Origin of the sequence: Streptomyces aurantiogriseus, assembly GCF_014649375.1 — a bacterium.
Classification (GTDB): Bacteria; Actinomycetota; Actinomycetes; order Streptomycetales; family Streptomycetaceae; genus Streptomyces; species Streptomyces aurantiogriseus.
On the sequence record NZ_BMSX01000020.1, the window covers coordinates 115344 to 210851 of the forward strand.

General features: G+C 71.6%; 78 protein-coding genes, 1 tRNA gene and 2 pseudogenes (1 of these 81 cut by a window edge). 46 read left to right on the forward strand and 35 right to left on the reverse strand.

What is annotated here, in order from left to right; all coding sequences use genetic code 11:
- The 12 genes from IE263_RS34735 to IE263_RS34790 all read left to right on the forward strand — a co-directional run.
- On the forward strand, nt 1-1075 hold the 3' portion of the coding sequence (locus tag IE263_RS34735; RefSeq protein ID WP_189942016.1) for a mechanosensitive ion channel family protein. It extends 29 nt beyond the left edge of the window; only the last 1075 of its 1104 coding nucleotides appear in the window; its start codon lies off the left edge, out of view; its stop codon occupies nt 1073-1075.
- Nucleotides 1076-1211: 136 nt separating this feature from the next.
- Nucleotides 1212-1832 (forward strand): Uma2 family endonuclease, encoded by a 621-nt coding sequence (locus IE263_RS34740; protein ID WP_189942017.1) that lies wholly within the window; start codon nt 1212-1214, stop codon nt 1830-1832.
- Between the two features lie 233 nt (nt 1833-2065).
- Entirely contained in the window at nt 2066-3277 is a 1212-nt protein-coding gene (locus tag IE263_RS34745) for an ROK family transcriptional regulator (protein ID WP_189942018.1), read from the forward strand.
- A 76-nt stretch (nt 3278-3353) separates the two neighbouring features.
- Complete coding sequence (locus IE263_RS34750) at nt 3354-4703, forward strand: ABC transporter substrate-binding protein (RefSeq protein WP_189942019.1); 1350 nt, start codon at nt 3354-3356, stop codon at nt 4701-4703.
- Between the two features lie 2 nt (nt 4704-4705).
- A complete protein-coding gene (locus tag IE263_RS34755; protein ID WP_189942020.1) occupies nt 4706-5647 on the forward strand; it encodes a carbohydrate ABC transporter permease in 942 nt (313 codons plus the stop codon).
- Between the two features lies 1 nt (nt 5648).
- Entirely contained in the window at nt 5649-6542 is an 894-nt protein-coding gene (locus IE263_RS34760) for a carbohydrate ABC transporter permease (protein ID WP_189942021.1), read from the forward strand.
- 7 nt (nt 6543-6549) lie between these two features.
- Entirely contained in the window at nt 6550-7815 is a 1266-nt protein-coding gene (locus tag IE263_RS34765; protein WP_189942022.1) for a 6-phospho-beta-glucosidase, read from the forward strand.
- Nucleotides 7806-8777 (forward strand): N-acetylglucosamine kinase, encoded by a 972-nt coding sequence (locus IE263_RS34770; RefSeq protein ID WP_189942023.1) that lies wholly within the window; start codon nt 7806-7808, stop codon nt 8775-8777. The genes IE263_RS34765 and IE263_RS34770 overlap by 10 nt, the downstream gene beginning before the upstream one ends.
- A 360-nt stretch (nt 8778-9137) precedes the next feature.
- Nucleotides 9138-10544 carry a GlnX family signal transduction membrane protein gene (locus IE263_RS34775; RefSeq protein ID WP_189942024.1) on the forward strand — a complete coding sequence of 469 codons (1407 nt, stop codon included), beginning with the start codon at nt 9138-9140 and terminating at the stop codon, nt 10542-10544.
- A gap of 47 nt (nt 10545-10591) precedes the next feature.
- Nucleotides 10592-11605 (forward strand): glutamate ABC transporter substrate-binding protein, encoded by a 1014-nt coding sequence (locus IE263_RS34780; protein ID WP_189942097.1) that lies wholly within the window; start codon nt 10592-10594, stop codon nt 11603-11605.
- A gap of 60 nt (nt 11606-11665) precedes the next feature.
- Nucleotides 11666-12988 (forward strand): coiled-coil domain-containing protein, encoded by a 1323-nt coding sequence (locus IE263_RS34785; protein WP_189942025.1) that lies wholly within the window; start codon nt 11666-11668, stop codon nt 12986-12988.
- A 26-nt stretch (nt 12989-13014) separates the two neighbouring features.
- Nucleotides 13015-15633, forward strand: coding sequence for a serine/threonine-protein kinase (locus tag IE263_RS34790; RefSeq protein WP_189942026.1), 2619 nt, complete (start codon nt 13015-13017; stop codon nt 15631-15633).
- Here the strand turns inward: IE263_RS34790 and IE263_RS50155 are convergent.
- Together IE263_RS50155 and IE263_RS48980 are read right to left on the reverse strand one after the other, a co-directional pair.
- Nucleotides 15609-16151 (reverse strand): hypothetical protein, encoded by a 543-nt coding sequence (locus IE263_RS50155; protein ID WP_189942027.1) that lies wholly within the window; start codon nt 16149-16151, stop codon nt 15609-15611. The two genes, IE263_RS34790 and IE263_RS50155, sit on opposite strands and share 25 nt — an antisense overlap.
- 24 nt (nt 16152-16175) lie before the next feature.
- The gene (locus tag IE263_RS48980) at nt 16176-16640 is read right to left on the reverse strand and encodes a hypothetical protein (protein ID WP_229911341.1); all 465 of its coding nucleotides are present in this window, start codon (nt 16638-16640) and stop codon (nt 16176-16178) included.
- Here IE263_RS48980 and IE263_RS34800 point away from each other — a divergent pair.
- The 3 genes from IE263_RS34800 (at nt 16555) to IE263_RS34810 (ending at nt 21165) form a co-directional block, all read left to right on the forward strand.
- On the forward strand, nt 16555-17832 hold the full coding sequence (locus IE263_RS34800; protein ID WP_229911337.1) for a PP2C family protein-serine/threonine phosphatase: 1278 nt from the start codon (nt 16555-16557) through the stop codon (nt 17830-17832). The two genes, IE263_RS48980 and IE263_RS34800, sit on opposite strands and share 86 nt — an antisense overlap.
- Before the next feature lie 137 nt (nt 17833-17969).
- The gene (locus IE263_RS34805) at nt 17970-19316 is read left to right on the forward strand and encodes a VWA domain-containing protein (RefSeq protein ID WP_189942029.1); all 1347 of its coding nucleotides are present in this window, start codon (nt 17970-17972) and stop codon (nt 19314-19316) included.
- 58 nt (nt 19317-19374) lie between these two features.
- Complete coding sequence (locus tag IE263_RS34810; RefSeq protein ID WP_189942030.1) at nt 19375-21165, forward strand: FHA domain-containing protein; 1791 nt, start codon at nt 19375-19377, stop codon at nt 21163-21165.
- 6 nt (nt 21166-21171) lie between these two features.
- Here the strand turns inward: IE263_RS34810 and IE263_RS34815 are convergent, their stop codons facing one another.
- Entirely contained in the window at nt 21172-22173 is a 1002-nt protein-coding gene (locus IE263_RS34815) for a methyltransferase domain-containing protein (RefSeq protein WP_189942031.1), read from the reverse strand.
- Between the two features lie 98 nt (nt 22174-22271).
- On the opposite strand from IE263_RS34815, the gene IE263_RS34820 reads away from it, so the two are divergent.
- Nucleotides 22272-22685, forward strand: coding sequence for a globin (locus IE263_RS34820; protein WP_189942032.1), 414 nt, complete (start codon nt 22272-22274; stop codon nt 22683-22685).
- 114 nt (nt 22686-22799) lie between these two features.
- Here the strand turns inward: IE263_RS34820 and IE263_RS34825 are convergent, their stop codons facing one another.
- From IE263_RS34825 to IE263_RS34855, 7 genes are all read right to left on the reverse strand, one after another.
- Complete coding sequence (locus tag IE263_RS34825) at nt 22800-23483, reverse strand: DUF8185 domain-containing protein (protein WP_189942033.1); 684 nt, start codon at nt 23481-23483, stop codon at nt 22800-22802.
- Complete coding sequence (locus IE263_RS34830; RefSeq protein ID WP_189942034.1) at nt 23480-23887, reverse strand: acyl-CoA thioesterase; 408 nt, start codon at nt 23885-23887, stop codon at nt 23480-23482. Before IE263_RS34830 ends, IE263_RS34825 begins: the two co-directional genes overlap by 4 nt.
- A gap of 2 nt (nt 23888-23889) precedes the next feature.
- Complete coding sequence (ettA, locus tag IE263_RS34835; RefSeq protein WP_189942035.1) at nt 23890-25554, reverse strand: energy-dependent translational throttle protein EttA; 1665 nt, start codon at nt 25552-25554, stop codon at nt 23890-23892.
- A 249-nt stretch (nt 25555-25803) separates the two neighbouring features.
- A complete protein-coding gene (locus IE263_RS34840; RefSeq protein ID WP_189942036.1) occupies nt 25804-26202 on the reverse strand; it encodes a hypothetical protein in 399 nt (132 codons plus the stop codon).
- Between the two features lie 159 nt (nt 26203-26361).
- Nucleotides 26362-27774 (reverse strand): thioester domain-containing protein, encoded by a 1413-nt coding sequence (locus IE263_RS34845; RefSeq protein WP_189942037.1) that lies wholly within the window; start codon nt 27772-27774, stop codon nt 26362-26364.
- Nucleotides 27775-28034: 260 nt separating this feature from the next.
- Complete coding sequence (locus IE263_RS34850) at nt 28035-28511, reverse strand: single-stranded DNA-binding protein (RefSeq protein WP_189942038.1); 477 nt, start codon at nt 28509-28511, stop codon at nt 28035-28037.
- A gap of 221 nt (nt 28512-28732) precedes the next feature.
- Nucleotides 28733-30505 (reverse strand): YfjP family GTPase, encoded by a 1773-nt coding sequence (locus IE263_RS34855; protein ID WP_444545105.1) that lies wholly within the window; start codon nt 30503-30505, stop codon nt 28733-28735.
- A 195-nt stretch (nt 30506-30700) separates the two neighbouring features.
- On the opposite strand from IE263_RS34855, the gene IE263_RS34860 reads away from it, so the two are divergent.
- A complete protein-coding gene (locus IE263_RS34860; protein ID WP_189942039.1) occupies nt 30701-30934 on the forward strand; it encodes a hypothetical protein in 234 nt (77 codons plus the stop codon).
- A gap of 282 nt (nt 30935-31216) precedes the next feature.
- Here IE263_RS34860 and IE263_RS34865 read toward each other — a convergent pair whose 3' ends face one another.
- On the reverse strand, nt 31217-32824 hold the full coding sequence (locus IE263_RS34865; protein ID WP_189942040.1) for a dynamin family protein: 1608 nt from the start codon (nt 32822-32824) through the stop codon (nt 31217-31219).
- Nucleotides 32825-33145: 321 nt separating this feature from the next.
- On the opposite strand from IE263_RS34865, the gene IE263_RS34870 reads away from it, so the two are divergent.
- Nucleotides 33146-33218 (forward strand) — tRNA-Arg (locus tag IE263_RS34870).
- Between the two features lie 25 nt (nt 33219-33243).
- On the opposite strand, the gene IE263_RS34875 is transcribed toward IE263_RS34870, so the two are convergent.
- A complete protein-coding gene (locus IE263_RS34875; RefSeq protein WP_229911331.1) occupies nt 33244-33990 on the reverse strand; it encodes a 4'-phosphopantetheinyl transferase family protein in 747 nt (248 codons plus the stop codon).
- Nucleotides 33991-34206: 216 nt separating this feature from the next.
- On the opposite strand from IE263_RS34875, the gene IE263_RS34880 reads away from it, so the two are divergent.
- Nucleotides 34207-35052 carry an alpha/beta fold hydrolase gene (locus IE263_RS34880; protein WP_189942041.1) on the forward strand — a complete coding sequence of 282 codons (846 nt, stop codon included), beginning with the start codon at nt 34207-34209 and terminating at the stop codon, nt 35050-35052.
- 63 nt (nt 35053-35115) lie between these two features.
- Here IE263_RS34880 and IE263_RS34885 read toward each other — a convergent pair whose 3' ends face one another.
- Nucleotides 35116-35496, reverse strand: a complete 381-nt coding sequence (locus IE263_RS34885) for an S-adenosylmethionine decarboxylase family protein (RefSeq protein ID WP_189942042.1) — start codon at nt 35494-35496, stop codon at nt 35116-35118.
- Between the two features lie 447 nt (nt 35497-35943).
- Here IE263_RS34885 and IE263_RS34890 point away from each other — a divergent pair, with 447 nt between their 5' ends.
- From IE263_RS34890 to IE263_RS34900, 3 genes are read left to right on the forward strand one after another with little or no spacing between them, the layout of a single operon-like run.
- Nucleotides 35944-37719, forward strand: a complete 1776-nt coding sequence (locus IE263_RS34890) for a GNAT family N-acetyltransferase (protein ID WP_189942043.1) — start codon at nt 35944-35946, stop codon at nt 37717-37719.
- Nucleotides 37716-38828 (forward strand): HAD-IIIC family phosphatase, encoded by a 1113-nt coding sequence (locus IE263_RS34895; RefSeq protein WP_229911332.1) that lies wholly within the window; start codon nt 37716-37718, stop codon nt 38826-38828. Before IE263_RS34890 ends, IE263_RS34895 begins: the two co-directional genes overlap by 4 nt.
- Nucleotides 38825-39118 (forward strand): acyl carrier protein, encoded by a 294-nt coding sequence (locus tag IE263_RS34900; protein ID WP_189942044.1) that lies wholly within the window; start codon nt 38825-38827, stop codon nt 39116-39118. Before IE263_RS34895 ends, IE263_RS34900 begins: the two co-directional genes overlap by 4 nt.
- A 69-nt stretch (nt 39119-39187) precedes the next feature.
- Here IE263_RS34900 and IE263_RS34905 read toward each other — a convergent pair whose 3' ends face one another.
- The 3 genes from IE263_RS34905 to IE263_RS34915 all read right to left on the reverse strand — a co-directional run bounded on the left by IE263_RS34905 (nt 39188) and on the right by IE263_RS34915 (nt 41123).
- Nucleotides 39188-40054, reverse strand: coding sequence for a tyrosinase family protein (locus tag IE263_RS34905; protein ID WP_189942045.1), 867 nt, complete (start codon nt 40052-40054; stop codon nt 39188-39190).
- A complete protein-coding gene (locus IE263_RS34910; protein ID WP_373312176.1) occupies nt 40038-40550 on the reverse strand; it encodes a tyrosinase family oxidase copper chaperone in 513 nt (170 codons plus the stop codon). The genes IE263_RS34905 and IE263_RS34910 overlap by 17 nt, the downstream gene beginning before the upstream one ends.
- 297 nt (nt 40551-40847) lie before the next feature.
- Nucleotides 40848-41123 carry a hypothetical protein gene (locus IE263_RS34915; RefSeq protein ID WP_189942046.1) on the reverse strand — a complete coding sequence of 92 codons (276 nt, stop codon included), beginning with the start codon at nt 41121-41123 and terminating at the stop codon, nt 40848-40850.
- A 555-nt stretch (nt 41124-41678) separates the two neighbouring features.
- Here IE263_RS34915 and IE263_RS34920 point away from each other — a divergent pair.
- The 9 genes and pseudogenes from IE263_RS34920 to IE263_RS34960 all read left to right on the forward strand — a co-directional run.
- The gene (locus IE263_RS34920) at nt 41679-42827 is read left to right on the forward strand and encodes a DUF3344 domain-containing protein (RefSeq protein ID WP_189942047.1); all 1149 of its coding nucleotides are present in this window, start codon (nt 41679-41681) and stop codon (nt 42825-42827) included.
- 49 nt (nt 42828-42876) lie between these two features.
- Nucleotides 42877-44059: pseudogene (locus tag IE263_RS34925) on the forward strand (glycosyltransferase).
- Entirely contained in the window at nt 44056-45483 is a 1428-nt protein-coding gene (locus IE263_RS34930) for an exopolysaccharide biosynthesis polyprenyl glycosylphosphotransferase (protein WP_189942049.1), read from the forward strand. Before IE263_RS34925 ends, IE263_RS34930 begins: the two are co-directional and overlap by 4 nt.
- Before the next feature lie 20 nt (nt 45484-45503).
- Complete coding sequence (locus tag IE263_RS34935; protein ID WP_189942102.1) at nt 45504-46838, forward strand: O-antigen ligase family protein; 1335 nt, start codon at nt 45504-45506, stop codon at nt 46836-46838.
- Nucleotides 46835-48628 carry a murein biosynthesis integral membrane protein MurJ gene (gene murJ / locus IE263_RS34940; protein ID WP_189942050.1) on the forward strand — a complete coding sequence of 598 codons (1794 nt, stop codon included), beginning with the start codon at nt 46835-46837 and terminating at the stop codon, nt 48626-48628. Before IE263_RS34935 ends, murJ begins: the two co-directional genes overlap by 4 nt.
- On the forward strand, nt 48612-49376 hold the full coding sequence (locus tag IE263_RS34945; protein WP_189942051.1) for a polysaccharide deacetylase family protein: 765 nt from the start codon (nt 48612-48614) through the stop codon (nt 49374-49376). Before murJ ends, IE263_RS34945 begins: the two co-directional genes overlap by 17 nt.
- 1 nt (nt 49377) lies before the next feature.
- Nucleotides 49378-50526 (forward strand): glycosyltransferase, encoded by a 1149-nt coding sequence (locus IE263_RS34950; RefSeq protein ID WP_189942052.1) that lies wholly within the window; start codon nt 49378-49380, stop codon nt 50524-50526.
- Nucleotides 50526-51185: a YveK family protein gene (locus tag IE263_RS34955; RefSeq protein WP_189942053.1), complete on the forward strand. Its 660-nt coding sequence runs from the start codon at nt 50526-50528 to the stop codon at nt 51183-51185. The genes IE263_RS34950 and IE263_RS34955 overlap by 1 nt, the downstream gene beginning before the upstream one ends.
- A pseudogene (locus IE263_RS34960) lies at nt 51182-52279 on the forward strand (GNAT family N-acetyltransferase); the annotation flags it as partial. The gene IE263_RS34955 and the pseudogene IE263_RS34960, both read left to right, overlap by 4 nt.
- Nucleotides 52280-52320: 41 nt before the next feature.
- Here IE263_RS34960 and IE263_RS34965 read toward each other — a convergent pair.
- A complete protein-coding gene (locus tag IE263_RS34965; RefSeq protein WP_189942054.1) occupies nt 52321-53718 on the reverse strand; it encodes a glycoside hydrolase family 26 protein in 1398 nt (465 codons plus the stop codon).
- Between the two features lie 200 nt (nt 53719-53918).
- Between IE263_RS34965 and IE263_RS34970 the strand changes: the two genes are divergently transcribed.
- Both IE263_RS34970 and IE263_RS34975 read left to right on the forward strand, forming a co-directional pair.
- Nucleotides 53919-55175, forward strand: coding sequence for a carboxylate--amine ligase (locus tag IE263_RS34970; RefSeq protein ID WP_189942055.1), 1257 nt, complete (start codon nt 53919-53921; stop codon nt 55173-55175).
- Entirely contained in the window at nt 55175-56440 is a 1266-nt protein-coding gene (locus IE263_RS34975; protein ID WP_189942056.1) for an NAD(P)-binding domain-containing protein, read from the forward strand. The genes IE263_RS34970 and IE263_RS34975 overlap by 1 nt, the downstream gene beginning before the upstream one ends.
- Before the next feature lie 582 nt (nt 56441-57022).
- Here the strand turns inward: IE263_RS34975 and IE263_RS34980 are convergent.
- The 5 genes from IE263_RS34980 to IE263_RS35000 form a co-directional block, all read right to left on the reverse strand.
- Nucleotides 57023-57274 (reverse strand): hypothetical protein, encoded by a 252-nt coding sequence (locus IE263_RS34980; RefSeq protein WP_189942057.1) that lies wholly within the window; start codon nt 57272-57274, stop codon nt 57023-57025.
- A gap of 230 nt (nt 57275-57504) precedes the next feature.
- Nucleotides 57505-57789, reverse strand: coding sequence for a hypothetical protein (locus IE263_RS34985; RefSeq protein WP_229911333.1), 285 nt, complete (start codon nt 57787-57789; stop codon nt 57505-57507).
- 433 nt (nt 57790-58222) lie between these two features.
- Complete coding sequence (locus tag IE263_RS34990; protein ID WP_229911334.1) at nt 58223-58513, reverse strand: hypothetical protein; 291 nt, start codon at nt 58511-58513, stop codon at nt 58223-58225.
- Between the two features lie 315 nt (nt 58514-58828).
- Entirely contained in the window at nt 58829-59710 is an 882-nt protein-coding gene (locus IE263_RS34995) for an ABC transporter permease (protein ID WP_189942058.1), read from the reverse strand.
- Nucleotides 59707-62343, reverse strand: a complete 2637-nt coding sequence (locus IE263_RS35000) for a CocE/NonD family hydrolase (protein WP_189942059.1) — start codon at nt 62341-62343, stop codon at nt 59707-59709. Before IE263_RS35000 ends, IE263_RS34995 begins: the two co-directional genes overlap by 4 nt.
- Before the next feature lie 228 nt (nt 62344-62571).
- Between IE263_RS35000 and IE263_RS35005 the strand changes: the two genes are divergently transcribed.
- Nucleotides 62572-63423: an SCO4651 family lipoprotein gene (locus IE263_RS35005; RefSeq protein WP_189942060.1), complete on the forward strand. Its 852-nt coding sequence runs from the start codon at nt 62572-62574 to the stop codon at nt 63421-63423.
- Between the two features lie 53 nt (nt 63424-63476).
- Here the strand turns inward: IE263_RS35005 and mmsA are convergent, their stop codons facing one another.
- From mmsA to iolC, 5 genes are read right to left on the reverse strand one after another with little or no spacing between them, the layout of a single operon-like run.
- Nucleotides 63477-64979 (reverse strand): CoA-acylating methylmalonate-semialdehyde dehydrogenase, encoded by a 1503-nt coding sequence (gene mmsA, locus IE263_RS35010; protein ID WP_189942061.1) that lies wholly within the window; start codon nt 64977-64979, stop codon nt 63477-63479.
- Between the two features lie 14 nt (nt 64980-64993).
- Nucleotides 64994-66877, reverse strand: a complete 1884-nt coding sequence (gene iolD / locus IE263_RS35015; RefSeq protein ID WP_189942062.1) for a 3D-(3,5/4)-trihydroxycyclohexane-1,2-dione acylhydrolase (decyclizing) — start codon at nt 66875-66877, stop codon at nt 64994-64996.
- Nucleotides 66874-67713: a 5-deoxy-glucuronate isomerase gene (iolB, locus tag IE263_RS35020; protein ID WP_189942063.1), complete on the reverse strand. Its 840-nt coding sequence runs from the start codon at nt 67711-67713 to the stop codon at nt 66874-66876. Before iolB ends, iolD begins: the two co-directional genes overlap by 4 nt.
- Nucleotides 67714-67720: 7 nt before the next feature.
- Entirely contained in the window at nt 67721-68602 is an 882-nt protein-coding gene (locus tag IE263_RS35025) for a Cgl0159 family (beta/alpha)8-fold protein (RefSeq protein ID WP_189942064.1), read from the reverse strand.
- Nucleotides 68599-69549, reverse strand: coding sequence for a 5-dehydro-2-deoxygluconokinase (iolC, locus tag IE263_RS35030; RefSeq protein WP_189942065.1), 951 nt, complete (start codon nt 69547-69549; stop codon nt 68599-68601). Before iolC ends, IE263_RS35025 begins: the two co-directional genes overlap by 4 nt.
- A gap of 151 nt (nt 69550-69700) precedes the next feature.
- Here iolC and IE263_RS35035 point away from each other — a divergent pair, with 151 nt between their 5' ends.
- From IE263_RS35035 to IE263_RS35045, 3 genes are all read left to right on the forward strand, one after another.
- On the forward strand, nt 69701-70618 hold the full coding sequence (locus IE263_RS35035) for a sugar phosphate isomerase/epimerase family protein (protein WP_189942066.1): 918 nt from the start codon (nt 69701-69703) through the stop codon (nt 70616-70618).
- Nucleotides 70619-70784: 166 nt separating this feature from the next.
- Nucleotides 70785-71723 carry a helix-turn-helix domain-containing protein gene (locus IE263_RS35040; RefSeq protein WP_189942067.1) on the forward strand — a complete coding sequence of 313 codons (939 nt, stop codon included), beginning with the start codon at nt 70785-70787 and terminating at the stop codon, nt 71721-71723.
- A 353-nt stretch (nt 71724-72076) separates the two neighbouring features.
- Complete coding sequence (locus IE263_RS35045; RefSeq protein WP_189942068.1) at nt 72077-72277, forward strand: helix-turn-helix transcriptional regulator; 201 nt, start codon at nt 72077-72079, stop codon at nt 72275-72277.
- A 98-nt stretch (nt 72278-72375) separates the two neighbouring features.
- Here the strand turns inward: IE263_RS35045 and IE263_RS35050 are convergent, their stop codons facing one another.
- Entirely contained in the window at nt 72376-73419 is a 1044-nt protein-coding gene (locus IE263_RS35050) for a zinc-dependent alcohol dehydrogenase family protein (protein WP_189942069.1), read from the reverse strand.
- Between the two features lie 71 nt (nt 73420-73490).
- On the reverse strand, nt 73491-75746 hold the full coding sequence (locus tag IE263_RS35055) for an MMPL family transporter (protein ID WP_189942070.1): 2256 nt from the start codon (nt 75744-75746) through the stop codon (nt 73491-73493).
- A 177-nt stretch (nt 75747-75923) separates the two neighbouring features.
- Between IE263_RS35055 and IE263_RS35060 the strand changes: the two genes are divergently transcribed.
- The 3 genes from IE263_RS35060 (at nt 75924) to IE263_RS35070 (ending at nt 79222) form a co-directional block, all read left to right on the forward strand.
- A complete protein-coding gene (locus IE263_RS35060) occupies nt 75924-76577 on the forward strand; it encodes a TetR/AcrR family transcriptional regulator (protein ID WP_189942071.1) in 654 nt (217 codons plus the stop codon).
- 79 nt (nt 76578-76656) lie between these two features.
- Nucleotides 76657-76896: a heavy-metal-associated domain-containing protein gene (locus IE263_RS35065; RefSeq protein WP_189942072.1), complete on the forward strand. Its 240-nt coding sequence runs from the start codon at nt 76657-76659 to the stop codon at nt 76894-76896.
- An 82-nt stretch (nt 76897-76978) separates the two neighbouring features.
- Nucleotides 76979-79222: a heavy metal translocating P-type ATPase gene (locus IE263_RS35070; RefSeq protein WP_189942073.1), complete on the forward strand. Its 2244-nt coding sequence runs from the start codon at nt 76979-76981 to the stop codon at nt 79220-79222.
- Nucleotides 79223-79937: 715 nt separating this feature from the next.
- Here IE263_RS35070 and IE263_RS35075 read toward each other — a convergent pair.
- A complete protein-coding gene (locus IE263_RS35075) occupies nt 79938-81227 on the reverse strand; it encodes a citrate synthase (RefSeq protein ID WP_189942074.1) in 1290 nt (429 codons plus the stop codon).
- A 264-nt stretch (nt 81228-81491) separates the two neighbouring features.
- Complete coding sequence (recD2, locus tag IE263_RS35080) at nt 81492-83750, reverse strand: SF1B family DNA helicase RecD2 (RefSeq protein ID WP_189942075.1); 2259 nt, start codon at nt 83748-83750, stop codon at nt 81492-81494.
- Between the two features lie 236 nt (nt 83751-83986).
- On the opposite strand from recD2, the gene IE263_RS35085 reads away from it, so the two are divergent.
- The 5 genes from IE263_RS35085 to rbsD all read left to right on the forward strand — a co-directional run bounded on the left by IE263_RS35085 (nt 83987) and on the right by rbsD (nt 89860).
- Nucleotides 83987-85003 (forward strand): LacI family DNA-binding transcriptional regulator, encoded by a 1017-nt coding sequence (locus tag IE263_RS35085; protein WP_189942076.1) that lies wholly within the window; start codon nt 83987-83989, stop codon nt 85001-85003.
- Entirely contained in the window at nt 85000-86532 is a 1533-nt protein-coding gene (locus IE263_RS35090) for a sugar ABC transporter ATP-binding protein (RefSeq protein WP_189942077.1), read from the forward strand. The genes IE263_RS35085 and IE263_RS35090 overlap by 4 nt, the downstream gene beginning before the upstream one ends.
- Complete coding sequence (locus IE263_RS35095) at nt 86522-88468, forward strand: ABC transporter permease/substrate-binding protein (RefSeq protein ID WP_189942078.1); 1947 nt, start codon at nt 86522-86524, stop codon at nt 88466-88468. The genes IE263_RS35090 and IE263_RS35095 overlap by 11 nt, the downstream gene beginning before the upstream one ends.
- Nucleotides 88469-88571: 103 nt before the next feature.
- Nucleotides 88572-89474: a ribokinase gene (locus IE263_RS35100; protein WP_189942079.1), complete on the forward strand. Its 903-nt coding sequence runs from the start codon at nt 88572-88574 to the stop codon at nt 89472-89474.
- The gene (gene rbsD, locus IE263_RS35105) at nt 89471-89860 is read left to right on the forward strand and encodes a D-ribose pyranase (RefSeq protein WP_189942080.1); all 390 of its coding nucleotides are present in this window, start codon (nt 89471-89473) and stop codon (nt 89858-89860) included. Before IE263_RS35100 ends, rbsD begins: the two co-directional genes overlap by 4 nt.
- Nucleotides 89861-90102: 242 nt before the next feature.
- Here the strand turns inward: rbsD and IE263_RS35110 are convergent, their stop codons facing one another.
- The 4 genes from IE263_RS35110 to IE263_RS35125 are packed head-to-tail and all read right to left on the reverse strand — an operon-like array spanning nt 90103 to nt 94094.
- Nucleotides 90103-90954 carry an MOSC domain-containing protein gene (locus IE263_RS35110; protein ID WP_189942081.1) on the reverse strand — a complete coding sequence of 284 codons (852 nt, stop codon included), beginning with the start codon at nt 90952-90954 and terminating at the stop codon, nt 90103-90105.
- A gap of 4 nt (nt 90955-90958) precedes the next feature.
- On the reverse strand, nt 90959-91759 hold the full coding sequence (locus tag IE263_RS35115; protein ID WP_189942105.1) for a sugar phosphate isomerase/epimerase family protein: 801 nt from the start codon (nt 91757-91759) through the stop codon (nt 90959-90961).
- 35 nt (nt 91760-91794) lie between these two features.
- Nucleotides 91795-92946 (reverse strand): dihydrodipicolinate synthase family protein, encoded by a 1152-nt coding sequence (locus IE263_RS35120; protein ID WP_189942082.1) that lies wholly within the window; start codon nt 92944-92946, stop codon nt 91795-91797.
- Nucleotides 92943-94094, reverse strand: a complete 1152-nt coding sequence (locus tag IE263_RS35125) for a Gfo/Idh/MocA family protein (RefSeq protein WP_189942083.1) — start codon at nt 94092-94094, stop codon at nt 92943-92945. Before IE263_RS35125 ends, IE263_RS35120 begins: the two co-directional genes overlap by 4 nt.
- 298 nt (nt 94095-94392) lie before the next feature.
- Between IE263_RS35125 and IE263_RS35130 the strand changes: the two genes are divergently transcribed.
- Nucleotides 94393-95439, forward strand: coding sequence for a LacI family DNA-binding transcriptional regulator (locus IE263_RS35130; protein ID WP_189942084.1), 1047 nt, complete (start codon nt 94393-94395; stop codon nt 95437-95439).
- Nucleotides 95440-95508 lie beyond the last annotated feature (69 nt).

The window sequence follows — 95508 nt, forward strand, 5'->3', positions numbered from 1 at the left end:
CGGTGCGTCGCCGTCGCCGACTCCCTCGGAGTCGCCGACGGTGACGGTCCCGACCCTCCAGGACGCCCAGGAGAGCGCGACGAACGCCGCCGGCTGGGTCGAGGAGAACTGGTCGACGTGGCTCGCGATCGGCCTCCGGGTCCTGCTGATCCTGGTGATCGCCGGGATCCTGAGAGTGGTGGTGCGGCGGGCGATCACCAAGCTGATCGACCGCATGAACCGCACGGTCCAGGCCGTCGACGGCACGGCCCTGGGCGGCCTGCTGGTCAACGCCGAGCGCCGCCGCCAGCGCTCGCAGGCGATCGGCTCGGTGCTGCGCTCGGTGGCGAGCTTCCTCATCCTCGGCACAGCCGGGCTGATGATCCTGGGCACCTTCGAGATCAACCTGGCGCCGCTGCTGGCCTCCGCCGGTGTCGCGGGCGTGGCGATCGGTTTCGGCGCCCGCAACCTCGTCACCGACTTCCTCTCCGGCGTCTTCATGATCCTCGAGGACCAGTACGGCGTCGGCGACCAGATCGACGCGGGCGTGGCCTCCGGCGAGGTCATCGAGGTCGGCCTGCGCGTGACCAAGCTGCGCGGCGACAACGGCGAGATCTGGTACGTCCGCAACGGCGAGGTCAAGCGGATCGGGAACCTCTCCCAGGGCTGGGCGACGGCCGGCGTCGACGTCACCGTCCGGCCCTCCGAGGACCTGGCCAAGGTGAAGCAGACCATCGACGCGGTCGCCGAGAAGATGAGCAAGGAGGAGCCCTGGAACGAGCTGCTCTGGGGCCCGATCGAGGTCCTGGGCCTGGACAGCGTGTTCCTCGACTCCATGGTCGTCCGCGTCTCCGCGAAGACGATGCCCGGCAAGGCCCTCACCGTCGAACGCGAACTCCGCTGGCGCATCAAGCGCGCCTTCGACGCGGCCGACATCCCCATCGTCGGCGGCCCGGCCGTCCCCGCGGACACCGACGCGGCCGCGGACCCGACGGCGGGGATGGCGCCCCCGTCGGTGTACGCGAACACCGGGTCGCCGCAGTCGGCTGCGGCCTCACCGCTGACGCCGCCGAGCGCTGCGGCTCCCATGAAGTAGCGGAACGGTTCGGCACGCTCGTTCGAGTGAACGGCTGGGGCATTCCGGCGCGGTGTGCGCGCGGGGTGCCCCATCGTTCTGCCGGGGCGCCCAGCGCGGGCTTAGCCTGGCATCAGCGTGACGAGGAGAACCAGGGATGAGCGCCGAAACCCTCACGGAGCCGGTCATGACGCAGCAGGACCCCATCGATCTGTTGATCGCGATCGAGGAGGCGTCCGTGGCGCCTGTTCGACCCGAGTACGTCGAGGGGATGGCCATCGTGCCACCGCAACCGAACCACCGCCACAACGATGGCGCTTTCAAGCTCGCAGTCCAGTTCTTCAGCGCCGGATTCGAGCTGGCGGGTATGGGCAATGGCTACCGCGCCGCGCACAAGGACGGGCGCACCATGGCTCTTCTGGTCCCGGATTTCTACATCCTCCGTCGCACTCCGACTGAGCTCGACGAGTCCTATCGCAAGGCCCACAAAGGCTGGTACCCCATCGACATGATCGCCCTGGTCGGCGAGGTCACCTCTACCAACCACGAGACGGACACCGGGCCCAAGTTCCGCACCTACGCCGCCGCCGGCGTCCCGACCTACGTCCTGGTCGATCGACACAGCGGAACGGCCCACTGCTACACCGACCCCCTCCTCCCGGGCGACCAACCCACCGAGGCCTACTACGACACCGACACCAAGGTCGACCTGGGTGACCCGCTCCTCCTTCCGGCGCCGTATCCCGCCTTGGACACGGCCCCCTTCCTCGGCAGCTGAGCCCCGCTCACACCCACCCCCACCGCCCCCGCAGGTAACGACTCTGTTGCCTCGGGGGCGGTTTCTCTTCCCCCTCCTTGACGGCCCCTTCTCTCCAGGCCTACCTTCCCTGCATCCGATAGGAAACCTTCCTAACAGTGGTCGCGCCGGAAGACCCTCCCTCGAACCCCTCGATGGACTTCCTCCGGCCTCACTGAGAAGCTGGGCAGGTCAGAAAGGCAGGTGTCGACCCCATGGCAGGAACCGCCGGTACGCCGGGCACCCCGCGCGTCCTGCGCGCCATGAACGACCGGGCCGCTCTGGACCTCCTGCTGACGCACGGCCCCCTGTCCCGGACCCGGATCGGGAAGCTCACCGGGCTGTCCAAGCCGACCGCCTCCCAGCTGCTGGCCCGGCTGGAGGCGGCGGGCCTGGTGCTGGCGACCGGCACCACCGAGGGGCGGCCCGGACCCAACGCCCAGCTGTACGAGGTCAATCCGGCCGCCGCCTACGCGGCGGGGCTCGATGTCACCCCCGAGCGGATCCTCGCCGCCGTAGCCGACGTCACGGGCCGGACGGTGGGCGCGTACGAGGTGCCCACGCCCGGCAGGAAGGGCGCGGGGGCCGTCGTACGACAGGTCACCGAGGCCCTCGACGGCGCGGTGAAGGCGGCCGGGCTGGCCCGGGACGACGTGCGGCGGCTCGTCGTCGCGACACCGGGCGCCTTCGACCCCACCACGGGCCGGCTGCGCTACGCCTCCCACCTGCCCGGCTGGCACTCCCCCACGCTGCTCGACGACCTCGCCGCAGCGCTGCCGATGCCGGTCGAGTACGAGAACGACGTCAACCTCGTCGCGGTCGCCGAACAGCGGCTCGGTGCGGCCCGGGGGCACGAGGACTTCGTGCTGCTGTGGAACGAAGGGGGCCTGGGCGCCGCCCTCGTCCTCGGCGGGCGGCTGCACCGCGGCTGGACCGGCGGCGCGGGAGAGGTGGGTTTCCTGCCGGTTCCCGGCGCGCCCCTCGTCCGCCAGGTGACCAAAGCCAACAGTGGCGGCTACCAGGAGCTGGCCGGTTCACAGGCCGTCCCGCAGCTCGCCCGGGAGCTGGGCATCACCGCCATCCCGTCCGGGCCGTACGCCGAGGTCGCCGCCGCGCTCGTCGAGCGGGCCGCGACCGAGGACACCGTGCTGCACCGGCTGCTGCTCCAGACGTACGCGACCCGGCTCGCGACCGGTCTCGCCTCGCTCGTCTCCGTCCTCGACCCCGAACTCGTCGTCCTCAGCGGCGCCTCCCTGACCGCCGGCGGCGAGGTGCTCCGCACCCTCGTCCAGGCCGAGCTGGAGGAACTGGCCGCCTCCCGGCCGAAGCTCGTCGTCGGCGACGTCACCGAACGGCCCGTGCTGCGCGGCGCGCTGGAGAGTGCGCTGGCCGCCACCCGCGACGAGGTCTTCGACACCTCGCGCTGAGCCCCACCCACAGACCCACCCCCCTTCTCCTTCCCCTTCACCTCATCGCCCCGCCCTGTCCCCGGGAGGTCCCGCCATGCCCACACGCATACCCGAAGTCGTCCGAAACGCGGCTTTTGCCCTGACTGCCTCGACGGCCCTGCTCCTGAGCACCACCGCCTGTACCGGCCAGACCGCCTCCGGCGCGAGCGATGACGCGTCCCAGGAGCAGACCATCACCTTCTGGCACGCCTGGAGCGCGCCGACCGAGGTCAACGCCGTGAAGGCGCTGGTCGCCGGCTTCGAGAAGGCGCACCCCAACATCCACGTCGACGTCGTCGGCAACATGACCGACGACAAGATCAACCAGGCGCTGCGGGCAGGCGGCAGCAAGGCGCCCGACGTGATCTCGTCCTTCACCACCAACAACGTCGGCAAGTTCTGCTCCTCCGGCGCCCTGGTCGACCTCAACCCGTTCTTCAAGAAGTCGGGCATCAGCCCCAGCGCGACCTTCCCGAAGGCGATGAACGAGTACACCCAGTACAACCTCGACCGCTGTGCCGTGCCGCTGCTGGGCGACGCCTACGGCCTGTACTACAACAAAACCGCGTTCGAGAAGGCCGGCATCACCACCCCGCCGAAGACCTGGTCCCAGTTCGAGGCCGACGCCAAGAAGTTGACGATCACTCAGGGCGACACGTACAAGCAGCTCGGTTTCATGCCGAACTACCACGGCTGGGAGACGACGATCGAGCACTACATGGGCCAGTTCTCGCCGACCTACTTCAACAAGTCCGGCAAGTCGACGATCGCCACCGACCCGGCCGTCTTCGACGCCCTCACGCTCCAGAAGAAGCTCGTCGACGAACTCGGCGGCTTCAAGAAGCTGGAGAAGTTCCGCGCCGGCCTCGGTGACGAGTGGGGCCCCAAGCACCCCTTCCACACCGGCCAGGTGGCCATGCAGCTGGACGGCGAATGGCGCCTGGGGATGGCCCTGGACGCCAAGCCCGACTTCGAGATCGGCGTCGCCCCGCTGCCCGTCCCCGACGACCAGGCCGACCAGTACGGCAAGGGCTACATCACCGGCACGATCGCCGGTATCGCCGCCACCAGCAAGAAGCAGAACGCGGCCTGGGAGTTCGTGAAGTACATCACCACGGACACCGACGCGGTGGTGAACTTCTCCAACGCCATCCACAACGTGCCCTCGACGCTGGCCGCCCTGAAGTCGCCGAAGCTGAAGTACGACCCGCGCTTCAAGACCTTCCTCGACATCGCCGCGAACCCGAACTCGACCACCTCCCCGGCCTCGGTCAACGGCGGCGTCTACCTGACGACCATCCAGCAGCTCGGCTACGACTACGAGAGCGGCAAGCTCACCGACCTGAAGGCGGGCCTGGAGAAGGCGGCCCAGCAGATCGACACGGACATCGCGCAGGCCCAGTAGCGATGAGCACCCTGACGTTGAGGTCGAAGCGCCGGCGTGCGGCGCTTCGTACCCTCGCCTTCCTCTCGCCCTGGCTGATCGGTTTCGCGGTCTTCTTCGCGTACCCGATGATCTCGACCGTCTACTTCTCGTTCATGCACTACGACGGCTTCAAGCCGCCGACCTGGAGCGGGACGAAGAACTGGACGTACGTCTTCGAGAGCTACCCCTTCTTCTGGCCCGCCCTGCGCAACACCCTGTGGCTGGTCCTGATCATGGTGAGCCTGCGCGTCCTCTTCGGACTCGGGATCGGCCTGCTCATCACGAAGATCAAGACGGGTACGGGTGTTTTCCGCACCCTCTTCTACCTGCCCTACCTGGCCCCGCCGGTGGCCGCGACGATGGCCTTCGCCTTCCTCCTCAACCCCGGTACGGGACCGGTCAACTCGCTCCTCGGAAAGATCGGCGTCGCGGCCCCCGGCTGGTTCAACGACCCCAGCTGGTCCAAGCCGGCCCTCACCCTCCTGGCCCTGTGGGGCGTCGGCGACCTGATGGTCGTCTTCATGGCCGCGCTGCTCGACGTACCGAAGGAGCAGTACGAGGCGGCCGAGCTGGACGGCGCGTCGCCGTGGCAGCGGTTCCGGTACGTCACGCTGCCGAACATCTCGCCGATCATCATGTTCGCCGTCGTCACCGGCGTCATCGCGGCGATGCAGTACTACACCCAGCCACTCGTCGCCGGAAAGGTCGCCTCGGGCGTGATCCAGGGCGCGGGCACCATGTTCGAGCCCGGCTACCCGGAGCACTCCACGCTCACCCTCCCCCAGCTCGTCTACAACCTCGGCTTCCAGCGCTTCGACTACGGCTCGGCGTGCGTCGTGGCCCTGGTGCTCTTCGCCCTGTCGATGGCGTTCACCGCGTTCCTGATGCGGCGCCGGGGCGGTCTCATCCAGGCAGGTGACTGACATGGCTCAAGTACTGGACCGCCCCGTGGAGGTGAAGGCCCCCACCTCGCCCGCCGAGCGCACGGCCCGCCGCAGGGCGCTCCTGGAATGGATCGCGGTCCACTCCCTGGGCGTCGCCGCCGCCCTGTTCTTCACCCTCCCCTTCGTGTTCGTGTTCCTCACCTCCCTGATGAGCGACTCGCAGGCGCTCAGCCGGGATCTGATCCCGCACACCTGGGAGTGGGCCAACTACAAGAAGGTCTTCGACACCCCGGGCTTCCTCACCTGGTGGAAGAACACGCTGATCTACGCCGGACTGGGAACCGTCCTGACCGTCGTGTCCTCCGTCCCCGTGGCGTACGCGCTGGCCAAGTTCCGCTTCCGGGGCCGCAATCTCGCGCTCATGCTGGTGATCTCGATGATGATGCTGCCCCCGCAGGTGGTCGTCATCCCGATGTACCTGTTCTGGGCGAAGCAACTGGACCTGTCGGGCACGCTGTGGCCGATGATCATCCCGATGGGGTTCGGCGACGCGTTCTCGATCTTCCTGCTGCGCCAGTTCCTGATGACCATCCCCAACGAGTACGTGGACGCGGCGAAGGTGGACGGGTGCGGCGACCTGCGCACCCTGCTGAAGGTCGTCCTGCCGATGGCCAGGCCAGGCATCGCCGCCGTCGCCCTGTTCCAGTTCTTCTACGCCTGGAACGACTACTTCGGCCCGCAGATCTACGCCTCCGAGAACCCCGGCGCCTGGACCCTCTCCTACGGCCTGGAGTCGTTCAAGGGCATGCACCACACCGACTGGAACCTCACCATGGCGGCCACCGTGCTGGTCATGGCCCCGGTGATCCTTGTGTTCTTCTTCGCGCAGAAGGCGTTCGTCGAGGGCGTCACCCTGACCGGAGTGAAGGGTTGAACGACGTATGAAACTCACCGTGGTCGGCGGAGGCTCGACCTACACCCCCGAACTGATCGACGGCTTCGCCCGTCTGCGGGACACCCTCCCGCTGGAGGAGCTGGTCCTGGTCGACCCGGCCGCCGAACGCCTGGAGCTGGTGGGCGGGCTGGCGCGGCGCATCTTCGCCCGTCAGGGGCACCCCGGCCGGATCGTCACCACCTCCGGCCTGGACGCGGCCGTCGACGGCGCCGACGCCGTACTGCTCCAGCTCCGCGTCGGCGGCCAGGCCGCCCGGGAGCAGGACGAGACCTGGCCCCTGGAGTGCGGCTGCGTCGGTCAGGAGACGACCGGCGCGGGCGGCCTCGCCAAGGCGCTGCGCACGGTCCCGGTGGTCCTGGACATCGCCGAACGGGTCCGCCGTACGAACCCCCGCGCCTGGATCATCGACTTCACCAACCCGGTCGGCATCGTCACCCGTGCCCTGCTCCAGGCCGGGCACAGGGCGGTCGGGCTGTGCAACGTGGCGATCGGCTTCCAGCGCAGGTTCGCGGGGATGCTGGGGGTCGCGCCCGCGGACGTCCATCTGGACCACGTCGGCCTCAACCACCTCACCTGGGAGACGGGCGTACGCCTCGGCGGCCCGGAGGGCGAGGACGTCCTGCCGAAGCTGCTGTCCGACCACGGCGACACGATCGCGGCGGACCTGCACCTCCCCCGCCCCCTCCTGGACCGCCTGTCGGTGGTCCCGTCGTACTACCTGCGCTACTACTACGCGCACGACGAGGTCGTCCGGGAGCTGCGCACGAAGCCGTCGCGGGCGGCCGAAGTCGCCGCGATGGAGCGGACGTTGCTGCAGATGTACGGCGACCCGTCCCTGGACGAGAAGCCGGAGCTGCTGGCGCGGCGCGGCGGCGCCTACTACTCGGAGGCCGCCGTGGACCTGGCGGCCGCGCTGCTCACCGGCTCCGGCAGCCCGTACCAGGTGGTGAACGCGTACAACCACGGCACGCTGTCCTTCCTCCCGGACGACGCGGTGATCGAGGTCCAGGCGGCGGTCGGCCCGAAGGGCCCGTCCCCCCTCCCGGTCACGCAACCGGACCCCCTCTTCGCGGGCCTGATGGCGAACGTGACGGCCTATGAGCACCTGGCCCTGGAGGCGGCCCTGCACGGCGGCCGCAACCGTGTCTTCCGGGCCCTCCTGGCCCACCCCCTGATCGGCCAGTACGAGTACGCCGACACACTGACCGACCGACTGATCGCACACAACCGGGAGCACCTCGCGTGGGCCTGACCGCAAGCGTCCTCGCCATCGACGCGGGCAACAGCAAGACCGATGTCGCCGTCGTGGCGGCCGACGGCGAGGTGCTCGCCACGGCCCGCGGCGGCGGCTTCCGCCCGCCCGCGGTGGGCGTGGGCCCGGCGGTGGACGCCCTCGCGGACACCGTCACGCGTGCGTACACCGCCGCCGGCGTCACCTCGGCGACCCATGTCTCGGCCTGCCTGGCCAACGCCGACCTGCCCGTGGAGGAGGAACAGCTGGCGGCGGCCCTGCACGCACGCGCGTGGGGCGCGTCGGTGGAGGTCCGCAACGACACGTTCGCCATCCTGCGGGCCGGCGTGGCCGAACCCCGGGGCGTGGCCGTCGTCTGCGGCGCAGGCATCAACTGCGTCGGCATGCGCCCCGACGGCCGCACCGCCCGCTTCCCCGCCCTCGGCCGCCTCTCCGGCGACTGGGGCGGCGGCTGGGGCCTGGCGGAGGAGGCCGTCTGGCACGCGGCGAGGGCGGAGGACGGCCGGGGCGGCCCGACCGCCCTGACCCGTACGCTCCCGGCCCACTTCGCCCTGCCGTCCATGTACGCCCTGATCGAGGCCCTCCACCTGGAGCGCATCCCGCCCGCCCGCCGCCACGAACTCACCCCCGTCCTCTTCGCGACGGCGACACAGGGCGACGAGCTGGCCCGCACACTCGTCGACCGCCTGGCCGAGGAGGTGGTGACGATGGCGGTGGTGGCCCTGACCCGCCTGGACCTGCTGGCAGAGGAGACACCGGTGCTGCTGGGGGGCGGTGTGCTGGCGGCGGGACACCAGCAACTGGACGACGGAGTACGGGAGTTGCTGGCGGCAAAAGCACCGAAGGCCGTGGCGCGTGTGGTACGGGAGCGGCCGGTGCTGGGGGCTGCGCTGCTGGGCTTGGACCGAGTGGGAGCCGACGCTCGGGCGCAGGACAAGGTGCGGACGTACTTCGAGGGTTGAGCGGAGTCGGTGCTGGAGGTGGGTCGCGCAGCCCACCGTTTGCGGGATGCCCCCTTCTGTGGGTCGGGAGCCGCCCCGGGTGGCACGACTGCCCGCGGCTCGACGGGGCGGCTGGGCATCATGCGTGACTGCACCGACCCAAGGGGCGTGGACCGTGTCGACACGCGGCTCCGCCGCGATGGGGTCCCCCGCTCGAGCGGAGCCGAGAGTGGGGGAGCGACCAGCCACAACCCACCCGCACCCCGACGAACACCCCCCCTCCCCCACGGTGGAACCGAACACAAAGCCACCGCGTGTTCACCAGCACGCATTGGCTGCGATACTGGCGCCGACACATGACCACGGGGGAGGTCAGAGAACGTGGCAAACCCGCCAACGATCAGCGCGGCTCCGGCGACTCCACCGCCCACGCCCGCCAAGACCTCGGCACCGGCGGAGCCCCGCCGCACGGCCTTCGCCGAGGGCGTCGACCAGCTGCGCGCCGCCGCGACCACGGAGCCGGGCCGGCTCCGCATCATCGGCGCCCTCCTCGCCCTCCTGGTCGTCGCGTTCGGCGCGGTCACGTCCTGGCAGATGACCGACCGCTCGACCGCCGCCGACGACGTGCTCAACAAGAGTCAGCCCCTCAGCACGGCCGCCGCCGACATCTACCGTTCCCTCGCCGACGCCAACACCGCCGCCTCCAGCGGCTTCCTGGCCGGCGGACAGGAGACGGCCGAGTCGCGCAAGCGCTACGAGGACGACATCGACACGGCCGCCGCGAAGCTCGTGACCGCGGCGAACAACTCCGACCCCGACTCCCCCTCCTCGGCGGCCATCACCAAGCTGAACAAGCTGCTGCCGGAGTACAAGGGCCTGGTCGAGCGCGCCCGTACGTACAACCGGCAGGGCTTCCCGGTCGGCGGCGCCTACCTGCGGTACGCGAACCAGAAGATGCAGAAGGAGATGCTCCCGGCGGCCGAGGATCTCTACAAGAAGGAGAACCAGCGCCTCAAGGACGACTACGCGGACGCCACGCCCTACCCGTGGGCGGCGATCGCGTTGGGCGTCCTCGCGCTGGCCGCGCTCGCCTGGGCCCAGCACCGCAACTACCGCCGCACGAACCGCGTGTTGAACCACGGCCTGGTCGCGGCCACCGCGGCCACCGCGGTCGTCCTCCTGTGGCTCGCCGTCGGCCACAGCGTGGCCCGCGCCGGCCTGAACGACTCCTACGACCACGGTGTCCGCTCGCTGAACGTCCTGCACGACGCCCGGATCGCCTCCCTCAAGGCCCGCGGCAACGAGAACCTCACGCTGGTCGCACGCGGAGCCGAGACCGTGAAGGTGACGGCCGACGGGGAGGAGTTGACGGTCGACAGGTACGACCACGACTTCACCACGGACATGAACGTCCTCGGCAAGGGCCTCACGCAGGCGGCGAGGCTCGCCGACGACCCGACGGGCGAGAAGCCGGTCACTCAGGCCGAGAGCAACATGGCCGAGTGGAAGAAGCGCCACACCGCGGCCCGCTCCCAGGACGACAACGGCAACTACGAGCAGGCGCTGGCCCTGGTGATCGGCGGCAAGGGTGCCACCGGCGAGTGCTTCGACAGCGTCGACGCGAACCTGGCGCGCGCGCTGAACCACGAGCAGAACGAGTTCAGGCAGGCGGCCGGCGACGGCCTGGACGCGATGGGCGGTCTGCCGGTCGGTGCGGCCGTGCTCGCCGTCCTGGGCGCGGCGGGCGCGGTCCTCGGCATCGGCCGCAGGCTGTCGGAGTACCGGTGAAAGGGGGAGTACCGGTGAAAGAGGGCGTGACGGTGCGTGCGCGACGGATGCGGGCCGGCCTGAAGGGCTGGGGCGGAGTCGGTGCGATGGCGGTCGTCTGTGCCCTCGCGCTGGCCTTCGTGCTGCTGCTGCCGTGGGCCCGGTCGCAGGGCGACGGCAGCACCGGCACGGGCGGCCGGGGCGTCGCCGAGGGCACCCCGGCGGCCGACGCGACGTGCAAGAACCCGGAGAAGCAGACGCTGTCGCCGTCGGCGGCGGACGGTCCGACGATCGCCGCGATCAAGGCCCGGCAGGGCGAGAAGCGCAAGCTGATCGTCGGCGTCGACCAGAACAGCTACCGCTGGGGCTACCGCAACCCCAACACGACCGGTGCCGCCCTGGAGGGCTTCGACATCGACCTGGTCCACCGGATCGCCCAGGACATCCTCGGCGACCCGAAGGCCGTGCAGTTCAAGGCGATTCCGACCAACCAGCGCATCCCGGCGATCCAGGAGGGCCGGGTCGACATGGTCGTGCGCACGATGACGATCACCTGCGACCGTGTGAAGGACGTCGCGTTCTCGGCGCCCTACTTCAGGACGGGCCAGCAGGTCCTCGCGCCCAAGTCCTCGACGATCAAGGGCTACGACGACACGCTGGCGAAGAAGAAGGTTTGCACGGCGGCCGGTTCGACCGCCAACACGCAGCTGACCCAGGACCGCAAGGCCGGCAAGCTGCCCGCCGACACGGACATCTCCGTCACCGTCCCCAACCAGCTGGACTGCCTGGTGCGGTTGCAGCTCGGTGAGGTCGACGCGGTCGTCACCGACGGCGCGTTGGCGGCGAGCCAGGCCGCCCAGGACCCGACGGTGGAGCTCAAGGGCGCGCCGTTCACAGCCGAGTACTACGGGGTGGCGATGAAGAAGGACGCCGACGATCTGGTACGTCGGGTCAACCAGATCCTGGTGCAGTACCGCGCGAACGGCTGGCAGGCGTCGTACGACAAGTGGCTGTCGGCCACACTGGGTGAGGACGCGGCGACGTCGAGGCCGCCCGCGCCGCAGTATCTGCGCACGAGTTGACGGACCGACGGGCAGGCGGCGGGCCGAGCGAGAGACCAACACAGCAGCGAGAGGTGATCGATGGGCGTCACGGGACCCCCCGGGCCGGTAATGGACCGGGACGAGGTGGACCGTGCGCTGGCGCGGCTCGGCCAGGAGCACGAGGCGATCGAGACCTCGCTGCTGGCCCTCCAGGACCACGCCGGCCGCAGGCTCCTCGAGGGTGCCGAGCTCACCGGCGTCACCAAGCAGCGCTGGGCGGACACGGAGGCGTCGATCACGCTGCTGTGGGCGTACTTCGACGCGTACACGGACGCGTTGCGCTCCGCCCGTGAGATCCGCTCGCGGCGCCGCTGGTCCAGCCGCGAGGACCTGGTGGAGCTGACGGAGCTGCTGCGCGGCGAGTCCGTCACGGTCGCCGGCTCGGCGCTGGCGGGCGCGCCCACCCTGCACGGCACGGGCAAGCTCAGCCAGAGCTTCTCGCTGACCGCCCTCGTCGACCGGATGAACGAGCTGTACGCCTCGTCGCTGGACATGGTCGTCGCCGCCGACGCGGTGTGGTCGGCGCTGCCCGCCCGGATCGATTTACTGGCCGCGGAGCTGCAGCGCACCCGCCGGCTCGCGCACTCCGTCGGTGTGCGCCCGGGTGAACATCCGGCGGGCGACGACCTGGAGCGCATCACCCGCACCCTGACGCGTCTGCGCGAGCAGGTGGTCTCCGACCCGCTGGCGTTCTGGCTGCCCACGCAGGGCAGTTCGGCGCCGGGCGGCGGCCGCCCGGACACCACGGTCTACGACCGGGAGGCACGCGCCCTGGAGGACGTGCGCCGGGAGATCGACGCCGTACTGACGGTCCGTCAGGACGCCGAGAAGCGGCTGGTGAAGCTGCGGGACGTGCTGTCGCGCGCGGACCGTACGCTCGCCGAGGCGCGAACCGCGCGCGGCGAGGTGCTCGCGAAGATCGCCGCGACGGAGGTGCCGGTCGTCAGCGGACCGCCGACCGCGCTGCAGGAGCAGCTGGCGACGGCCGCCGAGTACCGCAGACAGGCCCAGTGGCACCGCCTGTCCCCGCTCCTGGAGTCCCTGGAGCAGAAGGCGGAGGACGAACTGCTGCGCGCCCGCGAGTCGTTGACCGCGGTCACCGCGCCGCTGGCGGTCCGCGCGGAGCTGCGCGGCCGCCTCGACGCGTACAAGGCGAAGGTCGCCCGGCACGGGCTCGCCGAGGACCCGTTCCTCATCGAGCGCTACGACGCGGCGCGCCGCATGCTGTGGAGCGCGCCCTGCGACCTGCGCGTCGCCGAACAGGCCGTCCTGCGCTACCAGCAGGCGGCCGCCGAGCTGCTCGCCGCCCCGCGCGTGCCGGAGCAGGGCGGGCCTCAGGACCACAGGGGGCCCGGCGCGTGAGCGCCGAAGGGGGAGGGAGTGAGGTCATGAGTCAGGCAGGGCAGTCGTGCCAGCGGCCGGACTGCGACGGGTCGTACGAGGACGTGGGCGGCGGCGAGCTGTACTGCGACACCTGCGGTCTGGCCCCGGTCGTGTCGGCTGGGGGTCCCCCCTCTGGGGGAGGGCTGGTCGGCTCGCCGCCCACCGGGGTGACCGGCGGCGGCCGGGGCTCGGCGGGCAGCGGCAGTTCACGCAGCGCGCGCAGCGCCCGCAGCTCGCGCACGTCCTCGCAGTCGTCGAAGTCGCGCCGCTCGGTGTCGGGCCGGCTCTCGCGGTCGCTGTCGGGCAAGTCGACGGGCCGCTCGGTGTCGGTGCGCAGCTCCGGTTCGTCGGCCAGTTCCTCCGGGCGCGCGCGGCTCGGCGTGGGACTCGTCTCGGTGCCGCAGGTGCCGAAGCCCGACCCGCGCTCGATGGTGCTCTACAACCCCGAGGTGCCCGAGCGCAAGCGGTTCTGCTCACGCTCCGACTGCGGCGGCCCCGTGGGCCGCGCGCGTGGTGACCGCCCCGGGCGCACGGAGGGCTTCTGCACCAAGTGCGGCCACCCGTACTCCTTCGTCCCCAAGCTGAAGGCCGGCGACGTCGTGCACGGCCAGTACGAGGTCGTGGGCTGCCTCGCGCACGGCGGCCTCGGCTGGATCTACCTGGCCGTCGACCGCGCGGTGTCGGACCGCTGGGTGGTGCTGAAGGGCCTCCTGGACACGGGCGACCAGGACGCGATGGCGGCGGCCATCTCCGAACGGCGCTTCCTCGCCGAGATCGAGCACGCCAACATCGTGCGGATCTACAACTTCGTCGAACACCTCGACCAGCGCACGGGCTCGCTCGACGGCTACATCGTCATGGAGTACGTCGGCGGCAAGTCCCTGAAGGAGATCGCCAACGCCCGCCGCACACCCGAGGGCAAGCGGGACCCGCTGCCGGTGGAGCAGGCGTGCGCGTACGGCATCGAGGCCCTGGAGGCGCTCGGCCATCTGCACAGCCGCAACCTGCTGTACTGCGACTTCAAGGTCGACAACGCGATCCAGACCGAGGACCAGCTCAAGCTGATCGACATGGGCGCCGTGCGCCGCATGGACGACGACGAGTCGGCGATCTACGGCACGGTCGGCTACCAGGCGCCGGAGGTCGCCGAGGCCGGCCCGTCGGTCGCGAGCGACCTCTACACGGTCGGCCGCACGCTGGCCGTCCTGACCTTCGACTTCCAGGGCTACACCACCGTCTTCGCCGACTCGCTCCCCGACCCCGACTCCATCGAGGTCTTCCGCCGGTACGAGTCCTTCTACCGGCTCCTGGTCCGCGCCACCGACCCCGACCCGGCCCGCCGCTTCGCCTCCGCGCAGGAGATGGCGGAGCAGCTGACGGGTGTCCTGCGCGAGGTGGTCTCGCTGCAGTCAGGGCGGGCGCGGCCCGCGCTGTCGACGCTGTTCGGGCCCGAAGTGAAGGTCACGGACACGGAGTTGTTCCCGAAGCTCGACGGGGAGGTGTCGCGGCTGGGCGCACGGATCGTCAGGTCGGCGCGGTCCTCGGGCGGTGCGGTCACGGCCGGGGCACCGAACGGCGGGGCCGTCGCGCTGCCGGGTGCGAGAGCCGTGACTGCGCCCGGCGCCGTGACGCTGCCGAGCGCGGGAGCTCTCACGTCGCCGGGTGCCGGTGCCGTCACCCCCGGCCTCGTCAAGCCCGTCAACGCCCCCGCCGCCGCCCTCGCGCTGCCCGTCCCGCACGTCGACCCGGTCGACCCCAACGCGGGCTTCCTGGCGGGCCTGCTGGCCTCCGCACCGGCCGAGCTGATCACGGCGCTCGCCGCCGCGCCGGCGCCGTCCGTCGAGACCCGGCTGCGGCAGATCCGCGCCTGGCTGGAGAACGGCGACTTCGACGCCGCCCTCACATCCCTGGCCGAGCTGGAGGACGAACGGCCCGACGACTGGCGGGTCGTCTGGTACCGGGGAGTGGCCTCGCTGGTCACCGGCGACCAGGAGGGCGCCGCGCTCGCCTTCGACGCGATCTACGACGCCTTCCCGGGGGAGCCCGCGCCCAAGCTGGCCCTCGGCCTGTGCGCGGAGATGCTGGGGCAGTTGGACAACGCCGCCGAGTACTACCGGCTCGTGTGGTCGACCGACCCGAGCTATGTGAGCGCCGCGTTCGGCCTGGCCCGTGTGCAGCTCGCGGCCGGTGACCGCCGAAGTGCCGTACGGACGCTGGAGTCGGTGCCGGAGTCCTCCATCCACTACACGGCGGCCCGGGTCGCGGCCGTCCGCGCCCGGCTCCGGCAACGGACGGCGGCCGCCGCCGACGTACCCTTCCTGGAGGACCTCACCGCCGCCGCGGCGCAGATCGAGGCGCTGGACGCGTACGGGCTGGATCCGACGCGGCGCGAGCAACTGTCGGCAGAAGTCCTCGGCAGCGCCCTGGACTGGATACTCTCCGGTGGCCAGGGCACCGGCCCCGGCACCCGGCGGGCACTGCTCGGCAGCGACCTGGACGAGCGGGGACTCCGCTTCGGCCTGGAGCGTTCGTACCGCACGCTGGCCCGGCTGGCGACCGGCGGTGAGGAGAGGATCGACCTGGTGGAACGTGCCAATCGTTACCGCCCCCGGACGTGGGTGTAGTTGATGTCCCAGATGCCCCGGCAGGCCGCCCTGCCGACCTGCCCGAGCTGCGCGGAGCCGCTCGACGCGGGCGACCGTTTCTGCGGCGCGTGCGGATACGACCTGTCCGCCGTACCACCCCACCCGACCGACAACCCGACCCTCACGATGAACGGCTCGGAGGTGAGCGGAGGGGCTCTGCCGGGCGGGGCTGTCGGCACACCGGCGCCGGGAGCGGTTGCCGGCGCGCCGGTGTCGGGTTCGGTGACCGGCACACCCGGGCCGGGTGCTGCCACAAGCACGCCGGTGCCGGGAGTCGTCGCCGGCGCCTCGGTGCCGGGAGCGGCCACAGGCACGCCGGTGCCCGGAACCGTGACCGGCACGCCCGTGCCCGCTGCAGCGACGGGCACACCGGTGCCGGGAGTGGTTGCCGGCGCCTCGGTGTCGGGTTCGGTGACCGGCATGCCTGCGCCGGTCACGGTGGCCGGTACGCCGACGCCGGGCTCGGTCACCGGCACATCGGTGCCGGGCCAGAGCATCGGCGGGGCTCCGATGGGGGGCTCTCAGATGAGCGGTGCGCCGTTGCCGGGCTCGGGTTTCGGCGCTGCGCCGGTGCCGGGCGTGGACCTGACGGGTACTCCGGTGCCGGGCTCACCGGCGAGCAGTGCGCCGCTCCCGGGCCAGGGTGTGCGCAGCGCCCCGCTGCCGGGCGCGGACATGAGCGGTGCACCGGCACCGGGCTCGCCGTTCAGCGGCACCCCGACGCCGAGCGCGGACGCCAGCGGTGCGCACGCTCCCGGCCCGGGCTTCACTGGAACGCCGGTGCCGCGCGCGGACATGAGCGGTGCACCGGCACCGGGCTCGCCGTTCAGCGGCACCCCGACGCCGAGCGCGGACGCCAGCGGTGCGCACACTCCCGGCCCGGGCTTCACCGGAACGCCGGTGCCGGGCGCGGACGGCTCGGGTGCGCACACTCCCGGCCCGGGCTTCACCAACGCCCCGACGCCGGGCGCGGACGCCAGTGGCACGCCCGCGACGGGTCCCGGCTTCGGCGGTGCGCCGGTGCCCGGCCCGGGCGTCGGTGGCGGGCACCTGCCGCCCGCGCCCGCCGCGGCTCACCTGCCTCCGGGCAGCCCCGAGCCTCCCGGCGGCGGCCCTGTGCCGCCCGGGGCCCCTGTCCCTCCCCCGCCCCCCGGTGCCCCCGCCTCCGGTGTCCGGTTCGATCGGCCGGCGGAGCCCGAGGAGTATCCGTTGCAGGCGCCCGACCCGCGGGTGGCCGCCGAGGCCGCGGCGGTCGCGGAGACCGCCAAGGTGTGCGTGGCCTGCCGTGCGGGACGGGTCGACGACGACGGTTACTGCGAGAACTGCGGGCACGCCCAGCCGCGCGAACGCGACCACATGGAGCAGGAGTCGGGCCCCGTGGCCGCCGTCAGCGACCGCGGCCTGCGTCACCACCGCAACGAGGACGCCTTCGGCATCGGCCACACCGCGCTGCCCGACGGCTCCCCCGCGCTCGTGGCGATCGTCTGCGACGGCGTGTCCTCCGCGACCCGCCCGGACGAGGCCTCACTGGCCGCCTCCCGGGCGGCGAGCCAGTCGCTGCTGACGGCCCTGCCGCAGGGCACGCACCCGCAGCAGGCCATGCACGAGGCGATCGTCGCCGCCTCGCACGCGGTCAACGCGCTCGCCGGGGAGCCCGCCACCGCCCGCGAACACGCCCCGCACCAGAACGCCCCCGCCTGCACCCTCGTCGGCGCGGTCGTCACCGCCGGCCTGCTGGTCGTCGGCTGGGTCGGCGACAGCCGCGTCTACTGGGTCCCGGCGGACCGCGGTTCAGCGCCGGCCCGGCTCACCGAGGACGACTCCTGGGCCGCCCAGATGGTCGCCGCGGGCCTGATGAACGAGGCGGAGGCCTACGCCGACGACCGCGCCCACGCGATCACCGGCTGGCTCGGTGCCGACGCCTACGAACTGGAGCCGCACACCGCGTCCTTCAAGCCGGACCGCCCGGGTGTGGTGGTCGTCTGCACCGACGGCCTGTGGAACTACGCGGAGGCGGCCGAGGAGATGGCCGAGGCGCTCCCCCTCGACGCCGCCGTACGGCCGCTGCACGGCGCCCGGGTGCTCGTCGGGCACGCGCTGGACGGCGGCGGGCACGACAACGTAACAGTGGCGGTCCTGCCGTTCCCCGCCCCCGCGCAGGGGGCAGGATCGGCCTGAGGCCACACGAACCTGAGGCCCCACAGAGCCGTACAACGCACGTCGCACACGGGGAAGCAGCGGCGGACCGGAGGGGACCGGTCCGTCCACCGTCATCACCCACGACCGTGGGGGTTTCAAGGGGGATTTGAGTAGGTATGGCCAATTTCTCGAAGTCGAACGTGCCGCAGTTCTCGGTGGACGTCTACCAGAACGAGTACCTGCCGGAAGGCGGCCGCGAGGTCAACGCGATCGTGACGGTCACCGCCACCGGCGGCGGCACGATCGGCAGCGCCGTCGCCGCACCGCACCTGTACGCGCCGGGCCAGGGCCCGTCCGCGGCCGTGGCGATCATGGTCGACTGTTCGGGCTCGATGGACTACCCGCCCACCAAGATGCGCAACGCCCGCGACGCCACGGCCGCCGCCATCGACACCCTGCGCGACGGCGTGCACTTCGCGGTGATCGACGGCACCCACGTGGCCAAGGAGGTCTACCCGGGCGGCGGGCACCTCGCGGTCGCCGACGCCACGACCCGCGAGCAGGCCAAGCAGGCCCTGCGCCGGCTCAGCGCGGGTGGCGGCACGGCGATCGGCACCTGGCTGCGCCTGGCCGACCGGCTGCTGTCCACCGCCGACGTCGCCATCCGCCACGGCATCCTGCTCACCGACGGCCGCAACGAGCACGAGTCGCCGCAGGACCTCAAGGCCGCCCTGGACTCCTGCGCCGGCCGTTTCACCTGTGACGCCCGCGGCGTGGGCACCGACTGGGAAGTGAAAGAAGTCACAGGGATCGCCTCGGCGCTGCTCGGCACCGCCGACATCGTCGCCGACCCGGCCGGCCTCGCCGCCGACTTCACGCAGATGATGGAGACGGCGATGGGCAAGGAGGTCGCGGACGTCGCCCTCCGGCTGTGGACCCCGGTCGGCACCGGCATCAAGTTCGTCAAGCAGGTCGCCCCGACCGTCGAGGAGTTGACCGACCGCCGTATCGAGTCCGGCCCGCGTTCCGGGGACTACCCCACCGGTTCCTGGGGCGACGAGTCCCGTGACTACCACGTCTGCGTCGAGGTCCCGGCCGCGAACATCGGCCAGGAGATGCTGGCGGCCCGCGTCTCGCTGGTCGTCCCGCAGCCCGACAGCAGCGTGCAGAACCTGGGCGCCCAGGGCCTCGTACGGGCCGTGTGGACCGACGACATGGCCGCCTCCACCTCGATCAACCCGCAGGTCGCGCATTACACCGGGCAGGCCGAACTGGCCCAGGTCATCCAACAGGGGCTGGACCTTCGCAAAGCGGGCGATATGGATGGAGCAACGGCCAAACTGGGCCGGGCCGTTCAGCTCGCGAGTGTCTCCGGGAACGCCGATACTGCGAAACTGCTTGCGAAGGTGGTGGACGTGGTCGATGCCGTGACAGGTACTGTGCGACTGAAGGCGAAGGTCGCGGAGGCAGACGAGATGACCCTCGAGACCCGGTCCACAAAGACAGTTCGTGTAAAGAAGTGACCTAGTAGGACCCCAGCAGGCCCCTGTAGGACACCGAAGGAGAGGGGGACGCGCCGACATGCCGACCTGCCCGAACGGACACCAGTCGGGTTCCGACGACTGGTGCGAGGTCTGCGGTCACCGCATGGCCGGTGCCGTACCGCCGCCCCCTCCCCCGCCGCCGACGGCCGGCGGAGGATACGGCTTCCCGCCGCCCCCGCCCGGCCCCGGCGGCCGTCCCGACGGCCGCCACCTGTCCGCCGTACCGGACGCCGAGCCCCAGCTGTGCCCGCAGTGCCGTACGCCCCGTGAGGGCGGTGCGCCGTTCTGCGAGGAGTGCCGGTGGAACTTCCTGACGAACACGGCGACCTCGTACACCCCGGCAGCCCCGCGCCCGCCGGCACCCGGCCCGGGACCGTCGGGTCCCGGGGGACCCGGTGGTCCCGGCGGGGGGCCTGGCGGTCCGGGCGGCCCGGGCGCGCGGTTCCAGCCGCCGCCCCCGTCCTTCGGCGGCAGCGACTCCTTCGAGTACCAGAGCTCCCGCCCGTCCCAGGTGAACCGCCCCGCCGAACCCATCCCGCCGGGCCCGCCGTTCGGCAGCGAGCCGTCCCGGCCTTCGGGTCCGGGCGGTCAGGGTGGCCCGTTCGGACGGGAGCAGGGCGGTCCCGGTGGCGGACAGCAGCCCTTCGGACGTGAGCCCGGCGGTCCGGGCGGTCAGGGTGGCCCGTTCGGACGGGAACAGGGCGCTCCCGGTGGCGGACAGCAGCCCTTCGGACGTGAGCCCGGCGGCCCGGGCGGTCAGGGTGGCCCGTTCGGACGGGAGCAGGGCGGTCCCGGTGGCGGACAGCAGCCCTTCGGACGTGAGCCCGGCGGCCCGGGCGGTGGGCAGCCGTTCGGGCGTGAGCCCGGCGGCCCGGGCAGCACCGCCGGCGGTCCGTCGGACCCGGGTGGTCCGGTCGGTGGCCCGGCCGCGGGTGCCTTCGGTGGACCGTCGGGTGGGCCCGGCGACCCCTTCGGACGCAGCCCGTCCTCCGGGCCGTCCGGTGACCCCTTCCGGCGCGAGCCCGCCGGCCCCGGCGGCCGTCCGCCCGGCCCGCCCGGATCCGCCCCGTCGGGTCCCGGCGGCCCGGGTGGTCCCAGTGGCTCCTCCGGCTTCGGTGGCGACCCCTCACGGCCGGCCCCGCCGCCGCCCGGCGGCCCCGGTGGCCCTGGCGGTACGGCTCCGGGCGCACCCCAGGCCTTCCAGCCGTCCGCCCCGCCCGGCTACCCGCAGCCCGGCGGCACCCAGGCCCCGCCCCCGCCCGGCCCGTCCTTCGGCGGCACCGACGACGACTGGGTGATCTCCCCGCCGTCGAACACCGCTCCCGGCGGTCCCGGCGGCGCCCAGGGCGGCGGCTACGGCTACCCGCAGCCCGGTGCCACCCAGGCCCCGCCCCCGCCCGGCCCGGCGTTCCCGCAGCAGCCGGCGACCTGGACGGTGACGATAGGCCCGGACCGCGATTACTTCATGGCGATGATGCAGCGCTCCGGCCCCGAGGCCACGGGGCTGAACCTGCCCGCGTACTCCCCGGAGCAGCAGCGCACGCTGACCGGCAACCAGATCACCATCGGCCGCCGCCGTCACTCCACCGGCGAGACCCCCGACATCGACCTGTCGGTGCCGCCGGAGGACCCGGGCGTCTCGCACCAGCACGCGGTGCTGGTGCAGCAGCCGGACGGCAGCTGGGCGGTCGTCGACCAGAACTCGACGAACGGCACGACGGTCAACGGCTCGGACGAACCGATCCAGCCCTTCGTGCCGGTGCCGCTGCAGGACGGCGACCGGGTCCACGTCGGCGCGTGGACGACGATCACGGTCCGCCGCGGCTAGGCACGGCTAGGCCTTACCCGACGAGCCCGGAAGGGGCCAGGCGTAAGGCCCTTCCGGGTCGTCCAGCCACGCCCACGCGTGCTCGCCGCCGACGGTGATGCCGTACCGCTCCCGTCCGGGCCGTTCCTCCCGCTCCCACATCGCGTGCGCCTCCTGCGGGTCGAGGGTGCCCCGGGTCAGCGCCAGCAGGAACCGGAACAGGTCGCTCGCCCTGGCCCGCTGCGGCACCCCGCCCAGCGCCACCGGCTCCGGCTCGGGCCGGTCCGCGCCGCGCAACGGCACGAAGTAGGCGGGGGTGTGCAGGAAGTTCCCCTCGGCGTGCTCGGCGTCCCGCACCGTCAGCGCGACCAGACCGGTGGCCAGCGGTGTCAGGATCCGGGCGCCCGGGCGGCACTGGGCGAGCCAGGCGCGCGGGACCGACGCCAGCTGACAGGTCGCGATGATCCGGTCGAACGGCGCCCGCTCCGGCACCCCGCGCGCCCCGTCCCCCGTGACGACGACGGGGTGGTACCCGGCGGCCGCGAGATGCCGCCGGGCGGACTCGGTGATCTCCGGATCCAGGTCCACGGTGGTGACCTGCTCGTCGCCGAGCCGGTACGACAGCAGCGCCGCGTTGTATCCCGTGCCGGCGCCGATCTCCAGCACCCGGTTCCCCTTCTCCACCCGCAGCTCGACCAGCATCAGGGCCATCAGCGAGGGCTGGCTGCTGGAGGAGAGCAGCTCACCGTCCCGCAGCCGGGTCGCCAGCGGGGTGTCCTCGTACGCACCGGTGATCCAGCGCTCCCTGGTCCGCGGATCGGGGCTCTCCCCCCAGCGCCGCTCGTATCCCCCGGCACCGCTCACGTAGTAGTACGGCACGAAGAGATGACGTGGCACGGCCGCGAAGGCCTCCGTCCACCCCGGGTCGGCGGCGAAGGCCCCGCTCGCCTCGATCTCCCGCACCAGCGCCGCCCGCGCCGAGGCGGCGAGGTCCTCCAGGTCCTTGTCGGGAGCGCGCTGTGTACTCATGACTCCACTGTGCTGCGGGACGCGACGGGAGGCGAGTGCCGCAGGCCTCGGGACCGAGGGTCCTAAGCCTGCAGTCCTCGGTCTCCGCGTCTGAGAGCATGGAGGACGTGAAAGAGATTCGGCGCGGCACGCTTCAGGAGCAGACCTTCTACGAGCAGGTCGGCGGGGAGGAGACCTTCCGCCGGCTGGTCCACCGTTTCTACGAGGGGGTCGCCGAGGACCCGATCCTGCGGCCCATGTATCCCGAGGAGGACCTGGGCCCGGCCGAGGAGCGCCTGGTCCTGTTCCTGATCCAGTACTGGGGCGGTCCGACGACGTACAGCGACAACCGCGGCCACCCCCGGCTGCGCATGCGGCACGCCCCCTTCACCGTGGACCGGGCGGCGCACGACGCCTGGCTGAAGCACATGCGGGACGCGGTGGACGAGCTCGGTCTCTCCGAGGAGCACGAGCAGACGCTGTGGAACTACCTGACGTACGCGGCCGCGTCGATGGTGAACACCCCGGACTGACCCGGAACCGTGCCGGACAGGCCCGTGAGCTTGGGGCCTGTGTGGGGGGCTTGCGGGGGCCCGTGTGGGGGGGCTTGCGTGGGGGCCTGTGTGGGGGCTTGTGGGGGAGGTTGCTCAGCGCACGCTGAGATCGAGCCCCCCGAGCCCCGTTCCCCGCCGCACGGCGATCGACCCGTACGCGGTCCGCAGCCGCAGCCACGCCCCCGAGGAGAACAGCCCGGCGTCCTGGGGCGCGGCAGCGGTCGGTCGCAGGAAGCCCAGGGACTGGGCCGCGTGCACGGCCCGCACGGGCAGGCCGGTGTCCCCGACCGTCCGGGACCAGATCTCCCGCCCGATCCGGTCGAGTTCGGCGCGCGTCCGCCGCTCGGGCGCCAGCTCCTCGGTACGGCGCCGGAACTCGGCGACCGCCGCGCCGACCATCGCCCGCAGCGCGTCCGGTGCCGGCAGCCCCGCCTCGGGCCGCCAGCCGCCGCGCGGCGGCAGCACGCCCGCCCACGGCGGCCCGGTCACCGCGCCGGGCACGGCGGCCGTCGCCGCCGTCTCGTCCACGCTCTCCAGCAGCTCACCGGCGGACACGGTCACGTCCAGCGTGACGTCGAGCCCGTTCTCGTACGGCTTGGCCAGCCGCACCGCCCGGATCGCCAGGACCTCGAAGGACGGCGGCCGCCCGAAGACGGCCAGCGCGGTGCCGGCCGCCTGCAGCCGGACCGCGGCTCCACGGTCGTAGTGGAGCAGCCGGGAGAGGAAGGCCGCGAGGTCCGCCGCCTCCCCCTCGTCGGCGAGGTGGAGCACCGTCATGCGGCGACGGCCTCCTTGTCGTCCCGGTACTCCTCCAGGAACGCGCGCTCCTCGTCAGTGATCCGACGGGGCCGCTGCGCCGCGAAGTCGAACGGCACTATCACCGTCGAGGCGCGGACGTAGACCTGGTCGCCGTCCTTCACCTCGTAGGCGATGGTGAAGGACGCCGCCCTTATCTCCGTGACCCACAGCTCGATGTCCACGGGACGGTGCCGGTGGACGAGCTGCCGCTTGTAGTCGATCTCGTGGCGCGCCACCACGGACCCCTGCTTGAAGTCCTTCTCCGGGCGGAACAGGAAGTCGATACGGGCTTCCTCCAGGTACCGGAGGAAGACCACGTTGTTGACGTGGCCGTACGCGTCCATGTCCGCCCAGCGCAGTGGGCAGCGGTAGATGTGCCGCAAGATCAGCCCCGGGTCAGCTTCTTGTAGGTGGCACGGTGCGGACGCGCGGCGTCCGGCCCCAGCCGCTCGATCTTGTTCTTCTCGTACGACTCGAAGTTGCCCTCGAACCAGAACCACTTGGAGTCACCCTCGTAGGCGAGGATGTGCGTGGCGACGCGGTCGAGGAACCAGCGGTCGTGGGAGACGACCACGGCGCACCCGGGGAACTCCAGCAGCGCGTTCTCCAGGCTGCTGAGGGTCTCGACGTCGAGGTCGTTGGTCGGCTCGTCGAGGAGCAGCAGGTTGCCGCCCTGCTTGAGGGTGAGCGCGAGGTTCAGGCGGTTGCGCTCACCACCGGAGAGGATCCCGGCCGGCTTCTGCTGGTCGGGGCCCTTGAACCCGAAGGCGGAGACGTACGCCCGCGAGGGCATCTCGACCTGACCCACGTTGATGTAGTCGAGCTCGTCGGAGACCACGGCCCACAGGGTCTTCTTCGGGTCGATGTTCTCGCGGCTCTGGTCGACGTACGAGATCTTGACGGTCTCGCCGACCTTGATGTCGCCGGAGTCCGGGGTCTCCAGACCCTGGATCATCTTGAAGAGGGTGGTCTTGCCGGCGCCGTTGGGGCCGATGACCCCGACGATCCCGTTGCGCGGCAGCGTGAAGGAGAGGTCGTCGATGAGGACCTTCTCGCCGAACGCCTTGTTGAGCTGGCTGACCTCGACGACGACGTTGCCCAGGCGCGGGCCCGGCGGGATCTGGATCTCCTCGAAGTCCAGCTTCCGCATCTTCTCGGCCTCGGCGGCCATCTCCTCGTAGCGGGCGAGACGGGCCTTGGACTTGGCCTGACGCCCCTTGGCGTTGGACCGCACCCACTCCAGCTCTTCCTTGAGCCGCTTCTGCCGCTTGGCGTCCTTCTGGCCCTCGACCTTGAGACGGGTGGCCTTGGTCTCCAGGTACGTGGAGTAGTTGCCCTCGTACGGGTAGGCACGGCCGCGGTCGAGCTCGAGGATCCACTCGGCGACGTTGTCGAGGAAGTACCGGTCGTGGGTGATCGCCACGACGGTGCCCGGGTACTTGGCCAGGTGCTGCTCCAGCCAGTTCACGGACTCGGCGTCGAGGTGGTTGGTGGGCTCGTCGAGGAGCAGCAGGTCGGGCTGTTCCAGCAGCAGCTTGCAGAGCGCGACGCGGCGCTTCTCACCACCGGAGAGGTTGACGACGGGCCAGTCGCCGGGCGGGCAGCCCAGGGCGTCCATGGCCTGCTCCAGCTGGGCGTCGAGGTCCCACGCGTTGGCGTGGTCGAGCTCCTCCTGCAGCTTGCCCATCTCGTCGAGGAGCGCGTCGGAGTAGTCGGTGGCCATCAGCTCGGCGATCTCGTTGAACCGGTCGAGCTTGCCCTTGATCTCGGCGACACCCTCCTGGACGTTCTCCAGGACGGTCTTCTCCTCGTTCAGCGGGGGTTCCTGCAGCAGGATGCCGACGCTGTAGCCCGGCGACAGGAACGCGTCTCCGTTCGACGGCTGCTCGATCCCCGCCATGATCTTCAGAACGGTCGACTTACCGGCACCGTTCGGGCCGACCACACCGATCTTCGCGCCGGGCAGGAAGTTCAGCGAGACGTCGTCAAGGATCACCTTGTCGCCGTGTGCCTTGCGCGTCTTGCGCATGGTGTAGATGTACTCAGCCAAGAGAAACCGTCCGGCAGCTTGAAATCTGGCAGTGGGCAGATACACCCCATCTTGCCGGACGGCTACCCCTCGGGGGAAACCCGTTCGGCGAGCGGGCTCTGACCTGGGGTTTCGCTGATCGCTGCGGTGGGTCGGCTGTCGCTGTCGGACGCCATCGAGTGACGCCGGGGGCGTCGGACGGCCCAGGGAGGGCTTCGGGTCGGCCGCCCATCACTGCCCGGACGGCCGACCCGACGGACCAGCACCTTCTCAGAACACGTCCTGGTCGACGGTGATCTTCAGAGTGCCGCTGCCCAGGGCGCTGACGTCGGCCGAGATCCCGGGCGCGACGGTGATGCTCGCGCTGCCGCCGCCGGAGAACTCCAGGGTGGCGTCGGTGTTGTTGGTCACCGCGCTGACTGCCGACACCTGGACACCGGTGTCCACGGTGGTGCCGACGGAGAGCTGGGCGCCGGGAATGGTGATCGAGCCGCCGACGGACAGACGGATGGTCACCGAACCGGTCACGGCCGCGGCTGACTGCGTGCTGACGCTCGTCATCGCGTGGGTCGGGGCTGCCGAGGCGCCTGGCTGGAGGGCGATCAGACTGCCGGCGGCCACAAGGGCGACAGCGGCGATCTTGGCTGCGAGGCGATGAGTCGGACGCATGGAAACCTCCATGACAGAAGAGACATCTGTTCCCCAGAACCGCGGCCGCGCCTGGCTGATCGCTCTTTACGTAACCGTATGCAGCGTTGCGGACGCAATGCGACTAATCACCCTCGCGGGGGGTGACTACGGCGGGGCGGCTCCAGGCCACCCCACCGGCTATCCCTGCGCCCCGTTCTCCTTACGTCCCACCAGCAACAGAACCGCTCCGCCGATCACCACCAGCCCGATCGCCGTGCCCGCGATGAGCGGGGTCGCGTCGGAGCTGCCCGTCGTGGCGAGGTTCGTGCCCGTGGCGGACGCGCCGCCCACCGTGGCCGGGCTCGGTTCGGCGAGGGTCTGGGTGGTCAGGGCGCTCCCGTCGCCCTGGGTGTGGCAGTCGAGGACGCCGGTGAAGCGGGTTCCGGTGCCCTGGGGGCCGTTGATGGTGAAGTCGTAGGCCTGGTCCTCCTGGAGGGGGATCGTCACCGTGCGGGAGGTGCCGGCCGGGATGCTGTGCTCGATGCCCATCAGGTCGAAGGTGAAGGCCTCGTCGCCCTGGTTGGCCGCGGTGATGTCCAGGCCGCTCCCGGCGCAGTTCTTCGCCGCGGACAGTGCCGGTATGGCGCCCTTCGCCGCCCAGGTCGCGGTGGCCGTCGCGGACACGGTGGACTCGCTGGAGCCGGCCAGGATCTGCGTCTGGCTGCGGCTCTCGGAGGTGAAGGCGCGGCCGACGGGGACGGTGGTCGAGGCCTGGACGGTCAGCTCGGCCGAACCGGCCGCGGCGTCGGCGGGCACGTCGAAGAACAGCTGGCTGCCGTCCGTCGCGGACGTGACGTCCTTGCCGTCCTTGCCGACGATCCGCACTCCGCTGATGGCGGCGTCCAGCGGCGGCGCGACCGTGACCGCGCTCGCGTCGGTGCGTACCGTCACCGGGCCGAGCAGTTCGCCCGGGCGGCCGGAGACCGCCGCCCCTTCGAGGGTGAGTGACGCCCTGGGCTCCGCCACGTCGCGGGCGGAGTTCTGGAGGTAGTCCGCGAGCCGCTCGGCCTGCGGGTCGACGGCGTCGACGTCCGCGCCGTCGGAGTAGCGCCAGATGGCCACCTGGGTGCCGGCCGCCGCGTCCTGCTCGGTGAGGCCGCCGACGATGCCGGCCTTCTTCGCCAGCGTGGCGAGGTCGTTGACCTGCGGGTAGGAGTTCTGCAGGATCCAACGGATCCTGCCCGCGTTCTTGTTGACGCCCAGCGAGGTGCCGCTCCACGGCGCCTCGTGGTACTTGGCGTCCTTCTGCGTGGGGTTGTGGAGGTCGACGCAGTAGGTCTGCAGGGTGCCGCCGCCCTCGACGGACATCTCGAACAGGCCCGCCGAGACCGTCTGGTCCCCGCTGTCGTCGTGGATCACGGCGGCGCCGTATGTCTTGAGGCCGCCTATGGTCGCCGTTGCTCCGCCCTGGCTCTGTGCCGTCCCGTCGGCGACGGCCGTGCCCGCGGTGGAGACGACGGCGGCGACGACGAGTCCGGACACCAGCGTTCCGGCGGCGAGGCGGACTGCCCCTCGCCTGCGCGTGAACGGCGCGGAGAACGAAGAAATCACGCAATTCCCCTTCGAGCAGGACCGGTTGACGTGGGGGGTGCGGTCCCACCAGCAGAATCAAAAAGCCCCGAGAGCCACGTCGGCATCCTAGAGACGCGGGCGCACCAGGCTTCCCGGTCAGGTCATCCGATGGACGATCCGACTCGGAATCGTTATCCCAAGATCGCCCACGAGCTGGGCTTATCGACAAATCCACCGGGGTGCTCGGGGCGGATCCGCCGATAAGCCGTCCTTCGGTCAGACGTCGGCACTTTCTGACATCACGTCACCGCTGCCGGTTCGCGTCGCTGTGCGGTGTCCGGCTCCACTGAATCCGCGGCCGGTGTCTCCCAGTTGGGCTCGGGCTGCGGCGGCGAGCCGGCGGCCGTCGGCTCGGAGCGGCCCGTGCGGCGGAAGGCGGACGTGCCCCGCGCGAGGTCGTGACCGATCGACACGGCGTCGATGTCCGCCGACGTCCAGCTCTGCTGCCCCTCGCGCACGTCCGTGCGCACCTTCAGCCTGCCCTGCACGATCACGGGGTCCCCGACGTTCAGCGAGGCCGCCGCGTTGGTGGCCAGCTGCCGGTTGGCCCACACCGTGAAGAAGTTGGTGTGCCCGTCGGTCCAGGTGTTCTTCTCGCGGTCCCAGTAACGCGAGGTCACCGCCAGCCGGAACCTCGCCGACGCGCCCGCCGACAGCTCCCGGAACACCGGCTGCGTCGCCACGTTCCCCACCGCGCACACCATCGTCTCGTTCATCGTGAACCCCTCCCTCTGCCCGGACCTTCACACCGGGCGGATACACGTACGGGCCCGTCCCGTACGGCTGCGTCCGACACGGTGACCGCGTCCGCCGCGATCGCCGTGAAGCCAGACTGCCTCCGCCGGAACGGGCCCGCCGAGCGCTGTGGATCACCCCTGACCTGTGGAAAACCCCCTCACCCGGACGAGGGATCCGCGTCGCGCCCGCCCAAGATCACCTACCTCGCCGCAGCCTCCATCCCCATCACCCGCCCGTACTGCTCCCGTACCTCCCGGTACCGCAACAGTTCCGCGGCCAGGGGATCCAGGACCCTCGCCCGGCCGCAGCCGGCCGCCGCCTCCCGCAGGCGCCGTTCCGCGTCCTGGCCGTATCTTCGCGCCGGACCGCGGGCCGCCATCCGGCAGCTCCACTCCACGAGCGGGCCGCCGACGATGCCGGCCACCATCAGCAGCACCGGAACGCCCAGGTTCGGTGACATGACCCCGGCGATCTGGCCCACCAGCCACAGCCCGCCGATCACCTGAAGGATCGTCATCGCCGCCTGCGCCAGCACGGCCGCCGGCCACCAGCCCGGCCGTGGCGGCCTCCCCGGCGGCAACCCGGCCCGCACAGCAAGCTCGTCCAGCGCCTCGGGCAACCCTTGCGCGCCTCGCACGGCCGCCTCGCGCACCGCCTGCGCCCACGGCGCCGGCAGCCCCGCCGAGGCCCGCTCGGACACCGTCCGCACCGCCTGTTCGACGCGCTGGCGTGCCGTGACCTCCTCGTCGGCCTGCGGCCGGACCGGGATCCGGCCGGTGAGCGGGTCGCTGCGGCCCTGGACCCACCGCCACAGCCGCAGCCACGGCGTCCCGCACGCGCGGTTGGCGTTGCGCAGCCAGGCGCGTTCGGCGGCCTCGCCCGCGGCGGTGGCGCCGACCGCGTCCGCGAGCCGGTCGGCGAACTCGTCCCGCGCCTCCTCGCTGAGGCCCGTGCGCCGACCCGCGGCGTAGACGGGCCGCAACCGCCATCCGGCGGCGTCCACGTCGGCCGAGATCCGTCGTGCCGCAGCGCCGCGTTCCGTGACGAACTGCCCGAGCAGCTCCCGCAGTTCACCGACGCCGTCGCCGGTGAGCGCGGACAGCGCGAGGACGGTCGCGCCCGGTTCGCCGTACTCGCCGAGGGCGATGCCGTCCTCGTCGAGCAGCCGCCGCAGGTCGTCGAGGACCATCTCGGCCGCCTCGCCGGGCAGCCGGTCGACCTGGTTGAGGACGACGAACATGACCTCCGCGTGGCCCGCCATGGGCCGCAGATAGCGTTCGTGGAGCACGGCGTCGGCGTACTTTTCGGGATCGACGACCCAGATGACGGCGTCGACGAGCGCCAGCACGCGGTCGACCTGCTCGCGGTGCTGCACGGCCGCCGAGTCGTGGTCGGGCAGGTCGATCAGGATGAGCCCGCGCAGCTGGGCCTCCGCCTCCGCGCTCTGCACGGGGCGCCGGCGCAGCCGGCCCGGGATGCCGAGGCGGTCGATGAGAGTCGACGCGCCGTCGCTCCAACTGCACGCGATGGGCGCGGCGGTCGTCGGCCGTCGTACGCCCGTCTCCGAGATGGCCACGCCGGCGAGCGCGTTGAACAACTGTGACTTGCCGCTGCCGGTGGCGCCGGCGATCGCGACGACGGTGTGCTGCCCGGAGAGCCTGCGCCGTGCCGCCGCCTCGTCCAGGACACGGCCGGCCTCGGCGAGCGTCTTGCTGTCGAGCCGGGTGCGGGAGAGCCCCACCAGTTCGCGCAGCGCGTCGAGCCGGGAGCGCAGGGAGTCGTCGTAGACGAGCGGGGTCGCGGGCTGCTGGCCGCCGGTCCGGATCTCCACGGCCGCGGGCTGCTCAGCGGGGGAGGTCTCGCTCACACGGCGCGCGATGAGGCCGTCGTCCCAGGTATCGGCGGCGTCCGAGCTCGTTGCGGGGGTGTGGCTGCTGTCGTCCCGCCCGCGGGGGCGACGCTCCTCACGCACGCCCGCGTGCCCGTCGTCCTCACCCCCGCGCACGCGCCGCTCCCCCTCCCGCCCGCGCGCCGGGCCACCGCTGCTCCGCCCACCGGCGCGGTCCTCACCTTTCTGCACGCGCGCGTGGTCGTCGTTCGTCTGCACGCGCGCGTGGTCATCGTTCTTCTGCACGCGCGTGTATGCGTCGCCTCTTGCCACGCGCGCGTGATCGTCGCCTTTCACCACGCGCGCGTGGTCGTCGCCCTTGAGCACACGCACATGACCGTCGCCTTCCCGTACGCGCGCGTGGTCGCCGCCTTCCGCCTCGCGCGCGTGAGTGCCGTCATCCCCGGCAGCCACCCCACCGCCGCCCTCCCACGCACCCGCACGGCCGCCGCCTCCCCCGACGCGCACGTGCCCGCCGTCCCCGCGGTCCTCACCGTCCCCACGGCCCTCTGACTGCCCACCGGTCCCGGAATCCCCGTTGCCCTCCACGCTCCCAGCAGCTCTCTTCGCTCCCTCCGCCCTCTCCACACCCTCTGCCCTCTCCACTTTCTCCTGTCCCGGCCTCCCGGCGTCCGCCCCTGCCCTCGCCGCCTCCGAGGGGTGCCCCTCGGAAGCCTCCTCGCCGGGGACGCCGTTCCCCTCCTCGCCCGCCGTGGGCCCGGCCTTCGCGGTCGCCGGCTGGTTCGTGTGATCGGGGTGTCCCGTGTGGTCCTGGTTCGTGACGGCGGTCACCGGTCACCTCTCCTTCTGCAGTACCGACAGCGCGGCGATGAGTTCGGCCTGGGGTTCGGCATGGACGTCGAGTCCGTCGAGCGGGGCGAGACGGCGCTCGCGTTCGGTGTGCATCACGCGGTCCAGGTGCTCGGCGAGCAGCCGTACCCCCCGGTCGCGCAGCCGCAGCGCGCCGTGGGCGCCGAGCCGTTCGGCGAGCCCCTCGCCCGCCGAGCGCGCCCGGCGGCCGCCCAGCAGGACGGTGGCGACGAGGGCGGCGATCACCTCGGGGTCGGGCGCGGCCCCGCGTTCCAGCTCGCGCACCTCCTCCTCGGCGTACTCCTCCAGCTCGCGCCGCCAGCGTCGTACGGCCAGGCCGATGCGGTGTTCGGCGGTCTCCAGGGAGGGGTCGTGCTCCAGCAGGGACGGGGCGGCGGCGCCCGGTTCGCGGCGCCAGGCCTCGTCGACGCGCTCGTCGGCCGCGGTGACCGCGCACAGCAGGAGCGCGGCCAGGCTCTCGGTGAGGGCGTCGAGGAGTTCGCTCGCGGTGCAGTCCAGCGGGAAGGCCCGCCAGCGCTTCAGAGCGTCCCCGGCGAGCACGGCCCCGCTCTGCAACCGCCCCCGCACGCGCGTGTGCTCGCTGTCGTACGCCCCCTCGACGGCCGAGGTGAGCCGCAGGGCGGCCGCGTACTGGGCGGCGGCGGCGCCGGCCAGTTCGGGCATCCGGGTCTTGAGGGAGTCGAGGACGCCGTGAGCCGTGCGGGCCATCGCGTGGTGGCGGGCGGCGAGGTCCTGGGCGTGGTGGACGAGCCAGGTCCGCAGCGGTGCCACGGCGGTGGCCGGCAGCAGTCCGCCGCCCCAGGCGGACTCGGGCAGTTCGGGCACGGTGAAGCGCGGTACGTCGCCCAGCCCGGCCTTGGTGAGCAGTGCGGCGTACTGCCGGGACACCTCGCCGACCACCTGGTGGGGCACGCGGTCGAGGACGGTCACGAGCGTCGCCCGGTACTCCTTGGCGGTGCGCAGGAGGTGCCAGGGGACGGCGTCGGCGTACCGCGCGGCCGTGGTGACCATCACCCAGATGTCCGCGGCACAGATCAGTTCGGCGGCGAGGACACGGTTGTCGGCGACGAGGGAGTCGACGTCGGGCGCGTCGAGGAGGGCGAGGCCGGGCGGGAGGGTTTCGGCGGTCTCGATCCGCAGCACGCGTCTGCCGTCCTCGCCGGGCAGCAGAAGATCGTCGCCCGGGCCCTGCCCGGGCACCCACATGCGCGTGAGGTCGGGCAGCACCCGCATGCCGCTGAACCAGTGATGGTCCTCCGGATGGCACACCAGCACCGGAGTCCGTGTCGTCGGCCGCAGCACGCCCGCCTCGCTGACGCGCCGCCCCACGAGGGAATTGACGAGCGTCGACTTGCCGGCGCCCGTGGAACCGCCCACGACGGCCAGCAATGGCGCTTCGGGCTGCCGCAACCGGGGCACCAAGTAGTCGTCGAGCTGGGCGAGCAGTTCGTCGCGGTTGGCACGCGCGCGTGGAGCCCCCGTCAGGGGCAGCGGGAAGCGTGCGGCGGCGACACGGTCGCGCAGGGCGGAGAGTGCGTCGAGCAGCTGAGGCCGTACGTCCAAGGTCACCACATGCGAAGAATGCCCAATTTTAGGGGATTTATGAAGCATATAGGCATGCCTGCGCGCCGACAGGACACAAGGGACGGAAGGTGCGACTGGGACGAGGGCACAGCCCAGGCATAACGAGTGCACAACACCCGGGGCTCGAGACGCCAAAAGCGATGCACGATTCGTACCTGCCTGCGATTATCAGGACCGCTTCACTGAACCTCCACATTGAGCCACGGAGGAGAAGCGCTCAGGACAAGGAACCGGGAGCCCTATCCTTGTCCCCGGCAACGTCACGGATCAGCCCACACCCGGGCACCACGTACGAGGCCACCACACCCGGCCCCCGTAGCTCAGTGGATAGAGCAGGCGCCTTCTAAGCGCTTGGCCGCAGGTTCGAGTCCTGCCGGGGGCGCCCAGACTCATTCACCCGGTCGCCGTCACCTTCCCGGGTCGTACGCCGCCACCGCGGCCGACGCGTCCCGCTGATCGAGCCGCACTCCGCTCACCCCCACGACCACGGCCGATGCCGGATGCACCCCGTCAACGATCATGTCCGCCATGGCCAGTTCGGGCCGCGCGGCGAGCTGATCCGGCCAGGCGAGCACGGCCGGCGGAGCATCCGGAGCGGACACCTCCAGTCCTCGGAGCGGCACGCGCAGGCCCACACCAAGCGCCTTCAGTACGGCCTCCTTGCGTGTCCAGGTGCGCAGGAAGGCGGAGCGTCGCTCGCCGGACGGGCGGGCGTACAGGGCCGTCAGTTCGGTGTCGGTGAGGGCGCTCGGCGCCGCCGTGTCGAGGTCGAGGCGCACGGCGTTCTCCTCGACGTCGAGGCCGACCGCCGCGCCACGGCAGACGGCCACCCCGATCACCTCACCGCTGTGGGTGACGGAGAAGTCGACGCCGGCGTACTCGGACGCCTGCGGCACCGCCAGTTCCGCCTTGCCGTGCGGGCCGCCGCAGCGCGGGCACACGCGGCGCAGGGGGACGTCGGCGGGAGGCAGGCCGAGGAGTTCCCCCAGGGCGAGACGGCTGAGTGCACAACCGACCAGAAATCGCCCCCTGTTGGCGTAGTCGGCGGTCGCCTCGTACCGGGCGCGCTCCACGGGATCGAGCAGCCGCAGGAGCCCCGCGTGCCCGTCGGCCCGACGCGCCCACCACACCTGCACCGCATGTCGCCCTGTCACATGCCTCACCCTGATCGATGATCGGCCCACGCCCTACACTCCTGCTCGCCCCGCAGGACCTCGCCCCGAACCACACCTCGCCCGAACCGCACCTCGCCCCGAACCACACCTCGCCCGAACCGCACCTCGCCCCGAACGACACCTCGCACGAGCGACCGCTCACGCGACGACCGCTCACCGACGACCGCTCAGACGACAGACAGGGGAAGCAGCCGGATGCGCCTGCACACACAGGAGTGGGGGACGGGTGAGCGTCTCGCCGTCCTCGTCCACGGCATCATGGCCGACCATCGCACCTGGCACGAACTGGTCCCGGTCCTGACGGACAGGGGCTACCGCGTCCTCGCCGTGGACCTGCGCGGGCACGGAGCCAGCGCCCGCGGGGCGTACGCGCCGCAGCTCTTCGCCGAGGACCTGCTGGAGACGCTCCCGCGCCGCCCCGAACTGGCGCTGGGGCATTCGCTGGGCGCACTGGCCCTGGCCCTGGCAGTGGAAGAACTGGCGCCTGACCGAGCGGTCTATTCGGAACCGGCCTGGCGGCTGTCCGGCTCCCAGGGCACCCTGGACCCGGCCCTCTTCACGCTCTTCAAGCGCTCTCCCCGCCTGCTGAGGAGCTTCTCCCGCCCTCCGGAGAACGCCCGCCCGGCGGCCGCCCCACCGGCGACCAGCACGACCCCACCGACGGACGACCGGCCGAGGCACAACCGGCCGACGGGCGACCGGCCCACGGGCGACCGACCAGCGGCCGACCGGACCACGGACGCCGCACAGCTCAGCGCCCGGGAAACCGCACGGATCGCCGCCGAACGCCAGGCCCTCGACTCCTGGGACGAGAACAGCGCCCTCGCGCTCTCCTCCTACCGGCTCGTCGACCACACCCCGAAGAAGGCCCTGGTGCGTTCCCTGGTCCAGGCCTCAGATCCGAGCCTGCTCGTCAGCACGGAGATGAGGGCGGAACTGGTGCGACGCGGTTTCGAGGTGCGTACGGTGCCCGCGGCACCGCACGCCATCCACCGGAACCATTTCGACGCGTTCGTCACGTCCCTGTCGGGGTGGTTGTGATCGGGGTGGTGGTGACCGGGGCGGTGGCGACCCCGCGGAAGACGGTGCCGACGACTCGGTGAATCAGTGCACCGCGCGCAGCATGCGCGTCACGTTGATCTTCGTCGGCGACAGGCCGAGCTCCACGCTCTGCATCATCCGCTCGCCGTTCAGCCGGCCGTACGCCAGCAGATCGACGTTGGCCAGGCTGAATTCCGGCCAGGTGTGAATGCTCAGATGAGACGCGGAAAGCAGCAGAATGGCGGTGACGGCACCATTGGGGAAAACGTGCGAGGCTTCACCGAGAACCTGGGCGTTCCCCTTTTCGGCAGCCGTACGCAGCACCTGGAGGAGGCGCTGTTCGTCGGTCAGGATGCTGTGGTCGCTCACCCACACGTCGACGGCGTAGGAGCACAAATCGTCGACGTTTATTCCCTCGGTGGCGAGGCTGGCGGAGTTGGTCATGGGGAACCGGGGGGCGCGAACCGCTGCCCCCGTCTCCTTTCACATAGATCTGCGCTGGTCCGAGCGGCCGAAGCGGAAGGTTTCGAGGCCGAAAACCGGCGCTCGGTGTTGCCCAGCGTAGCATCCTGGACGCTCGAGGGCTCGCGTGTGCACGGCGTCAAGGGGGCCGCCCCCGCCCCTTCCCCTCGCTCCGGACATTCCGGCCGTACATTCCGGAGTAAATTCACTGGATATCCCGGAACAATCGAGGAGGAACCTTTTCCGAAATCCCTCCCCCATCCCCCTCCTCAGCTCTCTCCTCCCCTTTCTGATTCACCGCTCCCGCACCGAGTCGAGTCGACACCCCGCCAGCCCGTATACTCGATACTCCTGGATTCCATACCGCCCGCCCGGAGCAGCATTGTGAAAAACGCGCCTCGACACCGTCGGAGTACCACAGCCGATCACGTGCTCACGGAAGTCGCGGACGCCGTCCGGCTCCAGGAGGGCCCGCCCGGAGTGCGGTCCGTCCTTCGCGCCCTGCGCCGCCTGGCTCCCGCCTCCACGAAGGACATCAGCCGCGCCACCGGCCTGCCCGTCCCGATCGTGGCCGCCGTGGGCAACGAGCTGCGCCGCCGGGACCTGCTCACCAAGGAGCGCCCCTCCCGACTGACTCCGGCCGGTCTGGACGTCGTCGCCCAGCTGGGCATGGACCTCAGCCTCGACGCCACCTGCACCACCTGCGACGGCCGCGAGCTGGTCATCCCCTCCGTGCTGGACGAGGCCGTGCGGCGGCTGCGCGCCGTCATGGAGTCGGGGCCCGCCGCCGACATGGCCATCGACCAGTCCCACTGCACGCCCGAGACCAAGGTGCGCCGGGTCCTCGCGCTGCTCGCGTCGGGCGCGCTGCCGGGCGGCTCCCTCCTGCTGGTCGGCGACGACGACCTGATCTCCCTGGCCGTCGCCGTCGTGGGCGACGTCCTCGGCGCCCCGATCGTCGAGCGGGTGACCGTCGTGGACATCTCGCCCGAGATCCTCGCCTACATCAGGAAGGTGTCGGCCGGCCTCGGCACCCGTGTCGAGACGGTCGAGCACGACCTGCGCCGGCCGCTGCCCGCCGAGTTGCGCGACGGCTTCGACGTGGCGATGACGGACCCGCCCTACACCCCGGAGGGCGCCCGCCTGTTCCTGTCGCGCGCCGTGGAGGGCCTGCGCCCCGGCCCCGCGCACAGCGTCTTCTTCTCCTTCGGCGGCAAGAGCCCCGACGAGATGCTCGAGGTCCAGCGCGAGATCATGGCCCTCGGCCTGGTCACCAACGGCTATATCCGCAACTTCAACGAGTACGAGGGCAGCGGCATCCTCGGCGGGGTCGGCTTCTTCCAGCACCTCCTCACCACCAGCTCGACCACCTCCCGCCAGGGCGACTACGGCGGGCCGCTCTACACCGGCGACAAGCGCACCCGGCAGCGCGAGTACGCGTGCGTGGCCTGCGGCACCCAGGTCCGGGTCGGCCCTGGCGCCCGCTGGACCTCGGTCGCCGCCCTGCGCGCCGACGGCTGCCCCCAGTGCGGCGAGGGCCCCTTCCGCCCGGGCCGCCTGGTCCCGGCGGAGGAACCCGAGACCCCGGCCGCCCCCACCACACCGGCCCCGGCCCTCGTTCCGGCACCCGCGTCCGCACCGGCACCGGCCCCCGCGCCCACCTCCCCGGCCCCCCAGCAACCCGGCTGGCACCTCCCGACCCCCGACGACCGCGCGGCTCTGGAAAAGCGGGCGGCGCCCTACTCCACCCGTCAGGCCGACGAGCGCGACCTCCCGGCCATCGGCGAGTTCGAGGCCGAGATCGCCCGTATCTCCTTCGGCGAGGACGCCGTCGACGACCCCGCCCGGCACGCGTCCCGGGTGGGCCGTGCCATGGAGAAGTCGAAGGAGGGCATGATCGTCGCCCACCGCCCGGGCGAGGAGGCGGCCGGCTGGTGCTGGGTGAGCATCAACCAGAACCAGATGACCGGCGACCGCTACGCCAACTTCCGCTCTCTCGCGGTCGCCCCCCTGGACAACCGCGGCGACATCGCCGAGCTGCTCCTCACCGCGGGCCTGGAGTTCTGCGTGGCGAACGGCATCACGGAAGTCGTCGGCCGCGTCCACGTCGGCAACGTCCCGATGCGCACGGTCTACCGCAAGTTCGGCTTCGACCCCGCCACCCTGACGATGAAGCTGCGCCTCCCGGAGGAGGGCTCCCGATGACCGGGGTGACCGGGGTGACCGGCTTCGATCCCGACCGGGTCAAGTGCGTCGTCTGGGACCTGGACGGCACGCTGTGGGACGAGATCGCCGTGGAGTCGCCCACCGACTACCTGCCCACACCCCGGCCCGAGATGCTCGCCGTGATCGACGCGCTGGCGGCCCGCGGTGTGCTCAGCAGCCTCGCGAGCCGCAGCGCGCCCGCGGTCCTCGACCGGCTGACCGCCGTACCGGAGCTGCGTGAGCGCTTCCTCGCGCCGCAGGTGTCCTGGCAGGACAAGAGCGAGTCGCTGCGCAGGATCGCCAAGGACCTCGGGATCGCCGTGGAGGCGCTGGTCCTGGTCGACGACTCGCCGTACGAGCGCGCCGAGGTCGAGGCCCTGCTGCCGGGCGTCCGCACCCTCGCCCCCGAGGACGTGCCCGCGCTGCTGGCGGCGTTCGAGGGCCGGGAGGTCACTCCCGAGTCGCGCGAGCGGGTCAACCGCTATCGCACCGAGGAGACCCGCCGGGCCTTGGGCGAGCGTTTCCAGGGGACGCGGGAGGAGTTCCTGCGCTGGTGCGAGATGCGGCTCACCCTCGGCGCGGCCGTACCGGACGAGGTTCCCCGCGCGCTGGAGCTCGCCGCCCGCACCCACCGTCTGAACTCCTCCGGCCTGAGCCCGGAGCGGCTGCGCGCGCTGGCCGCCTCGGACGGGCACGAGCTGTACACCGCCCGGATGGCCGACCGCTTCGGCGCGTACGGCATCATCGGGGCCGCACTGGTCGACCGGAGCACCCCGGGCACCTGGTCGGTGCCACTGCTGGCACTCTCCTGCCGGGTCGCCGGCCGGGGCGCCGCGGCGGCCTTCCTGTTCTGGCTGATGGAGCGGGCCCGCGACGCGGGCGCCGAGGAGTTCCGGGTGACCCTGCGCCCGACCGACGCCAACCTGGAGATGCGGATCCTGCTGCGCCAGGCGGGGCTGCGCCGTACGGAGGACACCGGCGACGCCGGCGCGGAATCGGCGGTCCTGGCCCGGACCCTCCACGGCGACCTGCCGAAGCCCCCCGACTGGCTGCACGTCTCCACCCGAGAATCCACCCGAGAATCCGCCCGAAAGGACGCCGAAGCGTGACGGACTCCCCCCTCTCCTCCCCCGAAGACCGGGCAACGGTGGAACGGGAGCTCCGGTCGATGATCGCCGAGGCCGCCCGCCTGGACACCGCCGTGGTCGCGCAACTCCCCGCCGACACCGAGCTGTTCGGCCCGGAGATCGGCCTCACCTCGCTGGCCGGCGTGACCCTCCTGGGCGCCGTCGACAAGCGGTACGGCGTCGACGTGGCCGCCCTGGACCTGAGCCTGGACAGTCTGCAGTCCATCGCGACACTCACCGACTTCGTCGCGGCGCACCGACAGCCGCGCTGAGCGCCACTCCCCGAGCTCTGCGGCCACAGTGGCCGAGCAGCCCGGGGCGCGAACGCGCCAGAAGCGCGGCTACTCGTACCGATAGATGTGGCTGTGGTCCTCCAGTTCCGCCGGGGTCGCGCCCCAGGGCGGCATCTTCTCGTCCCGTGCGATGACCCGGCCGTGCTGGGCATCCCCCCGGGCGAGCGGCTTCCCGGGGAGGTAGCGCGCGTCCCGGTGCCGGCGCTGCCAGCGGGACCACACGAGGTCGACGAAGGCGTGGTGCATCCAGAAGGCGGGGTCGTTGACGGAGGCGCCGCCCACCATGTGACCGCCGACCCATCGGTGGACCCGGTTGTGGTTGAGCCACGACACCGCGCCGCGCCCTCGCCCCCACCCCTCCAGCTTGTTGCGGAAGCCTCTGGTGGACGTGGAGTTCCAGGGGGCCGTGTCGTAGACCGGATCGGCGAGGGCCTTCTCCAGATCCCCGGCCGTCGGCAGGGCGATCGGGTCCCGGGCGCGGCCCAGGTCACGCATGAGGTACTCGGCGTCGGTGAACCCCTCCTTGATGGTCCACTGGCCATGGCGATAGGCGAAGGGGCCGGTCATGACCTGCCGGTCGGAAGCCCGCCCGGTGCCGCCGAGCAGGTCATCGGTCCACGGTACGGCCGTCGAGGTGCGGTCGCGTGTCCAGTCCCAGTACGGCACCGTCACCGACTCGTCCACGCGACGCAGCGCCCGCTCCATGCCCAGGAGGAACCTGCGGTGCCAGGGCAGGAAGGAGGGTGCCATGTGGGCCGCCCGCAAGCCGCTCTCGCCGTCGGGGAGGTAGTACTGGATGTGCATGCGCACGAACTCGTCGTACTCGCCGCGGCGTTTGACCTCGATCAGCGCGGCCACGAGCCGGCGCCGCTCGGACGGGGTGAGCGTGCTGACGTTCTTACGCGTGTACACCATGGCGGTGACCCCCCTCGGTTCCCGGGCCGCCGCTCGGCGTACCGCTGTCGTCCCTGCGGCTGCCGCTTCCGCGTGACGGGCCCAACCGCGTGGTGGGGCCGAGTTCGTCCACGGCCGCGCGCGCCGCGGCAAGCGGTGTCGGATACGACTGGTAGTGGTCGACCATGGTCATCCAGGTGCCGTCCGCGCGACGCATCAGATGCAGTGGCCGCCCGTCCACGGTGACGTGCCACGTGCCGGAGACGTCGTTCCCCGACCGCCCGGCATCGTCTCTGATGCCGACGATGCTCCGTCCGCGATACGTCTCGTCGAACCGCGCCTCCTCGGGCCCGGCCGACCTCGACGCCGCCAGGACCGGCGCGAGCGCCACCCCGGCCGCCGACGCGAACAGCCCCCGCAGCACCCGCCTGCGACCGGTCGCCTCGGTGGGGTTGTCGACGAGCGGGCCCGGATCGCCGGCTCGCAAAAGGTGCGTTTCGGTGGGGTTTGAGGTCACCGCGGCATCCTAAGACGAGTCAGCAGACACACGGACGTTCTGTCACTCGACCGGATGACGCGCCGTCAACCCGACCACTCGAACGAGGGATTCTCCAGGGCCCCTCGTCCGTGATGTCACCCGCAGCCGCCGACTACTGGATTCCGTGCGCCCGAGAGAGGTCGCTCGAGGGCCACGGCCCCCGCAAAAGGCCGACTCCGCACGACGCGGAATCGGCCTCTTCGGAGCACCACCGGAAAATGCCGGAAACGCCGGGTCAGGAAACGGCGGGCATCACGGCCGGGGAAGTTCTCAGCGCTACAGCGACAGACCGCCCTTCAGCGGGGGGCGCTTGCTCAGGTCGGAGGACACGCGGTCCACGGCCTTCAGCAGCGACGCCTTCTTCTCCTTGACGGAGAGCGTGTCCGACTGCTCCAGCGGCGCCACGTGGACGGGGCCGTTGTTGAGGGTGCTCACCGCGTTGTCGAGGGTCTTGCGCCCCGTGTCGTTGACGCTCTGGGCGAACGCGGGCGCGGTGACACCGGCGATGACCAGGGACCCGGCGATGACAGCAACAGCCTTCACAGACTTCATGGTGTTCCTTTCTTCGGCGACATGAGTGGCCGGAGGGATTTCTACGCCGTGCACAACGAGCGTCGGCCGGTCCGGAAACCCGTGTGCAGAGAATTGCCGAGTCCTCATATGAGACCTCTGAAGGATATGACTCTGAAAGGGTGAGGACGCGGTATGAGAAAGAGGCGAAAGAAACAGCCGTGGCGCCGGCGCGGGCGGACCGCCGACGACGTCGCCTCGTCCGGGGCGGCCGGCAGACGGCACCCCCGGCGGGGTACGGGAGTTGGGGGTGCGCTGTCCCCCATAAGACTGAAAAGCCCGGGGCGTCCGGCTCGGACCTGGTGACTGCTGTTTGACTCAGGGGACTCGGCCGCCCTGCGGTCGCCTCAGGAACGCACCGGCTTCACGAATCCGACACACTTGCCCCGTTTCAGGGGATTAAGTCTGACAACGGCTAGAGTTGCGCACCTCCCGACGCGGCCTTCAGCATGCAACCGCCTTCGCGCTGCCCCTGACGCCGCACCCTTCGTGCTGCCCCCTGACACCGCAACCTTTTCCGAAAGGGCAACGCCCGTCATGCGCAATTCCCTGGCTCCCCTCCTACGCCGTGCAACGGTGGGTGCCCTCGCCCTCGCCGGGATCTGGGCTCCCTCCGGTGCCCTGGCGGTCGCGCCTGCCGCGCCGCCGTCGCCGGAGGCGGGCCGACTCGCGTTCGCCCAGCGGTATCACGCGGTCCAGCACGGCGGCATCGCCCGCGCGGCCAACGTCTCCATCAGCTGCCGTATGCCACGGGCGGTGCACGGAACCCTGGCGTCGACGGCGCACTCCTGCCCGGCCGCACGCGGGGGCGGGAGCGGGGTGAACAGCGACTTCGACATGACCTACGTCGACGTCGACAAGGACCCGAACACCTACAACTCCTCCCGTGCGGAGGTCCGTCTGCCCAAGGGTTCACGGGTCAGCTACGCACGGCTGTACTGGGGCGGCAACCTGCGCGTCGGCGAGCAGAAGCCGCCCAAGGACAACGGGCGGGTGCTGGTCGCCGAACCGGGCGGGGCGTACAGGGAGGTCCTCGCGGACACGGTCGTCGGCCACCGCGTGGCGCACGGGGCGCAGGCCTTCCAGGCCTCGGCGAACGTCACACGGCTCGTCCGGGAGAGCGGGCCGGGTCTGTACACCGTGGCGCAGGTCAACGTGGCGATGGGGAAGTCGGCGGCCGGTGCGTGGGGTGGCTGGACGCTGGTGGTGGCGTACGAGAACCCGGCGCAGCCGTTGCGGCACCTCGCCGTCTGGGACGGCTTCGACGTGCTGACCCCGGGTGCGGGGCAGGAGATCCGGCTGGGCAAACTGCGCTTCCCCGCGGGCGCGGGCGGCCGCGCGGGCCTGGTGACGTACGACGGCGACCGCAGCGCGACCGGCGACACCCTCACCCTCACGACGACCCGCACCCGCGCCGCCCGTCCGCCCCTGCGCACCGGGGTGACCGCCCTCGCCAACCCGCTCAATCCCCGTGACGACGTCCTGAACTCCACGATCAGCCAACCGGGGGCGGACCAGCCGCTGCGTGTGCCGGCGTACGCCCACACCCTCGGCTACGACTCCGATGTGTTCGATCTCGGAACAGGTCTGCGACACGGCGGCGACCAGCTGGCCTTCCGCCTCGTCTCCCAGCGGGACACGGCATGGGCCGGCGTGCTGTTCGTCGCCGTCGACGCCCAGCAGTGAGGCCTGTTCCCTCCCGTCCCGAGCGTCACCGTGAGCGAGGACATCGCGCATGCATCTGTCATCAACAAACTCTCGCCCGCGGGTCCTTCACGTCACCCAGCCCGTGGACGCCGGAGTCGCCCGCGTCGTGACGGACCTGGTACGGGCGCAGCTCGCGGCCGGTCTGGCCGTCACCGTGGCCTGTCCCGGCGGCGCGCTCGCCACCGGGCTGCGGCCCCTGGGCGCGGCCGTACGGCACTGGCAGGCGACGCGCTCACCGGGGCCGTCGCTCGTCCGGGAGGTACGACACCTCGCACGCGTGATCGATGAGGTGCGCCCTCATCTGGTGCACGCGCACAGCGCGAAGGCCGGGCTCGCCGGGCGGCTCGCCGTGCGGGGGCGGATCCCCACCGTGTTCCAGCCGCACGCCTGGTCGTTCGAGGCCGTCGGCGGGGCCACCTCGGCGCTCGCGCTGGCGTGGGAACGGTGGGGGGCGCGTTGGGCCTCGCGGGTGGTGTGCGTGAGTGAGGCAGAGCGCACGACCGGCGTGCGCGCCGGGATCGGTGCGCGGTGGAGCGTCATCCCCAACGGTGTCGACCTGCAGCGCTTCCACCCCGCCCCCACCGGCGCCGTGCGGGCCGGGCTGAGGCCGTTGCGTGGGGTCGCTCCCGACGCACCGCTCGTCGTCTGCGTGGGGCGGTTGTGCCGGCAGAAGGGCCAGGACGTCCTGCTGGAAGCGTGGAGCACCGTCGCCCGCAGGGTGCCCGGCGCTCGCCTCGTCCTGGTCGGCGACGGACCGGACCGCGACCGGCTGCGGGCGTGCGCGCCGAGGTCCGTGCTGTTCGCGGGGGCCGTCTCCGACGCCGCCCCCTGGTACCAGGCCGCCGATCTCGTCGTTCTGCCGTCCCGTTGGGAGGGCATGGCGCTGGCCCCGCTGGAGGCGATGGCCTGCGGACGGCCGGTGGTGGTCACGGACGTCGACGGTGCCCGCGAGAGCCTTCCTCCCTCGCACGCCCCCCACTGCCTGGTCCCGCCCGAGAACCCGGAGCTGCTGGCCGGGGCCGTCGCCGCACTGCTGCTCGACCTGCCGCTGCGCGAGTCGCTCGGCCACCAGGGATTTCGGTACGTCCTGTCCTCACACGACGTGCGGCACACCGCCGAGGCGGTTGCGGACGTCTACCGCCACCTGATCGGCCTGCGGCCCGCACCACGCGTCAGCGCCCACGGATCATAGGGAGCCCGTCCACTCGTGACCGCGGAAAGCACCGTCTCCTCCCCCGGCACACATCCCCGGGATCACAGATTCTCGCCCGTCTCGGTCGTGCCGCCCCGCGGCACCGCCCCAGGGGCCCGGTTTCCCCTCCGCAGGCCGCCCGCGTGGTCGGTCTCGCCGGTGCCCCTTCTCGTCGCGGACGGCACGGCCGCACTGCTGGGTGCCCTGATACTGACCGGAAACCAGCTCCACCCCCTGCTGCCGGCCCTGCTGGTGGCCACGGCGCTGCTACTGCGCCCGCGCCGCGCGTGCCCGCCGGTGCCGGGCGTCCTCGACGAACTTCCCGCCCTCTGCGGCCGGACAGCGGTGGCCTGGCTGGCGCTCGCCGCGCTCGTGGCGGCCTACCGGCCGGACCACGCGCTGTCCGCCCGCACCCTGCTGATGGGCTTCGCCGTGCACGTGGCGGCGAGTTGCGCGCTGCGCGGCACCGTGCACACGGGGTGGCGCGCCGTGCTGCTGCGCAATCCGCGCACCGCGCTCGTCATCGGCCCGGCGGCGACCGCACAGCGCGTGGCCGCCGCCGTGCTGCGGCACCCGCAGTGCGGGGTACGGCCGGTCGGGATCGTGTCCGAACGGCAGAACGACACCGAGGGCCTGCCGGTGCTGACGACGAGTGAGGAGGTCGAGCGGGCCGTCGTCCAGAACGGCGTGCGGGCGGTGCTGGCCGTCCACCCCTCCGTACGGGCCGAGCAGGGACCGCTGCTGCGCGCACTGGCCGAGTGGGGCTGCGTGGTGTGGGAGGTCGACGCGGAGTCTCCGTCGTACGCGACGGAGGAGCGGCTGGCCGGGTTCTCCTGTCGGCGTCTGGACAGGTCCGCCGCGCGCTGCGCCGACGCGGGCAAGCGAGCGTTGGATGTCCTCGTGTCGGGGGTGCTGTTGCTGCTGGTCAGCCCTCTGTTGCTGGTGTGCGGGGTGGCGCTGCGGATCAGTGACGGGCCGGGCGTGGTGTTCCGGCAGGAGCGCATCGGCAAGGACGGAAAGCCGTTCACGCTGCTGAAGTTCCGCACCCACCGCCCCGTCGACCAGCACGAGGCGGCGACCCGGTGGAGCGTGGCGAACGAACACGAGATGCGCGGGTTCTGCCGCATGCTGCGGCGCACCTCGCTCGACGAGCTGCTGCAACTGTGGAACGTGCTCCGGGGCGACATGAGCCTGGTCGGGCCGCGGCCCGAACGCCCGTACTTCGTCGGGCAGTTCAGCCGTACCTATCCCGGCTACGCGGCCCGCCACCGCATGCGGACCGGTATCACCGGCCTCGCCCAGGTCCAAGGGCTGCGCGGCGACACGTCCATCGAGGACCGCTGCCGGTTCGACAACGTCTACATCGACAACTGGTCGCTGTGGCAGGACGTGTGCATCCTGTTGCGCACCGCGGGCACACTCGTGCGCCGGACGGGGAGCTGACAGCAGTGAGCCTCGTCCTGATGGCGTTCACGCGCCGGGGCACCGTCCTGACGCCGGTGCTGCCCGTGGTGGCCGTGCTCGCCCTGCTGGCGCTGCCGCTCGCTCCGAGCGGCGAGGGCGGTCCGGGTCCGGCCGACGCGGTGTCCGGGTGCGTGGTGCTGTACTGCGCGGTCCGCCTCGTACGGGACCGGCGGCGCCCCTTGTCGCCCAGCGCCGCCGTGGTGCTGGGCTTGCCGGTCGTCGGACTGACCCTCGCCGCCCTGGGGGCGTACACGCCCGGGGCCGGTCTCGCCGGGCTGAGCCGGTATCTGCAGGTCTTCGTGCTCGTCCCGGCGGCGGTCCTGCTGCTGATCCGTGACCGGGGCGACTTCCGGCTGCTGGCCTGGTCGTTCGTGGGGCTCGCGCTCTGGCAGGGGTCCGTCGGAGTGCACCAGTACGTCACCCGGACCGGCGCCTCCTATCAGGGCGAGCAGATCCGGGCCGTCGGCACGTTCGGGCCGCAGGACGTGATGGGCATGGCGACGGTGGTCGGCATCGGCCTGGTGTGCGCGCTCGCTCTCGCGCTCGGGCGGACGTCCCCACGACAGCGGGGAGCCGCTTTCGCGTGCGCGCTGGCGCTGCTGCTGCCGCTCGCGCTGTCCTTCAGCCGGGGCGCGTGGATCGCGACGGCCCTGACCTGCGGGGTGCAGCTGGCGCTGGCCGGGATGCGGCGCGCGCTCAAGGTGGGCGCGGCCGTGGCCGCCGCGGGTGTGGTGCTGGTGGGCGGCTTCGGTGTCGGCACGGCCATGCTGCAGCAGCGGGTCGACAGCATCACGCGGGTCACCGACGCCCCCGACCAGTCCGTCGTCGACCGGTACACGATGTGGGCGGCCGCGACCGACATCTGGCGCGACCACCCGCTGACCGGCGTCGGGCTGAAGGGCTTCCCCGAGTACCGGGACGCGTACGCCTCGCCGACGCTGTCCTCGGGCAGCGACACCGAGGGCGCGGGGGCCGCGTACCGCAGGCAGCCGCTGCTGTCGCCGCACTGCATGTATCTGCTGGTGCTGAGCGAGCAGGGCCTGATCGGGTTGCTGGCACTCGCCGGGAGCTGGCTGGCGCTGCTGGTCTGCGGGCTGCGGGCGCTGGTGCGGACACGCGCGTCGGGGGCGCACGGCCTCGACTGCGCGCTCATCGCCTGCGGGTTGCTGGTGTGGCTGCTCGTCGACTTCGTGTACGCCGACATCGGCGGCCCGTCCACCGTGCTGACCGCGGTGTGCTTCGGACTGGTCGCGTGGTGGGCGCTGGCCGGGGACGGCGAGGCCGTGACGCCGGCTCAGGTGCGCGTGCGCGCGGAGGAGGCCGTGGCGCGATGACCGTGACGCCGCCGCGGACTCCGCGGGCTCCCGGTCACGGGACCGACACAGCGGCCGTGCCCGCGGCGCGGCCCGCCGAGCGGGCCGTGGACGGCACCGGCCTCACCGCGGTCACCCGGAAGTTCCTCGCCAAGGCCACCCTGATCACGGCCTCACTGTCGGTCGCCGGGGCGCTGCTCGGCCTGGTGCGGGACCAGGCACTGGCCCAGCTCTTCGGGGCGGGCCGCGAGACGGACGCCTTTCTGGTCGCGTGGACCGTGCCGGAGTTCGCCGCCACGCTGCTCATCGAGGACGGGCTGGCCATCGCGTTGATCCCGGCGTTCAGTCTGGCCCTGGCCCGGCGCGCCCAGGGGGTTTCCGGCGACCCGGTCCGCTCCCTGGTCGCCGGCACCCTGCCCCGCCTGTCCCTCGCCTTCGTCGCCGTGTCCGCGCTGATCATCGGCGGTGCTCCCTACCTGGTCAAGGTTCTGGCACCCGGCCTGCCCGACCCCCGCCTCGCCGTCGACTGCACCCGGCTGACGGCGACCTGTGTCCTGAGCTTCGGGCTCGCCGGGTACTGCAGCGCGGCCCTGCGGGCGCACCGTCGCTTCCTGGCGCCCGCGACGATCTACGTGGCCTACAACGCCGGCATCATCGCCACGATGTTCCTGCTCGGCGGGCGCTGGGGGGTGCGCGCGGCGGCGGCCGGGGTGGCGGTGGGCGGCTGTCTGATGGTGGCGGCCCAACTCCCCTCGCTCTGGCGGCAGTTGAGGAGCCATCCTTCGACCGCCGGCGGTGCCGCGGTCGAGGTGCGCCCGATGAATCTCGCCCTGATCAGCACCGTTCTCCTCTTCGCCATGTGTCGCCAGTCCCAGGTCCTGATCGAACGCTTCCTCGCCTCCACCCTTCCCGCCGGGGCCATCTCGCACCTCAACTACGCGCAGAAGGTCGCCCAGATCCCGATGACGCTCTCGCTGATGCTGTGCACCGTCACCTACCCGGTGGTGGCGCAGGCGCTCGCCGACGGCGACACCGAACGGGCCCGCGCCCGCGTGGAACGGGACTTGGCGCTGGCTTCCTGCCTGGTGCTCCTGGGTACGGCCACGGTGGTCGCCTGCGCCCCTCAGATCATCGCCATCCTGTTCCAGCGGGGTGCGTTCACCGCGCAGGACACGGTGGTGACCGCGAGCGTCATGCGCGTGTACGCCCTCGGGCTGCTCGGCCAGACCCTGGTGGGGATCCTGGTCCGCTCGTACTTCTCGGCGGGTCGGCCCACCTGGTATCCGATCGGCGCCATGACCGCGGGTGTCGTCGCGACCTCCTGGATCGGGGCGGTCACCGTGGGCTTCTGGGGCGTGTCGGGGATCGCCGCCGCCAACGCCGTCGGCATCACCGTCACGGCCGCACTGCTGCTCGCCGGTCTCACACAGCAGCCGGAGGGGCGCGCCCGCCTCAAGAGCGCGCGGGCAGCTCGAAAACCCGCAGGGCAGAGCACGCTCGCCTCGGCATGGGCCGTGGCGCGCCGTGGTCGAGCCGGGCGGCACAGCCGTCCACGCGGGCTCCCGATCCGTACCCGGCAGGTGCTGTCCGAACTGAGCAGGCCGGTACGGGCGGCGACGGTCGCGACGGCGGCGGGGGCGTTCGCCGCGAGCGCGCCGGAGTCCCCGGTGGCCGGCCTCGCGGTCGGCTGCGTGACCGTGACCGCCGTCTTCCTCCTGCTCGGAAGGGCCCTGGGCGCCCAGGGCTGCATCTCCGCGCTTCGTTCCGTACGTACCATCACCCGAAGGCTGAGGCATGGCCGCTCCAGTTGAATCCGTCGGCACCGGCAGACGCCACGGGGCGCGTCCCGGTCCGGTCCCGTGGGTGGCGATGTACCACTCCGTGGGCGACTGCTCCGACGACCCGTACCGCATCACGGTCACACCCGAGCGGCTGGAGCGGCAGCTGGCCTGGCTGCACCGGCGCGGGCTGCGCGGTGTGTCCCTGCGCGACCTGTTCGCCGCCCGGGCACGGGGCGAGGGGCGGCGCCTGGTCGGTCTCACCTTCGACGACGGATACGTCGACTTCCTCACCCACGCTCTTCCGGTGCTGCGCCACTGGAACTGCGGTGCCACCCTCTTCGTCCTGCCCGGACGGCTCGGCGGCGTCAACGCCTGGGACCCGCTCGGCCCGCGCAAGCCGCTGCTGACCGCGGACGGCATCCGGCGGGCGGCCGCCGAGGGCGTGGAGATCGGGTCGCACGGGCTGACGCACGTCGATCTCACCCGGGCCGACGACGTCACCCTGAAGGCCGAGGTCGCCGACAGCAGGGCACAGCTGGCGGAGCTGATCGGCGCTCCGGTCGACGGCTTCTGCTACCCGTACGGCACGATCGACCGGCGCGCCGTCACCGCCGTACGGGAAGCCGGGTACGCCTACGCCTGCGCCATCGACCCCGGCCCCCTGACCGGCCCGCACGCCCTGCCCCGTCTGCACATCGGCCAGAACGACACGGCCTGGCGGCTGCACCTCAAGCACAAGCTGCACCGGCTGCGACGGCGCCCCGTGAAGGGCGTGTGACATGAGGGCCCTGCACATCATCACCGGTCTCGGTGTCGGCGGCGCCGAACAACAACTCCGCCTGCTGCTGCGCCACCTCACCGTCGACTGCGAGGTGGTGACCCTCACCAACCCGGGCGCCGTCGCCGACGGGCTGCTCGCCGACGGCGTCCGGGTGCACCACCTCGGCATGGGCGGCAACCGCGACGTGTCCGCGCTCCCCCGCCTGACCCGCCTGATCCGCGGGGGCGGCTACGACCTGGTGCACACCCACCTCTATCGCGCCTGCGTCTACGGCCGGTTCGCCGCCCGCCTCGCCGGCGTCAGGGCCGTGGTCGCCACCGAACACTCCCTCGGCGCGTCCCAGTTGGAGGGCCGGAAGCTGACGGCGGGCGTGCGCGCGCTCTACCTGGCCAGCGAACGCCTCGGCTCCGCCACGGTCGCCGTCTCCCCCGCGGTCGCCGACCACCTCAGACGCTGGGGCGTACCCGCCCCACGCATCGAGGTCGTCCCCAACGGCATCGACCTGGCCCGTTTCCGCTTCGACCTGTCCCGGCGCCACCACACCCGCCGGCGCCTCGGCCTGCCGGAGGACGCCTACGTCGTCGGGGGGATCGGCCGGCTCATCGCGGGCAAGCGCTTCGACGTCCTCGTCCGGGCGATGGCCCAACTTCCGGAGGACCACTGGTTGTTGCTGGTCGGCGGCGGCCCGGAGGAGAGCGTCCTGCGCCGTACGGCCCACGAGGCGGGCGTGGCCGACCGTGTCCTGTTCACCGGCGAGCGCCCCTACGTCCCCGACGGCTCCCCCGGCCCCGACCTGCCCTCGCTCACCTTCGCCATGGACCTCCTCGCCTCGCCGTCCCCGGAGGAGTCCTTCGGTCTGGCGGCGGTGGAGGCCCTGGCATCCGGCCTGCCCGTGCTCTACGCCTCCTGCCCGGCGATCGAGGACCTGCCCCCGCAGGCCACCGCCGGCGCCCGGCGCGTGCGCGGCGGCCCCGAGGCGTACGCCCGTGCCGTGGCCGGAGTGCGCGCGGCCGGCCCGCGGCCGCGTACGGCCCCGGAGGCCGCCCACCGCTACAGCATCTCCCGCAGCGCCGCCCGGCTCATGGACGTGTACGCGGCAGCGCTGTCCAGCTCATCGACCCCCTCACCCCAGAAGGCCAGTTCCTGATGACCGACAACCCCACTCGACACCGCCGGCAGCCCGGCCGCCTGGCCCGCGCGGCCCTTCTGCGGCCCTGGTCGCTGCTCGCGGCCGGCGCGCTCGTCGGCGGCCTGCTCGGCGTCGCCTACGGTGCGCTCCGGGCCCCGACGTACACAGCGACCAGCTATGTCGTCGCCGTACCGACCGAGAAGTCCGACCCGGCCTCCGCGCTCGGCTTCGCACAGGCGTACGGCCGCACCGCCACGCAGCTCGCGGTGCTCGGGGACGCGCAGTCGTCGGTGGGTGTGCCGGTCCGGACGCTGCAGCGGAGCGTGCGGGCGGCCACCTCGCCGGACGCGCCGATGATCGCCGTCTCGGCCACCTCCCCGCGCCCCGGCCTCGCCTCCGACATGGCCAACGCGGTCACCCGTGCGCTGACCCGGCACGCGAACGAGACCAAGGGCAGCACCCACGTCGAACTCATCCAGTTCTCCCGGGCGGTGCGGCCGACGGAGCCGACGTCCGCGTCACCGATGGTGACCGGTCTGGTCGGCACGAGCGCGGGCGGCCTGCTGGGCGGTCTGGCGCTGCTCGTACGGCCGAGGCGGCCCGAGGACGACGACACCGCCCGCCCCGCCTCGGTGCCCGGCCCGGCCACCGCCGCCGACGTGCGCGGGCAGCTGTGACGGCGGCGTACACGACGCAGCTCGTCACCGACGGGCGCGCTTTCGCCGAGGTGGCCGCGGACTGGGGACGGCTGTACGAGCGGTGCGCTGCGGCCACCCCGTTCCAGACCCACGCCTGGCTGCACTCGTGGTGGCTGTCGTACGGCAGGCCCGGCCGGCTGCGGCTGGTGCTCGTGCGGGAGGGGGCCGAACTCGTGGCCGCCGCGCCCCTGATGCTCCGGCGCGGACCGGTGCCCACGCTCGTACCGCTCGGCGGGGCGATCTCCGACTACGGGGACGTCCTCATCGACGACGAGCGGGCGGACCGGGCGGCCATCGCGCTCGCCGAGGCACTGTCGGCGGCCGCCCGCACCGCGCTGATCGACTTCCGTGAGGTGCGGCCGGGCGGTGCGGTCGAGTACGTCTACGACCGCTGGAGCGGGCCGCGCCGGCGGATGCCGGACTCGCTGTGCCTGGAGCTGCCCGCCGTGCCCATGAACGAACTGCTGTCCCGGCTGCCGTCCAGCAAGGCCCAGCGGGTCCGGGCCAAGCTGCGCAAGCTGGGGTCGCTCGGCGTGGAGCGGCACGTCGTGGCGCCGGACCAGGTGGGCGCGGCGCTGCAGCGGCTGCTCGAACTGCACCGGCTGCAGTGGCAGGGCCGGAACGTGACGCAGGAGCACCTGCAGACCCGCTTCTGCGAGCACCTGGTGCGCTCCGTGGGGCCGATGGTGAGCTCCGGCGACGCGGTGGTCACCGAGTTCCGGCTCGACGGCGACGTGGTGGCCGTGGACCTGACACTGCTGTCGCGGCGGCTCGCGGGCGGCTACCTGTACGGAGCCCATCCGCGCCTGCGGGAACGCAAGGCGGACGTGGCGGTGATGCTCCTCGACGCGTGCACCCAGCACACGGGGGACGGCGGGCTGGGCACGCTGAGCCTGCTGCGCGGCAACGAGCCCTACAAGCATCACTGGCGCCCCGAACCCGTCGTCAACCAAAGGCTGCTGCTGGCCCGGCGGCGCACGGCCCCGCTGATGTCAGCCGTGGTCGCCGACGTGGCCGCGCGGCGAGGGGCCAAGGAGATGCTGCGTCGCTTCCGGGAGCGGACCGCCGGCGGCGGGACCGACTCGGATCCCGCCGCCCCCGGTGGCCGCGGCCGCTATCGGATCCACGGCCGCCCGTCGGGAGGCAGGCACAGCCCGTCCTCGACCCAGTCGCCGATGCGTGGCGGCGAGCAGCCCGTCGAGGGCGACGCTGCGGGAACCCCGGTGGGCGCGGGCGGCTCGGACAGCACAGGCGGCGCGGGCGGCTCGGACAGCACGGGCGGCGGCGTCGGTTCGTCGACCCGGCCGAAGAGGGCCGACCGGTAGGCCCGGGACGAACCGGGGTTGGCCGGACACTGCCAGACACCGTGCGGGCAGTAGTCGGTCACCGTGTTGTACAGCGGTTTGTGCTCATCGATCCAGGCGAGCATCCGCCGCATGTATGCGACATTGTCACCGTTGCGGAAGAGTCCCCATTCGGGATAGGAGATGGGCTTGTTGTGGAGTTTCGCGAAATCCACGTGTGCTTGAAGTCCGAAGGGCTCATTCACCTGCTCGTCGAAGGAAACTCCTCGCGGCTGGTCGTACGCGTCCATGCCGATGATGTCGACCGTGGCGTCCCCCGGATAGCACTGCGTCCAGGCAACGGCGTCCAGGCCGCGGCTCGGCGTGAAGTCGAACCGGAATGCCTGACCCGGCACCGAACGCATGGTGGTGACGATCCTGTTCCAGTACGTCTTCCAGGCCTCCGGGTCGGGCCCGCAGCGATGGGTGTACGTCGAGCCGTTCATCTCCCAGCCGAGCACCAGAACCGTGTCGGGCACCCCCAACGCGACCAGCCGCTCGGCGAGGGCGCGGAAGTGGTGATCGAAGTCGCCGGCCGCGCCCTGCTGCAGCAGCGACCGGACCTCGTCGTCGGAGACGCCCGCCTCGTTGCGCTCCTGCATGGGCACGTTGAGGACGAACATCCGGTCGTCCTTGGCCTTGCGCCAGCGCGCCCAGGTCTCGAGGAAGCCGGGGGCGCCCTCGATGTTGCTCCAGCGGTCGCCGGGCAGATAGGTGTGACCGACGCGCAGATCGGCGTTCCCCAGCCATCTGCTGAGCTTCCTGATGCGGTGCACGCCTCGGGAGCCGGAGTCGAGGAAGGCGCCGAAGGCGGGGCTCTCCGTGCCGGGCGCCGGGGTCGTCGGCGCGGCGGAAAGGCTCGGCCCGGCCGGATTCGGCGGCTCGGGTGCGGGCGGGGCCGTGAGGGGCGGGGTGATCACGGGTGTCTGCGATGCTGACGGCGCGTCCGGCGCGGGCACCGCGGGGGTCAGCGGTGCCGGCGGGGCGTCCGACGCGGTCACCACGGGGGCCGTCGGCGCCGGGGTGGCCGATGCCGGATCGGGAGACTCGGTGAAGGGCACCGTCCCCACTGCGAAGCCGGTCCCGGCGGCCAGCGCCGCCGAGACGGCGACTGCCGTCGCGACGACCGCCAGCCGCCCGGTCCGGGGCCGGCGCTGTTGTAGGACCATGCCTGCTCCTCTCTCCTGCTGTGCTGCTGTCCTGCCGTTGTGCTTCTTCTGCCGCTCTCGGTCTTCTTCCTTGCCTTTCTCATTACTGACGCCCAGTCACCTGAAGTCAGTCATATGAAATGGATTAACGCCACTATCTGTACGGCTTTCGAGTGCCTCGCTCGCCCGCACGGGTGAGCCGATCCGAAGGAATGAAGTCTGTGCCGCTGCTCGACACCCGCGTCCCCGCCGTTCTCCTGCGGATCGACCGCAATCCCTTTCACCACGGAACGCTGGGTGCCGTGCGCTCGCTCGGCAGAGTGGGAATCGACGTGCATGTGGTCGCCGATTCCACGGGAAGTCCCGTGTCCGGATCGCGTTTCGTACGGGAAATGCATCCCCCGCCACCACCCGGGTCCTCCGCCCGCGAGATCGCCGACGCGCTGCGCCGGGTGGCCACCCGGATCACGCGGCCCGCCGTCCTGATCCCGATGGACGACGCGAGCGCGGTCGCCGTGGGCCGCATGCGCGAGGAACTCGCGCCCTCCTACCTGCTGCCCGCCCCCGGCGCGCTGCCCGAACACGTCGCCGACAAGGCCGAACTGGCCGCTGTCTGCGCGGCCCTGGACATCCCGCACCCGGTGACGCTGGTCCCGGACAGCCCGGCGCAGGCCGCCGACGCCGCCCGGCGGCTGGGGTTGCCGCTGGTGGCGAAGTGGAGCCGGCCCTGGCTGCTGCCGGCCGGCAGCGGGCTGCGCAGCACGGTTCTGGTGAACTCCGCGCGGCAGGCCCGGGAGCTGTATCTGCGCACCGAGGAAGCGGACAGCCCGCTGCTGCTGCAGGCGTACCTGCCGCCGGGCCCGGACCGCGACTGGTTCATCCACGGATACGCCGACCGCTCCTGCGTGGTGCGTGGGGGCGGCACAGGCCGCAAGCAGCGGGCGTGGCCGCGCGGGGCGGGCCTGACCGCGGTCGGCTGCTGGACGGCCAACCCACAGGTGCGGGCGCTCGCCGAGCGGCTCACCGGCGAGCTGGGCTACCACGGCATCTTCGACCTCGACTTCCGCCGCTGTGGCGCGACGGGCCGCTACCACCTGCTCGACTTCAACCCGCGCCCCGGCGCCCAGTTCCGGCTCTTCTCCGACTCCGCCGGACTGGACGTCGTACGCGCTCTGCACCTCGACCTGACCCACCGTCCGCTGCCGGAGGGCGCGCCGCTGGTAGGACGGTCGTTCGTGGTGGAGAACTACGCACCGCTCGCCGCGCTGCGGCCCGCGCCCCGCGGACGCGAACTGGCCTGGCACGCCCCGGACGACCCGGCTCCCGGCCGGGCGATGCGGACCCTGTGGTGCCGCCACGTGTCCCGCCGACTGCGGGAGCGGCTGTGCGCGGCCCTGTCGGCACCCGCGCCGACGCACGTGGTCCGCCAGGCGGCCGCGCCCTCCCTGTCCGACGACGAGAAAGCGAGCAGTTGCTGATGTACGACCTGCTGGTGGTGGGCGCCGGTCCGTACGGCCTGTCCATCGCGTCCCACGCCGCGGCCGCCGGGCTGGACCTGCGCGTCCTCGGGCGGCCCATGGCATCCTGGCGGGACCACATGCCCCGCGGCATGTTCCTGAAGTCGGAGCCGTGGGCCTCCAACCTCGCCGATCCGTCCGGCCGCTGGCGTCTGGACGCGTACTGCGCCACCCAGGGGCTCACGGCGCGCCACGCGGAGCCGATCCCGGTGGAGACGTTCGCCGCCTACGGCCTGTGGTTCGCGCACCACGCCGTACCCCGGGTGGACGAGCGCATGGTGAGCCGGGTGGCGGCCTGTCCGGCCGGCTTCGAAGTGGTCACCGAGGACGGAGAGGTGCTGCGCGCCCGGACCGTCGCGCTGGCGGTCGGCGTCATGCCCTTCGTGAACGTGCCGTCCCCGCTGCGCGGCCTGCCCTCCACACTCGTCACTCACAGCAGCCACCACGGTGACCTCGGCCGCTTCCGCGGCCGGGACGTCACGGTGATCGGGGGCGGCCAGGCGGCCCTGGAGACGGCGGCGCTCCTCGCCGAACAGGGCACCCGCGTACGGGTGCTGGCGCGGGCGGACCGACTGCGCTGGAACGACGTGCCGCCGCCCGTGCGGCGCCCCTGGTGGCAGTCGGCCCGCACCCCGCACAGCGGCCTCGGCTGCGGCTGGCGCAACTGGTTCTACGCCGAACGTCCGAACCTCTTCCGTCGCCTTCCCGAGCCGACCCGGGTCCGCATCGCGGCCACCGCACTGGGGCCGGCGGGCGCCTGGTGGGTACGGGACCGGGTCGAGCCGGTGGTGGAGATGCTGCTCGGCCGCGAGGTCGCCGCGGCCCGTACGGTGCCGGGCGGCCTACGGCTGGAGACGGTGAGCCGGACGGGGGAGCTGGGCTCCCTGGAGACCGAACACGTCGTCGCCGCCACGGGGTTCCGGGCGACTCTGCACCGGCTCGACCTGCTCTCCGCCGAGCTCCGCGGGAGCCTGGCGACGACGGCCGACGGCTCCCCCGCGGTCGGACGGGACTTCGAGTCCTCGTACCCCGGGCTGTTCCTCGCAGGCCTGCTCACGGCCTCCGCCTTCGGCCCGGCCATGCGCTTCGTCCACGGCGCGACCTTCACCGCGACGACCCTCGTCCGAGGCGTACGCCGACGACTGCGCACCGCCTCACCCGCCCAGCCCGTCCCGGTACCGGCGGGCCGGAAAGCCGCGGAGGCACTGTGGAACACGCGCCACTGACCGGACGTGCGGCAGTCAGTTCCTCCTTTTCCTCCTGCCGCTGCGCCGGGAAGCGACTTCACGCCTGCCATAGTTTCGCTGCCATCGGATCTTCTGACTGGTCCAGTGGTGGGACCCGGTGAAGTGCCAGTATCGACAGTCGGAGCATCGGTAGATACGGTCCGGGATCCGGTCCAGCAGTGGCTGCCTGACCAGCCAGACCCTCGCCTCGGATTCAGTGCGGAACGACGCTTTCCCGGTCTCCGGGCAACGCGGATAGATAATTACATCACTCATGTGACCTCCGATGCGCGATTCGGCCCACATCTCTCTTCGACAGGAGGATGGAATCGATGCTGCATCAGAAGTAAACCGCTGGATCAAGCGGGTGACTCCGTTACGGATGAGTAGCCTTCAAGCTTCATCCGAATAGCCCCGCATTGGCTGCTGATGTGAATTGCGCTGATCGGATGGTATCGGGGCGGGAAAAAGAGGAAGCGGCCATCAGGATGATGGCCGCTTCCCGCACCAGGGCCCCTCCACGCATGCATGGAGGGGCCCTGCTTCATTCACTTCTGAACCAGTCGCCGGACGATCGTCCGATCACTTGGGCGGAGCGACCTGCGTGCAGAAGTTACCGATATTCGTGATGCTGTCGCCCCCGACACTGACCGGCGCACTGATCGTGATCAGGGACGAGGTGAACGCCTGTTCGCAGTTCAGGAACTGCGCGTTTTCGATGCCGGCGTCAGGCGGGTCACCACCGTCGTTGTGAGCCTGGGCCACCCCGGCACCCGTCAGGCCGATGCTACTGATGGCGGTAGTCACCAGCATGACCTTCTTGAACATGCGCACGCATATCTCCATGGATTGAGTCGCGGCCACCACAAAACGTCGTGGCCTCGATCAGCGCAGCAAAGGGGATGTCGAGCCCTTACCGCCTCGACATCCCCTGGTCCGCGCATTGCTGACCCTCGCCCCGGCGGCCCCGAGCCGACAGCGATCAGGGTGTCCGACGCGGCAAGGACTTGAGGAGTGGGCCTCACACAGGAGGTGTGAAACCCGCCTCTTCAGGGCGCCTGGGATCAGCCCTCGACGGACCCGATCACCGTGCAGAAGTTGCCGATGTTCGACTGGGAGTCGCCGCCGACGGCCCCGACGCCGGGCGCGAAGGCGGCACCACCGGCGAACTCCTGCTCACAGTCCACGACCTGCAGGTTGTCGATGGCGAAGGGGAACGGGTCGTCGTAGTCGTGGCCACCGGTGGCGCTGGCAACACCGCTGCCGACGAGGCCGAGGCCGCCGACCATCACCGCAACGGCCGCGGCCTTCTTGAGCTTGTTCATCACGTCTCCGTTTTCTTCACGCACACGACCCTCCTTACGGACCGTGTCCGGCTCATCACAGACGCTAACACGAGCCTCACTTAACGCGCTATTTCCGACACGCTCGATTAAGCGAAATTGATTAACCTATGCCCCTTTTGTGAAAATCGGAGATGCGGACCACACCAGAACAGCCGGAGCCCGGGCCTCGAAAGCGGGACTGCGGCAGAGGGCCCAAAACAGAGTGCCTCCGACAGGCACTGGAACGCAGGAGCATGCATGCTCCGGTTCGCACCGGCCGAAGGCACTTTCCGTTCGTACCCCGGAAACACGACGCCTTCCGGGGGCCAGTCACCCTTGGGCAGCAGTGCCACCCGCAGGTCAGTCGGCCCCTCGCAAGGGACTTCCAACGCGACAGGGACCGGGGACCGCGTCTCACGCCGAGGGCACGAGACCGGGCTCTCCGCCGCGCCTTGGATCAGTCGCCGACGGACCCGATCACCGTGCAGAAGTTGCCGATGTTCTGCGAGTTGTCGCCGGTGACCGCACCCGTGACGGGGGCGAACGCGGTACCACCGTCGAACGACTGCTCGCAGTCCACAACCTGCAGGTTGTTGATGGCGAACGGGAAGGGGAACGGGTCGTCGTAGTCGTGGCCACCGGTGGCGCTGGCAACCCCGCTGCCGGCGAGGCCGAGGCCGCCGACCATGACCGCTACGGCCGCAGCCTTCTTGAGCTTGTTCATCACGTCTCCGATTTCTTCACGCACACGACCCTCCTTACGGACCGTGTCCGGCTCGTCACAGACGCTAACACAGGCCTCCCTTAACCCACCATTTCCGACACACCCGATTGAGTCCACTAATGACGTTATGCACCTTTTACGACAACCGGAGTAACAGGATCACACCACAGCAGGAGGGCGGGCTTTTAGGGCGAATGGAGGAAATCAGCAATGTTCGCCCCTGCGGTTCCGGCAATTGCCGTCGCCGCCTTCGGCCTCGTCCGGACATGGCTGTAGGCCGCGAGGGACAGGAAAATCACCTCGCGGCCGGTAAACGCGCGCTACGGAACGTCGCGCGGCCTACGACACCACGTCCTTGCGGGCGAACCCCCGGAAGGCCAGGGCGAACAGCACCACCGCGTACGTCACGGAGATCGCGGTGCCCTGGATCATGCCGGACCACTCCGGCGTGGGCTGGACGGCGTCGGCCCAGGCGAACTGCCAGTGCGCGGGCAGGAAGTCGCGCCAGTCACCGAGGGCCGTGACGGCGTCGAGGACGTTGCCGACGATGGTCAGGCCGACCGCGCCGCCGACCGCGCCGAGCGGGGCGTCCGTCTTCGTCGACAGCCAGAACGCGAGCCCGGCGGTGACGAGTTGGGACACGAAGATGTACGCCACGACCACGACGAGCCGCTGGGCGGCGGTGCCCGTGTCGAGCGCGCCGCCGGTGGGCAGCTGGAGCGGGCCCCAGCCGTAGGCGGCGGTGCCGACGGCGAGGGCGATGACGGGCAGCAGGACCATCGCGGCCAGGCTGAGGCCGAGTCCGACGACGAGCTTGGACCACAGGAGACGGGCTCGGGGGACGGGTGCGGCGAGGAGGTAGCGCAGGGAGGACCAGCTCGCCTCCGAGGCGACCGTGTCCCCGCAGAACAGGGCGACGGGGATGACGAGGAGGAAGCCCGCCGACACGAACAGGTTCACCGCGGCGAAGTTGGCGCCGGAGGCGGTGGCCGTGTCCATCAGGTTGATGCGGTTGCCGCCGTCGCCGCCCCCGCCCGGCTCGCCGCCGATCGCGAAGGCGACGAGCAGGACGAACGGCAGCACCGCCAGGATGCCCCCCATGATCAGCGTGCGGCGGCGCTTGAGCTGGCGGACCAGCTCGACGCGCAGCGGCAGGGTGCGGGACGCCCGGTAGCCGGAGGCGGTCTCCACGGGTTCGGTCCGCTCGGTGAGCGTGCTCATGCGGAGCCTCCGATCAGGGTGAGGAAGGCGTCTTCCAGGCGGCGGTGGGGGCCGACCGCCTGGACGGGCACATCGAGCCGGACGAGTTCGGCGACCAGGCGCTGGGCGGTGCCGTCCGCGTCGAGACGGACGAGGAGTCCCTCGTCGGTGCGCAGGGCCGAGGCGACACCGGGCAGTGCGGCCACCTTCTCGACGACCGGGTCCTCCACGGGCGTGGCGGTGCCGACGAGGAGAGTGTCACCGGAGCCGACGATCTCGCCGACCGGCCCGGCCTGCACGAGCCCGCCTCGGTCCATCACCACCAGGTGCGTGCAGGACTGCTCGACCTCCGCCAGCAGATGGCTGGAGACGATCACCGTGCGGCCGGCGGCCGCGTACCGGATCATCACCTCGCGCATCTCGCGGATCTGGGGCGGGTCGAGGCCGTTGGTCGGCTCGTCGAGGATGAGCAGGTCCGGCAGGCCGAGCATGGCCTGGGCGATGGCCAGGCGCTGGCGCATGCCCTGCGAGTAGGTACGGACCGCGCGCGCGAGGGCGTCACCGAGGCCGGCGATCTCCAGCGCCTCGTCGAGGTGGGCGTCCTCGGGCGGGCGGCCGGTGGCCTGCCAGTACAGCTCCAGGTTCTCCCGGCCCGAGAGGTGCGGCAGGAAGCCCGCGCCCTCCACGAAGGCGCCGACACGGGAGAGGACGGGGGCGCCGGGGCGGATGGCGTGGCCGAAGACGCGGATCTCGCCGCCGTCCGGCTTGATCAGGCCCATCAGCATGCGGAGCGTCGTCGTCTTGCCGGCGCCGTTCGGGCCCAGGAGGCCCAGCACCTGGCCCTTCTCCACGCGGAAGGACAACTCCCTCACCGCGTAACGGTCGGTGGACCTCGCGTACCGCTTGCTCAGGTCGGTGATCTGGAGCGGGACGTCCGCCAGCTCCGGGTCGGGAGCGGGCGTGGCGGTGCGGCGGCGCCCCGTCACCAGCACGATCAGGGCGATCAGCCCACCCGCGAGGGGCAGCCACCACACCCAGGACGGCAGCGGTGCGGCCGCGGTGCTCACACCGGGGGCGGTGGGTACCTTCAGGTCGCCGCGCACGGAGACGGTGTACGTCGCCGGGGCCGTCGGGGAGGCGTAGCCGAGGTCGGTGGAGGCGAGGACCAGGCGCAGGCGGTGGCCCTTGTCGACCTCGTGGTCGATCGCCGGGAGCGTGATCGTCACGTCCTTGCCGGCCTTGGCGCCCTCGACCCGGATCGGGGCGACGAGCTGGGAGGGCAGCACCTGCTGTCTGCCGTCCGGGCCGACGTCGTAGACCTTGGCGAAGAGGACGGCGTCGTCGCTCGTCGACTTGACGTGGACGGTGGCCGTCGGGGAGCCGGTGATCCGCAGGTCGTCCGTGACGGGCGCCGACTGGAACGCGGCGAACTGGCCGGGGAAGTCGAGGGAGACGCCGACGCCGAGGGAGGACAGCTGGGCGAGGCCGCCGGAGCCGCCGAGGCCGGGCAGGGCGGAGACGGCGGGCGGGGTGGCACCGGGCGGGTTGGTGAAGGTCTGCTCGCGGCCGGTCAGGGCGATCGAGCGGTCGCCGCTGTCCAGGCCGGGGTAGGTGTCGTCGCTCGCGCCGCGCAGCAGGGCCTCGCCGTCCGTGGAGTCGACGCCTCCCGTGCGGGTGACACGGAAGGCCGGGCCGGTGTCGGCGGACTTGTCGTTCTTGAGGTAGCGGTCGAACCAGGACGTCACCCGGGCCTGGACACGGCTCGTCTCCATGTCGCCGCCGTCGTGGCCGCCCGCGATCCAGTCGACGTCGACGGGGGCGCCGTTGGCGCGGATCGCCTTCGCGGCGGCGTCGGACTGGGCGAGCGTGAAGAGGGAGTCGGTCTGGCCCTGCAGCAGCAGGGTGGGCACCTTGATGCGGTCGCCGACGGCGGACGGCGAGCGCTCCTCCAGCAGCTTGCGGGCGGCGTCATCGGGCGTGCCGGACTCGGCGACCCGCTCGTACATCGCGCACAGCGCGGGCTCGAACTTGGCGCAGCCGCCGCCGGTGTTGAAGAAGATGCCGGTCCACAGCTTCTTGAAGACGCCGTCGGGGAAGAGGGCGTCCGCGAGGTTCCAGTAGGTGATCGCCGGGGCGATGGCGTCGACCCGGTCGTCGTGTCCGGCAGCCAGCAGGGAGATCGCGCCGCCGTAGGAGGCGCCGGCCACGCCCACGCGCGGGTCACCGGTCTTGTCGAGCTGGACCTGGGGCTGCTCGGCCAGCCAGTCGATCAGCTGGGAGACGTCGGCGACCTCGCCCTTCGGGTCGTTCAGTCCGATCCGGCCGGTCGACCTGCCGAAGCCACGTGCCGACCAGGTCAGCACCGCGTACCCGTCGCGGGCCAGGTCCTCGGCCTGCTGCCGGACGTCGTCCTTGCTGCCGCCGAAGCCGTGCGCGAGGAGGACGGCGGGGCGGCGGCCGTCCGAGCCGGAGGTGAAGTACGAGGTGTCCAGGCGCACCCCGTCCACGGCCATGACCCGGTCGGCGCGGTGCACCGGGGGTGCCTCGTCGGAGGCGACGGCCGTCCAGGTCCCGGCGCCGGCAAGCACGGCGACAGCGGCCGCGGCGGCCATGATCCGTCGCGGCCGCCGCAGTCCGGGCAGTCGAAGATCCATGCGTCAACGGTACGGGGTGAACCTGTCGGCAAGTTGTCGACCGGAGAGCGAACCTGGGCCCCTCCCTCGGGCGTACGGGACCATGTCGCGTACTGCGGGCGCGGTATGCGGCGGTCCCCCTGCGTGGCGGGCGTCGGAAAAGCGTGAGACGCCCGGAACCCGGGGCTGTCAGTGTGTGTCGTTAGTGTCTGGAGACACAGACGGTTCACAGCGACGGGGTGGGGACGGATGAAGTTGAAGTACACCGCTGCCTGGGTGGGGGTCACGGCGGCGGCGATGTTCGCGGTGTCGGCGTGCGGCGCGGAGAGCGTGAAGTCGGAGAGCGTGAAGCAGACGGCCGACGCGGTCGACAAGACCGACACGGTCATGGCGGCGCTCGCGCGCGCCACCGACCGTACCGAGCAGGTGGGGTCGGCCGAGGTGAAGATGATCACGGACATGGGCACGGGCACCCCCATCACCATGGACGGCACCTACTCCTGGGGCGACGGGCCGGCCTACGACGTCCAGATGGACACCAAGGCGTCCCAGATGCAGACGCTGCAGGACGACCCGACCCTCCGCGCGCTGTTCGTGGACGGCGCCTACTACTACGACATCGACCCGCAGCCCTCCGGCCCGCTCGCCGGCAAGGAGTGGATGAAGATCGACGGGTCGGCCGTGTTCGGCGAGGCCGGCGCGGAGGCCTTCAACAACAGCAACAGCAGCCCGTCGGCGTCCATGAAGGCCCTGAAGTACGCCAACGACGTCGAGAACCTCGGCACCGAGACGGTGAACGGGAAGCGCGCGACCCACTACCGGGCCGTGATCGACCAGGCCCACATGGGCCGGTACAAGGACGCCCTCGGTGAGGATGCCGGCGTGCTCGGCTCGGTGACCGGCGGTGTGGACGAGATCGCCATGGACGTCTGGGTCGGTGACCGCGATCTGCCGGTCCGACTCGTCCAGGAGATGGGCGCCATGAAGGTCACCGTCGACTTCGAGAAGTTCGGCGACACGACCGAGGTGAAGGCGCCGCCGGCCGCGCAGACCGGCGACCTCACCGAGGCGATCAAGGAGCAGGCCGGCGCCGCCCAGTGACATGACCGGTGCCCTGCCCCCGAGAGGAGGCAGGGCACCGTACGGCCTGTGGCTCAGTGGTTGCGCGGGAAGCCCAGGTCGACGCCTGCCGGGGCGTCGGCCGGGTCGGGCCAGCGGGTGGTGACGACCTTGCCGCGGGTGTAGAAGTGCGTGCCGTCGTTGCCGTAGATGTGGTGGTCGCCGAAGAGGGAGTCCTTCCAGCCGCCGAAGCTGTGGTAGCCGACGGGGACCGGGATCGGGACGTTCACGCCGACCATGCCGGCCTCGATCTCCAGCTGGAAGCGGCGGGCGGCGCCGCCGTCCCGGGTGAAGATCGCGGTGCCGTTGCCGAAGGGCGAGTTGTTGATGAGGGCCACGCCCTCCTCGTAGGTGTCCACGCGCAGGACGCACAGCACGGGGCCGAAGATCTCGTCCTGGTAGGCCTTCGCGGACGTGGGCACCTTGTCCAGCAGCGAGATGCCGATCCAGTGGCCGTCCTCGAAACCGTCGACGGTGTAGCCGGTGCCGTCCAGGACGACCTCGGCGCCCTCGGCCGCCGCTCCCTCGACGTAGGAGGCCACCTTGTCGCGGTGGACCTTCGTGATGAGCGGGCCCATCTCGGAGGTCGGGTCGTTGCCGGGGCCGATCTTGATCTTCTCGGCGCGCTCGCGGATCTTGTCCACCAGTTCGTCGCCGATCGCGCCGACGGCGACGACGGCCGAGATGGCCATGCAGCGCTCGCCCGCCGAGCCGTAGGCGGCGGAGACCGCCGCGTCGGCGGCCGCGTCCAGGTCGGCGTCCGGCAGGACCAGCATGTGGTTCTTCGCGCCGCCCAGGGCCTGGACGCGCTTGTGGTTCGCGGAGGCCGTCGTGTGGATGTAGCGGGCGATCGGGGTCGAGCCGACGAAGGAGACGGCCTTGACGTCCGGGTGCTCCAGGAGGCGGTCGACGGCCACCTTGTCGCCGTGGACGACGTTGAAGACGCCGTCCGGCAGACCCGCCTCCGCCAGCAGCTCGGCGAGCTTCATGGACGCCGACGGGTCCTTCTCGCTCGGCTTCAGCACGAAGGTGTTGCCGCAGGCGATGGCGATCGGGAACATCCACATCGGCACCATCGCGGGGAAGTTGAACGGCGTGATGCCCGCGACGACACCCAGCGGCTGCCGGATCGACGACACGTCCACGCGGCTCGCGACCTGCGTCGACAGCTCACCCTTCAGCTGCACGTTGATGCCACATGCCAGGTCGACGATCTCCAGACCACGCGCGACCTCACCGAGCGCGTCGCTGTGCACCTTGCCGTGCTCGGCGGTGATCAGCTCGGCGATGGCGTCACGGTTGGCGTCCAGCAGCGCACGGAACTTGAACAGGATCGACGTGCGCTGGGCCAGCGAGGACTGACCCCAGGTCGCGAAGGCCTCCTTGGCGGCCGCGACCGCCGCGTCCACCTCGTCGACCGTCGCGAACGCGACCTTCGTGGTGACCGCGCCGGTCGCCGGGTCGGTGACCGGCCCGAACGTACCCGACGCGCCTTCGACGGTCTTGCCGCCGATCCAGTGGTTGACGATCTTCGTCATGCCCAGTTACTCCTTCACAGATGGCGGCGTCGGGTCGAGACGTGCCGTTCGTACAGCTCACGGGCCTTGACCGCGGACGATCGGGTCGCGGTCTCGGCGACAGGTACATCCCACCAGGCCTGCGCCGGAGGCGGGCCCGACACTGTGTCTGCCGTTTGGGTCTCGACGTAGACACAAGTGGGAGTGTCGGCGGCCCGTGCCTCGGTGAGGGCCTCACGCAGGTCGCGGACGGTCTTGGCGCGCAGCACGCGCATGCCCAGGCTCGCCGCGTTGGCGGCCAGGTCGACGGGGAGCGGGGCGCCCGTGAAGGTGCCGTCGTCGCTCCGGTAGCGGTAGGCGGTGCCGTAACGCTCACCACCGGTCTCCTCGGACAGGCCTCCGATGGACGCGTAGCCGTGGTTCTGCACGAGGAGGATCTTGATCGCGACGCCTTCCTGCACCGCGGTCACGATCTCCGTCGGCATCATCAGGTACGTGCCGTCGCCGACCAGCGCCCACACGGGACGGTCGGGTGCGGCCAGCTTCACCCCGAGCGCGGCCGGGATCTCGTAGCCCATGCACGAGTAGCCGTACTCCAGGTGGTACTGGTCCCGCGAGCGCGCCCGCCACAGCTTGTGCAGATCGCCCGGGAGCGAGCCGGCCGCGTTGATGATCACGTCCGTCTCGTCGACGATCGCGTCCAGCGCGCCCAGCACCTGCGGCTGGGTCGGCCGTACGTCGGGCTCGTCGGCCTCGTAGCAGGCGTCGACCCGCTGCTCCCAGCGTTCCTTGTCCTCGGTGTACTCGGTGACGTACGCGTCCGCGACCCGGTACTCGTGCATGCCCAGGGACTGGGTCAGCTCCGTCAGCGCGATGCGGGCGTCCGCGACGAGGGGCAGGCCGGCAAGCTTGTGGCCGTCGTACGCGGCGATGTTGAGGTTGAGGAAGCGGACGCCGTCACCGGCGAACAGGGTGTGGGAGGCGGTGGTGAAGTCCGTGTACCGCGTCCCCACGCCGATCACCAGGTCGGCGGTGCGGGCCAGTTCGTCCGCGGTCGCCGTGCCGGTGTGGCCGACGCCGCCGACGTCCTGGGGGTGGTCGTAGCGCAGGGAGCCCTTGCCGGCCTGGGTGGAGGCGACCGGGATGCCGGTGGCCTCGGCGAACTCGGCGAGGGCCTCCTCGGCGCGGCTGTGGTGGACACCGCCGCCGGCGATGACCAGCGGGCGCCGGGCCGACCTGATCACGCGGACCGCCTCGGCGAGTTCCGTCGGGTCGGCGCCCGGGCGGCGGACGACCCAGGTGCGCTCGGCGAAGAACTCGTCGGGCCAGTCGTAGGCCTCGGCCTGGACGTCCTGGGGAAGGGCCAGGGTCACGGCCCCCGTCTCCACCGGGTCCGTCAGGACGCGCATCGCCTGGAGGGCGGCCGGGATCAGGGCCTCCGGGCGGGTCACTCGGTCGAAGTACCTCGACACCGGGCGCAGCGAGTCGTTGACCGACACATCGCCCGCGTACGGCACTTCGAGCTGCTGCAGGACCGGGTCCGCCGGGCGGGTCGCGAAGATGTCGCCGGGGAGGAGGAGAACCGGGAGGTGGTTGATGGTGGCGAGCGCGGCGCCGGTGACCAGGTTGGTCGCGCCGGGGCCGATCGACGTGGTCACCGCGTGCGTGGACAGGCGGTTCGACTGGCGGGCGTAGCCGACGGCCGCGTGGACCATCGACTGCTCGTTGCGGCCCTGGTGGTACGGCATGACGTCGGCGTACTCGACGAGCGCCTGGCCGAGGCCCGCGACGTTGCCGTGGCCGAAGATGCCCCAGGTCGCGCCGATCAGTCGCTGCCGGACGCCGTCGCGTTCGGTGTACTGGGCGGCCAGGAAGCGGACCAGCGCCTGTGCGACCGTCAGCCTCGTCGTTGAGGTCATCGGTACCCCTCCGTGTGCTCTGGGTGGAAGCAGATCCGCCATTCCCGGGTCTCGCCGGGACCGGCCATGACGTTCAGGTAGTACATGGCGTGGCCGGGCTGGGCGATCGACGGGCCGTGCCATCCGTCGGGGACGAGGACGGCGTCGCCGGAACGGACCTCGGCGAGGACGTCGGATCCGCCCTCACGCGAAGGGGATACGCGCTGATAGCCGAAGCCGTTCGGTCCGTCGATCTCGAAGTAGTAGATCTCCTCCAGCTCCGACTCCTCGCCGGGCCGGTGCTCGTCGTGCTTGTGCGGCGGGTACGAGGACCAGTTGCCGCCGGGGGTGATCACCTCGACGGCGATCAGCTTCGCGCAGTCGAACGCGTCGGCGGAGGCGAAGTTGCGGACCAGACGGGCGCAGGTGCCGCTGCCGCGTTCCTCGACGGGGACCTCCGGCGCGGGGCCGTAGCGGGCGGGGAGTCGTCGCTCGCACTTCGCTCCTGCCAGGGCGAAGCGGCCTCCCGCGCCGGAGGCGATCAGGGCCTGGGCGTCCCGGGGAACGTACGCGAAGTCGGTGACCGACGCGAAAACGCTTTCCCGACCCAGGAGTTGGAACTCTTCATCCGCTGTTTGCACGGTACATCCGCCTTCCAGCGGAAGCACGATCCACTCGCTGTCCCCGGTGGTGAAGGTGTGCGTGCCACCCGGCGCCAGCTCGACGATCCGCAGACTGCTGTGGGTCCAGCCGGCCCGCTTGGGGTCGATGTCGAGCGCGTGGGTGGCGTCGGCGGTGGAGCCCTTCGGGAGGTACAGCTCGTTTCCCGTCGGGGTATGCGGCTCTGTGTTCGTCATACGGCCCTCACAGCAGTCCTACGGCGGTGTCCACGGCGGCGGCCACGTCTCCGTCCACCGGGTACAGCAGCGAACGGCCGACCACCAGGCCCCGGACGGTGGGCAGCTGCAGCGCCCCGCGCCACTTCTCGTACGCCTCGTCCTGGTCGTCGCCGACCTCGCCGCCCAGCAGGACGGCGGGGAGCGTGGAGGTCTCCATGACCTGGGCCATGTCGTCGGGGTTGTCGGTGACCGGCACCTTCAGCCAGGTGTAGGCCGAACTGCCGCCCAGGCCCGAGGCGATGGCGATGGACCTGGTGACGGCCTCGGCGGACAGGTCGTTGCGCACCCGTCCCTCGTCCGTGCGGCGGGAGATGAACGGCTCGACGAAGATCGGGAGCCGGCGTGCGGCCATGTCGTCGATCGCACGGGCGGTGGACTCCAGGGTGTTGAGGGAGCCCGGGTCGTCGTAGTCGATCCGCAGGAGCAGCTTGCCCGCGTCGAAACCGAGACGCTGTATGTCCTCGGCTCGGTGGCCGGTGAAGCGGTCGTCGAGTTCGAAGCTGGCGCCCTGGAGACCACCGCGGTTCATCGAGCCCATGACGACCTTGCCGTCGAGGACACCGAGGAGGAGCAGGTCGTCGAGGATGTCGGCGGTCGCGAGGACACCGTCGACGCCCGGCCGGGACAGCGCGAGGCAGAGGCGTTCGAGCAGGTCGGCGCGGTTGGCCATGGCCAGCTTGCGGTCGCCGACACCGAGCGCGCCACGGGCCGGGTGGTCGGCGGCGACGATCATCAGACGGCCGTTCGCGCCCAGCAGCGGCCGGCGGGTGCGGCGGGCGGCGGCCTCGGCGATCGCCTCGGGGTGCTGGGTGCGGGTGTGGACGAGCTCCGCGATGTCGACGGTCACTTGACGGCTCCAGCCGCGAGCGCCGCCTCGACCTCGTCGGGGGTCGGCATGGCCGAGGAGCACTCCAGGCGTGAGGCGACGATGGCGCCGGCGGCGTTGGCGTGACGCATGATCTTCTCCAGGTCCCAGCCCGCGAGCAGCCCGTGACAGAGGGAGCCCCCGAACGCGTCACCGGCGCCGAGACCGTTGAGGACGTTGACCGGGAGGGGCGGAACCTCGGCCGAATCGCCGCCTGCGTGGACGGCCAGGACGCCCTTGGGCCCCTGCTTGACGACGGCGAGTTCCACTCCGGCGTCGAGGAGGGCGCGGGCGGCGGCGTGCGGCTCGCGCACCCCGGTGGCGACCTCCACCTCGTCGAGGTTGCCGACGGCGACGGTGGTGTGCTTCAGGGCCTCGGCGTAGAAGGGGCGGGCCGCGTCCGGGTCGGTCCAGAACATCGGGCGCCAGTCGAGGTCGAAGACGGTGGTGCCGGCCTTGGCGCGGTGGGCGAGCGCCGCCAGCGTCGCCGTACGGCTCGGCTCCTCGCTCAGCCCGGTGCCGGTGACCCAGAAGATACGGGCCCCGCGGATGGCGTCGAGGTCGAGCTCATGGGCGTCGATCTCGAGGTCGGGGGCCTTGGGCTGCCGGTAGAAGTACAGCGGGAAGTCGTCCGGCGGGAAGATCTCGCAGAAGGTGACCGGGGTCGGCAGTCCGGGGACCGGGGTGACCCAGCGGTCGTCGACACCGAAGCCGCGCAGGGCCTCGTGCAGGTAGGTGCCGAACGGGTCGTCGCCGGTGCGGGTGATCACGGCGGTGTCCAGGCCGAGGCGCGCCGCGGCGACGGCGACGTTGGTCGCCGAGCCGCCCAGGAACTTCCCGAAGGACGTGACCTGCGGGAGCGGCACCCCTGTCTGCAACGGGTAGAGGTCCACTCCGATCCGCCCCATGGTGATCAGGTCGTACGCCATCGAGTTCCCTTCGTGTCGGCTCGCCCGGTGGACGTCCCCGTATCGGCTCTCCACGGCTTTGTAGTCCGCTGCGGCACACCCTGTCAATACTTTGTCCAGACATTCGGACCAGCCCTTGACAGGCCTCCGATCAGACCGCACGCTGACGCCCATGACGTCGTTGTCACCTGAGTCCTCACTCTCCCGCATCCGGATCGGCTCGGCCCCCGACAGCTGGGGCGTCTGGTTCCCGGACGACCCGCAGCAGGTGCCGTGGCAGCGCTTCCTCGACGAGGTCGCGCTCTCCGGCTACGAGTGGATCGAGCTGGGCCCCTACGGGTACCTGCCGACCGACCCGGCCGTCCTCACCGAGGAGACGGCGAAACGCGGCCTGAAGGTGTCGGCCGGCACGGTCTTCACGGGGCTGCACCACGGTGAGGCGGTCTGGGAGAAGACCTGGGCGCACGTCGCGGACAACGCGGCGCTCGCGCAGGCGATGGGCGCGCAGCATCTGGTGGTCATTCCGTCCTTCTGGCGGGACGACAAGACCGGCGAGGTGCTGGAGCCGGACACGCTCACGCCCGAGCAGTGGCGCAATCTCACCTCGCTGACGGAGCGGCTGGGGCGGGAGGTGCGCGAGCGGTACGGGCTGCGGATCGTCGTGCATCCGCACGCCGACACACACATCGACAGCGAGGAGAACGTGGTCCGGTTCCTCGACGGGACCGACTCCTCGCTGGTGTCGCTCTGTCTCGACACCGGGCACTACGCGTACTGCGGTGGCGACAGCGTCAAGCTGATCGAGACGTACGGCGAGCGGATCGGGTACCTGCACCTCAAGCAGGTGGACCCGGAGATCCTGGCGGACGTGCGGGCGAAGGGGACGCCGTTCGGGCCGGCGGTCGCGCAGGGTGTGATGTGCGAGCCGCCGAGCGGGGTGCCGGCGTTGGGGCCGGTGCTGGAGGCCGCGCAGAAGCTGGACGTCGATCTGTTCGCGATCGTGGAGCAGGACATGTATCCGTGTGAGCCGGACGCTCCGCTGCCTATTGCTCAGCGGACGCGGGCGTTTCTGCGATCGTGCGGAGCGTAGCGGTCGCCTCCTGAGGTGCCGGGTTCTGTGGGACTGCGGGTGCGGGCTGTCCGTGGCTGGTCGCGCCCGCGCGGCGGAGCCGCACATCGACACAGCCCCGCGCCCCTTGGCGCGCCGCACCTGGCGTAGGAGCATGGGTGCCCTTCGGCTCAGTGCGGGAGGGCGGATGACGCGGGTCCGGTCCGGGTGGGGGCCCGGGGGGTCGTGGGAGATCGCCCTTGCGCGGCCGCACCCGCGGTTGCGGCCCGGTGTGGTCAGTTACCGCGGGATCCGGCTGGCGCTGGACCATCCGCGGCGGCGGCTGGAGACGCCGATCGGTGCCGTCACGCTGCTGTTGGGGTTCGAGGGGCCCGTCCGTATTTCCGGGGCGGGGCGGCCGACGACCTCCCTGGTGTCGGTGTACTCGGGACTGTCCACGACCGCCGTCGTCGGGGAGCACTCCGGGCGTGTCTCGGGGGTGGAGGTGCTGCTGACTCCCTGGGCCGCGTTCACCCTCTTCGGTACGCCGCAGCATGAGCTGACCGACCGTACCGTCGACCCCGACGAGTTGCCGCACAAGCTGTGCGGCAGTGCTGGTGAACTCGCGGGAGCGCTGGCCGCGTTGCCGTCCTGGGCGGACCGGTTCGGGTTGCTCGACGAGGTGTTCGCGCGCTGGTCGGCGGCCGGGCCGCCGAGTGCGGTGCGGGTACGGCGGGCCTGGTCGCTGCTGGTGCGGTCGGCGGGCGCGATGCCGGTACCGCGGCTGGCCGAGGAGGTGGGCTGGAGCGTGCGGCAGCTGGAGAACCGCTTCCGTGAGCAGATCGGGCTCGGTCCGAAGGCGGCGGCACGTGTCCTGCGGCTGCAGCGGGCCCGCCGTCTGCTGGCGGCCGGAAGGGGCCTGGCGGAGACGGCCGCGCTGTGCGGCTTCTACGACCAGGCCCATCTCAGCGGGGAGTTCAAGGCGATGACCGGGTTCACCCCGAGGCAGTTCACGGCGGCCCGGGGGCGGCCGGGGCCGGAGGCGCCGGTGGGGGACCGGTTGAACGGGGAGGCGACGAGCCTTGTGCTGCCCGTGCCGACGGGTGGCCGAGGTGCGGATTTTTCCAAGACCGGGCAGGTGCGGTGACTGCACGCTGAGCGTCCAGCCAGTTGTTCCGGGGGAATGGCGGGGAAGCAGGTGGGCCGGGTCCGTCGCAGCGGGCCCGGCCCATCGTCGCGTCCGGTGCCCCTCCGCCCCGCGTGTCAACGCGCCCCTCCGACAGGCCCGCGTACGTCTCTGCCGCACCTCCGTCACAAATGACCCCCTTCTGTCACACCTGTCGCGGTTACGCGGGCCCCGCGTCACACCCGGACCACAGCCGTATGCGCGCGGTCACTCCGCGTCGTTGACAGGGCAATTGGCTTGGTGATCGCCAGCGCAGCGCCGGGCTCCCCGGGCGGCCTCCCGGCCGCCGCCCCCGCGCGCAGGGAGGTGCACTCATGACCGACCAAAGGCTCTGGTCCTACAAGGAGATCGCGGCACACATCAAGGTGCAGCCGGACACCGTACGGTCCTACCGCAAGCACGGCCTGCTGCCCCCACCCGACCATGTGGAGGGCGGCAAGCTGTACTGGTACGTGGACACCATTCACGCGTGGGTGGCGTCACGGCCCGGCAACCGCGGCCGCAAAGGGGACTGATCCCCCTTCCCCCAGGCGGTGACCCGCCCGAAACTCCTTCTGTGCCCCACCTGCGTGTGGGGCACAGTGCTGCGCATGGGTTTCTCCGTCAACCGCCCTCACCTCCACGGCTCGATGACCGTCACGCCCGCCCCCGGCGCCGTCCCCATCGCCGCCAGCGCGTCCGGTACGGCGTCCAGCGGGATCGTCGACGTCACCAGCAGGTCGGGGCGCAGGACACCCGCCCGGACCAGCTCCAGCATCGCCGGGTAGGTGTGGGCGGCCATGCCGTGGCTGCCGAGGAGTTCGAGCTCGAGGGCGATGGCGCGGGCCAGCGGGACGGGGGTCGTGCCGTCCGCCGAGGGGAGCAGGCCGACCTGGACATGGCGGCCCCGGCGGCGCAGGCCGTTCACCGAGGCGGCGCAGGTGGCGGGTGAGCCGAGGGCGTCGAGGGAGAGGTGGGCGCCGCCGGCGGTCAGGTCGCGGACCGCCGCCGCCGTGTCCGGCGTGTTCCGCGCGTCCACGCACTCCGCCGCGCCGAACTTCCGCGCCAGGTCCAGGGCCTTCGGGGAGACGTCGACGGCGACCACCCTCGCTCCCGAGGCCGCCGCGATCATCACCGCCGACAGGCCCACCCCGCCGCAGCCGTGCACCGCCACCCACTCCCCCGCCGCGACCCGGCCCTGCTGCACGACCGCCCGGAACGCCGTGGCGAACCGGCAGCCGAGGGAGGCGGCGGTGCCGTAGGACAGGTCGTCGGGGATCGCGACCAGGTTCACGTCGGCGTGGTCCAGCGCCACGTACTGGGCGAAGGAGCCCCAGTGCGTGAAGCCGGGCTGGGTCTGGCGCTCGCACACCTGGTGGTCGCCCGCCACGCAGGACGGGCAGCTGCCGCAGCCGCACACGAACGGCACCGTGACCCGGTCGCCGGGGCGCACGCGGGTGACCTGTGGTCCCACCTCCTCGACGACTCCGGCGAGTTCATGGCCGGGGACGTGCGGCAGGGTGATGTCCGGGTCGTGGCCCATCCAGCCGTGCCAGTCGCTGCGGCACAGGCCGGTGGCCTCGACGCGCACCACCACTCCGTGCCCCGCGGGACGCGGGTCCGCCACCTCCCGCACCTCGGCCGGCTCCCCGTACCGCTCGAACACCACAGCCCGCATGCGCCTTCGCCCTCACCTTCGTCCGCCGGATCACCGGAGATCGCCGGGGATTCCGGAGATCACCGCGAACGCTAACCGCGCGCCCCCACCTTGTCCTCCACCCGGTCCTGCTCCCCGAGCGGGGCAGGCTCCCCCTCGCTGAGCCCGAAGCGGGCGTGCAACCTCCGCAGCGGTGCCGGCGCCCACCAGGTGGCCTTCCCCGTGAGCCGCATGATCGCCGGGACCAGGAGGCTGCGGACGACCATCGCGTCCATCAGGACCGCCAGGGCGATGCCCAGCCCGAGCATCTTGGTGTTGGTCACGCGGGAGGTGCCTATCGCGACCATCACGACCGCGAGGATGACGGCTGCCGCGGTGATCAGGCCGCCCGTGCGCTGCAGGCCCAGGCGGATCGCCCGCTCGTGGTCGCCGTCCCCCACTGCCTCAAGGGCGTGGGAGGTGCCTCCACGGTCGTACTCCTCCTTGATGCGGGAGAGGAGGAACACGCCGTAGTCCATGGAGAGGCCGAAGGCCACGCAGAACATCAGGACCGGCAGGGTCGTCTCGATGGAGCCGGGGCTGGTGAAGCCGAGCAGGCCGGAGAGGTGGCCGTCCTGGAAGACCCAGACCACCGCGCCGAACATCGCCGTCAGGCTGAGCGCGTTGAGCAGCACCGCCTGGAGGGGGATCAGCACGCTGCCGGTGAGCAGGAAGACCAGGATCAGGGTGACGATCGCGATGAAGGCGGCCGCCCAGGGCAGTTGTGCGGCTATCGCGTGCTTGGAGTCGACCAGGACGGCCGCCGTGCCGGTCACCTTGGTCTCGAAGGGCGCCTCGGTGGCGCGCAGGTCGCCCACCAGGCGCTGGGCTGCGTCGTCGACGGCCTCGCCCTTGGGCAGCACCGTGAAGTACGCCGAGTCGCCGTTCACCAACGGGCCGTCGACGCGGACCACTTCGGGCAGGGCGGCCACGCGCTCCTTGTAGGCCGCGTACTGGGCCTCGGTCGCCCTGCCCTCGGCGAGGACCTCGAGGCCGCCGCCGGGGCTGCCCGGGAAGCCGTCCCTGATGTGCTGCTGAACGACATGGGACTCGGCGGAGGAGGGCAGCTGACGGTCGTCCGCGGTGCCGAACTTGACGCCCAGGAAGGGCAGTCCGAGGAGGACGAGGACGGCTGTCGTCGCCAGGGCGAAGAAGGGGGCCCGGCGCATGACCAGGGTCGCCGTGCGCGCCCAGGCGGCGCCGTCCTCCTTGCCCGTCGCCTCATCCGTCTCCTGCGCCGGTCCACCCCTGCGGAACAGGCGGCGCAGGTCCAGGGAGTTGACCCGGTGGCCGAGCAGGATCAGCGCCGCCGGGAGCAGGATGAGGGCGGCCGCGGCGGCCAGCAGGACCACGGCCATGCCGGCGTAGGCGAAGGAGCGCAGGAAGTACTGGGGGAAGACGAGCATCGCCGCGAGGGACACCGCGACGGTGAGCGCGGAGAACAGCACCGTGCGGCCCGCCGTACGCAGGGTGGTGGCGATGGCGGTCGACGGCTCGGCGCCGCCGGCGAGTTCCTCCCGGAAGCGGCGGACGATGAACAGGGCGTAGTCGATGGCCAGACCGAGCCCCAGGGCGGTGGTGAGGTTCATGGCGAAGATGGAGACGTCGGTGAACTCCGCGAGGCCGCTGAGGACCGCGTTCGTACCCAGGATCGCGACGATGCCGATGCCGAGCGGGAGCAGGGCGGCGATCGCGCTGCCGAACACCATCACGAGCAGCACCAGGGTGATCGGCAGGGCGATGATCTCGGCGCGGGTGAGGTCCTCCTGGATGGTCGTCTGCATCTCGTGCCGCACGGCGACCATGCCGCCGATCTTGACCTCCACCGGGCCGTGCGCGCCGCGGAAGGCGGGGGCGATGCGGTCGAGGGTCTCGCCCATCGTCTTCTCGTCGCCGGTGAGGCGGGCGGCGATCAGCGCCTCGTGGCCGTCCTGCGCGCGCAGGGCGGGCGCCTTGGACTGCCAGTAGGAGCCGACGCCGACGACGCCTTTCTCACCGGCCAGCCGCTCGGCGAGCCGGGTGGCCTCGGCGGCGACCGCCGGGTCGTCGACCGAGGCGCGGCCGGAGTCGACGAGCAGCAGCACGTTCGGCTGGGAGTCGGGGAACTCGCGCTCCAGGGCCTTGGTCGCGTACGTGGACTGGGCGTCCGGGTCCTCCCAGCCGCCACTGCCGAGCCGGTCGGCGACCCCGCTGCCGGCCAGCACCGCGAGCACGGTGAGCACCAGGGCAGCGAGCAGCGACAGCCGGGGGCGGGCGGTCACGAACCTGGTCCAGCCTCCGACACGCGGCGGGCCGTTGACTTCGGTCATGGTGCGGTGTCCCCTTCACCTTGATTCGCCGTGACCCGTGCCGACTCGGACAGGCAGCATGGGTCCGCCATTGCCCAATAGACTGGCAAACACGAGAGATCGCTCGCGTTTCTGGGATCAAGAATGCGAGCGACCACTCGTGTTTGTCAATCGCGTTCGGAGAGCTGGGGATAACGCGTGCCCGAGAACCAGGAGAAGGAACAACCGCGCCGCCGTCAGGCCCGGGGCGAGCGCCGTATCGCCCAACTCCTCGAAGCCGCCGCGTCCGTCTTCTGCACGACCGGCTACACGGCCGCCAGCACCAACGCCATCGCCCGCGAGGCGGGCGTCTCCCCGGGCACGCTCTACCAGTTCTTCCCCAACAAGGAAGCGATCGCGATCGAGCTGGGCGACCGCCTCATGCACCAGATGCGCGAGACCTACGGCGAGGCGCTCGCCCCGATCGACCCCGCGACCCCGCTGGAGGAGGCGGTCGGCGCCGCCGTCGACCGGTTCATCGCCTTCAACTGCGACCACCCGGTGTTCTTCGCCCTGATGCACGGCCCCGACATCCCGGGCCGCATCACCGAGGAGCACGACGCGCTGCACGCCACGCTGCTCTCCCGGATCGAGGGCCTGCTCTCCTCGTTCCTGCCCGAGGCGCCCCCCGCCGACCTCACCCGCGTCGCACACATGTGCCTCGGCCTCTACAAGGCGGGACTGGAGCTGATCCTCGGCCACGAGGGAGCGGAGCGCGAGGCGTATGTGCAGGAGCTGAAGGACGTCCTCATCCGCTACCTGGAGCCCCTGGTGGGCGACCGCCTCGGCCACGCCCGAGGATCCTTGGGATAAATACCCCCTAGGGGTATAGTGTGAAAGTGGAGGGCCCCCATGGACCCCCTCAGTCCCACGCCTCGACGAGGAGAACGACATGACCGCCCAGACCGACACCCCGGGTTCCGTCACCACCGTCTACAAGGTGAGCGGCATGAGCTGCGGCCACTGCGAGGGCGCCGTGTCCGGCGAGATCTCCGAGCTGCCCGGCGTCAGCTCCGTCGAGGCCGTCGCCTCCACCGGTGAGGTCACCGTCGTCTCCGCCGTCGCCCTGGACGAGAAGGCCGTACGCGCCGCCGTCGACGAGGCCGGCTTCGAGCTGGTCGGCCGCGCCTGAGCCACCCCCCGCCGGCATCGGGCCGTACCGACCGGTCGACACTGGTGCGGTACGGCCCGTTCCGCTCCCTGGGAGTACGGACATGTCCAGCACCACCGCCACGGCACCCATAGCCGCCGAGACGTCCGAGGTCGAGCTGCTCATCGGCGGCATGACCTGCGCGTCCTGCGCGGCCCGCGTGGAGAAGAAGCTCAACCGCATGGAGGGCGTCTCCGCGACGGTCAACTACGCGACGGAGAAGGCGCGGATCACCTACCCCGCGGGGATCGAGGTCGCCGACCTCATCGCGACCGTCGTGAAGACCGGCTACACGGCCGAGGAGCCGGCGCCTCCGGTACCGGATCCGGCCCAGGAGGAGACGTCGGCGGGGGCCGACCCCGAGCTGACGGCGCTCCGGCAGCGCCTCCTCGTCTCCGCGCTGCTCGCGGCCCCCGTCGTGCTCTTCGCGATGGTCCCGTCGCTGCAGTTCGACAACTGGCAGTGGCTGTCGCTGACCCTCGCCGCGCCCGTCGTCGTCTGGGGCGGCCTGCCCTTCCACCGGTCGGCCTGGACGAACCTGCGACACGGCGCCTCCACCATGGACACGCTCGTCTCGGTCGGCACGCTGGCCGCGTTCGGCTGGTCGCTGTGGGCACTCTTCCTCGGCGACGCGGGCATGCCCGGCATGCGGCACCCCTTCGAGCTGACGGTCTCGCGGACGGACGGCGCCTCGACGATCTATCTGGAGGTCGCCGCCGGCGTCACCGCGTTCATCCTGCTCGGCCGCTACCTGGAGGCCCGCTCCAAGCGGCGCGCCGGGGCCGCCCTGCGGGCGCTGATGGAGCTGGGCGCGAAGGACGTGGCCGTGCTGCGGGACCGGCGCGAGGTGCGGATCCCGATGGACCGGCTGGCGGTCGGGGACCGGTTCGTCGTACGGCCCGGGGAGAAGATCGCCACCGACGGGACCGTCGTCGAGGGCGTCTCCGCCGTGGACGTCTCGATGCTGACCGGTGAGTCGGTGCCGGTGGACGTCGGCCCGGGCGACTCCGTCACCGGCGCGACCGTGAACGCCGGCGGCCGGCTCGTCGTCGAGGCCACCCGGATCGGCGCCGACACCCGGCTCGCCCGTATGGCGAAGCTGGTGGAGGACGCGCAGAACGGCAAGGCCGAGGTGCAGCGACTGGCCGACCGGGTCGCCGGGATCTTCGTCCCCGTGGTGCTGCTCATCGCCTCCGCCACCTTCGGGGCCTGGCTCGGCCTCACCGGTGACACCGTCGCCGCGTTCACGGCGGCCGTCGCGGTCCTGATCATCGCCTGTCCCTGCGCCCTGGGTCTGGCCACGCCGACCGCGCTGCTCGTCGGCACCGGCCGGGGCGCGCAGCTCGGCATCATCATCAAGGGCCCCGAGGTCCTGGAGAACACCCGCCGCGTCGACACCGTCGTCCTCGACAAGACCGGCACGGTCACCACCGGCCGGATGACCCTCCAGGAGGTGTACGCCGCCGGGGACACCGACGAGAAGCAGCTGCTGCGGCTCGCGGGGGCCCTGGAGCACGCCTCCGAGCACCCGGTCGCCCGGGCGGTGGCCGCGGGCGCCGAGGAGCGCGCCGGGGAGCTGCCGGCCGCCGAGCACTTCGAGAACGTGCCCGGGCGGGGCGTACGCGGGCGGGTGGAGGGTCATGAGGTCGCCGTGGGCCGGCTCTTCGGGGAACTCGCGCCGGAGGTGGCCCGCGCCAAGGACGAGGCCGAGCGGGGCGGTCGTACGGCTGTCGTCGTCGGGTGGGACGGGTCGGCGCGCGGGGTGCTGGCCGTCGCCGACGCGGTCAAGGAGACCAGCGCCGAGGCGGTGCGGCAGCTGCGGGCCCTGGGGCTCACGCCGGTGCTGCTGACCGGGGACAACCGGGCGGTGGCCGAGGCGGTGGCCGACCGGGTCGGCATCGAGGAGGTGGTCGCCGAGGTGCTGCCCGAGGACAAGGTGGACGTCGTCAGGCGGCTCCAGGGCGAGGGGCGGGTCGTCGCGATGGTCGGCGACGGCGTCAACGACGCGGCCGCGCTCGCCACCGCCGACCTGGGCCTGGCCATGGGGACGGGCACGGACGCGGCGATCGAGGCGGGCGATCTGACGCTGGTGCGCGGGGACCTGCGGGTGGCCGCGGACGCCATCCGGCTGTCCCGGCGGACCCTGGCGACGATCAAGGGCAACCTCGTCTGGGCCTTCGGATACAACGTGGCCGCGCTGCCGCTGGCCGCCGCCGGACTGCTGAACCCGATGCTCGCGGGGGCGGCGATGGCCTTCTCGTCGGTCTTCGTGGTGACGAACAGTTTGCGGTTGCGGACGTTCCGCTGACCCCGGGTGAACTCGCCCGAAGTTACTGATGGTTAGGGTGAAGTCGAAACAACGACTCCCCTGGAGTCCTGCGCGAGCCTCACATAAGCTCTTCACAAGGCTCGCGCATCATCCTTACGCTTGGGCCTCGATCGCTGTATCCGGGCTCTTGCGTATCTAACGGGACATATGCAAGAGACACAGATCACAGTGATGTGAACGTAACCATCGAAGGGGTTCGAAGGTCTAAGTTGACGGTGTCAGCAAGCGTCTTGGGGGGCGCGAACTGACGTCTGGGGATGTCTTGGGGGACTTCCTCAGAAATGCGTTGCCGGGGCACGTACACCGGGAAGCTTTGAGCGGCCCTCCCAGCGTGCGTTGTCCCGGCAGATCGCACACGGCAGGCGTACGACGAGTTCTGCTCGTTTCGCTCAACGCCTGTCGGCTCGACAACCGCATATGGCATCAGCGATTCAGGCGCTGTGTCCTCACAAGCGCCCGGCCGGATCCCGTGGGGGGAATCCGCACCGGGACATGGGAAGGCGCCCTGGTCGTCGGCCCGTGGGGGGACCGGCGTACCAGGGCGCCTTCTGTCGCGTCCGATGCCTAGGCGATGCGATGTCCGACGCTTCCCTCTGCCGCGGGGCTGCCCTCACGGACAGCCCCTGAGCCTTCAGGCCCTACGGCACCCGGCCGACGGGGGCACCCGTCAGATGGTGCCCCTCACCGGCAGAGGTCAGCGCTCCTCGACGGGAACGAAGTCCCGCTCGACGACACCCGTGTAGATCTGGCGCGGGCGGCCGATGCGGGAGCCCGGCTCCTTGATCATCTCGTGCCACTGGGCGATCCAGCCCGGCAGGCGGCCGAGGGCGAACAGGACCGTGAACATCTCGGTCGGGAAGCCCATGGCCCGGTAGATCAGGCCGGTGTAGAAGTCGACGTTCGGGTAGAGGCTGCGCGAGACGAAGTAGTCGTCGGAGAGCGCGTGCTCCTCCAGCTTCAGCGCGATGTCCAGCAGCTCGTCGGACTTGCCGAGGGCGGAGAGGACGTCGTGCGCGGCGGCCTTGATGATCTTGGCGCGCGGGTCGAAGTTCTTGTAGACCCGGTGGCCGAAGCCCATCAGACGGACGCCGTCCTCCTTGTTCTTCACCTTGCGGATGAAGGAGTCGACGTCGCCGCCGGTGGCCTGGATGCCCTCGAGCATCTCCAGCACCGACTGGTTGGCGCCACCGTGCAGCGGGCCCCACAGGGCGGAGATGCCGGCGGAGATCGAGGCGAACATGTTCGCCTGCGAGGAGCCCACCAGGCGGACCGTGGAGGTCGAGCAGTTCTGCTCGTGGTCGGCGTGCAGGATGAGCAGCTTGTCCAGGGCGGCGACCACGACCGGGTCGAGCTCGTACTCCTGGGCGGGGACCGAGAAGGTCATGCGCAGGAAGTTCTCGACGTAGCCGAGGTCGTTGCGCGGGTAGACGAACGGGTGGCCGATCGACTTCTTGTACGCGTACGCGGCGATCGTCGGGAGCTTGGCGAGCAGACGGATCGTCGAGAGGTTGCGCTGCTTCTCGTCGAAGGGGTTGTGGCTGTCCTGGTAGAAGGTGGACAGCGCGGAGACGACCGACGACAGCATGGCCATCGGGTGGGCGTCGCGCGGAAAGCCCTTGTAGAAGTTCTTGACGTCCTCGTGCAGCAGGGTGTGCTGCGTGATGTCGTTCTTGAAGGTCGAGAGCTCGTCGACGGTGGGCAGTTCACCGTTGATGAGCAGGTAGGCGACCTCCAGGAAGGTGGAGCGCTCGGCCAGCTGCTCGATCGGGTAGCCGCGGTACCGGAGGATCCCGGCCTCACCGTCGAGGTAGGTGATGGCGGATTTGTAGGCGGCGGTGTTGCCGTATCCGCTGTCCAGGGTCACGAGACCGGTCTGGGCGCGGAGCTTGCCGATGTCGAAGCCCTTGTCGCCGACGGTGCTGTCGATCACCGGGTAGGTGTACTCGCCGTCGCCGTACCGCAGTACTACAGAGTTGTCGCTCACGTCATCCCTCACCGACGTTGTGCCTCTTCTTCGAGGTGCCCTGACTGTCTCTACCATCCCCCATTTGGCGCATGAGAGTGCACTCGGGGTCGACCATTGGGCTTATCGGCGGCACTCAGTGCCGCCAACTTGCTCATCCTGCCGCCTTCATCCCGCTTCCGGAAGTGCTCTGTGACCTTCACGACTCATTTGATCGATCATTTTTTCTGATGCCTCCTGCGGTGCCTCCGGTGGCACCTCCGGAGCAGGAGGCCGAAGGGGAGGTCAGGAGCCGGAGAGCCGGTGGTCGAGTGCCGTGCAGCGCCGTCCGGCCGAGACCGTGCGCACCGCCTGTCCGATCGCCTTGCGGGAACCGACGAGGACGACCAGCTGCTTCGCGCGGGTCACCGCCGTGTACAGGAGGTTGCGCTGGAGCATCATCCACGCCCCGGTGGTGACCGGGATCACCACGGCGGGATATTCACTCCCCTGTGAACGGTGGATGGTCACCGCGTAGGCGTGGGCCAGTTCGTCCAGTTCGTCGAATTCGTACGGCACCTCCTCGTCCTCGTCCGTCAGCACCGTGAGGCGCTGGTCGACCGGGTCGAGCGAGGTGACCACGCCCACGGTGCCGTTGAAGACACCGTTCTCCCCCTTCTCGTAATTGTTGCGGATCTGGGTGACCTTGTCGCCGACGCGGAAGACCCGGCCACCGAACCGCTTCTCGGGCAGGTCGGGCCGGCCCGGGGTGATGGCCTGCTGGAGCAGGCCGTTGAGGGTGCCGGCACCGGCGGGGCCGCGGTGCATGGGGGCGAGGACCTGGACGTCCCGGCGCGGGTCCAGACCGAACTTGGCCGGGATACGGCGGGCGGCCACGTCGACGGTGAGCCGGCCGGCCTCCTCCGTGTCGTCCTCGACGAAGAGGAAGAAGTCCTTCATGCCGTCGGTGACCGGGTGCTGCCCCGCGTTGATCCGGTGGGCGTTCGTCACCACGCCCGACTGCTGGGCCTGGCGGAACACGCGGGTGAGGCGCACGGCGGGGACGGGGCTGCCGTCCGCGAGGAGGTCGCGGAGGACCTCGCCCGCGCCGACGCTGGGCAGCTGGTCGACGTCGCCGACGAAGAGCAGATGGGCGCCCGGGGGCACGGCCTTCACCAGCTTGTTGGCGAGCAGCAGGTCCAGCATGGACGCCTCGTCGACGACCACCAGGTCGGCGTCGAGCGGGCGGTCGCGGTCGTAGGCCGCGTCGCCGCCGGGCTTGAGCTCCAGCAGACGGTGGACCGTGGAGGCCTCGGCACCGGTCAGCTCGGCCAGGCGCTTGGCGGCGCGGCCGGTGGGCGCGGCGAGGACGACCTTGGCCTTCTTGGCGCGGGCCAGCTCCACGATCGAGCGGACCGTGAAGGACTTGCCGCAACCGGGGCCGCCGGTGAGCACGGCGACCTTCTCGGTCAGCGCCAGCCGGACGGCGGCCTCCTGCTCGGACGCGAGGTCGGCCCCCGTACGGCCCCTCAGCCAGGCCAGCGCCTTGTCCCAGGCCACGTCACGGAAGCCCGGCATGCGGTCGGCGTCGGTGCGCAGCAGGCGCAACAGCTGGCCGGCGAGGGAGAGTTCGGCCCGGTGGAAGGGAACCAGGTAGACGGCCGTGACCTGTTCTCCTCCGTCCGGTCCCGGCACCTTCTCCCGTACGACGCCGGGGTCCTCGCCCTCCTCCGGGGCCTGGGCCAGCTCGGCCAGGCACTCGATGACGAGGCCGGTGTCGACCTGGAGGAGCTTGACCGCGTCGGCGATCAGCCGCTCCTCGGGCAGGTAGCAGTGGCCCTGGTCGGCGGACTGGGACAGGGCGTACTGCAGGCCGGCCTTGACGCGCTCCGGGCTGTCGTGCGGGATGCCGACGGACTGGGCGATCTTGTCGGCGGTGAGGAAGCCGATGCCCCAGACGTCGGCCGCCAGCCGGTACGGCTGGTTCTTCACCACCGAGATCGAGGCGTCGCCGTACTTCTTGTAGATGCGGACCGCGATCGACGTGGAGACCTCGACGGTCTGGAGGAAGAGCATGACCTCCTTGATGGCCTTCTGTTCCTCCCAGGCGTCGGCGATCTTCCTGGTGCGTTTCGGGCCGAGGCCGGGGACCTCGATGAGGCGCTTCGGCTCCTCCTCGATGATCTTCAGGGTGTCCATGCCGAAGTGCTGGGTGATGCGGTCGGCGAAGACCGGGCCGATGCCCTTGACCAGGCCCGATCCGAGGTAGCGGCGGATGCCCTGGACGGTGGCCGGCAGGACGGTCGTGTAGTTCTCCACGTGGAACTGCTTGCCGTACTGGGGGTGGGAGCCCCAGCGGCCCTCCATGCGCAGCGACTCGCCGACCTGGGCGCCGAGCAGCGCGCCGACGACCGTGAGGAGGTCGCCGCCGCCTCTGCCGGTGTCGACGCGCGCGACCGTGTAGCCGTTCTCCTCGTTGGCGTACGTGATCCGCTCCAGGACGCCTTCGAGGACGGCGAGGTGCCGCTCTCCGCTCCCCGTGGTGCTCCCCGCTGGTTGGGCCATGATCCGACGGTACCGCCCGCCACTGACAGCTCAGCAGGCTTGCGAGAACCACGTGGTCGGTCACCTTCTGGACCCCGTCCGTCCGGCCGCGGCCACGGTCATCGGAGCGCGGACTTCATCACGGTTCGGTTTCGGCCACTCCAAGGGCTTGATTAAGCCTCGTGTAATCGATTCCAATCCTTCGTGCAGTCGATGTAATCGATTCCATGAACGATCCACGAGGAGGTGGAGCGGCGATGGCGAGCATCAAGGACGTCGCTGCCGAGGCGGGGGTCTCCGTCGCCACGGTGTCGCGCGTCCTGAACGACCATCCGTCGGTCAGCGAGGACGCACGCACCCGTGTGCTGGCCGCCGTCGAGACCCTGGGCTACCGCCCGAACGCCGTCGCCCGGTCCCTGCGCACCGACCAGACCCACACCCTCGGCCTGGTCATCAGCGACGTGATGAACCCGTACTTCACCGAACTGGCGCGCTCCGTCGAGGAGGAGGCCCGCGCGCTCGGCTACAGCGTCATCATCGGCAACGCCGACGAGCGGCCCGACCTGCAGGACCACCACGTACGGACCCTGCTGGACCGCCGGATCGACGGCCTGCTCGTCTCCCCCACCGACGGCGGCTCGCCGCTGATGCTGGACGCCGCGCGCGCGGGGACCCCGATGGTGTTCGTCGACCGGTGGATCCCGGGCGTGGACGTGCCGGTCGTCCGGGCGGACGGGCGGGAGGCGGTGCGCGATCTCGTCGCGCATCTGCACGGGCTGGGACACCGCAGGCTCGCCATCATCGCCGGGCCCGCCGCCACCACCACCGGCAGCGAGCGCGTCGAGGCCTTCCGGGCCGCCATGTCCGAATACGGGCTCCCCCTGCCCGACGCGTACATCGGGCAGGGCGACTTCCAGGCCGAGAGCGGGCGGCTGGTCACCGAGGGCTTCCTCGACCTGCCCGAGCCGCCCGAGGTCGTCTTCGCGGCCGACAACCTGATGGCACTGGGCGCGCTGGACGCCGTACGCGCGCGTGGGCTGCGCGTTCCCGACGACCTCGCGCTGGCCGCGTTCGACGACATCCGCTGGTTCGTGCACACCGATCCGCCGATCACGGCGATCGCCCAGCCCACGGGCGAGCTGGGGCGCGCCGCCGTGCGCGCGCTCGTCGACCGCATCGAGGGACGGCCCCCGCAGTCCGTCACCCTCGCCGCCCGTCTCGTCGTACGCCGCTCGTGCGGCGAGAACCCTGCAAGGAACAGGAGCCAGTCGTGAGCAACGCGGACGAGTTGCTGCGCATCGAAGGCATACGGAAGACCTTCCCCGGGGTGGTCGCGCTCGACGGCGTCGACTTCGACCTGCGCCGGGGCGAGGTGCACGTACTGCTCGGTGAGAACGGCGCGGGCAAGAGCACCCTCATCAAGATGCTCTCCGGCGCCTACCGCCCCGATGCCGGGCGGATCCTGGCCGGCGGCGAGGAGGTGCGCATCCACGGTGCGCAGGACTCCGAGCGCCTCGGGATCGCCACCATCTACCAGGAGTTCAATCTCGTACCCGATCTGACGGTCGCCGAGAACATCTTCCTGGGGCGGCAGCCGCGCCGCTTCGGGATGATCGACCGGAAGCGGATGGAGGCCGAGGCCGCCGTCCTGCTGGAGCGGGTCGGCGTCCACGTGTCTCCCCGCGCGCGCGTGCGGGAACTCGGCATCGCGCGCCTGCAGATGGTCGAGATCGCGAAGGCGCTGAGCCTGAACGCGCGCGTGCTGATCATGGACGAGCCGACCGCCGTGCTCACCTCCGAGGAGGTCGAGAAGCTCTTCGCGATCGTGCGCAGGCTGCGCGAGGACGGCGTGGGCGTCGTCTTCATCACGCATCACCTGGAGGAGATCGCGGCCCTGGGCGACCGGGTCACGGTCATCCGCGACGGCAGGAGCGTCGGCCAGGTGCCCGCCTCCACGCCCGAGGACGAGCTCGTACGGCTCATGGTGGGCCGCTCCATCGAGCAGCAGTACCCGCGCGAGCGCGCCGACCAGGGCGCCGCCCTGCTGTCCGTCGAGGGGCTCACGCGCGACGGCGTCTTCCACGACGTCAGCTTCGAGGTGCACGCCGGCGAGGTCGTCGGCATCGCGGGGCTCGTCGGGGCCGGTCGTACCGAGGTCGTACGGGCCGTCTTCGGGGCGGACCCGTACGACCAGGGAGCCGTGCGGGTCGGGGGCGCGCGGCTGCCCCGGTACGACGTGAACGCGGCCATGGCGGCCGGGATCGGGCTCGTACCGGAGGACCGCAAGGGTCAGGGACTCGTCCTCGACGCCTCCGTCGAGGAGAACCTCGGGCTGGTGACCATGCGGTCGGCCACCCGGGCGGGGCTCGTCGACCTCAAGGGCCAGCACGAGGCCGCCGACCGGATCGCGAAGCAGCTCGGTGTGCGGATGGCGGGCCTCGGCCAGCACGTGCGCACGCTCTCCGGCGGCAACCAGCAGAAGGTCGTCATCGGCAAGTGGCTGCTCGCGAACACCAAGGTGCTCATCCTCGACGAGCCGACGCGCGGGATCGACGTCGGCGCCAAGGTCGAGATCTACCAGCTCATCAACGAGCTGACGGCCGCCGGTGCCGCCGTCCTGATGATCTCCAGCGATCTGCCCGAGGTGCTCGGCATGAGCGACCGGGTGCTGGTGATGGCCCAGGGCCGGATCGCCGGCGAACTCCCGGCGGACGAGGCGACCCAGGACGCCGTGATGGCACTCGCCGTCAGCACCCCCAGTACCCCTACTCCTTCCGAAGTGGAGGCCGGCCGTGGCCGCTGAAACGCTCAAGAGCTCAACGGGCGCCGGTGGCGCCGCGGCGGTGCGCCGTCTGCTGCTCGACAACGGGGCGCTCACCGCGCTCATCGTCCTCGTCATCGCCATGTCGGCGCTGTCGGGCGACTTCCTGACCACCGACAACCTGCTCAACGTCGGCGTGCAGGCGGCCGTGACGGCCATCCTCGCCTTCGGTGTGACCTTCGTGATCGTCTCGGCGGGCATCGACCTGTCGGTCGGCTCGGTGGCGGCCCTGTCGGCCACCGTCCTGGCCTGGAGCGCCACCCAGCAGGGCGTCCCGGTCGTGACAGCGGTCCTGCTGGCCGTCGTCACCGGCGTCGTGTGCGGCCTGGTGAACGGTTTCCTCATCGCGTACGGCAAGCTGCCGCCGTTCATCGCCACGCTCGCGATGCTGTCGGTCGGCCGCGGTCTGTCGCTGGTGATCTCCGAGGGCTCCCCGATCGCCTTCCCCGACTCCGTCTCGCACCTCGGGGACACGCTCGGCGGCTGGCTGCCCGTCCCCGTGCTGGTCATGATCGTCATGGGTCTGATCGCCGCGTTCGTGCTCGGCCGGACGTACATCGGCCGCTCGATGTACGCCATCGGCGGCAACGAGGAGGCCGCCCGGCTCTCCGGTCTGCGCGTGAAGAAGCAGAAGCTCGCCATCTACGCCCTGTCCGGTGTGTTCGCCGCCGCCGCGGGCATCGTGCTCGCCTCCCGGCTGTCCTCCGCGCAGCCCCAGGCCGCCGACGGCTACGAGCTCGACGCGATCGCCGCGGTCGTCATCGGCGGCGCCTCCCTCGCAGGGGGTACGGGTAAGGCCTCCGGCACCCTGATCGGCGCGCTGATCCTGGCGGTGCTGCGCAACGGCCTCAACCTGCTCTCCGTCTCCGCGTTCTGGCAGCAGGTCGTCATCGGTGTCGTCATCGCGCTGGCCGTCCTGCTGGACACCGTGCGCCGCAAGGCCGGGGCGACCCCGGTGGCGGCCGGTACGGGCGGCGGCAAGGGCAGGCAGGCGGCGACGTACGGTCTCGCGGCCGTCGTCACGGTGGCGATCGTCGGCGCGACCTCCTTCCTGCACAGCGGCTCGTCCTCGGCGGCGAACCCGAAGGTCGGTCTGGCGCTGTCCACGCTCAACAACCCCTTCTTCGTGCAGATCCAGTCGGGTGCGAGGGCCGAGGCGAAGAAGCTGGGCGTCGACCTGACCGTCACCGACGCCCAGAACGACGCCTCGCAGCAGGCCAACCAGCTGCAGAACTTCACCAGTTCCGGCTACGACTCGATCATCGTCAACCCGGTGGACTCCGACGCGGCCGCTCCGGCCGTGCGCGCCGCCGACAAGGCGAAGATCCCGGTCATCGCGGTCGACCGCGGCGTCAACAAGGCGACCACGGACGCGCTCGTGGCCTCCGACAACGTCGCCGGCGGCGAGCTGGCCGCGAAGACCGTCGCCGAGAAGCTCGGCGGCACCGGCAAGATCGTGATCCTGCAGGGCCAGGCGGGCACCTCCGCCGCCCGTGAGCGCGCCGAGGGCTTCGCCAAGGGGCTGAAGGCCTACCCGGGCATCCAGGTGCTGGCCCAGCAGCCGGCCGACTTCGACCGCACCAAGGGCCTCGACGTGATGTCGAACCTGCTCCAGGCCCACCCGGACGTCCAGGGCGTCATCGCCGCCAACGACGAGATGGCGCTCGGCGCGATCAAGGCGCTCGGCGCCAAGGCCGGCAAGTCCGTCCAGGTCGTCGGCTTCGACGGCACGCCGGACGGCCTGAACGCGGTCAAGGACGGCACGCTGTACGCGTCCGTCGCGCAGCAGCCGTCCGAGCTCGGCAGAATCGCCGTGGACAACGCGCTGAAGGCGCTGCAGGGCAAGAAGGTCGAGCAGACGGTGAAGGTGCCGGTGAAGGTGGTCACGAAGGAGAACGTGGCCGGCTTCAGCGGCTGACATCGACGAGCGGGCGGGCGGCCGTGCGGGACACGAGGGTCCTTCGGGACTCCGGGGTCCGTACGGCCGTCCGCCCCACGTCACGTACCAGGGGAGTTCTTTCATGTACGACTACGACCTTCTGGTCGTAGGGTCGGCCAACGCCGACCTGGTGATCGGCGTCGAACGACGGCCGGGGGCCGGCGAGACCGTCCTCGGTTCCGACCTTTCCGTCCACCCGGGCGGCAAGGGCGCGAACCAGGCCGTCGCGGCCGCCCGCCTCGGCGCCCGTACGGCCCTGCTGGCCCGGGTCGGTGACGACGCGTACGGCCGGCTGCTGCTCGACTCGCAGCGGGCGGCCGGGGTCGACACGGTGGGCGTGCTGGTGGGCGGGGCGCCGACCGGGGTCGCGCTGATCACGGTGGACCCGTCGGGCGACAACAGCATCGTCGTCTCACCGGGCGCGAACGGCCGGCTGACCCCGCAGGACGTACGGGCCGCCGCCAGCCTCTTCCACGCCTCCCGGGTGGTCTCGGCACAGCTGGAGATCCCGCTGGAGACGGTCGTGGAGGTCGTCCGGAGTCTGGCGCCGGACAGCCGCTTCGTCCTCAACCCCTCCCCGCCCCGTCCGCTGCCCGCCGAGGTGCTGGCGGCCTGCGATCCGCTGATCGTCAACGAGCACGAGGCGAGGGTGATCCTCGGGGACGCGGGCGTGGGCGACGAGCCCGAGGACTGGGCGCGGGTCCTGCTCGCCAAGGGGCCCCGGTCGGTGGTCGTGACGCTGGGTTCGCAGGGCGCGCTGGTGGCGTCCTCGGAGGGCGTCGCCCGGGTGGCGTCGGTGAAGGTGGACGCCGTGGACACGACGGGCGCGGGTGACTCCTTCACGGCGGCCCTGGCCTGGAGGCTCGGCGCGGGCTCCTCTCTCGTCGAGGCCGCGGCGTACGCGGCGCGGGTGGGGGCGGTGGCGGTCACCCGGCGGGGCGCGCAGGAGTCGTTCCCGACGGCGGAGGAGGTCGACAGCCTGTGAAGCGGGCCGGGATTCTCAACCGTCATCTCTCCGGTGCGCTGGCCGAGTTGGGGCACGGGGACGGGGTGCTGGTGTGTGACGCCGGTATGCCGATACCGGACGGGCCGCGCGTGGTCGACCTCGCCTTCCGGGCGGGGGTGCCGTCGTTCGCGGAGGTCCTGGAGGGCCTGCTCGCCGAGCTGGTCGTGGAGGGGGCGACGGCGGCGGCCGAGGTACGGGCGGCGAATCCGGCGGCTTCCGCGCTGCTGGACGGACACTTTCCCGAGCTGGCGCTGGTCCCGCACGAGGAGCTGAAGGAGCTGTCGGCACGGGCGCGGCTGGTCGTACGGACGGGTGAGGCGCGGCCGTACGCGAATGTGCTGCTGCGGTGCGGGGTGTTCTTCTGAGCCGCTCACCTGCGCGCACACTCCGCTGACCCGCGCGCATACGCTTCGAGGGGCCCGATCCGTCGATCGAGCCCCTCGGCTTGCCCCCTCCAACGATCAGAACCCCCGCGATCCCCCCAGATCCCCCTCCAGAAGTCCTGATGCCCTGTACGACACCCGGAGGCCGGGAAGGGTTGCACTGTTCTTGCGAAAATCTTGACGGGCCGAAAACCCGGGGCTTCTCCGCACAGGCCGAGGGCCCCTCACCCCAGGCGGACGGCGTCCCCCTCCTGGATCCACCCGCCCCGCACCACCCGCGCGTACGCCCCCGCGCACGCCTCCGGAGCCCGCCCCGGCAGGGCGGGGACGCGGTTGTGGCGAGCCGGGACGCGAAGGGCGTCGGGGTCGCGGGGAAGGTCGCCGTGGATGAGGGTGGGGACGGCGCAGCGGGGGGTCAGGGCGATCACGTGCAGGGTGACGTGCTCGCCGATGGTCAGCTCCTTGCCGAGCCAGTGGTTCTCGGTGAAGCCCTCGTCGGCCGTGGTGATCAGCAGGTTGGGGCGGTAGCGCTCCGGCTCCACCGTGGCCCGTGGGCTCAGGGCGGCGATACGCGCCAGGGTCGCGGTGGTGATCAGGTGCACCGGCGCGAAGTCGAAGAAGGTGCCGGGCGCCGCCGCGGCGAAACCGACGACATCGGCCGTCACGTCGGCCGTCACGTCGTCCTCCGCTCCCTCTCCCAGCACCTCCTCCGGGCGGGAACGGTCCAGGGTGGCGGCCGGGGGCGGGGTGGCCGTCAGGGTGACCGGGCGGCCCGTGTACGCCGAGAGACCGTCGTGGACGTCCGGGTCGGTGCTCTCCCACGTCGTGCCGTCCGGGGCGGTGATGCGGGCCCCGGACGGTGTCGTCGTCGCCGTGCAGCGCAGGAGGTCACTCCACCGGCGTGGGGCCTTGGCACTGGCCACCTTGCCGGTCTCCCGGTCGAGCAGCGCGAGGCGCCGGTCGCCCGCCAGGCCGCGGTCGGTCGCCTCGGCCCGGCCGATCCGTTCGCCGAGCAGGGACTTGACCGGGTAGCGCCACAGCGCGCCGACGGTCCCTGTCACGTCAGTGTGGCTCATGACCTCATTGGATCACGTGTGCCACGAACCGCTCCGCGGTCTCCGCCAGCACCTCCCGTCCGTCCCTGGCCCACAACTCCTCGTTGAACAGCTCGACTTCGATGGCGCCGGTGTATCCGGCCGCCTCCACGTACGCCTTCCACTCCCGCATGTCGATCGCGCCGTCGCCGATCTGGCCGCGGCCGTTGAGGACGCCCTCGGGCAACGGGGTGGTCCAGTCGGCGAGTTGGAAGGTGTGGATGCGGTTGCCGGCGCCTGCCCGGGCGATCTGTGCGGGCGCGTTGTCGTCCCACCAGATGTGGTACGTGTCCACGGTCACGCCGACCTGGTGGGCCGGGAAGCGTTCCGCGAGGTCCAGGGCCTGGGCGAGGGTGGAGACCACGCAACGGTCGGAGGCGTACATGGGGTGGAGGGGTTCGATGGCCAGGCGGACGCCGTGCTCCTCCGCGTACGGGCCGAGTTCCGCCAGCGCGTCCGCGATGCGTTCGCGTGCGGCGCGCAGATCCTTCGAGCCCGCCGGCAGGCCGCCCGAGACCAGGACCAGGGTGTCCGTGCCGAGGGTGGCGGCCTCGTCGACGGCGCGGCGGTTGTCGGCCAGGGCCGCCGCCCGCTCGTCCGGGTCGATCGCCGTGAAGAAGCCGCCGCGGCACAGCGTGGTCACCGTCAGGCCCGCGTCGCGGACCAGCTTCGCCGTCTCCTCCACCCCGTACGTCTGGACCGGCTCGCGCCAGAGGCCGACGTTGCCGACGCCCAGCTCGCGGCAGGCGTCGACCAGTTCGGGCATCGACAGCTGCTTGACCGTCATCTGGTTGATGGAGAAGCGCGCCAACTGTGGATTGCTCACTGGGTCACTCCGTACAGCGCGAGGAGGGTCTTCATCCGCTCCTCCGCCAGCTTGGGGTCCGGGAAAAGACCCAGGCCGTCGGCGAGTTCGTAGGCGCGGGCGAAGTGCGGGAGGGAGCGGGCCGACTGCAGGCCACCGACCATCGTGAAGTGCGACTGGTGGCCGGCCAGCCAGGCCAGGAAGACCACGCCCGTCTTGTAGAAGCGGGTGGGGGCCTGGAAGAGGTGGCGGGACAGTTCGACGGTGGGGTCCAGCAGCTCCCGGAAGCCGGCCGTGTCGCCGGTGTCCAGGACACGGACCGCCTCCGCCGCCAGCGGCCCCAGCGGGTCGAAGATGCCGAGCAGGGCGTGGCTGAAGCCCTTGTCGTCGCCCGCGATCAGCTCCGGGTAGTTGAAGTCGTCGCCCGTGTAGCAGCGGACGCCCTGCGGGAGGCGGCGGCGCAGGTCGATCTCGCGCTGGGCGTCCAGCAGGGACACCTTGATGCCGTCGACCTTGTCGGGGTGGGCGGCGATGACCTGCAGGAACACCTCCGTCGCCGCGTCCAGGTCGGACGAGCCCCAGTAGCCCTCCAGCGCCGGGTCGAACATCGGGCCCAGCCAGTGCAGGATCACCGGCTCGGAGGCCTGGCGCAGGAGGTGGCCGTAGACCTCGAGGTAGTCCTCGGGGCCCTGTGCCGTCGCGGCCAGGGCGCGGGAGGCCATGAGGATCGCCTGGGCGCCGGAGGCCTCGACGAGCGCGAGCTGCTCCTCGTAGGCCGCGCGGACCTCGGCCAGGGTGCCCGAGGTGATCTGGTCGGTGCCGACGCCGCAGGCGATCCGGCCGCCGACCGCCCGCGCCTCGGCGGCGCTGCGGCGGATCAGTTCGGCCGCGCCCGCCCAGTCCAGGCCCATGCCGCGCTGGGCGGTGTCCATCGCCTCGGCGACACCGAGGCCGTGGGACCACAGGTGGCGGCGGAAGGCGAGGGTGGCGTCCCAGTCGACGGCGGCGGGCGAGTCGGGGGAGACGTCGGCGTACGGGTCGGCGACGACGTGGGCCGCCGAGAAGACCGTACGGGAGGTGAAGGGGGAACCGGGGCTGAGGGCGAGGGGCTCCTGACGGGGCTCGTACGCCCTCAGGGCACCGCTGCTGTCCGGGAGTTGGATGGTCACGGCGCGATCTCCGGAACGTCGAGGCGGCGGCCCTCGGCCGAGGACTTCAGGCCCAGCTCGGCGAGCTGGACGCCACGGGCGCCGGCCAGCAGGTCCCAGTGGTAGGGGGCGTCGGCGTAGACGTGCTTGAGGAACAGCTCCCACTGGGCCTTGAAGCCGTTGTCGAACTCCTCGTTGTCCGGGACCTCCTGCCACTGGTCGCGGAAGGAGTAGGTGGCAGGGATGTCCGGGTTCCAGACCGGCTTCGGGGTGAGGGAGCGGTGCTGGACGCGGCAGTTGCGCAGGCCCGCGACCGCCGAACCCTCCGTGCCGTCGACCTGGAACTCGACGAGCTCGTCGCGGTTGACGCGCACGGCCCACGACGAGTTGATCTGGGCGATCGCGCCACCCTCCAGCTCGAAGATGCCGTACGCGGCGTCGTCGGCCGTGGCGTCGTACGGCTTGCCGTTCTCGTCCCAGCGCTGCGGGACGTGGGTGGTGGCGATGGCCTGGACGGACTTCACGCGGCCGAACAGCTCGTGCAGCACGTACTCCCAGTGCGGGAACATGTCGACGACGATGCCGCCGCCGTCCTCGGCGCGGTAGTTCCACGAGGGGCGCTGGGCGGGCTGCCAGTCGCCCTCGAAGACCCAGTAGCCGAACTCGCCGCGGACGGACAGGATGCGGCCGAAGAAGCCCCCGTCGATGAGCCGCTTCAGCTTCAGCAGGCCCGGGAGGAAGAGCTTGTCCTGGACGACGCCGTGCTTGATGCCGGCCGCGGCGGCGAGCTGCGCCAGCTCCAGGGCGCCGTCCAGACCGGTGGCGGTGGGCTTCTCGGTGTAGATGTGCTTGCCGGCCGCGATCGCCTTCCTGATCGCCTCCTCGCGGGCGGAGGTCACCTGGGCGTCGAAGTAGATGTCGACGGTCGGGTCGGCGAGGACGGCGTCGACGTCCGTCGAGATGTGTTCCAGGCCGTGCTGCTCGGCCAGCGCCCTGAGCGCGTGCTCGCGGCGGCCGACCAGGATCGGCTCCGGCCACAGCACGGTGCCGTCGCCGAGGTCGAGGCCGCCCTGTTCGCGGATGGCCAGGATGGAGCGGACCAGGTGCTGGCGGTAGCCCATGCGCCCGGTCACGCCGTTCATGGCGATACGCACCGTCTTGCGTGTCACGTCGGTCCCTTCGTAGGTCGTACGCAGCGTTCGTACGCGTCTCGTACGCGGTTGTGCGCGCCGCGTACGCCTTTTCCTGATCAGCGTTACAGCAAGCGCTTTCTATCCAATGAGAAGCTAGCCTCTGACCAGCGGTCTGGACAAGACCGTGTCCATCCCGAGTTGTTCGAGGGGGCGAACAACCGGGGTCCTGGGACGTAAGGTCTGCTCGGCACGCCCGGAACCATGCCCGTGGCGCGGCCTGTCTACGAGGGCGTACGACGACGTACGACGAGATGCGCGACCGGAGGACGACGACATGACGGTGACCCTGGCGGACGTGGCGGCCCGCGCGCAGGTCTCCCCCGCGACGGTGTCGCGCGTACTGAACGGGAACTACCCCGTGGCCGCATCCACCCGGGAGCGGGTGCTGCGGGCGGTGGACGAGCTGGACTACGTACTGAACGGGCCCGCGAGCGCGCTGGCGGCGGCCACCTCCGACCTGGTCGGCATCCTGGTCAACGACATCGCCGACCCCTTCTTCGGGATCATGGCGAGCGCGATCCAGGCGGAGATCGGGGGGCCGGGCGGCAGAGCCGGCGGCGAGCGGCTGGCGGTGGTGTGCAACACCGGGGGCTCGCCCGAGCGTGAACTGACGTACCTGACCCTGCTGCAGCGGCAGCGCGCCGCGGCCGTGGTGCTGACCGGCGGGGCCGTGGAGAACGAGCCGCACGCGGCGGCGGTGGCGGCCAAGCTGCGGAAGCTGGGGGAGGCCGGGACGCGGGTCGTCCTGTGCGGGCGCCCGCCCGCCCCGGAGACCGGGGCGATCGCGCTGACCTTCGACAACCGGGGCGGAGGACGGGAACTCACCGAGCACCTGATCGGTCTCGGACACCGGCGGCTCGGATACATCGCCGGCCCCGAGGAGCGGACGACCACCCGGCACCGCCTGGAGGGTCACCGGGCGGCTCTGGCGGCCGCCGGCATCGAGGAGGACCCCCGCTGGACGGTCCACGGCCGGTACGACCGGCGGGCGGGCTACGAGGCGACGCTGGAACTGCTGCGCCGGGATCCGTCGCTGACGGCCGTGGTCGCCGCGAACGACTCGGTGGCCCTGGGAGCGTGCGCGGCGCTGCGGGAGTCGGGGCTGCGCATCCCCGAGGACGTCTCGGTCGCCGGCTTCGACGACCTGCCCTTCAGCATCGACGCGGTGCCCGCCCTGACGACGGTGCGGCTGCCGCTGGCGGAGGCGGGGGCGCGGGCGGGGCGGATCGCGATGGGACGGGAGGAGCCGCCGCCCGGGGGGATCGCCACGGTTCGGGGGGAGTTGATGGTGCGGGGGTCTTCTGGGGGGCCTCGGGGGTAGGTCGGGAGAGGGCCGGGGGCGGCCTCCGGGGTAGGCCGGAACAAGGCCGGGGGCGGCCTCCGGGGTAGG

Coding starts and splice junctions, on each gene's coding strand:
- IE263_RS34740 (WP_189942017.1), top strand. CDS start 1,212: ATGAGCGCCGAAACCCTCACGGAGCCGGTCATGACGCAGCAGGACCCC.
- IE263_RS34745 (WP_189942018.1), top strand. CDS start 2,066: ATGGCAGGAACCGCCGGTACGCCGGGCACCCCGCGCGTCCTGCGCGCC.
- IE263_RS34750 (WP_189942019.1), top strand. CDS start 3,354: ATGCCCACACGCATACCCGAAGTCGTCCGAAACGCGGCTTTTGCCCTG.
- IE263_RS34755 (WP_189942020.1), top strand. CDS start 4,706: ATGAGCACCCTGACGTTGAGGTCGAAGCGCCGGCGTGCGGCGCTTCGT.
- IE263_RS34760 (WP_189942021.1), top strand. CDS start 5,649: ATGGCTCAAGTACTGGACCGCCCCGTGGAGGTGAAGGCCCCCACCTCG.
- IE263_RS34765 (WP_189942022.1), top strand. CDS start 6,550: ATGAAACTCACCGTGGTCGGCGGAGGCTCGACCTACACCCCCGAACTG.
- IE263_RS34780 (WP_189942097.1), top strand. CDS start 10,592: ATGCGGGCCGGCCTGAAGGGCTGGGGCGGAGTCGGTGCGATGGCGGTC.
- IE263_RS34785 (WP_189942025.1), top strand. CDS start 11,666: ATGGGCGTCACGGGACCCCCCGGGCCGGTAATGGACCGGGACGAGGTG.
- IE263_RS34790 (WP_189942026.1), top strand. CDS start 13,015: ATGAGTCAGGCAGGGCAGTCGTGCCAGCGGCCGGACTGCGACGGGTCG.
- IE263_RS50155 (WP_189942027.1), bottom strand. CDS start 16,151: ATGCTCTGGCCCGGCACCGATGTGCCGGTGACCGAGCCCGGCGTCGGC.
- IE263_RS34805 (WP_189942029.1), top strand. CDS start 17,970: ATGGCCAATTTCTCGAAGTCGAACGTGCCGCAGTTCTCGGTGGACGTC.
- IE263_RS34810 (WP_189942030.1), top strand. CDS start 19,375: ATGCCGACCTGCCCGAACGGACACCAGTCGGGTTCCGACGACTGGTGC.
- IE263_RS34815 (WP_189942031.1), bottom strand. CDS start 22,173: ATGAGTACACAGCGCGCTCCCGACAAGGACCTGGAGGACCTCGCCGCC.
- IE263_RS34820 (WP_189942032.1), top strand. CDS start 22,272: ATGGAGGACGTGAAAGAGATTCGGCGCGGCACGCTTCAGGAGCAGACC.
- IE263_RS34825 (WP_189942033.1), bottom strand. CDS start 23,483: ATGACGGTGCTCCACCTCGCCGACGAGGGGGAGGCGGCGGACCTCGCG.
- IE263_RS34840 (WP_189942036.1), bottom strand. CDS start 26,202: ATGCGTCCGACTCATCGCCTCGCAGCCAAGATCGCCGCTGTCGCCCTT.
- IE263_RS34850 (WP_189942038.1), bottom strand. CDS start 28,511: ATGAACGAGACGATGGTGTGCGCGGTGGGGAACGTGGCGACGCAGCCG.
- IE263_RS34880 (WP_189942041.1), top strand. CDS start 34,207: ATGCGCCTGCACACACAGGAGTGGGGGACGGGTGAGCGTCTCGCCGTC.
- IE263_RS34885 (WP_189942042.1), bottom strand. CDS start 35,496: ATGACCAACTCCGCCAGCCTCGCCACCGAGGGAATAAACGTCGACGAT.
- IE263_RS34895 (WP_229911332.1), top strand. CDS start 37,716: ATGACCGGGGTGACCGGGGTGACCGGCTTCGATCCCGACCGGGTCAAG.
- IE263_RS34905 (WP_189942045.1), bottom strand. CDS start 40,054: ATGGTGTACACGCGTAAGAACGTCAGCACGCTCACCCCGTCCGAGCGG.
- IE263_RS34915 (WP_189942046.1), bottom strand. CDS start 41,123: ATGAAGTCTGTGAAGGCTGTTGCTGTCATCGCCGGGTCCCTGGTCATC.
- IE263_RS34920 (WP_189942047.1), top strand. CDS start 41,679: ATGCGCAATTCCCTGGCTCCCCTCCTACGCCGTGCAACGGTGGGTGCC.
- IE263_RS34935 (WP_189942102.1), top strand. CDS start 45,504: ATGGCGTTCACGCGCCGGGGCACCGTCCTGACGCCGGTGCTGCCCGTG.
- murJ (WP_189942050.1), top strand. CDS start 46,835: ATGACCGTGACGCCGCCGCGGACTCCGCGGGCTCCCGGTCACGGGACC.
- IE263_RS34945 (WP_189942051.1), top strand. CDS start 48,612: ATGGCCGCTCCAGTTGAATCCGTCGGCACCGGCAGACGCCACGGGGCG.
- IE263_RS34950 (WP_189942052.1), top strand. CDS start 49,378: ATGAGGGCCCTGCACATCATCACCGGTCTCGGTGTCGGCGGCGCCGAA.
- IE263_RS34955 (WP_189942053.1), top strand. CDS start 50,526: ATGACCGACAACCCCACTCGACACCGCCGGCAGCCCGGCCGCCTGGCC.
- IE263_RS34965 (WP_189942054.1), bottom strand. CDS start 53,718: ATGGTCCTACAACAGCGCCGGCCCCGGACCGGGCGGCTGGCGGTCGTC.
- IE263_RS34975 (WP_189942056.1), top strand. CDS start 55,175: ATGTACGACCTGCTGGTGGTGGGCGCCGGTCCGTACGGCCTGTCCATC.
- IE263_RS34995 (WP_189942058.1), bottom strand. CDS start 59,710: ATGAGCACGCTCACCGAGCGGACCGAACCCGTGGAGACCGCCTCCGGC.
- IE263_RS35000 (WP_189942059.1), bottom strand. CDS start 62,343: ATGGATCTTCGACTGCCCGGACTGCGGCGGCCGCGACGGATCATGGCC.
- IE263_RS35005 (WP_189942060.1), top strand. CDS start 62,572: ATGAAGTTGAAGTACACCGCTGCCTGGGTGGGGGTCACGGCGGCGGCG.
- mmsA (WP_189942061.1), bottom strand. CDS start 64,979: ATGACGAAGATCGTCAACCACTGGATCGGCGGCAAGACCGTCGAAGGC.
- iolD (WP_189942062.1), bottom strand. CDS start 66,877: ATGACCTCAACGACGAGGCTGACGGTCGCACAGGCGCTGGTCCGCTTC.
- iolB (WP_189942063.1), bottom strand. CDS start 67,713: ATGACGAACACAGAGCCGCATACCCCGACGGGAAACGAGCTGTACCTC.
- iolC (WP_189942065.1), bottom strand. CDS start 69,549: ATGGCGTACGACCTGATCACCATGGGGCGGATCGGAGTGGACCTCTAC.
- IE263_RS35035 (WP_189942066.1), top strand. CDS start 69,701: ATGACGTCGTTGTCACCTGAGTCCTCACTCTCCCGCATCCGGATCGGC.
- IE263_RS35040 (WP_189942067.1), top strand. CDS start 70,785: ATGACGCGGGTCCGGTCCGGGTGGGGGCCCGGGGGGTCGTGGGAGATC.
- IE263_RS35045 (WP_189942068.1), top strand. CDS start 72,077: ATGACCGACCAAAGGCTCTGGTCCTACAAGGAGATCGCGGCACACATC.
- IE263_RS35050 (WP_189942069.1), bottom strand. CDS start 73,419: ATGCGGGCTGTGGTGTTCGAGCGGTACGGGGAGCCGGCCGAGGTGCGG.
- IE263_RS35055 (WP_189942070.1), bottom strand. CDS start 75,746: ATGACCGAAGTCAACGGCCCGCCGCGTGTCGGAGGCTGGACCAGGTTC.
- IE263_RS35065 (WP_189942072.1), top strand. CDS start 76,657: ATGACCGCCCAGACCGACACCCCGGGTTCCGTCACCACCGTCTACAAG.
- IE263_RS35070 (WP_189942073.1), top strand. CDS start 76,979: ATGTCCAGCACCACCGCCACGGCACCCATAGCCGCCGAGACGTCCGAG.
- recD2 (WP_189942075.1), bottom strand. CDS start 83,750: ATGGCCCAACCAGCGGGGAGCACCACGGGGAGCGGAGAGCGGCACCTC.
- IE263_RS35085 (WP_189942076.1), top strand. CDS start 83,987: ATGGCGAGCATCAAGGACGTCGCTGCCGAGGCGGGGGTCTCCGTCGCC.
- IE263_RS35100 (WP_189942079.1), top strand. CDS start 88,572: ATGTACGACTACGACCTTCTGGTCGTAGGGTCGGCCAACGCCGACCTG.
- IE263_RS35110 (WP_189942081.1), bottom strand. CDS start 90,954: ATGAGCCACACTGACGTGACAGGGACCGTCGGCGCGCTGTGGCGCTAC.
- IE263_RS35115 (WP_189942105.1), bottom strand. CDS start 91,759: ATGACGGTCAAGCAGCTGTCGATGCCCGAACTGGTCGACGCCTGCCGC.
- IE263_RS35130 (WP_189942084.1), top strand. CDS start 94,393: ATGACGGTGACCCTGGCGGACGTGGCGGCCCGCGCGCAGGTCTCCCCC.